We start from the raw sequence: 110,156 nt of genomic DNA, 5'->3' as shown, positions 1-110,156 counted from the left end.
CCCCGAGGTGTACGAGATCCCGGACGACGCGAAGTTCGTGCGCGACTTCCTGGTTGCCGAGCACGTGCTGCTCGTGCAGGGGTCGGGCTTCAACTGGCCCGCGACCGACCACGTGCGCATCGTCACCCTGCCCGAGGCCCGCGTCATCAGCGACGCGATCGAGCGGCTTGGCAACTTCCTCGCGTCCTGGCGCCCGTAGGGCGGCGCCAACCGCGAGGCGCACGGATCCCGACGCGCCCGCCGGTGGCACCAGGCCTCGGCGGCCACCGTGCGCCGGAGGTGCTCGATGTGCGGCCGGCCGCGCCACGTCGTGGGCCCCGCGCCGTGACGGCGAGCTCCGAGCCACGGCGAGCGTCGGCGCGCCCCGAAGGGGGCGGGCGTTCGGCGGCCCTGCGGAGGCGTCGCCGGTCGCGACGGATGCCGCGCGGCGACAGTGCTCAGAGCAGGCCCAGTGCCGTCACGCGCCAGCGTCCGTCCATTCCCTCCAGGCGCACGGCGATGGCACGCGTGCGGACGCGCGCGGACGCGGTGACGGTCGCCTCGACGACCCCGTCCGCGGGGGAGGAGATGTGGACGCTGCGGATCTCATGGACGTCTCGACGGGCGGGCACGCGACGGGCGCTGCGGGCGCGGGTGGCGAGATTGGCGCGCGTCACGAGCGAGCGGTAGACCTCTTCCGACAGCCAGCGCGCGAGCTGCTCGACCTCGCGCACCCCGGCGAGGACCTCGAGGATGCCGCGGACGATGTTTCGCACGAAGACCTCGGGTGCGGGGAGCTGATCGGTCGAGGTCCTCTGCCGGGCGAAGAACTCCTCACCGCGCGGTCGCGATGAACGGGCACGTTCGGGGTCGGGTTCGGGTGCGAGTGACATGGGTCCCCTCCGTCGTGCGGATTCGGCGAGTGCGGATGAACGTGCGGCCGAGCGTAGGGGAGCGTGGGCGTACGACACCGCGCTTATGCGCCACCTGTGGATGACCGATGCGAGGGGTGAGGTGGGGAGGAGGCGCGGTCAGTCGTCGTGCCGCAGCTCGCCCCGGCCCCAGAGCTCGGGGAAGCTCGCGGCCTGCGACTGCCGCCAGAGCGCCGCGCGGCGGGCGTCCTCGATCCGGGCCTCGACGTAGGCGTCGACGCTGTCGCGGTCGATGCGCCACCGTGCGGGTGAGCCGAGGGCGGCTCCTCGCAGGTGCCCCTCGTGCACGAGGGCGACGATCTCGTCGGGCGTGAGCGCGAGGGCGGCGGCGGCGTGCTCGAGTGCGACGAATCTCTCTTCGGGTGAGGGATCAACCGGCATCCCGTCATTATGTCCCCCTTTCCGGGGGAGTGCGGGGTTCACCCGCGCCCGTGCGAAAGGGCGGTCGACCGGGGGAACGGCGGTGGTCCCAGGAATCCTCCGTGATCGGCTTTCGCCACCCCAGGGCGCCGGACACACAGGACCTTCACCCGTCGCATCACCCGCGACGCGTCCGCCGCGTCGCGCGGCGCGCGACGACGCGGGAGCGGCCCCTAGGGTGGAGGGGTGTCGACACTCAGCGAACTCGTCTACGCCCAGGGCCGCTCCAGCGAGGCGGATGTCGAGTGGCTGCACCGCCTCGCCGGCGACGGGCAGCTGCTCGCCGACCTCGCCTTCGCCGACATCGTCATCTGGGTCCCGACCCCCGACGACTCCTTCGTCGCCGTCGCGCACACCCGGCCCGGGGGAGCGGCGACGCTGTTCTACCGCGACATCGTGGGCGACCGGGTACGTCCGCAGTGGCGCACCCAGGTGCGCGAGGCGTTCCAGAGCGGACGCATCGTCGACTCGGCATCCCCCGACTGGTTCGAGGAGACCCCCACGCGCGTGCGTGCGGTGCCGATCGTGCGTGAGCTCTCGCGCGAGGGCAACGCCGTCACGACGGTCGGCGTGCTGACCCGGCACACGAACCTCGGCGAGACGCGCACGCCGTCGCGTCAGCAGATCACCTTCAACGACTGCGCCGACGACCTGTTCGGCATGATCTCTTCGGCGGAGTTCCCCGACCTGTCCGCGCCGACCGCACCTCGTCGTGGAGCCCCGCGCGCGTCGGACGGACTGATCCGTCTCGACGTCGACGGGATCACGACCTTCGCGAGCCCCAATGCGCTGTCGGCGTTCAATCGCATGGGCTTCGACGACGAGCTCGAGGGCGAGTCGCTGGCCGAGGTCACCGCTCGCATCCTGCCGGCGAAGCGACAGGACGTCGACGAGTCGCTCCCGGTCGTGGTGAGCGGGCGCGCACCGTGGCGCGCCGACATGGAGGCGCGCGGCGTGCAGGTCTCGCTGCGGACGATCCCCCTGCGCGATCGCGGCAACCGCATCGGCGCGATCGTGCTCAGCCGCGACGTCACCGAGATCCGCCACCAGGAGCAGGAGCTCATCACCAAGGACGCGACGATCCGTGAGATCCACCACCGGGTGAAGAACAACCTGCAGACCGTGGCGTCGCTCCTGCGCATCCAGGCGCGGCGCACGCACTCCGACGAGGCGCGAGACGCGCTCACGCAGGCCATGCGACGGGTCTCGGCCATCGCCGTCGTGCACGACACGCTGTCGGAGGGCCTCGCGCAGAACGTCGACTTCGACGACGTCTTCGCGCGCGTGCTCAAGCTCGTCGCCGAGGTCGCGGCGGCCCCCAACACCCGCGCGCGCACGCGCAGCACGGGCAAGTTCGGCACGCTGCCCAGCCAGTTCGCCACGCCCCTCGCGCTCGCGCTCACCGAGCTGGTGACCAACGCGGTCGAGCACGGGCTCGCCGGTCAGGAGGGCGACGTCGAGATCGCCGCCGAACGCACCGGCGAGATGCTCGAGGTCAGCGTCCGCGACACGGGCGTCGGCCTGCCCGAGGGCCAGGTGGGCCGCGGCCTGGGCACGCAGATCGTGCGCACCCTCATCCAGGGCGAGCTCGGAGGAACCATCGATTGGCACACGCTGATGGGCAGCGGAACCGAGGTCACCATCGAGATCCCGCTGCGCTACATCGGCGGCTCGTCCGCCTGAGGCATCGCGTTGCTCGCGGGTACGCGGGAGTCCCGCCGTTCTCGGGGCGAGGTCTGCGCGCCTCTCCCACCCGCGGCACGACGAAGCCCGCCCCCGGAGGGACGGGCTTCGTCGAACGGCGGATGCCGTGAGGTCAGGAGGCGCGGCGGGCGCGAGCGGCGCGGCGCTTGAGCGCGCGACGCTCGTCTTCGCTCAGACCGCCCCAGACGCCCGAGTCCTGACCGGACTCGAGGGCGTACTGCAGGCAGACCTCGGTGACGGTGCAGCGCGCGCAGACCGACTTGGCCTTCTCGATCTGGTCGACCGCGGGGCCGGTGTTGCCGACGGGGAAGAACAGTTCGGGGTCGACGGTCAGGCAGGCTGCTTTGTCGCGCCAATCCATAGGGGTGCTCCTTGTAACAGAAATTTCGACGATTCGGCACCGGGATTCGGGTCCGGTACCCTGGTGGGAACGCGAGCGATTGCTCGCCCCACTTCGCTGTGGGAGCACACGGCTTGTTCCATGCTCCCATAGCGATTCCGCCTGATCAAGAGGTAACCGGCAGGTTTCCGGATCGTAACGGCGCAGCCGCGCCCGTCGGGGAGGCTCTCGGATGCCCATTCGCCTGGCGGCCGCCGCCCTCCTCGGACTCGAGGCCGTCGGCATCCTGGCGCTCGCCGGATGGCAGACCGTCGCCCTCATCGGCGGCGACACCGACTCGGTGGTGAGCTCCATCGCCCTGATCGTCCTGACGGTGATCGGCGCCGCGATCGTCGCCGCCTTCGGGGTGGCCACCGCGCGCGACGTGTCGGCCGGTCGGTCGGGCGGCATCGTCACCCAGCTTCTCGTGCTGTCGGTCGCGATCGGTGCCATCACGGGGGAGTGGGCCGCGCCGGGCATCGCGCTCCTCATCGCCGTCCCGGCGGTGATCGGGCTGATTCTGCTGGTCCTCGCGGTCCGCGCCGCAGCCCCGCGGCGTCGAGACGACGACTGACGTGAGAAGACCCCGCCGGCCGCGAGAGCGGGGCGGGGCCTTCGGAGCTCGGAGTCAGGCGGCGTCGAGACCGAGCGTCTTGCGCAGACGCGCGACATGTCCGGTCGCCTTGACGTTGTACAGGGCCTCGACGATCTTGCCGTCCTCGTCGACGACGAAGGTCGAGCGCAGGACGCCGGTGATCGTCTTGCCGTAGTTCTGCTTCTCGCCCCACGCGCCGTACGCCTCGTGGATCGCGTGGTCGGGGTCGCTCAGCAGCGGGAAGGTGAGCCCGTCGCTGTCGCGGAACGCGCGCAGCTTCTCGGGGGTGTCGCGCGAGATGCCGAGCACGGTGTACCCGGCGCCCTGCAGCGAAGCCAGGCTGTCGCGGAAGTCGCATGCCTGCGTTGTGCACCCGGGCGTCTGCGCGGCGGGGTAGAAGTACAGGATCACGCGGCGTCCGCGGAAGTCGCCCAGCGAGACGGGGTGCTCATCCTGGTCGAGAAGGGTGAAATCGGGCGCGGTGTCGCCCTTATCGAGGTTCGTCACCCGTCCAGCCTAGAGCGCTCGATGCCCTGGAACGTCGTCAGCAGGCGCTGCAGGGAATCGAGTCTCGCGGCGGCCCCCGGACCCAGGCGCCCGGATTCGACCGCCTCCACGATCGCGCAGTCGGGGGCATCGGGCAGGTGGGTGCACCCGCGGGGGCACTCCTCGGCGACCTCCGCGAGGTCGGTGAAGGCACCCAGCACGTGCGCCGGGTCGACGTGGCCCAGCCCGAAGGAGCGGACGCCGGGTGTGTCGATGACCCATCCCGAACCGGCGGGGCCGCGATAGCGCAGCGATACGGCCGAAGACGACGTGTGGCGGCCTCGACCGGTGACGGTGTTGACGTGTCCGGTGGCGCGCTCGGAGCCGGTGAGCGCATTCACCAGGGTGGACTTGCCCACGCCCGAGTGCCCGACGAACACCGTCGCGTGGCCGGCGATGGCCTCGCCGATCTCGTCGAGCGGCATGTCGCCCTGCGCGCTCGTGAAGACGCGGAGATCGAGGCCGGCGAAGTGCGAGAGGAACTCGCTCGGGTCGGCCAGGTCGGTCTTGGTGACGACGAGGAGCGGGCGGATGCCGGCATCGAGCGCCGCGACCAGGTAGCGGTCGACGAGGCGCTCCCGCGGTTCGGGATCGGCCGCCGCCACGACGATGAGCATCTGGTCGGCGTTGGCGACGATGACCCGCTCCACCTGATCGGTGTCGTCGGCGCTCCGGCGCAGTAGCGACGTGCGCTCCTCGATGCCGACGATGCGCCCGAGCGTGCCCTCGTCGCCCGAGAGGTCGCCCACGACGCGCGCCCGATCGCCGTTGACGATGGGCTGCTTGCGCAGCTCGCGCGCCCGGGTGGCGAGCACGCGCCGTTCGTCGGGGCCGTCCTCATCGACCAGGACCGTGTAGCGCCCGCGATCGACTCCGAGCACGCGCGCGATCTGCGCGTCGGCGTGCGCCGGGCGCCGCTTCGTGCGCGGGCGGTTGGCCTTGGGGTTGGGACGCACCCGGATCGACGACTCGTCGAACTCCAGGTCGTCGTCGTCCGCGTCGTCGAGCCAGCTCACGCGTCAGTTCCCGGCATCCGCATCCGGGCCCAGCATCGCGCGCCAGAGACCCGCGAACTGGGGAAGCGTCTTGGCGGTGGTGCCGATGTCGTCGATCTGCACGCCCGGGACACGGAGCCCGATGAGGGCACCGGTGGTCGCGAGGCGGTGGTCGTGGTGGGCCTTCCACTCGCCGCCGTGCAGCGGCTGAGGCACGATGCGGATGCCGTCTTCGAGCTCGTGCGCCTCGCCGCCGAGCGAACGGAGGTTTCCCACGAGGGCGGCGATGCGGTCGGTCTCGTGCCCGCGGATGTGCCCGATGCCGTGCAGGGTGGTCGGGCCGTCGGCGAACGCCGCCAGTCCGAAGAGGGTGGGCGCGAGCTCACCGGCGGCGGACAGGTCGAGATCGACCCCCAGGATGCCGTCGTCGCCCGCCGCGACGGTGAGGGCACCGCCGCGGCGACTGACGCGGGCTCCCATCTCGGCGAGGATGTCGACGAGGAGGGCGCCGGGCTGCGTGCTGTGCAGCGGCCAGCCCGACATCGTGACCGATCCGCCGGTGACCATCGCCGCCGCGAGGAACGGCGAGGCGTTGGAGAGGTCGGGTTCGATGTGCACGTCTTTCGCCCGAACGGGCCCGGCCGGCACGATCCATTCGCCGGGGGCGGGACGCTCGACGTGCACGGCGCGGTGGGCGAGGGACTCGACGGTCATGTCGATGTGGGGGACGCTCGGCAGGCGCGAGCCCACGTGGCGCAGGTGCAGACCCACGTCGAAGCGCGCCGCCGCGAGAAGGAGTCCCGAGACGAACTGGCTCGACTGACTCGCGTCGATCTCGACCTCGCCGCCGCGCACGTGACCGTGACCGCGAACCGAGAACGGCAGCGCCCAGTGTCCGCCGTCGTCGATGTCGACCCCGACGTCGCGCAGCGCGTGGATCATCGCCCCCATGGGCCGGTGCAGGGCGCTCTCGTGCGCCGTGACGTGCACGTCGCCCCGGGCGAGACCGGCCAGCGGGGCGACGAAGCGCATGACGGTGCCGGCCTGGCCGCAGTCGATCTCGCTGTCGCCGCGGAAGGTCGCAGGCGGGGTGACGAGCAGGTCGGGGCCGAAGGGGGACCCCGTGTCGACCTCCTCGATGCCCACACCGAGAGCGCGCAGCGCATCGATCATGCGGGCGGAGTCGTCGGAGTGCAACGGGGCGTGCAGCGTGCCCGGGCCGTCCGCGATCGCAGCGAGCACGAGTTCGCGGTTGGTCAGCGACTTCGAGCCCGGCACGGTGACCGTGGCATCCACGGGGTGGTCGGCGACGGGCGCGTCCCACGCACCGCGGGGAGTGGCGGCGGAAGGGGAATACCCGAGGGGAGTCATCGGTTCCAACTCTACTGAAAGGGGACGACACGTGACCGCACTTCTGGAGCGCGACCGCACCGCGACGACCGTCCCGGTGGCCGTCGCGGCACGCGACGTAGACTGGCGCGCGATGAACGACACCGCAGACGCCGGCCCGCTCGAGGTGGAGCCCCGCGCACAGTTCGAGGAGCAGGCTCTGCCCTTCATGGATCAGCTGTACGCCGCGGCCATGCGCATGACGCGCAACCCCGCCGACGCAGCCGACCTCGTGCAGGAGACCTTCGTGAAGGCCTTCGGCTCGTGGGCCAGCTTCACGCAGGGCACCAACCTCAAGGCGTGGCTCTACCGCATCCTGACGAACACGTACATCAACACGTATCGCAAGAAGCAGCGCGAGCCCTACCAGAGCGCGATCGACGACCTGGAGGACTGGCAGCTCGGCGGGGCCGAGTCGACCACCGCCAGCAGCGCCCGCTCGGCCGAGGCCGAAGCGATCGACCACATGCCGGCATCCGTCGTCAAAGACGCCCTGCAGTCGATCCCCGAGGATTTCCGGATGGCGGTGTACCTCGCCGACGTCGAGGGCTTCGCCTACCAGGAGATCGCCGACATCATGAAAACCCCGATCGGCACGGTCATGAGCCGTCTGCACCGCGGACGACGCCTTCTGCGTGACCTGCTGTCGGACTACGCCAAGGAGCGCGGCATCCAGGCCGCGACGGGAGAGACGAAATGAGCGACTGCGGCTGCGACAAGGCGCGACGTGACCTCGAGGAGTACCTGCGCAACGAGGTCTGCAAGACCGAGGCGCAGGACATCCGCGAGCACCTGCAGAACTGCCCCGGATGCCAGGACGAGGCGCATATCGCCCGGACGCTGACCGAGGTGGTGGCGCGGGCCTGCAAGGAGACCGCTCCCGAGGAGCTCCGCGACCAGGTGCTCTCGCGACTGCGCGCGATCCAGTCGACCCACTGACCGCTTCTCGCACGCACGCGGCGCGTGTCGGAGGCGGTCCCTAGGCTGGGGTCATGGCATCCATCGACACGCTGACGCTGCCCCTCGACGAGACCTCCGCCGCCGAGGTGGCGGCCGTCGGTCTGGAATACGCCCGGGTCGACGCCGACGGCGGGGGTTTCCGCCCCTTCCAGCGCGCGGTGGCCCGAGGGTTCCTCGGCGGGGAGTCGACCGACGACGAGGCCGCGAACTCCCGCAAGACGCTCCGCACGCGCCGACTGACCGGGGTGTTCGACCGCTCGGGCAGTGAGCCCGAGGTCCCCGTCGGCACGATCGACTCGTGGGCGTCGACGTTGACCACCTCGCCCGGTCGCGCCGTCGATCTGTGGTCGATCAGTGCGGTGACCGTGGCACCCACGCATCGCCGGCGCGGGATCGCCCGCGCGATGATCGGCGGCGAGCTGCGGACGGCGGCCGCGGCCGGCTTCGCGCTCGCCGGGCTGACGGTCACCGAGGCGACCATCTACGGTCGGTGGGGATTCTCGCCCGCCGCGTGGGCCTCCGACGTCGTCGTCGACGCGCGGCGTGCCCGATGGACGGGGCCCACGGCGCCGGGGCGGCTCGACTTCATCCCGCGCGACGGCATCGCGGAGCGGCTGCACACGATCCACGAGCGCGTCCGCGTCCAACGGCCGGGTTCCGTCCCGGGGTGGGACGGGCGGTGGCGCGGGATGGCCGGGGTGGCGCCCGGCGACAAGGAGGCCGACAAGGTCCGGGCTGTCGTCTACCGCGACGTCGACGGCGCCGAGCGGGGCATCCTCGTCTACACCCTCGAAGAGACCGACGACTACTCCGCGCACGACCTGTCGGTACGGGCGCTCTTCGCCGACGGCGACGACGCCTACGCCGCGTTGTGGCGGTTCGCGATCGAGCACGATCTCGTCGGCAAGGTCAAGGCGTGGCTGCAGGCCCCCGCGCCGCCGGTGCAGTGGATGGTGTCCGATCGCCGCGCGGTGACGGCGACGCTCACCGACCACCACTGGTTGCGCGTGCTCGATATCCCGGGTGCCCTGACGTCGCGGGTCTACGCGGCGCCGCTCGAGGTGGTCGCGCGGGTCGACGACCCGCTCGGCTTCGCCGACGGGGTCTGGGCCGTGCGCATCGATGAGGCGGGGGAGGCGGCCGTCGAGGCGGTGGCCGCGGGGTCGCCGGTCGACGTCGACCTCTCGGTCGGCGCCCTCGGCTCCCTGCTGCTGGGCGGGGTCCGGGCCACCGAGCTGGCGTCCGCCGGGCTCGTCCGGGGTGAGGCCCGGACGCTCGCCGCGCTCGACGCCGCGTTCGCTCCCGCGGCGACCCCGCTGCTGGACATCTGGTACTGACGCTCGTTCATAGGATCCCGCCGTACGATTCCGCCGATGTCCGAAGCCCCTCCCTCCCCGCCCGTCACGCGCGCATCGGCGCGGCTCGACGCGCTGCGGGCGATCCTCCGCCGATACGCGCGCGAGAACCCCGTCGCCCTCATCGCGAGCGTGCTCATCGTCGCGTCGGCGGCGGCGACGGGCACCCTGTGGGGCGAGGATGCCTCCGCGTGGGGCGCGGGACCGCTCGCCACCGTCGCGAGCGGCCGCTGGTGGACCCTGCTGACCGCTCTCGCCATCCCCGATTCCACGGTGGATGCCGTGTCGTCGCTGCTGCTCGCCCTCACCGTGCTCGCGTACGCCGAGCGTCTGCTCGGTTCCCGGCGCACGGGGGTGCTGCTCGTGGTGCTGGGCGTCGCCGGACTGGCGCTCGGCATCGGTCTGCACGCGGCGGCCTGGACGTTGACCGACCTGCGCCCGGTGGTGGCCGCCGAGGTCCCGGTGCTCGATCCCACGACGCCCATCGCGGGCGTCGTGATGGCGGCGTCGGCGCTCGCGCCCACGCTGTGGCGCCGTCGTCTGCGGCTGGTGGGCTTCGCCCTGCTGGCCCTCTTCGCCCTCTACGCGGGCGATGCCGACTCCTGGTACCGCCTGACCGCCGCCGTCATCGGCCTGGGGGTGGGGTCGGTCCTCTCCCGCGGTCGCGAGCGCCGCTCGTGGCACCGCAGCTCCACGCGCGAGACGCGGACGCTGCTCGCGCTGTTGGTCGCCGTGGTCGGCAGCGGTCCGATCGTCGCGCTCGTCAGCGGTGGCGGTCGCGGGCCGCTGTCGCTCGTGGTCGACGCCTACACGCAATACGACGACGAGTTGCTCAGCCGGTGCGGCTCGGTGGCGCAGTCGGTGTGCGACGAACAGGTCGCGCTGCTCATGACCCGTGGCGCGGGGCCTGCGCTGTTGGCGATCACGCCGCTCGTTCTGCTGCTGGTCGCTGCGTGGGGCCTGCGTCAGGGACGCCGCTCCGCGTGGATCGTCGCATTGTTCGTGCTGACCGCATCGGCGGTCCTCCCGGTCGTCTCGCTGCTCGACGGTCGACTGCGCATCGACCCCTGGGTCGACGGCAGCGGGGCGGAGTACGTGCTGTGGGCCGTGGCATCCATCCTCATCCCGCTCGCCCTCGCCGCAGCCCTCGTGGTGGCCAGGGCGCGCTTCACCCTGCGGGCCACGCGCACCGCGGCGCGAACGGTCGCCGCCGTGATCGGACTCGCGTTCCTCGCGTGCGCGGCGACGCTCTTCATCGTCGAGGCCGTCGGACGTCGCAGCTTCGACCGCGAGTTGACGGTGCTCGACCTTCTCGGTCTGACGTTGCGCCGATTCTTCCCTCCCGCGTTCACCAACCCCGGCGGGGGGACGGCGTTCCCGCACCACGGTCCGGCGTTGTTCGCCTATCAATGGATCGGCGTGCTGTTCTGGGCGATCGTGGTGGCGGCCATCCTGTGGCTGTACCGCCGCGTGCGACGACCCGACGCCGACGGCGAGGCCCACTATCGCGACCTGCTGCGCCGCGGCAGCGACACCCTCGGGTTCCTCGGCACCTGGGAGGGCAACCGTCACTGGTACTCGGCTGACGGCGAGTGCGCCGTGGCGTACCGCTTGGCGGGCGACGTGGCCCTGGCCGTCGCGGATCCGCTGGTTCCGGCGGGGCGGAGGCCCGAGGCGTTGACCGGATTCTCCGACTACTGCGTGGAGCACGGGTGGACACCCGCGTTCTACAGCGTGCACTCCGAGACGCTCGACGACCTGGTCGAGCTGGGCTGGCGACACGTGCCCGTGGGCGTCGAGACCGTGATGGACCTGCCCGGGCTCAGCTTCGCCGGCAAGACGTGGCAGAAGGTGCGCCAACCGCTCACCCGCGCCGAGCGCGAGGGCTACACCGCCGTGTGGTCGCGGTGGCACGAGCTCTCCGTCGCGCAGGCGTCGCAGGTCGTGGCGATCGACGAGGAGTGGGTCGCCGACCGCGCTCTTCCCGAGATGGGGTTCACCCTCGGTTCCCTCGACGAGTTGCGCGACCGCGACGTGCGTCTGCTGCTGGCCGTCGGCCCCGACGAGCGCATCGAGGCGGTCACCAGTTGGATGCCGAGCTGGACCGACGGCGAGATCACCGGCTGGACGCTCGACTTCATGCGTCGGCGCACCGACGGTCCTAACGGGATGATGGAGTTCCTCATCGCCAAGGCGGCGCTGGAGCTGCAGGCGGAGGGCGCGGTGGTGCTCAGCCTGTCGGGCGCACCGCTGGCTGATGATCCCGACGAGCCCGTCGACGGCGACCCCGCTCCGCTGCGGTCGCTGCTGCGCTGGCTCGCGGAAGTGCTCGAGCCGGCGTACGGGTTCGCCTCCCTGTTCCGCTTCAAGGGCAAGTTCCGCCCGCGCTACCGCTCGCTGGCTCTGGCCTACCGAGATCCGCTGCAGCTTCCCGCGATCGGGGCGGCCGTCGGCCGCGCGTACCTGCCCGACGCCTCTCGCCGTGAGATGGTCGCCTTGGCGAGGACCGCGTGGGAGGGGCGCCGATGAACAGATTCATCCTGTCGTTCGAGTTGATCGACTCGCCGTTGCTCCCGATCTCGGCGGTGATCGCGGGTCTCGGCGTCGTTGCCGTGCTGCTGTGGCGGCGGCGACGTCTCGTGCTGACCGGCGTCGTGGCCGTCGCCGCGGCGATCGTGATGTTCGTCGTGGCGAAGATCCTCGAGGCAGTGGGCACCTTCCAAGGACCGCTGCCGTCGGGCGCGATCTGGTGGGCGACGGGAGCGGCGGCGGCGGTCGCCGTCGGCGTCGTCGGCCTCCTCCGCCGACCCTGGCCGCGGCGGCTCATCGGCGCGATCACGGTCATCGCCGCGCTGCTGGCGGGGGCCCTCGGCGTCAACGCGTCGTACGGCGTCACGCACAATCTCGCCGCGATCCTGGGCGTGCAGGCACTCGACCCGGCGTCCCTGCCGCAGCGCGGCGACACCGCCGGCGATCCGTCGACGCTCTACCAGACGTGGGAGCCGCCGGCTGGGATGCCGACGAAGGGATCCGTGAGCGCGCTGACCGGCAGCAGCAAGATCCCGACCGGACAGTACGCGGCGCGGGACGCCTCGCTCTATCTGCCGCCCGCCGCCCAGGTCGCGAACCCGCCCGCGCTGCCGCTGCTGGTCTTCATGATGGGGCAACCCGGCTCGCCCGATCCGACCGCCCTGGCGAAGGCGCTCGACGCCTTCGCCGCGGCGAACAAGGGCCTCGCGCCCATCGCGATCGTCGTCGATCAGCTCACCGCGCCCGACGACGATCCCGCCTGCGTGGACTCGGCGAAGTTCGGCGCCGTGTCGACGTACATCAACGAGCTCGTGCCGAAATGGGCCGAACAGAATCTCAACATCATCACGGATCATCGGTACTGGACGATCGGCGGCTTCTCCAACGGCGGTTCGTGCGCGGCGCTCTACGGCACCAAGTACCCCGACACCTGGGGGCAGCTGCTGGACGTCATGGGTAACGAGTTCCCCGGGTCGGAGCACGTGGCGCAGACCGTCGCGGACGTCTACGGCGGCGATGCCGCCGCCTTCCAGGCGAACAAGCCCTCGGTCATCATGGCCGCGGCGCCGGCCGGCACGTACTCCGGTCACCTGGCCGTGTTCACCTGGGGCAGTGCGGATACGACCTACGGCCCCGGACAGCAGAACAATGCCGACGCGGCCACCGCCGCAGGCTTCACGGTGCTGACGCACATCGTCGAGGGCGCGGGCCACACCGGCGAAGCGCTCGATGGGAGCCTGGCGTACGCCATCCCGGCCATGGCGCCGACCCTCGGGCTCGCGGCGCCGGCATCCTGACAGGCGGGGCGACGGGAGCGGTTCCGTGCCCGCCCGCGATGGGCGGTGCCGGCATCCTGGCGTCCGTCCGGCAGCTCCCGTTTCCACGATCGGCGTTGCGGCGATGTTCCTCAGGGTCGACGTCGCCGCACGCGCGCCGTACGAGATCGTTCCTGCGCTCCGGGGAGGACGAGGAAGGGGCCCGGCCGACTTCCGTCGTCCGGGCCCCTTCTCGGCGGGAGGTCAGCGCGAGAGCGCGTCCTTCATGATCGCGGCGTGCTCGCTGGCGTGCACCTTGGGCGAGCCGGTCGCCGTCGATGCCGCCGAGGCGCGCGAGATGCGACGAACGGGGCGGTCGAGCTGGTCGGCCACCTCGAGCGCGATGAACGGCCACGCGCCTTGGTTCTCGGGCTCGTCCTGGACCCAGACCAGCTCGGCGTTCGGGTACTGCGCGACCACACGCGTCAGCTCCTCGATCGGTGCCGGGTAGTACTGCTCGAGACGCACCAGGGCGATCTCCGGGTTCGGGTTCTTGTCGAGTTCCGCGCGCAGGTCCCAGTGGATCTTGCCGGCGTGCAGGAGCACACGCTTCACGGCGCCGCGGTCGATGCCGCGGTCGTCGTCGAGCACGGGCTCGAACCGGCCCTCGAGGAAGTCCTCGACCGGGCTGGTCGCCCCGCGCAGACGCAGCATCGCCTTGGGCGTGAACACCACGAGCGGGCGACGCGGACGCTGGTAGGCCTGGCGGCGCAGCAGGTGGAAGTACGACGCCGGGGTGGAGGGACGCGCGACGATCATGTTGTCCTGCGCGCACATCTGCAGGTACCGCTCGATGCGGGCCGAGGAGTGGTCGGGGCCCTGTCCCTCGTAGCCGTGGGGGAGCAGCAGCACGACGCTCGACTGCTGCGCCCACTTCTGGTCGGCCGACGAGATGAACTCGTCGATGACCGACTGCGCGCCGTTGGCGAAGTCGCCGAACTGCGCTTCCCACAGCACCAGTGCGTCGGAGCGCTCGACCGAGTAGCCGTACTCGAACGCCATGGCGGCGTACTCGCTCAGAAGCGAGTCGTAGACCCAGAAGCGCCCCTGGTTCTCGCTGAGGTTGGCGAGCGGCAGCCATTCCTGGCCGTTGTCGCGATCGTGCAGCACCGAGTGACGCTGCACGAACGTGCCGCGGCGCGAGTCCTGACCGGCGAGACGCACCGGGGTGCCCTCCATCAGCACGGAGCCGAAGGCGAGCAGCTCGCCGAAGGCCCAGTCGATGTTGCCGTTGCGGCTCATGTCGAGGCGCTTGTCGAGCAGCTGCTGGAGCTTCGTGTGCACGGTGAAGCCGTCGGGCTTGTTCACGAAGGCGTCGCCGATGTGCTGCACGACCTCACGCGAGACGCCGGTGGTCTCGGGCGCGCCGACGGCGGGCTCGTCGGCCGCGTCGGTGGTGACGACCGGGTTGGTCCCGGTCTCGGCCTCGTGCGTGTCCGCAAAAGCGACCTCGAGACGGCTCTGGAAGTCCTGCTTCGCCTGCTCGTACTCGTCTTCGGTGATGTCACCGCGGCCGACGAGCGACTCGGTGTACAGACGGCGCACCGAGCGCTTGGCCTCGATGAGGTTCGTCATCAGCGGCTGCGTCATCGAGGGGTCGTCGCCCTCGTTGTGACCGCGTCGGCGGTAGCAGACGAGGTCGATGACGATGTCGCGGTGGAACTCCTCGCGGTACAGGAACGCCAGTTCCGCGGCGCGCACGACGGCCTCGGGGTCGTCGCCGTTGACGTGCAGGATCGGGGCCTGGATGGTCTTGGCGACGTCGGTGGCGTACACGGAGGTGCGCGCATCGGTGGGCGTGGTGGTGAAGCCGACCTGGTTGTTGACCACGACGTGGATCGTGCCGCCCGTGCGGTAGCCGCGCAGCTGCGACATCTGCAGCGTCTCGACCACGACGCCCTGACCCGCGAACGCGGCGTCGCCGTGCACGAGGATGGGCAGCCACGAGAAGGTGCCGATGGGCTTGCGGTCCTGCTTGGCGCGCACGATGCCCTCGAGCACGCCGTCGACGGTCTCGAGGTGGGAGGGGTTGGCCGCCAGGTACACGGGGAGCTCGTCGCCGGCGTCGCCGACGAAGGTGCCCTCGGTGCCGAGGTGGTACTTCACGTCGCCCGAGCCGCGCTTGCTGCCCACGGCCACGGCGCCCTCGAACTCGCGGAACACATGACCGTAGGTCTTGCCCGCGATGTTGGTGAGAACGTTGAGGCGACCGCGGTGCGCCATGCCGATGGCGGCGCCGTCGAGACTGGCCGAGGCGGCGCCCTGCAGGATCTGATCGAGCAGAGGGATGAGCGACTCGCCGCCCTCGAGGCTGAAGCGCTTCTGGCCGACGTACTTCGTCTGCAGGAAGGTCTCGAAGGCCTCGGCCTGGTTGAGCTTGGAGAGGATGCGCAGCTGCTCGTCGTGCCCGGGCTTGGTGTACTTGACCTCGATGTTGCGCTGGAACCACTGGCGCTGCGCCGGGTCCTGGATGTGCATGTACTCCACGCCCATGGTGCGGCAGTAGGAGTCGCGCAGCACGCCGAGGATGTCGCGCAGCTTCGCGACCCGCTTGTTGCCGAGGCCGCCGGTGACGAACTCGCGGTCGAGGTCCCAGAAGGTCAGCCCGTGCGACTCGATCTCGAGGTCGGGGTGGGTGCGCTGGACGTACTCGAGCGGGTCGATGTCGGCCATGAGGTGGCCGCGCACGCGGTAGGAGTTGATGAGCTCCTGCACGCGGGCGCTCTTGTCGATGCGCTCGGAGATGTCGACGCTGATGTCGGCGGCCCAGTGGATGGGCGCGTACGGGATGCGCAGGGCGGCGAAGATGTCGTCGTAGAAGCCGCGCTGGCCGATCAGCAGCTCGTGCACCTTCTTGAGGAACTCGCCCGAGCCCGCACCCTGGATGACACGGTGGTCGTAGGTGCTGGTGAGGGTGATCGTCTTGCCGATCGCCAGCTCGTTGAGCGTCTTCTCGCTCGCGCCCTGGAACTCCGCGGGGTAGTCGAGGGCGCCGGCGCCGATGATCGCGCCTTGTCCGCGCATGAGGCGCGGGACCGAGTGGACCGTGCCGATACCGCCGGGGTTGGTCAGCGAGACCGTGGTGCCCTGGAAGTCGGCCGGGGTCAGCTTGTTGCCGCGGGCGCGGCGCACGAGGTCTTCGTAGGACGCGAGGAACTCCCCGAACGTCAGGGTGTCGGCGCGCTTGATGCTCGGCACCAGGAGCGCGCGGGATCCGTCGGGCTTGGGCATGTCGATGGCGATGCCCAGGTTGACGTGCGCGGGTGCCACGACGGACGGCTTGCCGTCGATCTCGGCGTAGTAGACGTTCTGGCTCGGGAACTCCTTGAGCGCCTGGATGAGCGCCCAGCCGATGAGGTGCGTGAAGCTGACCTTGCCGCCGCGCGTGCGCGACATGTGGTTGTTGATGACGATGCGGTTGTCGATCATCAGCTTCGCGGGGATGGTGCGCACGCTCGTCGCGGTGGGGACCGTGAGCGAGTCGTCCATGTTGGATGCCAGCGCCTTCGGCATCCCCTTCAGCACCGTCACGCGGTCTTCCTCGGTGCTCTCGGAGCCCGCCGAGGGAACGGCGTTCGGGGCCTGCGCCGGGATCGGCTGCGGCTTGGCCGGCTTGGCCGTGGTGCGGGCGACGGGCGCCTGTCCCACCACGGGGATCGGCGCCGTCACCGGCTTGGGCTCGGACGCCGGCGCCGAAGTCGGCGCGGCGGGCGGGGGAGCGGCGGCCGAGGATCCGTCGACGACCGGGTGGTACGCCTCCAGGATCGGCCACCAGGCCTTGTCTACGGAGTGCTTGTCGACTTTGAACTGTTCGTAGAGTTCGTCTACGAGCCACTCGTTCGCGCCGAACTCGCCCTCGCTCGAAGTACCGACGCCCGTCACCTGGCTCGACACAGTCGATCGCCTGCTTTCCTCGATGAAGATTCCTGTGGATGCGCCGACGTCGCCGTCGAAGACGCCGAGCGTCCAACGCATCTGCCAGCCTAGCCGAGGTTGGGAGAACGACCTCGGCCTGGATGAGGCCTTTACTTTCGGATCGTGTGATGGAGTGGATGCCATGGAGTTCTCCGGCGCGCAGCCCGATGTCGACCTGACGTACTCGGACGTCTTCCTCGTCCCCCGCCATTCGGAGGTGCGCAGCCGCCTCGACGTCGACCTGGCCCCGGGTGACGGCAGCGGCGCGACGATCCCCCTCGTGTCGGCCAACATGAACTCCGTGACGGGAACTCGCCTCGCCGCGACCCTGGCGCGTCGCGGCGGTCTGGGCGTGCTCCCGCAGGACCTCGCGCTGCCGCAGCTGGTCGAGGCGGTCGAGTGGGTCAAGGCGCAGCCCGTCGCCTGGGACGCGCCCCTCGTGCTGCCTCCGACCGCGACCGTCGCCGATGCGCGTCTCGTGCTGCCCCCGGTGCCCGGCCGGGGCATCGTCGTCGCCGACGCGCGCGAGGACGGTGTCGTCGACGTCGCCGCCTTCCGCGGGATCGTCCCGGCCCCGCGTCTGGTGACCGCGCTCCCGGATGCCACGCTCGGCGACATCGCCCGCAGCGACGCACCGGTGGTCGAGGTCGAGCGCATCGGCGACCCGCGCGAGGTCTTCGCGCTGATCGAGCACGCCGGCGTCGACATCGTCCCCGTCGTGGACGGCGATCGGGTCGTCGGCACGCTGTCGGGTCGCAGCGCCCTCCGCGACTCGGTCTACCGTCCCGCGGTGGACGCGGACGGTCGCCTGATCGTCGCGGCCGCCGTCGGCGTCAACGGCGACGTCGCGTCGAAAGCCCGGGCGCTGGCCGCCGCGGGCGTCGACGTGCTCGTGGTCGACACCGCGCACGGCCACCAGGCGCAGATGCTCCGCGCGTTGCGCGAGGTCGCGGCGCTGGAGCTCGGCATCCCGATCGCCGCGGGCAACGTCGTGACCGCCGAGGGCGTGCGCGACCTGACCGACGCCGGGGCCACCATCCTCAAGGTCGGCGTCGGCCCCGGGGCGATGTGCACGACCCGCATGATGACCGCGGTCGGCCGCCCGCAGTTCTCCGCCGTGCTCGAGACCGCGGAGGCGGCCCGCAGCGCGGGCGCGCACGTGTGGGCCGACGGCGGCGTGCGCTACCCCCGTGACGTGGCCCTCGCGCTGGCCGCGGGTGCGGCGTCGGTCATGATCGGGTCGTGGTTCGCCGGCACGATCGAAGCCCCGGGACTTCTCCGCACCGACGACGCGGGCCTGCTCTACAAGGAGTCGTGGGGCATGGCCTCCACCAAGGCGGTGCAGGGGCGCTTCGGTCGTCTCGACCCGTTCGAACGGGCGCGCAAGGAGCTGTTCGCCGAGGGCATCTCGTCGTCGCGCATCTACCTCGACCCGCAGCGGCCGGGCCTGGAGGACCTCCTCGACATGATCACCTCCGGCGTGCGCTCCTCCTTCACCTACGCGGGCGCGGCCACGGTTGCCCAGTTCCACGAGCGCGCCCGGGTGGGCCTGCAGTCGGCCGCCGGCTACGAGGAGGGCAAGGCGCTCCCGGTCAGCTGGTGAGCGCCCGCTCGAGGGCGACCTCGGCCTCGAGCGTGATCCAGGCGCCGACCTGGACGGACAGATCGAGATCGTCGCCGGCCGCGCGCGCGGGCCGTCGGGGGTCGGCGGGGAACGACCCGCCCCGACGGCCGTCCCACAACGCCGCCGCGTTGCGGTGCACGAGCCGGCGGGCGACGTCCGCGACCGGCCGGTGGGCCTCGCTCGAGGCGTCGTCGGCGAACCAGAGCGCGGCCTCGGCGAGATAACGGGCCAGGATGCCGGCGAACAGGCCGCCGTCGCCACCCCCGGCCGCGGGGAAGAGGTCGTCATCGGGAGCGCACCACCGGGCGACGGCACGCACGAGGGAGGCCGCCCGGGCCTCGTGCGCCTCCCGGGCGTCGGCGTCGGGCGCCGCCTCGGCGAGGGCGAGGGCGCTTCCGATCGCGACGCCCTGGTTGTACGTCCACAGGTCGGGGCGGACGACGCCGTGCTCGACCCCGTCGCGCACGAGCCCCGTCGCGGGGTCGTCGAGGGTCGCCGCGACCCACGCGTCGAGATCGACGGCCGACCCGCGATGCGCGGACGACGCCAGCGCGATCGCCGCGGGACCGTTCGCGGGGGCGTTGTACAGCGCGCTGTCGACGGCCCAGGGCAGGGCGCCCACCGCCGGGTCGATCGCCTCGTCGAGCCGCCGGGTGAGGCGGTCGAGGCGCCGATCGTGCGCGTCGTAGCGCTGCAGGGCGAGCGTCATCCACGCCACATCGTCGTAGAACGGCGTCGTCCAGCGACCGAGCGTGCACACGGTGACGCCGCGGTGGAGCGCCCGCAGCAGGCGCGCCCGGCGCGGATCGGGGCGGTGCTCCTGCGCGTCGCGGAGGACGTGGAGCAGATGCGCGTGCCACCAGTAGTGCCAGGTGCGCGCGCCGTCCACGCCCGGCGTTGCGGCGAGCGCCCACGCCAGCGGGCCGTAGCGGTGGACGTAGCGGCGGACGACGGCGGACTCGGCCGCCATGGCGCGCGACTGCGCCGGGGAGGTGGCATCCATGTCTCCCATCCTCCCCAGGTCGGCCGTCTCGCGCAGACGGGTACCGTCGGTCTCCCGCTGCCATAGAATCGACGGCACGATGGACGACCCTCCCAGTTGTAGACCCAGGCCCCGACGACCCTCTCCCGCCGAACGCCCGCGCGGGGGTGATGCCTGATGGATTACGTCATGCTGGCCGTGGGGCTCCTGCTCACCGTGGGGACCGGACTCTTCGTCGCGAGCGAGTTCGCCCTCGTCAATCTCGACCGCGCCGACCTCGAGGCCCGTCGCGCGGCCGGGGAGACGCGCCTGTCGCTCACGATCGATGCGTTGCGCATCACCTCGACCCACCTCTCGAGCGCCCAGCTGGGGATCACCCTGACGACGCTGCTCACCGGTTACACGATGGAACCGGCCATCTCCAACCTGCTCCGACCGGCCTTCCAGACGTGGGGTCTGCCCGAGGCGCTCGTCGTCGGGCTCGCCGCGGTCATCGGCGTCGGCTTCGCGACCGTGCTGTCGATGATCCTGGGCGAGCTTGTCCCCAAGAACTTCGCCCTCGCGATCCCGCGGCAGACGGCGAAGCTCGTGATCCCGTTCCAGGTCGCCTTCACCGCGGTGTTCAAGCCCGCGATCCTCGTGCTCAACGGCAGCGCGAACGGCGTGCTGCGCGCGATGGGCGTCGAGCCCAAGGAGGAGCTGTCGGGAGCCCGTTCGGCCGAGGAACTGTCGAGCCTCGTGAAGCGTTCCGCCAGCGCGGGCATGCTCGAGAAGGACACCGCCTCGCTGCTCGACCGCAGCCTCACCTTCGCGCGCCTGAGCGCCGCCGACGTCATGACGCCGCGGCCGAGCGTGCACGCGCTCGCCGCGGGCGACCCCGCCGACGACGTCGTGCAGCTCGCCCGACGCACGGGACACAGCCGATTCCCGGTCTACGGGGAGTCGATGGACGACATCGTCGGGGTCGTGCACCTCAAAGCCGCGATCGGCGTGCCGCGCGACCGCCGCGCCGACGTGCCGGTGGCCGCCCTCGCCACCGAGCCGCTGCGCGTGCCCGAGACCGTGCACCTGGATACGCTCGTGTCCGAGCTGCGCTCGCGCGGCTACCAGATGGCGATCGTCGTCGACGAGTACGGCGGGACGGCGGGGGTCGTGACCCTCGAGGACCTCGTGGAGGAGATCGTCGGCGAGGTGCTCGACGAGCACGACCGCTCCCGCGCCGGCGTCGTGCGATCGGCCGCGTCGGTCACCTTCCCCGGCGACCTGCGGCCCGACGAGGTGCTCGACCGCGCGGGCGTCCGCGTCCCCGAGGGCGAGGTCTACGACACCGTGGGCGGATTCATCATGGCGGCCCTGGAGCGCATCCCCGCGGTCGGCGACACGGTCGACCTCGACGACGGCGTGCTCGCCGTGCAGCGAATGGACGGTCGCCGGGTCGACAGGGTGCAGTTCACGCCGACGCCGGAGGAGCACGACATCGACGATCTCGTCCGAGCGGCGAAGGGCGGTGATCAGCGATGAACGACTGGGCCGGAATCGCCTGGCTCGTCGTGCTCCTCGCGGCCAACGCCTTCTTCGTCGGCGCGGAGTTCGCCGTCATCTCCGCGCGCCGCTCGCAGATCGAGCCGCACGCCGACCGCGGGTCGCGCGCGGCCAAGACCGCGCTGTACGCCATGGAGCACGCCACCATGATGCTGGCGACGTGCCAGCTCGGCATCACGATCTGCTCGCTGTTGATCCTGAACGTGTCGGAGCCCGCGATCCACCACCTGCTGGCGGGTCCGCTGGGGCTCACCGGACTTCCCGAGGCCGCGGTCGACGTGGCCGGGTTCGTGGTCGCGCTGCTGCTGGTGTCGTACTTGCACGTGGTGTTCGGCGAGATGGTCCCGAAGAACCTGGCGTTCTCGCTGCCCGACCGCGCGGTGCTCATGCTCGCCCCGCCGCTGGTGGCGGTGTCGAAGGCGTTCCACCCGATCATCGTGGCCTTGAACTGGACGGCCAATCACGTGCTGCGTCTGTTCCGCGTGGAGCCGAAGGACGAGGCCGCCTCGACCTACACGCTGGATGAGGTCGCCACGATCGTGACGCAGTCGCGTCGCGAGGGGGTGCTCGACGACGCCGCCGGAACGGTGACCGCGGTGGTCGAGTTCACCGAGAAGAAGGCAGCCGACATCGCGGTGCCGATGGCCGATCTGGTGACCCTTCCCGAGACGACGACCCCCGCCGAGATCGAACGGGCCGTCGCGCAGCACGGGTACTCCCGGTATGTGATCGTCGACGCGTCCGGCATCCCCACCGGTTACGTGCATCTGAAGGACGTACTGCGCGCGGCGGAGGGGTCGGATGCCGACATGGCACGGCCGATCCCGAACAAGCGCGTGCACCACATGGTGTCGGTGCTGGAGACCACCGACCTCGAGGACGCCCTGGCGCTCATGCGCCGCTCGGGGCGCCACCTCGCCCAGGTGCGCGACGAGGCCGGAGACGTGCGGGCGGTCCTCTTCCTCGAGGACGTCATCGAGGAGCTCGTGGGCGAGGTGCAGGACGCCACCGAGCGTCGCCGCTTCGTCTGACCCCATCGGAACACCGGATGCCACGGGCCGCGGCCGCGTGGCATCCGGTGTCTTCGCGTGAGGGCGGGCGGAGTCGACGGCGCACGAACCGCCCGCGATCACGCGCTGCGGCGCAACCGTCGCAACGAGTGGGCGGCGTGGCGCGAGATCCCGCGAGCGCCCGTTGCGGCGTGTGATCCGGGCGAGAACCGTGACCTGGACCGGGATGCGGCTCAGTACGCGCGCAGGTACTGCGCGGGGGCGGGGGAGTCCGCGCCCAGGGCGGCGGCCGCGCGCAGGGCGTAGTGCGGGTCGCGCAGCCACTCACGGCCCGACATCACGGCGTCGGCGCGTCCGTCGGCGACGACGTTCTCGGCGAGGGCCGGATCGTCGATCATGCCGACCGCGCTGACGAGCAGGCCCGTTTCGCGGCGCACGGTCGCGGCGTACTCGACCTGATAACCGGGCCCGGGCACGATGTGCTGGTGGGGGACGAGCCCACCGCTCGAGACGTCGATGAGATCGGCGCCGGCCGCGGCGACGAGTCGGGACGCGGCGATGGTGTCGTCGACGCTCCACCCGCCCTCGGCGGCGTCGGTGGCGGAGAAGCGCACGAAGACCGCGGCCTCGGGCGCGGCGCGGCGGACGGCCTCGGTCACGCGGACGAGCAGGCGTGCGCGGTTCTCGAACGAGCCGCCGTAGGCGTCGTCGCGGTGGTTGGTGAGGGGCGAGAGGAACTGGTGCAGCAGGTAGCCGTGGGCCGCGTGCAGCTCGAGCACCTGGAATCCGGCGTGGACGGCCCGGCGGGCGGCATCCGCGAAGTCGGTCACGACCTTCTCGACCCCCTCCGCATCGAGCGCCGCGGGCTCGGCGAAATCGGCGTAGGCCAGGGCGGAGGGGGCGACGGTGCGCCATCCGCCGTCGGCGACCGAGACCGAGCCGCGCGCGCCGGAGAGCGGCGCCGACGTCGACGCCTTGCGACCGGCATGGCCGAGCTGCACGCCCGCGACGGCTCCGCGGGCGCGGAGGGCCGTGACGATGGGCCGCCACGCCTCGGCCTGAGCGTCGGTCCACAGGCCGGCGTCCTGGGGGGAGATTCGCCCCTCGGGGGAGACCGCGGTCGCCTCCGCGATCACCAGCCCCGCCCCGCCCGCGGCGAACTGCGCGAGGTGAACGTGATGCCAGTCGTTCGGGACGCCCTCCACCGCGCTGTACTGGCACATCGGCGAGACCCACAGGCGATTGCGCATCTCGATACCGCGAATGGCCAGGGGAGTGAAGAGGGCGCTCATGGAAGACCTTTGCGTTCTAGGGTGACGCCATGACGGCGAAGGATTGGGACGGACACGATGCCGCCCGCGTACTGCGGAGGCCAACGGCGGACGACGACAAGTATTCCCGCGGAGTCATCGGCGTGCGCACGGGGTCGACCCGCTATCCCGGAGCGGCGGTGCTGGGGGTCGAGGCGGCCTGGCGCACGGGCACCGGGATGGTGCGCTACCTCGGACCGCAGCGCGCGCAGGACCTCGTCCTGCAGCGTCGCCCCGAGACCGTGACCGCCGATGGTCGCGTGCAGGCGTGGCTGATGGGGTCGGGGACGGATGCCGCGGAGCGCGACGCCGCCGAGACCGCGGCGTTGCGCGGCGTCCTCCGCGGCGAGGTGCCGGTGGTGGTCGACGCGGGCGCCCTCGACCTGGTGCCGGACGCCACCGCTCCGGTGATCGTGACTCCCCATTCCCGCGAACTCGACCGGCTGCGGGAGGCGCTGGGGCTGCCGCAGGCCGCGACCGACGACCGCGAGCGCGTCGCTCGCGAGACGGCCGACGCCTTCGGCGGGGTGGTGCTGTCGAAGGGCGCCGTCACCGTGGTCGCGGCGGCGGGAGGCTGGACCCGTCGGGTGTCGGCCGGGACGCCGTGGCTCGCGACCGCGGGCACCGGCGATGTGCTGGGGGGAGTGCTGGGCGCCCTCACCGCGTCCGCGGTGGCGGCCGGGCGCACCGGCATCGACGACCTCGCGGCGTGCGCGGCGACCGCCGCCTGGGTGCACGGGCGGGCCGGGGCGCTGGCCTCCCTCTCGATCGGCGGCGAGGGCGGTCCGATCACGGCGCTCGACGTCGCCGAGGCCGTGCCGCGGGTCATCTCTGAGCTGCTGCGGGACTCGATCGCATAACAGTTGACCCCCTCCCGCTGCGCGGGCGCAGGAGCGGGGCAGGGGCCGGTGGGGACGCCCGCTTAGGATCGGGGGGTGCTGAGGCGTGTCGTTCCCCTGTTGATCGCGTTCGTCGCCGTGCACGTCGTGGTGGGGGTGCTGGGCTACCAGCAGCCCAACGAACCCATGGGCGACGTGTACCTGGTGTACGAGCCGTGGTCGCGCTGCGCGCTGTTCGGGGGGATCGACGTGACCTCCTGCACCCGCAGCGACACCTGGCAGTGGCCCGGGATCACCGAGAAGTGGATCTACCCGCAGCTCGCCTTCCTCCCGATGACGTTCGCCTGGCTCTTCGCCTGGGTGGTCGGCTACACCCCGGCCTGGGCGATCACCGTCGCCCTCTTCAACCTCATCGCCTTCGTCGTCCTCGTCGGTTCGGGTCGCTCCCGCGGTCGCGTGCTGGCCGCGTGGTTCTGGCTGGCGGCGATCCTGCTCATCGGCCCCGTCGGCATCTACCGCATCGACGGCATCACCGTGCCCTTCGCCATCCTCGGGGGGATCTGGATGCTGCGGCGCCCGTTCCTGGCCTCCGTCCTGCTGTCGGTCTCGGTGTGGATGAAGGTGTGGCCGGCGGCCATCCTCGCCGCGGGTCTCGTCGTGGTGCGCCGCCGCCTGGCCCTCGTCTGGGGCGCGGTGGCGGTGTCGCTGGCGACCATCGTCCCGGTGGTCGCGCTCGGCGGAGCCCCCTTCGTCTTCGGCTTCGTGGGAGACCAGACCTCGCGCGGCATCCAGATGGAGGCGCCCATCGGCGGGCTCTACATGTTCCTCTCGGCGTTCTACGTCCCGGGTAGCGAGGTCTACTACGACGGCGACGTGTTGACCTTCCAGGTGACCGGCCCGGGCGCCGACGCGGTCATCGCCGCCATGACCCCGGTCATGCTGCTGACCATGGTGGGCGTGGCCGCCGTGGGCGTCTGGAAGCTGCGTCACGGCGCCACGTTCCTCACGCTCTTCCCGCCGCTGTCGCTGGCGTTGGTGACGGCCTTCATCGCGCTGAACAAGGTCGGCTCGCCCCAGTACTACGTGTGGCTGTTCGCCCCGGTCGTGCTCGGTCTCATGATCGACCGCCGACGGTGGTTCGGCTTCGCGAGCCTGACCCTGGTCATCGCCGGCCTGACCCAGTGGATGTACCCGCTGCTCTACGACGGGCTGATGGCGACGCACCCGAACCCCTTCCCGGTCGTGGTCCTCGAGGTGCGCAACCTCCTCGCCCTGGTGCTGCTGGTGTGGGCCATCGTGCGCGTCGCGCGCGTCCCCGTCGGTCGCGTCCGGCCGCCCGCCGGCCTGCGGGAGATCGTGACGGGTCGCCGCCCCGTTCCGCCCCGGGTGCCCACGGGACGCTGAGGCACGGGAGACGGCGGAGCGGCCGGCCGGAGCACGCCGGTTCCGCTCGGTCGGGGTGCGCCGTAGTCTCGACGCATGCTCATCGCCTTCTCCGTCGCCCCTTCCGGTGTCGGCACCGCCGCCGCCGAGAACCCCGACGCCTCGGTGCACGACGCCGTGGCCGCAGCGGTCGCCGTGGTGCGCGCGTCCGGTCTGCCGCACCGCACGACCTCGATGTTCACCGAGGTCGAGGGCGAGTGGGACGAGGTGTTCGCGGTCGTCAAAGCGGCGACGGATGCCGTGATGCCCTACGGATCACGGGTGTCGCTCGTGCTCAAGGCCGATATCCGCCCGGGGCGCACGGGCGAGATCGAGGGCAAGGTCGAGCGGCTCGAACAGGCCCTGGAGCGCCGGGAGGACCGCGCGGACTGAGCCGCGGCGCGCCGGTCGCGCCGACGTGCACGGAACGGCGCACGCTCCCGCCCGGTGCGCAGACGCCCGGCGACGGAGGAGCGTCGCGGCCGACGAGATCGCGTCGTCAGGCCCCGTCGGCTTCGCCCGTCTCGGGGGACCTGCCTCAGATCGCGGGCGGGTCGGTCCCGATGCGCTTGGTGATGGCGGCGACGTCGGCGTCGATGCGCGCGCGGTCGCCGCGCAGGCGGCTCTCGACGCTGTCGATCTTGGCGGTGAGTCCGGATTCGACGCTGTCGATCTTGGCGGTGAGTCCGGCCTCGATGCTGTCGATCCTGGCGGTGAGCTCGATGCGCGTGACGCGCGACTCGGCGACGGTGTCGTGCCGCAGGGAATCGATGCGCGCCTCGAGGCGGTCGGTGTTCGCGGCGATGACCTTCGTCAGCGAGCCCCTGATGAGGTTCGTGCTCACGGTCATGCCGCCGAGGACGGCGGCGGCGAAGGTCCCGATCAGCACCGAGACCTGTGGTTCGGTCATCTCCGGCATCCTCTCGTTGTGCGGTGAGGGGTTCGAGAGTGCCACGGTCGAGGCGGGTGAAATCCCGTCGCCGCCGTAACGGGGGAGAGAGGGGCCGATCCGTCATCCGGGGAGGAAGGGTGGTCGGCACCCGGTGACGTCGGGGACGCGCGATCGACTCTCGAAACGATTCGGTCGGGTCGCGGAAGCCGACTAGCATCGTCGAGTGACCTCTTCGACTCCCTCGAGAGGTGCGGCGATGCGGGCGCTCCTTTCTCTCGCCATCGGCAGTTTCGGCATCGGCATGACCGAGTTCGTCGTGATGGGCCTGCTGCCCAACATCGCCCGTGAACTCCTGCCCGGTGCCTGGGCGGCCTCTCCCGACGACGCGATCGCCCAAGCCGGGTGGCTCATCTCGCTGTACGCCCTCGGGGTCGTCGTGGGCGCGCCGACCATCGCGGGGTCCGTGGCCCGGTTCCCTCGTCACCGCGTCATGATCGTTCTGGCGGCGGCGCTGGCGTTCTTCACGCTGCTGACGGTGATCGCCCCGACGTTCGAGCTGGTGGCGGCGTCGCGCTTCCTCGCGGGACTGCCGCACGGCGCCTACTTCGGCATCGGCGCGCTGGTCGCCGCCGATGCCCTCGGACCGGGCAACCGCGCCAAGGGCGTCGCGTTCGTGCTCACCGGACTGACCATCGCCAACGTCGTGGGCGTGCCGCTGGGCACGCTCCTCGGGCAGCAGGTCGGCTGGCGCGCGGCCTTCGCCGTGGTGACCGCGATCTTCGCCCTCGCGGCGGTCTGCATCGCCGTCTTCGTGCCGTCGCACCCGGGCTCGCCCGGGAGACGTCTGCGCGACGAGCTGCGCGTGTTCCGGATCGGTCAGGTCTGGTTCGCGCTCGGCATCGGAGCGGTCGGCTTCGGCGGCTTCTTCGCGATGTACAGCTACATCGCGCCCATGATCACCGATGTGGCCGGCCAGCCGGAGTGGGCGGTCTCCCTCGTGCTCGTCCTCGTGGGCGTGGGGATGACGGTCGGCAACATCGTCGGCGGTGCACTCGCCGACAAAGACCTCCGCTTCTGGTTGTCCGTGGGGCTGATCGCTCTGGGTGCGGCATCCGTGGGTCTGGCGCTCACGGCGACCTGGATCGTCAGCCTCGTCTTCTTCGCCTTCCTCGTCGCCTTCTGCGGCTCCGCGTTGAGCCCGTCGATCCAGACGCGGCTCATGGACGTCGCGGAGGACAACCAGTCCATCGCGGCCGCCCTCAACCACTCCGCGCTGAACATCGGCAACAGCCTCGGCGCGTTCCTCGGCGGTCTCGCGATCGCCGCGGGGCTCGGCCTCGTGGCCCCCGCGTGGGTCGGGGCGCTGCTGGCCCTGGGCGGGCTCGCGGTGGCGTTCGTGTCGTACCGCGTCGAGGACCGGTCCGGGCGTCATCCCGCGCATCGGATGCCGGCCGCCGAAGCCGCGCAGACCGCCATCACGGGCTCGATCCCGACGCAGCGCTGAGTCCGGCGCCCCCGGGCGGGGCCGAGTGTCCAAGACACGCCGCAACGGCCGACCCGATGCGGCGTGTCCTGGACACTCGATGGGGCGCGCGGCGGGGGCGTGCGGCGGGGTGGGGTGGGGCGGATGCCGGGGGCGCGGCATCCGCGGTGCTCAGGTCGCGAACAGGCGGCGCAGGTGCGTCGCGACGGCGGCGGTTTCGATGAGGAAGCCGTCGTGCCCGAAGTCGCTCGAGAGCACGACGGCGGCATCGCCGTCGAGGGTGTTCGGGATGCCGCGGGCGATGCGGTGCTGTCCGTCGATGGGGAACAGGCGATCGCTGTCGATGCCCAGGACGAGGGTCGTGGCGGTGACGCGGGCGAGGGCGTCTTCGACACCGTCGCGGTCGCGTCCGACGTCGTGGGAGTTCATGGCCTCGACCAGGGTCAGGTAGCTGTTCGCGTCGAAGCGTCGCGTGAACTTGTTGCCGTGGAAGTCGAGGTACGACTCCACCGCGAAGCGGCCGCCGCGCCCGAGCGGGCTGACCCCCGACTGCCAGGAGCGCTGGAAGCGCTGATTCAGCTCGGTCGGGCTCCGGTAGTTCAGCAACGCCATGCGTCGCGCGAGGGCGAGTCCGCGGTGGGGTCCGTCGCCGTCGCCGGCGTCGTAGTACTCGCCGCCCGCGAAGCGCGGATCGACGCGGATGGTGTCGAGCTGCACGGAGTTCAGGGCGATCTGGTCGGCCGTCGTGATCGGCGGGGCCGACAGGATCGCCGAGCGCGCGACGCGGTCGGGGTGGCCCACCGCCCACTCCAGGGCGTGCATGCCGCCCATCGATCCGCCCACGACGGCGAACCACCGGTCGACGCCGAGCGCGTCGGCGAGCGCCGCCTGCGCGGCGACCTGGTCGCGGATGGTGAGGTAGGGGAAGCGCGAGGCCCACTCGTACCCGTCGGGGGCGATGCTGGCCGGACCCGTCGAGCCCTGGCATCCGCCGAGCATGTTGGGGGCGACGACGAACCACCGGTCGGTGTCGATCGCGGCTCCCGGGCCTACGAGGTCGCTCCACCAGCCCGCCGTGGCGTGGCCGGGGCCCGCGGCGCCGCGGACGTGGCTGTCGCCCGTCAGGGCGTGCAGGATCAGGACGGCGTTGTCGCGCGCGGGGGAGAGCTCGCCCCACGTCTCGTATGCGAGGCGCACGTGCGGCAGCGATTCGCCGTTCTCGGTCGTGAAGGGGCCGAACGAGACGAACCGTCGATCGCCGACCGGGTCTCCGTCGCGCCAGGCGCCCGTCGCCGGGGGCCGACCCAGCAGAGACCGCGCATCGGCCTCCGTCACCGGTGCCGAGGGCACGGTGTCTTCGGAGATCTGCCAGTCCATGGCATCCATTCTCTCCGGTGCGCGCGGACGGGCACGGTCTGTTACGACGACGGATGACTCGGATGCCGCTTGTCCAGCCCCCGTCGGCACCCGGGTGGGGTGGTCATGATCCCGGCATGGCGAACTTCCTTCTCATCGCGGCCTCGAGCGACATCGGCCAGGCGACGGCGACACGACTGAGCGACGCGGGACACCACGTCGTGACCACCGCGCGGGACTCCTCGCGCATCGACCCCGACTTCACCCTCGACGCCACCGACTTCGATGCGGTCGACAAGGTCGTGGCCGAGGCGGGGGAGCTCGACGGGATCGCGGTCTTCGCGGGGTCGATGCTGCTGAAGCCTGCGCATCTGACCTCGCGTGCCCAGTTCGACGAGCTCATCGCGGCCTCGCTCACCACCGCGTTCGCCGCGGTGCGGGCGGCCGGCGCGCACATGCGCGACGGTGGGGCGGTGGTGCTCGTCTCGTCGGCGGCGGCGCTGGCGGGCCTGCCCAACCACGACGGGATCGCCGCGGCCAAGGCCGGCGTGATCGGTCTGACCCTGTCGGCCGCCGCGAGCTACGCCGCGCACGGGCTGCGCGTGAACGCGGTGGCCCCGGGGCTCGTGCAGACGCGGCTGACCGAGAAGCTCACCTCGAGCGACATGTCGCGGAAGGTGTCGGAGGCGATGCACCCGCTCGGTCGCCTCGGCGAGCCCGACGACGTCGCGCGCGCGGTGGAGTTCCTGCTCGCCCCCGAGAACGCCTGGATGACGGGGCAGGTGCTCGGGGTGGACGGCGGCCTCGGCAGCCTGCGTCCGCGGCAGAAGATCTGACTCCCGCCGCGCGAGTCGCCGGGATTCGTCGCTTCTCGGCACCCCGAAGCGACGAGTCTCGGCGACTTGCGCGGGTGGGACGCGAACGCCCCGCCCCGGGTCGACCGGGGCGGGGCGTCGCTGCGAGGATCGCTCAGGCGCGGGCGGCCTCCGACAGGCGGCGCGCGGCGGCGAGGGCCTGGTCGAGGTCGGCCTTCAGGTCGGCGATGTTCTCGAGGCCGACCGACAGGCGCACCAGCCCGGGCGTGACCCCGGCGGTCAGCTGCTGCTCGGGGGTGAGCTGCGAGTGCGTCGTGGATGCCGGGTGGATGACGAGGGAGCGCACGTCGCCGATGTTGGCGAGGTGGCTGAACAGGCTCAGCGCGTTGACGAACTCGCGGCCCGCCTCGACGCCGCCCTTGAGCTCGAACGACAGCACCGCGCCGACGCCCTTCGGGGCGTAGTTGTTGGCGGCGGCGTACCAGGGTGAGCTGGGGAGGCCGGAGTAGTTCACGCTTGCGACATCGGGGTGCGACTCGAGCCACTCCGCGATCTCCTGCGCGTTCTGCACGTGACGCTCGACGCGCAGCGAGAGCGTCTCGATGCCCTGGATGAGCTGCCACGCGCTCTGCGGGGCGATGGAGGCGCCGAGGTCGCGCAGCAGCTGCACGCGCGCCTTGATGATGTAGGCCAGGCCGTCGCCGACCGCCTGCGTGTAGACCGCACCGTGGTACGAGGGGTCGGGCGTGGTGAGACCCGGGAAGCGCTCGGAGTGCTCGGACCACGCGAAGGTACCGCCGTCGACGATGACGCCGCCGATCGTGGTGCCGTGACCGCCGAGGAACTTCGTCGCCGAGTGGACGATGATGTCGGCGCCGTGCTCGAAGGGCCGGATGAGGTACGGCGTCGCGATCGTGTTGTCGACGATGAGCGGCACGCCCGCCTCGTGCGCGACGTCGGCGACGGAGCGGATGTCGAGCACGTTGATCTTCGGGTTGCCGATGGTCTCGGCGAAGAAGAGCTTGGTGTTCGGTCGGACCGCCGCGCGCCAGGCCTCGGGGTCGTCCTGGTTCTCGACGAAGGTGGTCTCGATGCCGAGCTTGGCGAGCGTGTACTTGAACAGGTTGTACGTGCCGCCGTAGATGGAGCTCGACGACACGATGTGATCGCCCGCCTGGGCGATGTTGAGCACCGCGAACGTCTCGGCCGCCTGGCCGCTGGCGACGAGGAGGGCGCCGGTGCCGCCCTCGAGGCCCGCGACACGCTGCTCGACGACGTCTTGCGTGGGGTTCTGGATGCGCGTGTAGATGTTGCCGAACTCGGCGAGCGCGAAGAGGTTCGCGGCGTGGTCGGCGTTGTCGAAGACGTACGAGGTGGTCTGGTAGATCGGCGTGGCGCGCGCCTTGGTGACCGGGTCGGGCTGAGCGCCCGTGTGGATCTGCTTCGTCTCGAAACGCCAGTTCTCGGGTGCCGACATGGCTGCTCCTCAGGTTCTGGGGGGCCGAGCGGTCGCCCTGGCCTGCTGCGAGCGTAGACACGGGTGAAATCGCGGGCAACCGCGGAGGAAACGCGCCGTCACACGGCGGTCGCGCCGACTCCCGACGCGAGGCCCTCGTGTGTCGGAGGAGAGCAGTAGCGTGGATGCCATGACGCGACGTGCTGTGGTGACCGGGGCCAGTTCGGGGATCGGGGAGGCGACGGCGCGGCTGCTGCGCGCGCGCGGATGGGACGTCGTCGGCGTGGCCCGCCGCGCGGAGCGTCTCGCGGCCCTCGAAGCGGAGACGGGCGCGGTGGCGCACGCCGCCGACCTCACCGACGCCGACGCGGTCGCGGCGCTCGCCGCCTGGCTCGACGAGACCGGGGGAGTCGACGCTCTCGTGCACGTGGCCGGTGGGGCGCGCGGCAGCGACCGTGTCGAAGACGGCGATCCCGAGGACTGGCGCTGGATGTTCGAGGCGAACGTGCTGTCGGGGCAGCGGCTCGTGGCATCCCTTCTTCCCCTCCTCCGGCGTGCGGCCGACGCGGGCGGGCACGCCGACCTGCTGTTCGTCACCTCCACCGCCGCGCAGACGGCATACCCCGGTGGCGGCGGCTACAACGCGGCGAAGGCGGGCGAGGCCATGCTCGTGCACGCGCTGCGGCAGGAGCTCAACGGCGAACCGCTGCGCGTGATCGAGATCGCCCCGGGCATGGTGCGCACCGAGGAGTTCACCCTCAACCGTCTGGGCGGAGATCAGGATGCCGCCGACAAGCTGTACGAGGGTGTCGAGGCGCCACTGGTGGCCGACGACGTGGCCGACGTGATCGTCTATGCGCTCGACGCGCCGGGTCACGTCAACCTCGACTCGGTGACGATGCGCCCGGTCGCGCAGTCGGCGCAGCACCTGCTGGCGCGGGGCCCCCTGCGCACCCGGTGATGCCGAGTCTCGCGGAATGACCGAGTCGACGACGCTCGACGTCGAGGCGCTTCGCTCCCGCCCGAGCCGTGCGGAGGTCCGGGAGTTCTGGGCGCGGTTCCGGCAGCAGTACCCGCGGGTCCGCGATCCGGAGAGGCGGGGGCGACGGGCTGTCTTCTCCTTCCTCCTGATCACCTCGACGGTCGGTGCGCTGGGGATGGGGGCCACCATCGCGGCGAAGATCCGCGAGGGCGGGTCCGACGAGGTGCGACCCATCTCCCTGTTCGTGTTCTTGTTCGCGGGGGTGTTCGTCTTCAGCGTGTGGGGCATCGTCCGCACCGGCAGGGGACGCACACGCCCCCGCGAACACTGGGCGCTGTCCCGCTTCGCCGACGACAACGGGCTCGCGTACGTCCCGGGGCCGAAATCGGGAACCATGCGCGCCTGGTGGAGCATCACGGGGCACACCGTCTCCCGCGCGATGACGCGCGAGAATGGCGACGGGCGAACGGTCGAGTGGGCGGACTACGAGATCCGCAACGCCACGCGTCGGTTCACCTACCCGCCGGTGGGCGGATGGATCAGGATCGGCCTCCGGCGCCCACTGCCGCACATCATCGTGCGCGCCACTCGGCGCGGGACCCGGGCGTTCGCGGTGGCGGCCGTGCCCGATTCCGGGCAGCGGCTCTCGCTGGAGGGCGACTTCGACGAGCACTTCGACCTGTACTGCCCCGAGGGGTACGAGGCGGACGCGCTCTACCTGTTCACTCCCGACGTGATGGCGCAGGCCATCGACGACGCGGGCGGGTGGGACATCGAGATCGTGGACGATCTGCTCCTGCTCGTGCATCCGCGCGGTGTCGTCACGACCGACCCCGCACGATGGGTCGACGTCATGCGAACGGCCGATGCATTCGTCACGAAGCTCGAGCAGTGGGAGCGCTGGCGCGAGGGGCAGCGGCGAACGGAGCCCGCCGGGCAGGGCTACCGGGGAGACGCCGCGGTGGCGCCCGCCGGTCGGCGTCTGCGGACGTCGTGGGGACTCGCCGCCTGGGTGTCGTTCGGCATCGTCGTGGCGCTCGCCATCGGGTTCTTCGCCCTCGGCCGCCCGTGAGCGGCACAGCGCTCAGCTGACGTCGCCGCGCGCCGCGTGCGCGCCGACCTCGGCCTCCGCGCGATCGGCGAAGGCCACTTCGGGCACGAAGAACAGCAGGACCGCCGCCGCGAACCCTCCCGCCGCGCAGATCGACCAGACGGTCAGGTATCCCGCCAGCGGAGCGGCGGTCGCCGCCACGGCCGATCCCGCGCCCGCCGCGAGAACCACCCCGAACACCGCGGACGACATCGTTCCGCCCACGGTCTTGGTCGTGTTCGTGAGGGCGGATGCCACGCCGGTCTGCCCCCGCGGAGCCGCGGCCGCGGCGGCCGCGGGCATCGCCGCGACGAGCGCCCCCGAACCGAGGCCGGCGATCCCGAGGCACAGCAGCACCTGCCACAGCTCGACGTGGAGGGGGAGCAGCAGCGCGTATCCCGCCCCGACGAGGACCGCCGCGCCGATCAGCACCGCGCGGGGACTCGCGCGCCGCGAGGTCACGGCGAACAGCACCGCCCCGACGATGAGGGACACCAGGTACACCCCGATCACGTTCGACCGGTCGGTGGCGTCCAGTCCCAGTCCGTATCCGAGTGCGCGGTCCGTGCCGGCGTAGGTCGCGAGGGGGCCCTGGGCACCGAGAAGGCTGATTCCCACGAGAAAGGCGGTGGTCTGCACGGGCCACATCTCGGGGCGACGGAGCACGCGGATGTCGACCGCCGGGTCGCTCTGGCGCAGCTCGAACCACACGAACACCGCGAGGAGGGCCACCCCGGCGACGAGCAGGGCGGTGATCGCGAGCGGGCCGGGCCCCTCGGGCAGGCGCACGAACGAGAGCGCACCGGTCACGCACAGGAGCGCGCCGGCGAGGATCGCGAACCCGCCCACGTCGAGGCGGCGCTCGCCGTCGGCTCGCTCCGATTCGGGCACGCCGAGCCAGATGACGACGCAGATCAGGGTGACCACGATCGCGGGGATCGCGAGCGACAGGCGCAGATCGCCGCCGGTCGCGGCGAACAGACGCCCGGCCGCGAGGGCGCCCAGGATCGCGCCGACCTGCAGCCCCACCACGAGCAGTCCCGCGGCCCGGCGCGTGCGCGAGACCCCGTGGGCGGCGCGACGGCCGCGATCGAAGACGAGGGCGATCTCGAGCGGCAGCCACACGACGTAGAAGCCCTGCAGCGCCCACGCGGCGAGGAAGGTGCCGAAGGAGTCGGCGAAGACGAGCCACCAGCTCGCGGCGGCCGTCGCCAGCGCGGAGGCGAGCAGGATGCGCTTGTGCCCGAACATGTCGCCGAGCTTGGCGAGCACGGGCAGCACCAGCGCGGAGAGCAGCAGCTGCGCGGCCTCGAACCAGTTGACGTCGGCGTCGCGGATGCCCAGGTGCACGACGATGTCGGGCAGCAGCGGCACGTAGAAGCCCTGCAGGATGCCGCTGGCCAGCTCGACCAGCACGAACCACCCGATGAGTCCCGCGGTCACGCCGAGGGCGGACGAGCGCACCCTCGCGACCGCGCCGGAGACGCGCGACATGGCGCGAGAGTAGCACCGGCCCTCGAAGCACGTTCGGCGGTGGCGCGCGGCGCCCTCGCCGGCGTGCTATTTTCACTCGTAAACGTGCAGATCTGAGGGAGTACCGTGACGTTCCAAGCGCGACGGCCCTCCGTGCGCGGCGGGGAGGCGGGCCTGCGGGCCGGCATGAGCACCGCCGAGATGCTCGAGCGGTTCGCCCGCCTCAACGGCCTCGATCCGCGCGACGCGATGCAGCATATCGCCGACGCGACCGCGCCGGCGCCCTTCCTGCGCGCCCGACTGGTCGCCGATCGTCTCGCCGCCGAGAGCGGCGCAGCCGGCGGAGCCGTCGACGCGGCGATCGCCGATCCGTTCTTCGACCGGTGGCTGGCGGCGCGCGGCCTCGTCGCCCACCGGGGCGTGACGTGGACGCGCGTGCGGACGCTCGGTCACCACCCGGTCGTGCTGACCCTGGCCGCGATCGCGCGGTTGCGCACCCGCGCCGAGCTCGTACGGCTCGACGACGACCTGCGGCGCGGCTGCGAGGCGCTCGGCGTGGACGTCCTGTCGCCCGGTGCTCCGGCCATGCGTCGGGACGGTCTGCGCGGCTTCTCGCATCCGGCGCGCCCCTGGCAGCAGGCCGGCGTGCACGTGAGCGCGATGCGACCGTGGAGCTGGGTCGAGTGGGAGCGGTTCGCGACGGTGCTGCACCACTACGGCCTCCGTGCCCGGTTCGGGCTCGAGGAGGATCAGGTCGCCCCCACGCCCGGCGTCCCCCTCGTCATCTGGAACCCCACGGCCGCGGCGATCCCCCTGGTGGGCGGGACCGCGGCGACCGTCGAACTCCGCGTGGTCCGTCGCGTCCGCGGCTGAGCGCCGCATCGCGGACGGGCGCCGCCGGCAGCCCGCGGGTGCCAGGCCGACGCCGGGGTCGATCCGGATGCGGCCGAGACTCCTATGTGTGTTAGTTTCTGCTCATAAACAAGCAAAAACAGCAGGAGTCGTGATGTCGAGCACCGTCCTCCCCGCCGTTTCCGACGTGCCCCTCTCGGCCGAGCGACTCGCGCGGGAGAACCTCCCCCTGGCGAAGTACCTGGCGGTCGAGAAGGCGCGGACCGCGCTGCACGTCGACCTCGACGACCTGCTCTCGGCGGCGTACCTGGGCCTGGCCGTGGCATCCCTGGAATACGACCCGGCGCGGGGGGTGCCCTTCGGGGCGTACGCGCGCACGAAGATCACGTGGGCCATCCTCAGCGAGATGCGCGCCGCCGACCCGGCCGGCGAGCGCAGCCGCGACAAGATCGAGCGGGTGCGCGTGGCGACGGAGCTCGTCCGGGTGCGCACCGGACGGCCCGCCACGCTCGCGGAGGTGGCCGCGGAATCGGGACTGGATGCCGAGACCGTCGCGCGCATGCAGCTGCTCGATGAGATGGTGCGCACCGCGACGAGCTTCGAGGCGCGGTTCGAGGGCGACGACGGGCGACAGGCGGCCGACCTCACCGACAGCGTCATCCTGCCCGAGCACGCCGCCGAGCAGGCCGAGACCCAGCGCATGCTCGAGCGCATCGTCGCGGCCCTCCCCGATCAGATGCGGCAGGTGATCCGCGGGGTCTACCTCGAAGAGCGCATGGTCAAGGACGTCGCCCACGACCTCGACGTCAGCCACGCCTACGTCTCGAAGCTGCGCCGCATCGGACTGACCCTCATGCGCGAGGCCCTCGACTCCTGGGAGAACGGCACCGCGCCGGACCGCTCCACCAAGGCCAAGGCGGCGTTCTTCGACGGCGTCTTCGGGCCCGCCGCCGCGGCTCCCGTCGTCGCCGTCCCCGCCTGAGGCGGGGAGAGCACGGAGCAACTGGCGAACGCGCGGGAGAAATCGCGCGGTCTCGGTTACCGCGATGCCGGCCCGTCGCGAAGGTGGGGGATGGAGGGCCACGGACGGCCCCCGCACGGTAATCCCATCCACGGAGGAACAACATGGGTCTTCAGATCGCAACCAACGTCGGTGCTCTCAACGCGTACCGCAACCTGTCGGCCAACCAGGCCGACGTCTCGAAGTCGCTCGAGAAGCTCTCGAGCGGTCTGCGCATCAACCGGGCCGCGGACGACGCCGCCGGTCTGGCCATCTCCGAGGGCCTGCGCTCGCAGGTCAACGGCCTCAACGTCGCCGCGCGCAACGCTCAGGACGGCATCTCGGTCATCCAGACCGCGGAAGGCGCCCTGACCGAGGTGCACTCGATCCTGCAGCGCGTGCGCGACCTCGCGGTGCAGGCGGGTAACGACTCCAACAACGCCGACTCGCGCACCTCGATCAAGACCGAGCTCGACACGCTGGGCGACGAGCTCACCCGTGTCGCGGCCAGCACGAACTTCAACGGCATCAAGCTGCTCTCGGGCGGCGACACCCTGACGTTCCAGGTCGGCGCCGGCTCCACGGCCGCCGAGGACCAGATCGCGGTCGCCCTGACCGACTTCTCGGGTCTCGGTGCGACGGTCAAGGCCCTCGACGTCGATTCGGCAGCCAACGCGCTCACCTCGATCGCCGCCATCGACGCCGAGATCGTGAACGTCTCGACCGCTCGCTCGGGCTACGGTGCCGTGCAGAACCGCTTCGAGTCGACCATCAACTCGCTGCAGGTCTCGGCCGAGAACCTCTCCGCCGCCAAGAGCCGCATCGTCGACACCGACATGGCATCCGAGATGGTCAAGTACACCGCCTCGAACATCCTGCAGCAGGCCGGTACCGCCATGCTCGCGCAGGCGAACCAGTCGGGCCAGGGCGTTCTCCAGCTCCTGCGCTGAGTCGCAGCACTGCTGCCCTCGGGCGCCCGGGCGGGGGAGTTCTCCCGCCCGGGCGCCTTCGCATAACCCCCCATCTCGAGAGAAGGAAGACGCAGGATCATGCAGATCGACGGCATCGCCTCGGGCCTGAAGACCAAGGACCTCATCGACGCCCTGGTCAAAGTCGCGGCGATCCCCAAGACCCTCGTCGCCAATCGGATCACCGATCGCAACAGCGTCATCTCGAACCTCCAGTCGCTCAACACCGCGCTGCAGAGCCTGACCGACAAGGCCAAGGCCGCGGCATCCTCCACCTCCCTCGCCCGGTACACCGCATCGAGCTCATCGGAGGCGGTGACCGTCGTCGCGGGGGAGACGGCACGGGCGTTCTCGACCGACGTCGTCGTCGACACGCTGGCACGGGCGCACGCGGTGGTCACCGCCGCGGGCGACGCGTCGGCGTTCGCCGGTCCCTTCTCGCTGGTCGGAGCGGACCGCACCGTCACCGAGCTCCCGCCGGGTGGTGGATCGGCCGCCGATCTCGCCGCCGCGATCAACGCCGCCAAGGCCGGGGTGACCGCCACGGTCGTGCCCGGCGGGCGCGACGCGCAGGGGGCGGCGCTCTCGCGCATCCAGATCACCTCGACCCGCACGGGTGCGGAGGGCGCGTTCAGCCTGCACCGCGGCACCGCGGCCGAGGTCGCGGCATCCGCGTCGATCGACGTCTCGACCGAGCCGGGCGCGGCCGTGCTCGCGCGGGGGACGGATGCCGTCATCCGCCTGTTCGCCGGGACGGCGGCCGAGCAGGTGGTGACGAGCGCGTCCAACACCTTCACCGGCATCGGGGACGGGATCGACATCACGGTGAAGGCGGTCTCGGCCGACCCGGTCACCGTGACCGTGACGCCCGATGCGAAAGCGCAGTCGGATGCCGCCTCGGCGTTCGTGAAGGAGATCGCGACGCTGCTGACCCGCATCGACAACGGATCGAAGGCGACGGTCGCCGCTCCCGGGAAGACGACCACTCTCGGCGTGTTCACCGGCGACAGCACGGTGCGGTCGCTGCGGGCGGCACTCGCCTCCGCCGTCCAGAGCCCGGTCGACGGGGTCTCGCCCTCGACCATCGGCATCAGCGTCGACAAGGCGGGGGCTCTCTCCTTCGACGCCGACCGCTTCGCCGCGGCCATGGCCGAGGATCCGGAGGCGGTGCAGGCGGTCTTCGCCGCGGTCTCGGCCCGCGTGCAGGACACCACGGCGCAGTACTCCGACAAGTACGACGGCCTCGTCACTCAGCGCATCACAGGCCAGCAGAGCGAGGTCAAGACCCTCGAGAAACAGGTCGAGCGCATGGACCTGCGCCTGGACATGCGGCGGGCGACCCTCGAGCGCACGTATGCCGCGATGGAGGTGCGCCTGTCGGGCCTGCAGTCGCGGTCGGACTGGCTCACCTCGCAGCTGTCGGCGTTGACGCCGTCGTCGAAGTAGTCCCCGCATCCCGTCCCCCGAGAAGGAGAACCCCTCGTGCCCACCGCCCTCGAACGCGCCAAGCAGGAGTACCTGGAGCAGCAGGTCAACGCCGCCACCCCGCAGCGACTGGTGACCATGCTCTACGACCGGCTGCTGGTCGACGTCGAGCGGGCCGCCGCGGCGCAGGCCGGGGGAGATGCGGCATCCGCCGGCACCTACCTCACCCACGCGCAGGCCATCATCGCCGAGCTCAGCGGATCGCTCGACGACACGTGGGACGGCTCCGACGGGCTGAGGGCGCTGTACACCTACATCACCGGGCGCCTCATCGTCGCCAACGTCGCGCGCGACGCCGACGCCACCCGCGAGTGCCGCGACCTCATCGCGCCGCTCCGCGACGCGTGGCACGCGGCGGCCGACGCCATCACGCCGGTCTGACGCCCCGTGTCGACGAACCTCGCGGCGTGGAACCGGCTGCTCGACGCGTTCGAACGATCGCTCGACGCCCCCGACGATCCCGCCGACGGTCCGGTCGAGGAACCACCCGGGCCGCCGCCGCCCGAGGTCGTCGAGCGCGCCCGCCTCGTCCTGGAGCGCCAGCGGGCGAGCATCAGCGGCCTGATGGCGGCGCGCGAGAACGTCGCCCGCGAACTCGCCGCGATCCGACGGATCCCCTCGGTCGCCCCCGACGCACCGGTGTATCTCGACGTGGAGGGGTGACACCCGGTTACGCCGTCGCCGTCGCGTCGCGATAGTCGCGCCAGAGCAGGGATCGCTCGACCACACAGCCACGGATCGGCTCGTTCTTTCGACCGGAGTGCCGCGTGCTCGATTCCGTCACCTCAACCGCCCTGTCCAGCGCGCTGGACGGGCTCGCCCTGCGCCAGCGCTCGATCGCGGAGAACATCGCCAACGTCAACACCCCCGACTACCAGGCCAAGCGCGTGCTGTTCGAGGACCGCCTGCGCAGCGCCGTCGAGAGCGGGGTCGGCGGGGTCGCACCGACGGTGGAACGCTCGCTCGAGCCCACCCGCCGCAACGGCAACAACGTCAACCTCGACACCGAGACGCTGTCGAACATCGACACCGTGCTGCGCTACCAGTTCGCGGCGCAGGCGTTGAGCGGCCAGGCGGCATCCATCACCAAGGCGATCGGGCAGGCCTCGGCATGACGTTCGACACCATCGGCATCGCCGGCACCGGGCTGACCGCGCACCGCAAATGGATGGATGCGCTGAGCGACAACATCGCCAACGTCAACACCGCCACCCCGGCGGGGCAGGACATGTTCCGCGAGAAGTACGTCACCGTCGCCGAGGGCACCCGCAGCCCGGGCGTGTACGTCACGGGCGTGCAGGAATCGACGGCCGAGGGGCGCCTGGTCTACGAACCCGACCACCCGTACGCGAACGAGGACGGGTACGTGCAGTACCCCAACGTCGACCTCGGCGACCAGATGAGCATGCTGATCCTCGCCCAACGCGGGTACCAGGCCAACGCCGCCGTGGTGGACCGCGCGAAGACGACCTACGAATCCGCCCTCCAGATCGGGCGGTCGTGATGAGCACTCCGATCGACCCCGTTGCCGCAGGGGGCGTGAGCCCGCTCGCACCGCTCAGCTTCGAGACGACGCCGGCGCCGTCGGGCGTGGGCGCCACCGCGGGTGCGCAGCCGTTCGCCGTCTCGCTCACGGCGGCGGTGGAGAACCTCCAGCAGCTGCAGTCCACCTCCAACCAGCTCGCCGTGCAGGCGGTCACGGGCGACCTCGACGACATCCACAAGGCCACGCTGGCCTCGTCGCGCGCGGGAGTGACGCTGGACCTGATGGTGGCGGTGCGCGACCGCGGCGTCGCCGCCTTCAACGACATCATGAGGATGCAGGCCTGACATGCCCCCGTTCCTTGCGACGACCATCGGCCGCGCGAAGCAGATCGCGGGCGGCTTCACGGTCGCGCAGCGCACCATCGCCGTCATCGGCGCGGCGCTGCTGGTGATGGGCGTGATCGCCCTGGGCAGCTGGCTGTCCAAACCGCAGATGAGCCCGCTGTTCACGGGCCTGAGCGCGACAGACGCGTCAGCCGTGGTCGAGCAGCTGAAATCGGCGGGCGTGCCCTACGAGCTGACCGAGGGCGGAGCGACGATCCTCGTCCCCGACGCGCAGGTCTATCCCCAGCGGCTCACCGCGGCGGCCGCAGGGCTGCCCAGCGACACCAGCGGCGGGTACACGCTGCTGGACAAGATGGGCGTGACGGCGAGCGAGTTCCAGCAGTCCGTCACCTACAAACGCGCCATCGAGGGGGAACTCGCCCGCACGATCGGGGCGATGTCGGGAGTCACCGCGGCATCCGTGCAGCTGGCGATCCCCGAGCAGAGCGTGTTCGTCGCCGAGGAACGGCATCCCACCGCCTCGGTCTTCGTCAAGACGCAGGGCGGCGGATCGCTCACCGAGGACCAGGTCGCGGCGATCGTGCACCTCACGAGTGCCTCGATCCCGGGGATGACGCCCGAGGACGTCGCGGTCACCGACCAGTCGGGCAAGGTGCTCGCCGCCGTGGGAACCGGACTCACCGGTTCCGCGAACACGCAGGCCACCGAGTACGAGGCCAAGGTCGCCTCGACGGTGACGAAGATGCTCGAGACCATCGTCGGCCCGGGCAACGCCACCGTCAGCGTGGCGGCGGACGTCGCGAACTCGACGTCGGAGCGGATGGACGAGACCTACACCGCCCCGGAGGGCGGCGTGATGTCGAACGAGCAGACGAAGACCGAGACCTACACCGGCGGGCAGGGGACGGGCACGGGTGTCCTGGGTCCCGACAACATCGCGGTGCCGAACGCGGCGGGCGGCGGCAACTACCAGGCCGAGGAGTCCACGCGCAACAACGCCGTGAACAAGAGCACCGAGAAGACCACGACCCCCGCCGGCGAGGTGACCCGCCAGACCATCAGCGTCGCCCTGGACCGGGGCGCGGTGAACGGTGTGACCGCGGAGCAGGTGCAGGCGCTGGTCTCCACCGCGGCCGGGATCAACGCCCAGCGCGGAGACACCGTCACGGTCGAGATGGTCGAGTTCAGCCAGACCGGCGCGGCGGCGGCGCAGGCGGCCCTCGACGCGGCCGAGGCGGAGAAGGCGGCGCAGATGCAGGCCGACCTGCTGCGGGCGGCGATCATCGGCGGCTCGATCGTGCTCGCGGCCATCATCCTCGTCGTCGCCCTGTTGGTGCGGCGCCGGATGAAACGGCGCACCCTGTACACCGACGAAGGCCCCATCGAGTACTTCTCGACGATCACCGAGACCGAGGAGCAGAAGCTCAAGAGCCTGAAGGGCCTCGCCGAACCGATCGCCCTGCCCGCGGCCACCCCGCCGACCAAGGTGCTCCCGACCGTCCTGGACATCGAGGAGGAGCCCGAGGCCACGCAGGTGCTCGTGGAGCAGCGACGGCGTGACGTCGAGCAGCTCGCCAAGAACGACCCGCAGAACGCCGCCAAGGCGCTGGCGAGCATGATGGACGAGGCGAGGGTATGAGCCTGTTGCAGACGCGCGTGCCCGCGGAGGACGCGGCCCCCGCGGTCAGCCCCACGGCGGCCACCGAGGTGATGCCGGTCGCTCCCGCCGCGCCGGCGATGTCGGGGGTGCGCAAGGCCGCGATCGTCATGCTCAACATGGACCGCGACGTCAGCGCCGAGGTGCTGCGGCGCCTCGGCGAGGCCCGCGCGGAACTGCTCGCGGCGGAGCTGGCGCAGCTGGGCGGCATCGACACCGCCGCGATCGCCGCCGCCCTCGCCGACTTCCGCCGCATCGCATCCGGGGGATCCGCCGTCAGCCGCGGCGGCCAGGAATTCGCCACCGGATTGCTCGAGACCGCGTTCGGCCGGGAGAAGGCCGTCGGCATGGTCGGACGGGTGATGTCGCAGGGGGTGGTGTCGTTCGAGTTCCTCAACGCCGCCGACCCGACCCAGCTCGCCACGATCCTCGACGGGGAGATGCCCACCACCGTCGCGGTCGTACTGGCCAACCTGCGCGCCGACCGCGCCGCCGCGGTGCTGGCGGCCCTGCAGGACCCGCTGCGCACCGACGTCGCGCAAGCCATCGCGACCCTGGGGGCGGCCTCGCAGGAGGCGATCGCGGTCGTCGCGGAGTCGCTGCGCGCGCGCACCGGCATCTTCGGCATGCGCGAGGCGCACGAGGCGACCGGCGGCGTGCAGCCCCTGGTCGACATCATCAACCGCTCCGACACCGTGCTCGAGAAGGCCCTCCTGGCCAGTCTCGAGGATCGCGACCACGACCTCGCCGAGGAGGTGCGCAGTCGGATGGTGACCTTCGCCGACATCTCCCGGCTCGAGGACCGCGACGCCCAGCGCGTGCTCCGCGGCATCGATCTGCGCGTGCTCGCCCTGGCGTTGAAGGGCGCCGACGAGCAGGTCGGCGAGGTCATCCGGCGCAACATGACCGAACGCAATCGCGAGAACCTCGCGGAGGAGGCGTCGGCGCTCGGGCCGGTGCGCATGCGGCAGGTCGACGAGGCGCGCGCCGAGGTGGTGCGCATCATCCGCGAGCTCGAGGCGGCCGAGGAGATCACGATCTCGCGCGAAGACGACGACGAACTCATCGAGTGACGCCCTCGACGACGCGCGGAGCGCGACCACCGGTTACCGCGGACGAGAGGCGTCGCGATAGTGGGGCGCGAGCACGGATCGCTCGACGACCTGGCCACGGATCGGCTTCGCCACAACCCGCAGGGTGACCGCCGTGACCGATGCAACCTTCACACCGCTGGTGCCGCCGCGCCTGGGCGGGAGCGTGCCGGACGCTCGCGCGGTCAGCGAGAAGGCGCGCGTGCGCGGGTACGCCGACGGGTTCGCAGAGGGGCGTCGGCGCGCCGCGGAGGAGCTCGCGCAGGCCCGCGTCGCGCTCGAGGCGCGCATCGCGCAGCAGGAAGCCGAGACGCGGGAGACGCTGCGCACGGCGCTCGCCGCGGTGGACGCGGTCCGCACCGATCTCGATGGGCGTCTCGCGGCTCTCGTCGCCGCCGACGCCGAGCGGCTCGAGGAATTGGCGATCGACCTCGCCGAGACGATCCTCGACGGGGAGCTCTCGGATGCCGCGCGCTCGGCCGCGCACGCGATGCGACGCGCCGTGGCCGAGGCCCCCGTCTCGACGTGGGTGCGCGCGCACCTCGCCGAGCGAGACGTGCGCACGCTCCGCGACAGCGCATCGCCGGTCCTGGCGACGGCGGAGGTCGTCGCCTCGGACGCCGTCGACGCGGGCGGGGCGATCGTGGAGCTCGCGGACGCCCGCGTGGACACCCGTGTCTCCTCGGCCCTCGCCCGCGCCCGCGCGGCGCTGCGCAGCGACGAGGGGGGTGAGCCCGCGTGAGCACCGCCACCGCGTCGTGGCGACGCGTGCTGACCGCCGCGCGACCGGAGCGCGCCGGCACGGTCACGGCCGTGGTGGGTCTCGGGGTCGAGGTGCTCGGCATCCGGGCCGCCGTCGGCGATCGCGTGCGCATCGCGGCGGCGAACGGGCGCGGCGTCGAGGCGGAGGTCGTCGCCGTGGAGGGGGCGCGCTCGCATTGCATGCCCCTGGCGCCGCTCGCCGGGATCACGGCGGGTGCGGCGGTGCACCACGTCGGCGCCGCGGCGCTCGTGCCCACCGGACCCGCGCTGCTCGGGCGGGTGCTCGACGGACTCGGACGCCCCATCGACGATCAGGGACCGCTCGTCGCCGCCCGGCGCGTCGCGCTGGGCAACGACGCGCCCAGCGTGCTCGGCCGCCGCCGCATCGATCGTCAGCTCGGCCTCGGGGTGCGCGTGCTCGACACCATGACGCCGGTCGGGGTGGGACAGCGCCTCGGTCTGTTCGCGGGCTCCGGCGTGGGCAAGTCGTCGCTGCTGTCGATGATCGCGCGCGGATCCACCGCGGACGTCACCGTCATCGCGCTCGTGGGCGAGCGCGGTCGCGAGGTGCGCGAGTTCCTCGAAGACGATCTGGGGCCCGAGGGCCTCGCCCGCTCGGTGGTGGTCGTGGCCACCTCGGATCAGCCGGCGATGGCCCGCCTGCGCTCGGCGTTCCTCGCCACGCGCATCGCCGAGGCGTTCCGCGACGAGGGTCGCGACGTCGTGCTGATGATGGACTCGCTCACGCGGGTGGCGATGGCCCAGCGCGAGATCGGCCTGTCGGCGGGGGAGCCTCCGGCGACACGGGGCTACCCGCCCTCGACGTTCTCGGTGCTCGCGGCCCTTCTGGAGCGCGCCGGTACGGGCCCGGCGGGCTCGATCACGGGGCTCTACACCGTGCTCGTCGACGGAGACGACCACAACGAACCGATCGCGGACGCCGCTCGCGGCATCCTGGACGGTCACGTGGTGCTCGACCGCGCCCTCGCGGTGCGCGGGCACTTCCCCGCGGTGGACGTGCTCGGATCGGTCTCGCGGGTGGTGGGCAAGGTGACCACGCCCGATCAACGGCAGCGGGCAGTGATCCTGCGCAGCGTCCTCGCCGCGCGTCGGCAGGCGAACGACCTGATCGACATCGGCGCGTACACGCGGGGGGCGAACCCCCTGGTGGATGCCGCTCTGCTCCACCAGCGCGGAATCGACGCGTTCCTCACGCAATCGATCGACGAGCACTCCACGACGGACGAATCCTGGCGGCATCTGACCGCCCTCACCGAGACCTTCGGAGGCCTGAACCCATGACCTTTCCCCTCGCGGGTCTGCTTCGCGTGCGCGGCGTCCAGGAACGTGTCGCGGCGGAGGACGTCGCCCGCGCACGCACCGAGGTGCGGGCGGCCGAAGCAGCCGCGGAGCAGGCGGTGTCGAGCCTGAGCGCGATCGCGACGCAGATCGACGACCCCGCGACGTTGCGGGCCATGGCCGCCGCGCGCGCGGCCGGGCAGGCGTCGCTGGCCGACCTGCAGGTGCTCGCGCGCCTTCGGCGGGACGACGCGGCGACCGCCGAAGCGGCGCACGTCGAGGCCCGCCGCGAACTGAAGGGTCTCGAGCGGCTCGAGGGCGCGCACCGGGCGCGCGAGCTCGAGACCGAGGCGCGTGCCGAGCAGAACGCGCTCGACGAGATCGCCACCACGCGCGCCGGTCGCAGCGAGGGGAGCGCGGCGTGAGCGTTGACGGCGTGCTCGGGCGCATCGAGGCGATCACGGGTCAGATCTCCTCGCTGCACCCGTCGTCCGCCACCGCCAAGACCGCCCCCGCGCAGACGACCGCCGCGGGCGGCGTCGCGGAGACCACGGCCACGGCGACGGCCTCGTCGAGCGCGGCGACGCGATTCGCCGACCTCCTCGAAGAGGCCGCGGCGGCCGCGCGGGAGCTCGGCACACCGACCACGTCGGCGACCCCCGCCTCCGCATCGACCGCGACGCGTCCCGCGAGCCAGGGGGATCTCGCAGCGGCGCTGCAGACGCTGTTCGCCGCGGGCACGACCGGAAGCGGCGGGCTCGGCGTCTCGGGCATCGCGTCCACCCTGACGGGACGTGGCGCATGACGCTTACGCCTCCGCCGGTCTCCGCGCCGGCGAACGCGTTCGGCGCCGGGGCGGCGACCGCGCCCCCGTCGGGTTCCGGTTCCGACACGGCGTCGGCGTTCGGCGACGCCTTCGCCCGTGCGGCCGACGCGCTCGCGCGGGGCGCCGACGTCCGCGTCGTGCCGGTGTCATCGACGGATGCCGGGGGACCGGCGTCGCCGGAGACCTCCTCTATCGCATCTCCGGCGGGGTCGGGTGAGGCGGCGCCCCGCGGGGGAGCGACGTCGGCGGAGAGTGGGGTGGCGGCATCCGCTCGGACGACGTCCGCGGTCGGCGGTCCGTCGGCTCCCGCGACGACGCGCGACGCCGACACGACGGCGCCCGCGAGGGATCATCCGCCGCTGATGACGATGCCGGCGCCCTGGGTCATGCCGCTTCCGCAGGGGGCGGTGCCCGCCGGAGTGGAACCCGCGCAGGTGTCACCCGCGGAAGCGACGCCCGCGGAGGCGTCGACCACGGGCGGCGCCCCCGCGGCGGTCCCGGCCGCGGGGACCGTGCCGGCCGGGCTGACTGGTGCGACGACGGCACAGGAGAAGACCCCCCGGGCCGCGAAGCCTACGGTCGCCGCGGATGCCGCCGAGCCGCCGGTGCTGCGGACGATGCCGGTGTGGATCGACGGCGCGCTGCCCGGCAGTGCGCCGGGGGAGGGGGAGCGACCCCGCCCCGTTCTGCGGACGATGCCCGCCGAGGCGACCCTCAGCCCGACCCCGGGGACTTCCGGGGCCGGAAGGGATGCGGCGGCGACCCCGCCCGCGGACGCTCGATGGCCGATCGACGGCGTTCCCGTCGGCGGCGCCCGATTTGGCGGGCGTTCGGAGGACGGGATCATCGCCTCCGCGGAGCTGCCGGCGACAACGGCCACCGCCCCCGCATCGCCCGTCGGGCACGCCGTCGGGGTCGCCCCGCCTGCCGGCGCCGCACCCGCGCTCGCCGGCGTCGCGACCTCGCCCGTCGGCGTCGCGACCTCGCCTGCCGGCGTCGCGACCTCGCCCGTCGGCGTCGCGACCTCGCCCGCAGGCGTCGCGACCTCGCCCGTCGGCGTCGCGACCTCGCCCGTCGGCGTTACGACCTCGCCCGCCGCAGCGGCTCCCGCGCCCGTAGCGGTTCCCGTCGCAACGGTTCCGCCCGCGGCCGTGGTGCCGGGTCTCGCCGCGCCGGGGGTTCCGGCGTCCGGCCTCGGTGCGTCGGGTGTCGCTGCATCCGCCGCCCTGTCCGTCGCCGTCGCCGTGCCGGCATCCCTCCCGTCCGCCCCCGCCGGCGCACCCGCCCCCGCCGCCGTCGCCGTGCCGGCACCCCTCCCGTCCGCCCCCGCTGACGCACCCGCCCCCGCCGCCGGGGCCGCACCCGCCGCCGGGTCTCCCGCGCTGACGGGGCGAACGGTCTCGCCCTCCGTCCCGCCCACAGCCGACCCGCGCCCCGCATCGACCCAACAGACGTCGGAGGCGCACGGAGCGTCGACCGTGCCCGTCGGCGATGCCGAGCCGCCCACCCCGGTCGCGCCGTCACCGGCACCCGTGCTCACCCCCGCCGGCGGCCTGTCGGCGCCCGCGTCCGCCGTGGCACCCGCGCCCGCCCCCGCACCGGGCGCCGCCGTCGTCTCCGCTGCGGCATCCGCGCCCCCGCGCACCTCCGCGGGCTCCGCCGTCCCCGCGCCGCTCACGCCCGCCGTCGGCGGCGCCGAGACCGCGGGGACCGCCGCTGCTTCGGCGGTCTCCGCTCCCGCCGCGACCCCGGTCGCGCCCGCGACACCGCCGCCGCCGACGGAGGCCGTGGTCCCGCGCGCGGTCGCGGCGCAGGTCGCGCCCGCGATCGTGCATCTCGCCCAGCGTCCGGCGGGGGTGCACGAGCTCGTGCTCACCGTGCGCCCCGACGCCCTCGGCCCGGTCACGGTCCGCGCCCGCATCGGCGCGGGCGGAGACGTGCGCGTCGAGCTCTCGGGAGCGACCGACGCGACACGCGAGATCCTGCGGAGCATGGTCTCCGATCTGCGGCGGGACCTCGCCGCGATCGTGCCCCACGCCCACCTCGCGGTGGGGCCGGGGGTCGGAGACAGCGGTGCGGGCGATCGCGGCCCGTCCGCCGGGTCCGGCGGTGCGCCCTCCGATGCCCAGCCCGACCCGCGCGACCGCGCCCGCGCGCCTGCGTCCCCCGCTTCCGACCCCCGGATCCCCCCGATCGGCGCGGCCGCGTCGCTCGACGTCGCCCGCGCCGGCGGGCTCGACATCTTCGCCTGAGAGGACCCCCCATGACCGTCGACGCCGTCACCGCGACAGCGAGCCCGTTCGCGACCGCTTCCCCCACCGCCGCGGCTCCGAAGAAGGAGCTCGACAGCGAGGTGTTCATGAAGCTGCTCGTCACGCAGTTGACGAACCAGGACCCGTCCACCCCGATGGACACCAACCAGATGATCTCGCAGACGACCCAGCTGGCCATGATGGAGCAGCTCACCGCGATGAGCCGCAACAGCTCCGAGGCGTTCGCCCTCAACATGCGGCAGGCGGCCACCGCCCTGATCGGGCAGCGGGCCGGCTACCTCGACGCGGCCGGCGCCCCGGCTTCGGGGATCGTCTCGAAGGTGTCCTTCGAGGGATCCATCCCGCAGGTCACGATCGGCGACGTCACCGTGGCCCTCGACGCGATCACCTCGGTCACCCCCGCCACCTCCGCGACCCCCTGACGACCACCGTCCTGACGACCACCCCCTGACCTCCACCGCTCGACCACCCACACGAAAGAGACCCTCATGCTCCGTTCGCTCTTCTCCGGGATCTCCGGACTCCGCTCCCACCAGACGATGCTCGACACCACCGGCAACAACATCGCCAACGTCAACACGGCGGGCTTCAAGGGCTCCTCGGTCCTCTTCGAGGATTCGCTCTCGCAGGTCGTCGGCGAAGCCGGCATCCCGGATGCCGCGAACGGCGGTCGCAACCCCGCGCAGGTGGGTCTCGGCGTGCAGGTCGGCGGCATCCGCACCAACTTCGCCCAGGGGGCGGCCCAGACCACCGGCCGCGGCAGCGACCTGATGATCCAGGGCGACGGGTTCTTCGCGGTGCGCTCGGGCGGGGAGACCCTCTACACCCGCGCGGGCGGCTTCTCGTTCGACGGTCAGGGCAAGATGGTCACCGCCGACGGCTCGCTCGTGCAGGGCTGGTCGGCGCAGAACGGGGCGGTCGACACCGGTCAGGTGCCCGGTACCATCTCGATCCCGCAGGACCTCGTCTCGGCCGCCCGGGCGACCACGACCTCGACCGCGACCGGCAACCTGCCCTCCACCGCCGCGGTCGGAACGCAGCTCGTGCGCGACATCGCGGTCTACGACGCCCAGGGCACGAAGACCTCGCTGAGCCTGACGTTCACGCGCACGGCCGCCGGCTGGGACGTCGCCGAGCCCGTCAGCGGAGCGACCGGTGCCCTCGCCTTCACCGACGGACGTCAGACCGCCGGTCTCACGCTGAACGCCGGGGGGATCGCCGTCGACCTCAGCGCGGTGACCGGCTTCGCCGACATGAGCACCATCGCCCTCACCGGCCAGAACGGCGCCGCCGCGGGCACGCTGAAGTCCTACGCGATCACCGCGGACGGCTCGGTCGTGGGCACCTTCAGCAACGGGCGGACCGAGACCCTCGCGAAGATCGCCATGGCGACTTTCGCCAACGCCGAGGGGCTCGAGAAGGTCGGCGGCACGGCGTACCGTGCGAGCGTCAACAGCGGAGAGGCGCAGATCGGCGAGGCAGGGCAAGCCGGTGTCGGCTCGCTGCTGTCCGGCGCGCTGGAGATGAGCAACGTCGACCTCTCGCAGGAGTTCACGAACCTCATCGTCGCGCAGCGCGGCTTCCAGGCGAGCGCGCGCGTCATCACCACGAGCGACGAGGTGCTGCAGGAGCTGACCAACCTCAAGCGCTGATCCCGCGATCGCCACCCGCGCGGCCCGCCCGAGTTACCCCGGGCGGGCCGCGTCGCGATAGTCCGCCCCGTCCCCTCCCGCAGCGAAAGCCGAGACCGTCCCCGAATGATCACGCTCACCCGCCTCGACCACACGCGGTTCGCGGTGAACCCCGATCTCATCGAGCGAGTGCACGAGTCTCCCGACACGACCCTGCACATGGTCGACGGCCGGGTGTACAACGTCGAGGAGAGCCTCGACGAGCTGATCGCGCGGATCGTGGCCTACCGGGCGCGCGTGCTCGCCGCGGCGTCCGCGCTCTCGGCTTCCGCCGCCCAGGACTGACCGACGTGGACATCGCATTCATCATCGGCGTGGTCGCCGCCTTCGGCGCCCTGTACGCGATGATCACGATGGAGGGCGCGTCGCTGAGCGCGCTGTTCCTCCCCGCCCCCATGATCCTTGTGCTCGGGTCGACCATCGGCGTCGGCATCGCCAGCCACACCCTGCGTGACGCGATCGCCGCCTTCGGCTCCCTCGGTCGTATGGTGCGCGGCCCGCGGTCCACCCCTTCCGCCGTCATCCCGGTCCTCGTCGGCTACGCCGAGAAAGCCCGCACAGACGGGCTGCTGCGCCTGGAGGAGGAGCTCGACTCCGCTCCCGACGACTACACGCGTCGCGCGGTGCAGGCCCTCGCCGACGGGGTGGATGCCGAAGACCTGCGCACCCTGATGCTCGACGAGATCGACTCGGAATCGGCGCGAAACCGCGTCTCGGCGAAATTCTTCGCCTCGCTCGGCGGATACGCGCCCACGATCGGCATCGTCGGCACGGTCGTCTCGCTCACGCACGTGCTCGAGAACCTCAGCAAGCCCGACGAACTCGGGCACATGATCGCCGCGGCCTTCGTCGCCACGCTCTGGGGTCTGCTCTCGGCCAACTTCATCTGGAACCCCATCGCGGGCCGGCTGAACCGCATGGCCACCCTCGAGCAGGAGCGGATGACGCTGGTGTGCGAGGGCATCCTCGCGATCCAGGCGGGGAGTCCGCCTCGGTTGCTCGAGGAGCGTCTGCTCGCGATGACGACCTCCGCCCCGGCGAAGAAGAAGCCACCGCGCGCCGACGCCGCCCCCGCGGTGGAGGACGCCGCGTGACGAGCGCCCGGCGCGCGGGCGGACGGGGGCATGAGGATGCCGCGCACGACGAGCCCGACGAGCGATGGGCCGTGTCGTACGCCGACATGGTGACCGTGCTGATGTGCCTGTTCATCGTGCTGTACGCCGTGTCGGTCGTCGACGAGACGAAGTACGACCAGCTCAAGAACGGCCTCGCGGCTGCATTCGGCCAGTCGCAGGTGGAGGGCGGCGGCGATCTCACCGAGGGGCTGGTCATCCCGCCCGAGCTGCTCGACGACAACGGCGTGCGCGATGTCGCGGCACGCGCCGCGCAGGAGCTGGACGGCCTCGAGAAGATGCGTCAGCAGATCACCGACGCCCTGGCATCCCAGGGTCTGCAGGACACGGTCGACTTCGTCATCGACGACCGCGGCCTGAAGATCGGACTGGTGGGGGCCGAGACGTTCTTCGCCGACAACCGGGCGGATCTGAGCGAGAAGGCCGATCGCGTCCTCAGCCTGATCGGCGACGTGCTAGCGGCCACCGACAACCAGATCAGCATCGAGGGCCACGCCGATCACCGCGCCGCCGTCCCGCCGTTCGAGAGCAACTGGGAGCTCAGCAGCGGACGAGCGACGAAGGTGGCGCGCTTCCTCGTCGAGCAGAAGAGCATCGCCGGCACTCGCGTCCAGGCGGTGGGGTTCTCCGACCAGCGTCCGATCGTCGTCGGCGACAGCGTCGAGGACCTCGCCGCGAACCGCCGCGTCGACATCGTCGTGCTGTCCACCGCCGACGAGCAGGTGCGCTCCCTCATCCCCGGCCTCGTGCAGGCCGCCGCGCAGAGTTGACCCGTGAACAATCCCCTGGAGGACAGGCCATGACGACAGCGGCCGTTCGCGACGACCCCCTTCGTCGCTATCCCGCGTACGACTTCAGTCGACCGGCGCAGCTGGGCCGCGAGCACACGCGCCAGCTCGAGGCCGCGTTCGAGACGTTCGCGCGCCAGTGGGCCTCGCAGCTGACGGCCAAGGTGCGCCTGCGCACCCACCTCGTCCCGGAGGGGCTCGAGCTGGTGTCGTACCAGGAGTACGCCGACACCCTCCCGACGACCACGGCCATGGTGGCCGGCTCCACCGCGGGGCGCGAGGAGCCCTGCGTCGTGCAGTTCGGTCTCGACAGCGCGCTGGCCTGGGTCGTGCAGATGCTGGGCGGGAAGCCCGGTGGAGGCGTCGAGGCGCGCACGCTCACGCCGATCGAGACGGCGCTGATCCTGCAGGTGATGGACGGCACCTTCGAACTGCTCAGCGCGTGCATGGGCCCGCTGCTGCCGGGGGCGGTGACCTTCTCGGGACTGCACTACAACCCGCAGTACATGCAGGTCATCTCGCCGGGGGAGGCCGTCATCGTGGCGCGCTTCGCGATGAGCGCGGGTGAGGCCCGCAGCACGGCGACGGTGATGCTCCCGGCCGCGATCGTCGTGGACCAGCTCGCCGAGAGCGACCGTCACGCCGCCAACGCCCACCGCGACGGCGCGATGCGCGACCAGCTGAATGACACCCCGCTCGAGGTGTCATTGCGCATCTCACCCCGGGTGATCGGCGCCGGCGAGGTCCTCGACCTGGCGCCCGGCGACCTGCTGCGCTTCGCCCACCCCGAGACGAAACCGTTCGAACTCGTCGTCGGCGACACCCCGATCGCCCGCGCGGTCCCGGGGGCGCAGGGCTCGCGCCTCGCCTGCACCATCACCACCATCCACGAGGAGAAGACCCGATGAGCACCTTCCACGCCGCCGCCATGGCCGCCGCGATCGCGGCGAAGCTCCCCTTCGCGTTCCCGGTGCTCCCCGCCCCCTCGACCGACCCGGGGGCCACCGGTCGCGCCGTGGCCGTCGCCTTCGCCGGTGTCCCCGGCGCCACCGTCGCGATCCAGGTCGCCGACGTCGCGACGCTCGACGACGGCTCCGCCGGGAGCGCCCTCGCCGACCGTCTGCATCCCGTGTTCGAAGCGGCGGTCGCCGTGCTGGGCGCCGGCACGCTCGGCGACGGCGAGGAGGTCGACGCGGCGGGGGTGTTCAAGGTTCCCGGCGCCCAGGTCTTCGACCTCGTGCGCGAGGACGGCTCGGTCGTCGCGCGCGCGGCGATCCGCATCGACGACGCCGCGGCGGCGGCCCCGGCCGCCCCCACGCGCATCAGCCGCATCGCCGGCGTCGAGATGGAGCTCGTCGTCGAGATCGGCCGCACGCGCATGGCGGTGCGCGACGTGCTCTCGCTCGAACCCGGTCGGGTGGTCGAGCTCGACCGCGCGGCCGGCTCACCCGCCGACATCACCCTCAACGGACGCCTGATCGGTCACGGCACCGTCGTGGTGGCCGACGGCGATTACGCGGTGCGCGTCGAGCGCATCATCGACCAGGCGGAGACCGCATGAGCGGCGACGAGCTGCTCCTGGCGCTGCGCACGATCGTCTCGCTCGCGGCCGTCGTCGGGCTGCTGCTGTTCCTCGGCCGTCGGCTGCAGAAGGGGCAGGCCGCGGGCGGCAGCCCCTTCGCAGCGCTCGTGCCGCGTCGCCTGGGCCGTCTGCGCGAGCTCACCGGCGCGCGTGCCGCCGCCGCTCCGCGCGCCAAGGCGGAGAAGATCACGCTCGTCGCCCGCACCACCCTCGGCGCCAAGACGCAGCTCGTCGTCGCCGAGTTCGGCGGCATCCGCTACGTCCTGGGCGTGAGCGAGAAGGGCATCGACGTCGTCGACACCCAGGAGGCCCCGACGGCCGCGGTCGACGCGTCCGAGGTGGACGCGTCCGGGGGCGACGCGTCCGAGAACGTGATCTCGCTCGCCGACGCCGGCGGGACCCGCGGGGAGGATGCCGGGACGAGCACCGCCGCCTGATCGGGCCGCGTGGTCGGTTACGCCCGCCGCCACCGTCGCGATAGTCGGTCGCGAGCACGGATCGCTCGCACCCCTGGCTACGGATCGGCCTCGACACCCTCGCGAAAGTGCCGTCGTGCCCGCATCCCCCTCCCGCGCCGTCGCGGTGCGCGTGGATCGCCGGGATCCGCGGCGACGGACGCGCGTCGCGGGGTGGGCGGCCGCGGGCGTCGCTGCGCTCGCGCTCGTCGCCGCACTCGACCTGCTCACGGCGCACAGCGCGTCCGCCGCGACCGGGGAGTCCGGCGGCATCAGCATCAACGGGATCAACGGGTCGCCCTCCGACAGCATCACCACGCTGCTCGGCATCACGGTGCTCAGCGTCGCCCCGGCACTGCTGCTGATGATGACCAGCTTCACGAAGATCTTCGTCGTGCTCGCGCTCACCCGGAACGCGCTGTCGCTTCCGTCCATCCCGCCCAACCAGGTGCTCGCGGGCCTCAGTCTTTTCTTGACGCTGTTCATCATGTGGCCGGTGCTCGCCGACATCAATCAGGTGGCCGTCACGCCCTTCACCTCCGGGCAGATCGACTTCGGTCAGGCCTTCGACGCGGCCCAGCAGCCGCTGCGCACGTGGATGCTGCACTTCACGCGCGAGGAGGACATCGCCCTGATGCACCGCGCGGCGCAGATGGACAACCCGGCGGCGCCCGACAGCATCCCGCTGTACACGCTCATCCCGGCCTTCATGCTGAGCGAGCTGCGGGCGGCGTTCGTGATCGGCTTCATCGTCTTCATCCCGTTCCTGATCATCGACCTCGTCGTCTCGAGCGCCCTGATGTCGATGGGCATGATGATGCTCCCGCCGGTCATGATCTCGCTGCCGTTCAAGATCCTGCTGTTCCTCCTCGTCGACGGGTGGGGGCTGGTGATCACCTCGCTGGTGCAGTCGTATCGGGGTGCCGGATGAAGCCCGAGGCGGTCATGGACATCGGCCTGAGCGCCCTGATGCTCGCGGCGAAGCTGAGTGCGCCGCTGCTCATCACGGCGCTGGTCGTCGGCTTCGCGATCTCGCTGCTGCAGTCGATCACGCAGGTGCAGGAGATGACGATGTCGTTCGTGCCGAAGCTCATCGCCGTGGGCATCGCGCTGCTGGTGTGCGGCAACTGGATGATCGCCGAGAGCATCGCGTTCACGAACGAATTGTTCGCGCGGATCCCCTCGTTGCTGAACGGCGGCGGATGAACCTCGCGATCGACTTCGTGTGGCTCGAGGCCACGGCCCTGGCCATTGTGCGCATCACGGCGTTCCTGGTCATCGCTCCGCCCTTCAGCCACGGGGCGATCCCGCTGCGCATCCGCGCCATGCTCGGCGTCGGCCTGGGCCTGGCCGTCTCACCCGTCGTCGTCGCCGGCTATCAGCGCCTCGACACCGGCGGATTTCTGCTCGCGCTCGCCGGTCAGGTGCTCGTGGGCAGCCTGCTCGGCTTCCTCGTGCTCGTGCTGTTCAGCGCGGTGCAGAGCGCCGGCTTCCTCGTCGACACCTTCGGCGGCTTCCAGCTCGCCCAGGCTTACGACCCCGGAATGAACGTCAACGGCGCCCAGTTCACGCGCCTGTTCCAGATGACGGCGATCCTGCTGCTCTTCGCCTCCAACGGCTATCAGCTCGTGCTCGGCGGTCTGTTCCGCTCGTTCGACGCCGTCTCCGTCGCCGGGACCTTCGACCTCGGACGACCCGCCGAGGTGCTCACCGACGCGGTCGGGCAGATGCTCGTCAGCGCCGTGCAGATCGCCGGCCCGCTGCTGATCGTGCTGTTCCTCGCGGACGTGGGCCTCGGGCTCGTCTCCCGCGTCGCACCGGCGCTGAACGCGTTCGCCCTCGGCTTCCCCATCAAGATCGCGCTGACCCTGCTGCTGGTCGGATTCGTCTTCACCGCCCTGCCGGCCATCGTCTCCTCGCTCGCGGGCGACGCCGCGCAGGTGCTGATCGGGGTGACGCGATGAGCGGGACCGATACGGGGGAGCGCACCGAGAAGGCGACCCCGGAGCGCCTGCGCAAGGCGATCCGCAAGGGGCAGATCGGCCGGAGCCAGGACTTCACGGCGTGGGTGTGCATCGGCGCCGCGGGCGTGATGATCCCGTCCACGGTGGATGCCGCGTCCAGAGCCGTGTCGCAGCCCCTGGGGGCCCTCGCCGCGGTGGCGCGCGACCCGGATCCCGCGCGGGCGATCGAGGCGATCGGCCACGCCGTCGGCACGGTCGGCGAGGTACTCGCCCCGCTGCTCGTCGTGGTGCTGGTGGCCACGACCGCCACGGCCATCGCGCAGGGCGGCATCCGGTTGCGCGGCATCCCGACGCGCGTCGAGCAGTTCGACATCGTGGCGGGACTGAAACGCATCGTGGGCAAAGCAGCCCTGTGGGAGGGCGCGAAGGCGCTGCTGAAGACGGCCGCCATCGGCGCCGCCCTGTGGATCGTCGTCGCCGGCCTCGTCCCCGTGCTGATGGGCAGCGGCCGTCACACCGTCGGCTGGCTCCTGGAGCTGGCCGGCGGGGGAGTGGCGACCCTGTTGCAGGTCGCGGTGGCCGTGGGCCTGCTCCTCGCCGCGATCGACGTCTCCGTGGTGATGAAGCGCAACCGCCAGCACACGCGCATGACGAAGCAGGAAGCGCGCGACGAGCACAAGAAGAGCGAGGGCGACCCGCTCATCAAGTCGCAGCGTCGAGCGCGTCAGATGGCGGTGAGCCGCAACCGCATGATCGCGGCCGTCGCCGACAGCGACGTCGTCCTTCTGAATCCGACGCACATCGCCGTGGCCTTGCGCTACGAGCCGGGCCGGTCGGCCCCGCGCGTGGTCGCGAAGGGCGCCGGGGTCATCGCGCAGAAGATCCGCGAGCGCGCCGAGAGCGCGAAGGTGCCGATGGTGCGCGATGTCGCGCTCGCGCGGGCGCTGCACGCGGCGGTGGACGTGGGGCACGAGATCCCCGAGCACCTCTACACCGCGGTCGCGCAGGTGCTCGCCTTCGTGCAGCAGCTGCACAAGAGGGGGTCGCGGGCGGGAACGCACACCATGCCCCCCGCGGCCCTCGTCGGGCGCGAGCTGTGACCGCGCGCCCCGAGGCCGCGCGCCGAGCGACCGCGCGCCCGGCGACGAACCGACCCGGCCACGGGAACACCACGAGAGAGCGGGAATCATGATCGGTGGAGTGCTGTCGAAGGGCGCCGTCCCCCTCGGCGTCGTGGGGATCATCCTGCTGCTGATCGTGCCGATCCCGGCGGCGCTGCTCGACGTGCTCATCGTGTCGAACATCGCCTTCGCGCTGCTGATCCTGCTCACGGCGATGTTCGTGAAGAAGCCGCTCGACTTCTCCGTCTTCCCGAGCCTGCTGCTGGTGGCGACCCTGTTCCGGCTCGGTCTGAACGTGGCGTCCACGCGCCTGATCCTGGGCGAGGCGCACGCCGGCCAGGTCATCGCGGCGTTCGGTCAGATCACCATCAGCGGTTCGTTGGTCATCGGTGCGGTCATCTTCCTCATCCTGGCCGTCATCCAGTTCGTCGTCGTCACCAAGGGCGCGGAGCGCGTCGCGGAGGTCGGCGCCCGATTCACCCTGGATGCCATGCCGGGCAAGCAGATGGCCATCGACGCCGACCTGAACGCGGGCCTCATCACCGACGAGGAGGCCCGCCGCCGGCGCGCCGAGGTCGCCGCCGAGTCGGACTTCTACGGCGCGATGGACGGAGCCAGCAAGTTCGTCAAGGGCGACGCGATCGCCGGCATCGTCATCCTGATCATCAACTTCGCCGGCGGCATCGTCATCGGCATGACCATGCACGGCATGAGCATCGACAAGGCGCTCGAGACCTACAGCCTGCTGACGATCGGCGACGGGCTCGTCACCCAGATCCCGGCTCTGCTGATGGCCGTGTCGACGGGCATGATCGTCACGCGCGAGAACGCCGAGGCCGAGCTCGGCCGGGCCGCGGGGCGCCAGCTGCTCCAGTCGCGCAACGCGCTCATCATCACGGCGATCGCGGCGCTGGGGATGGGGCTCATCCCGGGGATGCCCTTCCTGGCCTTCCTCGCGATCGGTGCGGTCCTGCTCTTCGCGGCGTCGCGCGTGAAGGCGAACGCGGATCGGGCCGCGGCCGACGAGGCCGACGCGCAGGCGCAGCTCGCCGTCGAGGCCGCGGCGGAGCGGCCGGACGACCTCATGGACACGATGCGCGTCCACGCGCTGGAGATCTCGCTCGCCCCCGACATCGTCGACCTGGCCGCGGGAGGGCAGGGCGACCTGCTCACCCGGGTGAAGGCGCTTCGGCGCAAGGTCGCCCTCGAGCTCGGCGCCCTCATGCCGCCGGTGCGCACGCGCGACAACGTCGAGCTGCCGTCCGAGACCTACGCGATCCTCGTCGCCGGCGTCGAGGCGGGCCGGGGGATCGTGCCCCGCGGGCACGTGCTGGCCCTCGGGACGGGGCTGGAGGGCCTCCCCGGGACGGCGGTGGTCGACCCGGTGTTCGGCCTCGAGGGCAAGTGGGTGCGCACGGAGATGTCGCACGCGGCCGACCTGGCCGGGGCGACGGTCATCGACCGATCCAGCGTCATCATCACCCACCTCTCCGACATCGTGCACGCGCACGCGCACCGGCTGCTCTCGCTCGAGGACGTGCGTCAGCTCACCGAGCACCTGAAGCAGACGAACCCCGCAGCCGTCGAGGAGCTCACCCCGACCCTCCTTCCCCTCGCCGTGGTGCAGCGGGTGCTCGCGAGCCTCCTCGCCGAGCGCGTGTCGATCAACGACCTCGGACGCATCTACGAGGCCCTCGCCCTCCGTGCGAAGTCGTCGACCGAGATCCCCTCCCTCGTCGAGGCCGCCCGCAGCGCCCTCGGCCCGGCGATCGCCGCGCGGTTCGCCCGCGAGGGGCGCCTACGCGTCGTCATGTTCGACCCCGTGCTCGAGCAGCAGATGCTCGAGGGGCTCCGGCAGGTCGAGGGGCGTCCGCAGATCGTGCTGAGCGCCGAGGCGACGATGCAGCTGCTCGAAGGGATCCGCCGCACCGTCGGCGAGCTCGACCCCGCGGGCGCGGAGCCGATCCTGGTGTGCGCGCCGTCGCTGCGCCAGGGGGTGCGCGCCCTCGTGTCGGGGCAGGTCGCGGGGATGCCGATCCTGTCGTACGACGAAGCCGCGATCGGCGGTTTCGCGACCGACGTCGTCGGCGTCGTGCGCCTCGAGCAGGTCGCCATCGGCTCCGTATGAGGTGCTGAATCCGCTCGTCATCGAACGGAAAAGGTATATTCGTCGGCAGGACGGCGCTCCGCGCAGAAGCCAGGGAAGGCGGTCACTCCGACATGCTCGTACTCACACGACGACCCAACGAGAGCATCATGATCGGCGACGACGTGACGGTCACCGTGCTGGGGGTGACGGCGACGGGCGTGCGCATCGGCATCGACGCTCCCCGCGACACCCGCATCCACCGCAGCGAGATCGTGGTCGCCGTCGGCACCGAGAACCACGACGCCCTGAGGGCGGCCCGTTCCGACGAGGCGCAGAACGCCCTGCTGACGGCGCTTCGCGCGTCGACGCCGGCCGAGTAGGCCGCGCGCCGGCGGGCCGTCGCAGCACGGGCCCCGGCCGGGGCGAGTTACTGGGGCGTCGCCGCGTCGCGATAGTGGCTGTCGTGACGGGTGGACCTGTCACGACGACTCGACCCGAACGAGGAGACCCCGTGGCCGCCACCGACCTGAGCATGCAGCTGCTGCGTCAGCGTGAGCTGCTCGAGCTCATGCTGTTCAAGCTCGAGGAGCTCGAGATGCTCGTGACGACCGGGCGCACGCGCTGGGTCCAGCACGCCACGACCGAGGTCGAGCGCGTCGCGAAGGCCCTCGCCTCGGGGGCGATCCTGCGCGACACGATGTTCGTCGACGTCGCGACGGAGTGGGGCGCTCCGGAGGCGACCACGCTGCGCGAGCTCGTCGAGATCGCGCCGACCGAGGCGTGGCGCGAGGTCATGGGCTCCCACCACGCGGTGATGACCGGACTCGCCGACGAGATCGCCCAGAAGAGGAACACCGTCAATCAGCACCTGCGCACGGCACTGCGCGTGACGCAGGAGACGATCGCCGGGCTGGGCGAGCCCACCGGCGAGTACGCCGCGAGCGGGGCGCTCGTCGGCGGTGGCGGATCGCGTCTCCTCGACGTGCAGGTCTGAGCGCATGTCGACCTTCGCCGGACTCCAGGTCGCCGCGTCGGGCCTCGCCGCCGCGCGCGCCGGCATGACCGTCACCGGGCAGAACATCGCCAACGAGACCACCACCGGGTACACCCGCCAGCGCCTCGAGCAGACCTCGGTCGCGCCCGCCGGCACCGTCGCGGCGTGGGGATCGGGCCTGAACGTCGGCGGCGGCGTCGCGGTGACGGGCGTGGCGCGGCTGGGCGACGAGGTGCTGGACGCACGCGTGCGCGATGCGCTGTCGGCATCCGGGTTCTGGTCGACGCGCGCCGCCGCTGCGAGCGCGGCGGAGGCCGTGCTCGCCGAGCCGACGAAAGACGGTCTCGCCGCGAACCTCAACCGATTCTGGGCGGGCTGGGCCGATCTGGCGAACACCCCCGAGCCCGCCGCCGCGCAGGTGGTGCTGACCAACGCCTCGGTGCTGGCCGCGCAGATCGCCTCGGGCTACGACAGCGTGGTGGGGCAGTGGAGCGACCTGCGCGCTCAGGTCGATCGGCAGATCGCCGACGTCAACGTCACGGCGGCCCAGGTCGCGACCCTGAACGGGCAGATCCGCACGGCCCTGCAGTCGGGGCGCTCGGCCAACGAACTCATCGACCAGCGCAACGTGCTGGCGCAGCAGCTGTCCACTGTCGTGGGGGCCACCGGACGGCTCGAGGACGACGGCACGATGACCCTCCGCCTCGACGGCAACGCGCTGGTCGCGGGCGATTCCAGCCGCGCCCTGGCCGTGGCGGGACCGCGCGAGATGACCGATCCCGCGCGCCTCTCGATCTCCTGGACCGACCGTCCCGACGTCCCCGTCGCCGTGACCGGCGGGTCGGTCGGAGGTGCGCTGAGCGTCCTCGCACCGGCATCCGAGGGGGGCACGCTGGCGGCGGTCGCCGACGCCTACAACGCGGTCGCGACCTCGCTCGCGACCGCGGTCAACGGCATCCATCGCTCCGGTCAGACCGCGACGGGCGCCGCCGGTGGGGATTTCTTCTCGGTGGATGCCACGGGTCCGGCCGCACGCGGACTGCGGGTCGTGCCGACGGGGCTCGACCAGCTCGCCCTCGCGGCACCGGGAGCGGGTGCGCGGGACACCTCGATCGCCGATCGCCTCTCGGTGCTCGGAACCTCTCCCACCGGTCCGTCGGCGACGTGGTCGAGCTTCGTGACGGGGTACGGCGTGGCGGTCGGGGGAGACGTGCAGCGCGCTGACACGGCGGATCGCAGCGCGATCGCGGCGATCAGCGGGCAGCAGTCGCAGGCCTCGGTCGACGGCGACGAAGAGACCATCAACCTCCTGAAGTACCAGACCGCGTATCAGGCGGCGGCCCGCGTGCTGACCGCGGTGGACGAGGCCCTCGACCTGCTCATCAACCGCGTCGGCCTCGTGGGCCGCTGACCCCGGAGTGGCCATGATCGGACGCATCACCAGCAGCACCGTCAATCAGCAGGCGCTGCGCACCCTGCAGGCGGGCCTCGCCGACCGGGCGCGGCTGCAGGATCAGGCGACCTCGCAGCGCGCCATCCGCACCTCCAGCGACGATCCGGCGGCCGCCGCCGCGATTCTGGGGGTGCACGGCGAGCAGGCGCGCACGTCGCAGTACGCTCGCAACATCAGCGACGGTCTCGCCTGGGTGACCATCGCCGACACGGCGCTGGGAGCGAGCATCGACCTGCTCAACCGCGCGCGCGACCTCACCGCCCAGGGCGCCAACTCGGGCGCGTTGAGCGCGTCGGCCCGGGAATCGATCGCCGCCGAACTCGACAGTCTCAGCACCGAGCTGCTGTCGCAGGCGAACACGACGGTGCTCGGACGTACGGTCTTCGCGGGGACGGACGACAGCGGCTCGGCCTTCGACCCGGCGACCTTCGCGTTCTCGGGCACGAGCGGTGCGGGGGTCCAGCGGCGCCTCTCCGACGGCGAGCAGGTGCGTGTCGACCTCGACGGCGCGCAGGTGTTCGGCGAGGGTACCGACAGCGTCTTCGCGGCTCTGCGCGCGATCGCCGCCGATCTGCGCGCGGGCGAGGAGGTCGGACGGCGATTGGCCACGATCGACGCGCACCTGAAGGAGTTGGCGACGGCGCGGGGTGTCGCCGGGGCCCGCCAGGCCCAGATCGAGAGGGCGTCGGCGGCGAACACCAGCGTCGCCGTCGACCTCGAGGCGCGCCGCGCCGAGGTCGAGAACGTCGACACCCTCGAGGTGTACATCGCCCTGCAATCCGCCGAGCTCGTGTATCAATCCGCCCTGCAGGTGACCGCGAAGACCCTGCAGACCAACCTCCTGGAGTTCCTGCGATGACCACCTCCCCGACGACCGCCCCCGGGACCACCGCCGAGCTCGGCGATCTCGACGTGGAGTTCGCGGCATCCCTTCCGGGGCTCGGCCCGCTCACCTCTTTCCGTCTCGCGCGCATCGAGGGCGCCCGGGGGCTGTACTCGCTGCGCTCGAGGGGCGACGAGGTGCGGCTGTTCCTCGTCGACCCCGCGACCGTGGTCGCGGACTATCGCCCGCGCATCACCGCCGGGATGCGCGGAGAAGTCGGCGCCGACGAGGATGCCGTCCGCCTGTTCGTCGTGGCCAATCCCTCGGAGGAGGGGGTGTTCGTGAACCTGCGTGCGCCCGTCCTCATCAACGCGCGGACGGGATCGGCGGCGCAGCTGATCTTCGAGGACACGTCGTACCCTCTGCGCGCGCAGCTGGGGACGGCCTGACCGCCGGCGTACCCCGAGCCGCACGGGCGACCGCGGGGATCCGCGGCGAAATATCTCGCGCGGAAGGTGCTGCGAGGCGCTAAGATCATCACGAAAACGAGCAGAAACCGACGAGCACCGCAACCCGAACGCGGTGTGCGCCCTCCCGAAGGGGCGCGGGTCGGAGTCAGCCCGCGGTGCGTGACCTCGGTTCCGAGGGGGCGTCGGCGGCGAGACCGGCAGTGCGCACGCGCCGCCGGAGCGTCTGTCGCGTCCGCGGAGACGGGCCACCTCGGCGGGCGACGACGCGTACCGCCGGCGTCTTCACCCGAAGGATCCGCTCACGCGTCGCAGCACGGTCCACCTGTCGTCCCCGTTCGGCAACCCCGATGCCGGTCGGAGGGTCGACACATACGCTCGTTCACGAGCAAGAGCATTGGATGGTGAAGATATGCCTGTCACGAGGTCCGAAGAGCCCAAGGTGAGCAAGCGCGAGTTCGTCCAGCGGGTGTCCAAGCGCGCGGGTCTGTCCCTGCGGACGACCCAGCTCGCGTACGACGCGATCTTCGAGGAGATCCTCGAGCTGGTCAACGCGGGCAACCGCGTCACGCTGACCGGGTTCGGCAAGTTCTACGCACAGCCGCACAAGGGGCACGACGTCGTCCTGAACATCCGCGACGACGCCCACGCCCGCGGGCACGTCGACGATTACGCGGTGCTGAAGTTCTCGGCGACGCGCGACGTCAACAAGAGGGTGACGGTTCCGCCCCGCTCCCGCGACGAGTGATAGCCCGCGCGGCGCGCATCCTCGGTCCCACGCCGACGCGTGGGAGATCGCGCGAAGCGCGGTGTCGTGTTCAGCGATCGAACGAGTAGCTGACCTGGCCCACGAGGGTCAGAGTGATCCGCGCCGGAAGCTCGTCGGGCATCTCCTCGTCCTCGTCCATCGCGTCGATCGTGTGGACGGGGATCGAGATGCTGCCGTCGTCCTCGAAGACGACGTCGCGCGGGGCGAACGAGAAGAACAGCGTGCGCTGGGTGCTGCGCAGCTCGATGGTGCGCTGCACATCGCTGCGCTCGTGCAGGTTGAGCACCGACTCGTCCGCCAGGATCGTGCCGTCGGGGTACTTCGCCTCGACGCGATAGGTACTCGGTTCGATCGCCTTGATGTTGAGGTCTTCGACGATCTCGGAGAACTTCGCCTCGGGGTGATTCATCTCGAAGGCGATCGCCCGCAGGTGGTCGTACGTCAGGTTCACCCGACGCGAGAACAGTGCGGCGTTCTCGACCTCCGAGGGCGCGGCGTGCGGGGCCTGGTCGGCGAGGTACTCCCGCACCTCGTCCGGGCCGGGGTAGTCGAAACGCATGTGGTAGTGGAAGCGACCGGGCCGGTTGACGATGTAGTGGCTGACGTCCTGCACGTCGTTGACCGTCACGCAATAGATGCGTCGCACCGACGACATCCCGTCGAAGAGCGTCAGGAACTGATTCTGGCGGTTCGGCTCCGCGAGGTGACCGCGACCGGATGCGAAGACCTTCTCGAACTCGTCGAAGATGACGAGGCATTCGTCGAGGGTGTCCAGGAAGTCGACGATGCCGTCGGCATCCTCGGTGACGAGCACCACCGGCAGCTCCTGGGCGATCGCCCGTTCCGCCACCATGCGGAGGAACATCGACTTCCCCTGACCCTTGTTCCCCGACAGCATCACGCCCAGGTTGCGGTCGAGTCGGGCGTAGGTGCGGAAGATCTTGTCGACCTTGGCTTCGCGCTGTCCGTACACCTTCTCCGCGCCGACGGCGAGATCCGCCGTGCGCACGAGGCTGAAGCCCTCTTTGCTGCTGAAGCGCACGCGATAGGTGCCGAGGGGAAGGCGATCGTGAGCCTTGACGGCGGAATCGTAGACGCGGACCTGACCGCCGGTCTCGATGTAGGTGCTGCTCACGTGGTCGTGCTCCTCTAGGGGGGAAGGGGCGTTCCGAAAGGGCTGTCAATACCCTAAGAATGAGATGAGTACTTTCTAATGTAAGCCCCGGAAGGCGTGCCGCAACACCATTTGCGGTGAAGGAACGGGAGACGGGAGCGTTGCGGGGTCGGCTGAGCACGGGGGGCGCGAAACGACTCGAAAAGGAGTGGAAACGCGGCGGGGGTGAGAGGGCCGAATGCGACGACCGGCGCCGCTCGCGGCCCTGCGGTACTCCTGCGTGCAGTGCCCGTGAAAGACGAAGAACGATGGATCGAATGACGAGGGGCGGCGACCGGATGACGCGCGACGACCCCTGGGGGGCACATGCACGATGACGCCGACGTCGGAGCGATGGCGCTCCATCTCACCGTCCGGATCGACGAGCGACGGACCGAGCCGGAAGTCTGGCGTGCGGTCATCCGCTCCGGCGAAGAGGCGGATGCGGGCGCCCGTGTCCTGACGGCCGCGACGCTCCACCGCGTCCACTACGCCGATCCGTCCTGGGCCGAACAACTGCGCGAGGCCGTGCCGGACCTGTCGTCGATCGGATCCGCGTTCGCCGATCGCGAGCTGATCTCGATGATCGACGAGTCCTCGCTGTTCACCGACAGCCTGTGCGTGATCTCCTCCGTCGACATCGACGCCGCGGTCGGCTCGCTCGTGAGCCACGCGCTCGTCCGCGGCGTCGCCCGCGTCTTCGACGGAGACACGATAGCGATCCTCCTGACGGCGGCGTTTCCCGCCGCGATGGGTGGACCGGTGGTCGATCCGGCCGATGTCGCCGCCCGCCGTGCTCATTGGGCGAGCATCGGCTTCGTCGACATCCCCGGAACCGCGGCGATGCTGCTGCCCGTGGGCTCCCGACCGTGAGCAGCGCCCCCGCACCTCCGTCTCCGGACGGGTGCGGGAGGCCGTGCGCCCTAGGGTGAGGGGAGACGATGAGAGGGGCCCGCGGGTGGCTGATGAACGCGAACGGTTGAGCTGGGACGATTTCGGGATCGCGACGAGGGACATCTCCCGCGCGATCGTCGCCGACGGATTCCACCCCGAGGTGGTCGTCGCAATCGCGCGCGGAGGTCTGCTGCCCGGCGGGGCGATCGCCTACGGCCTGGGCGTGAAGAACTGCGGTGCCCTGAACGTCGAGTTCTACACCGGTGTCGGCACGGTGCTGGATGCCCCCGAGGTGCTGCCTCCGGCGCTCGATCTGTCGTACCTCTCGGGGCGCCGTGTGCTGCTCGTCGACGACGTCGCCGACAGCGGCCGCACCCTCGATCTGGCCATCAAGCTGCTCGATCGTCACGGGGCCGAGGCGCGCTCAGCCGTCATCTACACCAAGCCGACGACCGTGGTGCAGCCCGATTACGCCTGGAAAGACACCTCGCTCTGGATCGACTTCCCGTGGTCGCACCAGGGATCGGTGCACGAAGAAGACGCCGCGTGACGGCGAAGTCGCTCGCCGAGCTCGCCGACGCGGGACTCATCGACGCCTCGTGGGTCGAGCCCCTCGCCCCCGTCGCCGACGACATCGCGGCGCTGGGGGAGCGACTGCGCGCCGAGAAGGCGCCCTATCTCCCGGCCGGTGAGCTCGTCCTTCGGGCCTTCCGCACCCCTCTCGATGCCGTGCGGGTGCTCATCGTGGGGCAGGACCCCTACCCGACGCCCGGCCATCCGATCGGGCTGTCGTTCGCGGTCGACCCGCACGTGCGGCCGCTCCCGCGGAGTCTGGCGAACATCTACCGAGAGCTGCACGACGACCTCGGCATCGCCCCCGCGCCGCACGGCGACCTCTCCGCCTGGTCGGCGCAGGGCGTGATGCTGTTGAACAGGGTGCTCACCGTGGCGCCCGGGCAGCCGGCATCCCACCGCGGGTGGGGGTGGGAGCGCGTGACCGAGCACGCCATCCGGGTGCTCGTCGCGCGCGAGCAGCCGCTGGTCGCCGTGCTCTGGGGGAAGGATGCCATGAACCTGGCGCCGCTCCTCGGCGCGACGGCGACGGTGTCGTCACCGCACCCGTCACCGCTGTCGGCGAGCCGCGGATTCTTCGGATCGCGCCCGTTCTCACAGGTGAACGCTCTGCTCGAGCAGCAGGGCGCGGATGCCGTGGACTGGCGGCTTCCGGCCTGACGCCCCCGCGCCCCGCGGGACGGATGGCAGACACACGCCCGAAACCGCCGCGCCCGTAGAGTGGCGGGGTGCTGGAAGAGGAGTACGAGAAGAGCCGTCGACGTCTGCCCGCGCACCTGCGCCGCGCGCCCGAGCCGGAGAGGCCGTTCTCGTTCGAGATCCGCCCGGCCACCGAGGCCGACATCCCCGACATCCGCGAGATCTACAACTACTACGTGCGCAATTCCGTCGTGACCTTCGACGAGAAGGCCTGGACGATCGCCAAGTGGCGCGACAAGTTCGCCACCCTGCACAAGCTCGGCCTGCCCTTCCTCGTGGCGCAGTCGCCCAGCGGCCAGATCCTCGGCTACGCGCTCGTGCAACCGTGGCAGTCCAAGTCGGCCTACCGCTACACGGTCGAGAACTCGATTTACCTCGGGCAGGCCGCGGCCGGCAAAGGGCTGGGGCGAGCGCTGCTCGAGGCACTGATCGCCGCGTGCCAGGACCTCGGCATCCGCGAGATGGTCGCGGCCATCAGCGACAAGGGCGCCGACGCGTCGATCGCCCTGCACGAGAAGCTCGGCTTCACCGAGGTCGGGCGGATGGGGCGCGTGGGCTTCAAATTCGGACGCTGGCTCGGCGTCGTCTACCTGCAGAAGAGCATCCCGTCGAAGAAGAAGCGGCGGAAGCTGTTCGGCTGAGCGGTCGGGATACCCCGATCGCCGCATGCCGTGCCCTCGGGAAGGCGGACTCAGCGCAGCGACGATCGCGTCGCGCCCGCACGCCTCGGTTCGCGGTGCCCGCCCTCGCGTCGCGCGAGTGCGCCCGTGTTCGCGGTGTCCGCCCCCGCGTCGCGCGAGTGCGCCCACGTTCGCGGTGCCCGCCCTCGCGTCGCGCGAGTGCGCCCGTGTTCGCGGTGCCCGTCCTCGCGTCGCGCGAGTGCGCCCGTGTTCGCGGTGTCCGCCCGCGCCGAGCGCTCGCGCGTCTGTGTCCGGTGTCCGCCCTCGTGTCGCGCGATTGCGCTCGGGCCCACGCCGCCGAGGTTCAGGAATCTCGCGATGGAGGCGCCGCGGCCTGGCGCACCTCATCGACGAGCGCGCGCCACGGTCCCTCGATCTGCCCGTCGCCGAGGCGCGCGCGATGCACGGCGGTGTCGCCCCGGTGGACGTCGATGCGCCACTGATACCGGTCGGCGCCCGTCGACGGGGCCTCCGCGGCGTCCCACGGACAACGCTCCACGAGGTCCCGCCAGTGCGGGACACGTTCCGGTGCGGGTTCGGCGCGCCACTGCTTCGACAGTCCGGCGATGCCGCCCGACCGCACCACCACGATGACGAGACGCTCGTGCTCGGCGGTGTCGGCGTCAGGCTGCGGCATCCTTCACGACGCCGACCCCGGCCCATGCGGCTCGGACGGCGGCGACCTCCTCGGACTCCTCACCGTACTCCGTGGCGGCGGTGCGCAGTGTCGCCGAGGCGAAGGCGAGGAAATCGGCCGTGGGCGACAGCGCGCCGCCGGTGAGCGTGCGATACCAGATGAGCCCGGCGCGCTCCCAGGCGAAGCCGCCGAGAGCCGTTGCGGCGAGGTAGAACGCGTGGTTGGGGATGCCGGAGTTGATGTGCACGCCCCCGTTGTCGTCCTCGGTCTCGACGTAATCCCGCATGTGGCCCGGCTGCGGGTCTTTCCCGAGCACGTCGTCGTCGTATGCGGTGCCCGGGGCCTTCATCGATCGCAGGGCTTCGCCCTGCACCGCGGCGGCGAAGATACCCGCGCCGATGAGCCAGGACGCTTCGTCGGCGCGTTGGCCCCGATGATGCTGTTCGGCGAGGGCGCCGAACACATCGGACAGCGATTCGTTCAGGGCCCCCGATTGCCCCTGGTACTCGAGTCCTCCGGCGGCCTCCGTCACCCCGTGACCCAGCTCGTGGGCGATGACGCTGAGCGAGCGCGTGAAGCCGACGAACACGTCGCCGTCGCCGTCGCCGAAGACCATGCGCTCGCCGTTCCAGAACGCGTTGTCGTAGTCGTCGCCGTAGTGCACCGTGGCCAGCAGGGATCCGCCCGCCGCGTCGATGCCGTCGCGCGCGAACGCGTCCCAGAAGAAGTCGTAGGTCTCGCCGAGGCCGTCGTACGCCTCGTCGACGGCGCTGTCACCGGTGGGCGCGTCGTCTTCGCTGCGCACGCGACGCCCCGGCAGGTTCTCGGTGTTGGCGGCGTCGGAGATGACGCGATCGGGGGCGGGGCCGGTCTCGGCCACGAGCGCGTCGCCCTCGATGGACAGGCGCAGGCGCGTACGCGTGGGGCGGGGCGGACGCGGCAGGGCGAGGGTCTTGCGCGCGGCGGCCGCCGCCCGCGCGAGGCGGGGGTCGTCGGTCTGCGCGAGGCGGTCGAGCAGGAACGGGGGGACGATACCGGGGGTCATGGGGCGAGGCTAACGCCGACCCCCGACATCGCGGCATCCCTTGCCCATGACCTGTGAGCGGATTCCCACTCACGCAAACGGGGGAGGAGCCTCAGGCCGGCAGCGTCGGGATCGACGCGAGCAGCTGGCGGGTGTAGGCCGCCTGCGGCTGCAGCAGCACCTTCTCGGTGGGACCCTGCTCGACGATGTGCCCGTCCTTCATAACCACGACCTGGTCGCAGACGCTCTGCACCACGCCGATGTCGTGCGAGACGAGCACGAGCGTCAGCTGCTCCTCGGCGCGCAGCCGCGCGATGAGACGCAGGATCTGCGCGCGCACGGTGACGTCGAGGGCGGACAGCGGCTCGTCGCCCACGAGGATGCGCGGACGATGCACGATCGCCCGCGCGAGGGCGATGCGCTGCCGCTGGCCTCCCGAGAACTCGTGCGGGAAGCGCGCCGACATGTCGGCGTCGAGGCCCACCTGCTCGAGCACGTCGCGAACGCGCTGCGAACGGTCGCCGTCGATGCCGAGCGCCCACAGCGGCTCGCCCACGATGCGCCCGACGTTCATGCGCGGGTCGAGGGAGGCGTACGGGTCTTGGAAGACGATGCCCGTCGCACGCCGCAGCCAGTGCAGCGAGCGCGCGGAGCCGCGGCCGTCGACGACACGCCCCTCCACCTCGACGCTCCCGGCGCTCGGCACGTCGAGACCCAGCAGCAGACGGACGAGGGTCGACTTGCCCGAGCCCGACTCGCCGATGATCCCCACCGCGGAGCCCGCCGTGACCGACAGATCGACGTCGGCGAGTCCCGCGGTGCGCTCGGCGCGACCGAAGCCGCGGGTGCGCGGCGCGAGGTAGTCGCGCGAGAGCCCGCGCGCCCGGATCACCGTGTCGCTCACCGTTCCCCCTCGCCGTCGCTGCGGTCCGCCGCCGCCGGGATCTCGGCATCCGGTTCGTTCGACGCCGGAGCGCGTGAGACGGAGCGCTCCGGATGCCAGAGGGTCGCCGTCGCATCGCGCAGCAGCGCCTGCGTGATCGGCGACGACGGTGCGCGGAGCAGGTCGGTCACCGCGCCTTCCTCGGCCACCCGCCCGCGCTCGAGCACGACGGCGTGGGTGGCGACCTGGGCCAGTACCGCCAGATCGTGCGTGATGAACACGAGCGACATGCCGGCATCCTGGACCAGGGTTCGAAGCAGCGACAGGATCCCGGCCTGGATGGTGACGTCGAGCGCGGTCGTCGGCTCGTCGGCGATCAGCAGGCGCGGGCGGCACGCGAGGGCCATGGCGATCGCGACGCGCTGGCGCTGTCCGCCCGACAGCTGGTGCGGGTAGCGCGAGACGAGCCGCTCCGGGTCGGGGAGGGCGACCCGCTCGGCTTCGACGACCGCACGGCGCAGGGCCTCGCGGCGGGAGACGCCCTCGTGGATGCGGACGGACTCGCCGATCTGGCGGCCGACGGTGCGGATCGGGTTGAGTGCCGTGCGCGGCTCCTGGAACACGATGCCGATGTCGTCGCCGCGCAGGGCCGCGAGCCGGGCGTCGGGCAGGTTCAGGATCTCGCGGTCGTCCAAGCGCACGCTGCCCGTCGCGCGCGCCCCCTCGGGCAGTAGGCCCAGGATCGCGAGGGCGGTGAGCGACTTGCCCGAACCGGATTCGCCGATGAGACCCACGCGGGCGCCGTCGGGGACGTCGAACGACACACCGTCCACGACGGCGTGCCCGCCGATCTCGACGCGCAGGTCTTTCACCGCGAGGCTCACGCGACCACCCCCGGAACGGGTGTCCGCGCCGACGGGGTCCGCTCGGCGAGGGTGGGGTCGGCGGCCTCGCGCAGAGCGTCGCCGAGCAGGTTGAGTCCGAGCACGGTGAGGGTGATCGCCACTCCCGGCCACACGACCGTGAGGGGGTGCACGGCGATGTACGCCTGCAGGTCGCTCAGCAGCACGCCCCACGACGGCTGCGTCACGGGGGCGCCGAAGCCGAGGTACGACAGGCCCGCCTCCGCGAGCACGGCCACCGCCATCGCCCACGACAACTGCACGATGAACACCGGGGCCACGTTCGGCAGCAGGTGACGGGTGAGGTTCTGCCACGTCGACAGCCCGCTCGCCCGCCCGGCGAGCACGAAGTCGCTGTGCAGCACCCTCCGCAGCTCGGGGCGCGTGACGCGGGCGACGTTGACGCCGAACCCGATGCCCACCGACCAGATGACCACCGCGAGGGACCCGCCCCAGACCGCGGAGATCATCATCGCGATGATCAGCACGGGGAAGGCCACGAGGATGTCGACCAGAACCGCGACGCTCTCGCGGATCCACCGGGCGGTGAGCGCACCGAGCGCCGCCAGGGCGATGCCGAGCAGGGACGCCACGATCCCCGCGCCGACCGCGACGACGACCGTCGTGCGGGCTCCGGCCATGAGGAGGCTGGCGATGTCGCGTCCGCTGTTGTCGGTGCCGAGCACGTGCGGCCACGAAGGGTCGGCCCACCGGTTGCGCGCATCGACCGCCCCCGGGTCGAACGGGGTCCACACGAGCGAGATCAGGGCGACCACGACGACCAGGCCCGCCACGAGGATGCCGAACCGGCCGGTCCCCAGCGCGAGGAGGCGTTTCAGGGTGCTCATGCGGCCTCCCGTTGGCGGGGGTCGATCAGGCGGTGCACGAGGTCGACGACGGCGCCCACGATCAGGACGACCGCCGTCAGGGCGAGCAGCTCGCCCTGCACCTTGGGCAGATCGCGCCCGGCGACGTCGGAGACGAGCATGCGGCCCACCCCGGGCAGCGTGAACAGCTGCTCGATGACGACGGCTCCCACGATGATGCCCGCGATCTGCAGACCGAGCACCGTGATGACCGAGAGGCCGACGTTGGGCAGACCGTGGCTCAGCAGCGCGCGCGTGCGGGTGAGCCCCTTGGCCGCGGCCGTGCGGACGTAGTCCTCGCCCAGCGCCTGCAGGGTCGCGCTCCGCACGAAGCGCAGCAGCATCGCCCCCTCGACGACGCCGATGGTCAGGGCGGGCAGGATCAGGGCGCGCACCGCCGCCCCCGGATCGTTCCACCCGGCGCGCGGGAAGCCCTGCGGCGGCAGCCATCCGAGCCACACCGCGAAGACGACGACCAGCATCATCCCGGCCCACACCACCGGGACCGCGGCGAGGGCCTGAGCACCGACGCTCAGCGCGGTCCCCCCGGCCCGGCGACGGCCGAGCGCCGAGACGACACCGAACGGGATGCCGAGGACGAGCGCCACCGTGAGCGACATCGCGGCGAGGGGGACGGTGACCTGCGCCTTGTCGAGCAGCTCGGTGGCCACCGGCGTCCCCGTGAGCAGCGAGGTGCCCAGATCGCCGCGGAACAGGCCGCCGATCCACGCCGTGTACTGCTGCCACAGCGGCACGTTCAGACCCAGGCTCTCGCGCAGCGCCGCGATCTGGTCCGGGCTCGCCTGGGTGCCCCCGACCAGCTGCGCGACGTCGCCGGGGAGCACGCGGAGCGAGAGGAAGATCAGCACGCTGGCCACGGCCAGGCCCAGCACGAGCAGGCCCAGCCGTGTCAGCGTGTAGCGGATCACTCCGCCGCGACCGTCACGCCCGCCAACGGCAGACGCACATTGAGCGAGTTCTTCGGGAAGCCGGCGACGTCGTTCGCGACCGCGGTGCGCGGGGTCGACAGGAACAGCCAGTCGGCGGCATCCTCGTCATCCACGATGCGGGCGGCCTCGGCGAGCAGGTCGGAGGACTGCTGCTCGTCGGTGGTCGCGAGCGCCTGGGCGTAGAGGCTCTGCACCTCGGGGTTGTCGTAGCCGAAGTAGTACGAGGGGTTGGCCCAGTTGCCGAAGTCGCGCGCCTCGACGTGACGCACGAAGCTCAGGTCGTAGTCGTGGTTCTGGTAGACGTCGGTCAGCCAGGTCGAGAAGTCCACCTGGTCGACCTTCAGCGTCACGCCCACGTCGGCGAACGACGACACCAGGAAGGTCGCGAGGGTGCCGGGGTAGACGTTGGGGATGGTCAGCGTCAGGTTCAGGTTCTCGGCACCGGCCTCGGCGAGCAGCTCGCGCGCGCGGTCGGGGTTGTACGAGATGCTGCCGGTGAGGTCTTCGTACCCCGGGTCGAGCGGGGGGATCGGTCCGTTCAGAGGCTGCGCCGTCTCGAGCGTCTCGGCGAGGGCGTCGTGGTCGATCGCGAGGCGCAGGGCCTCGCGGACGCGCTGATCGGTGAGCGGGGCCTTGGCGTTGTTGAAGGCGAGGGTGCCCTTGTCGGTGGTCAGGCCCGACTCGATCGAGAAGTTCCCGGTGCCCTCGATCTGGCTCTGCAGCTCCGGGTCGATCTCGAGCGCGACGTCGACGTCACCGCTGACGGCGGCGTTCGTGGCGGCGCTCTGATCGGGGATGTAGTCGAGCACGACCTCGGCGACGCCGGCCTTCTCCCCCCAGTAGTCGTCGAAACGGGTGAGGGTCAGGCTCTGCCCGGTGCTCCAGCTCTCGACGCGGAACGGCCCGGTGCCGTTGGCCGCGGTCTGGAAGTTCGTGGTGTCGCCGTTCTTGAAGATCAACCCGGCACGGCCGGTGAGCGCGAAGAGGAAGTCGATGTTCGGCTGCGCCAGCGTGACGACGACGGTCGTCGCGTCCGGCGAGGCGATGGAGGCGACTCCGGCGAGGTCGGCGCTGTTCTGGACGGTCGCGTCGTCCTTGGCCGTCTGCAGCGAGGTCACGACGTCGTCGGCGGTCAGCGCGCTCCCGTCGTGGAAGGTCACGCCCTCGCGGAGGGTGAAGGTGTAGGTGAGGCCGTCGGGGGAGACCTCCCAGGCCGTGGCGAGGGCGGGGACGATCGCGTTGTCCTGGTCGCCGTCACGGGTCACGAGACCCTGGTAGACGTTGTCGATCAGCGCCTGCTCCAGCGACGCGCCGCTGGTGCGACGGATGTCGAGGTTCGACGGCTCCAGCGACAGGCGCACGGTGAGGGTCGCGTTGGGGTCGGGGTCGCCGACCGGTCCGGGCGAGGTGGTGGTGCCGGTGCACGAGGTGAGCAGAAGCGCTCCGATCAGGAGCGCGCTCGAGGCGAGGGCGGTGCGGCGCAGCATTGCGGGGTGTCCTTTCGCAGGCCGAGGGCATCCGAGTGCTGTGGATGCCGTGCAGGGGTGGAAACAGCCTACTTTCACCGGCATTCCCTCATCGCCCCGTGTGACGATGAGCGACGGTGTATGACGGTGCGCGCACGCGAGGTTCTCCGCCGACCGCCTCACGCGGAGGCGTCGGCGACGACCTCGCGGATGAGCGCGGCGAGGGCGGCGGGATCCTCCTCCTGCGCGTTGTGGCCGGTGGCGAGCACGCGGACGCCCGCACCGGGCACGCGACGCCGGAGCTCCTCGGCATCCGTCTCGGTGACGAAACCGCGCTCGCCGCGGACGAGGGTCACCGGCGCGCCGACCTCGGCCAGGTCGTCCCACCCGGTGCTCGCGAGCACCGCGCGCACGGCATCCGGGGTCGTGGGCTCGGTGCCCGCGTCCGCGGCGGGGTCGGTCCGGGCGGCCGCATTCGCGGCGGCCGCGGCGAGGTGGGCGAAGTGGTGCTTCCACTCCACGCGTCCGTCTTCGCGCACACGGGAGTTGAGGAAGACCCCGCGCGCGGCGGCCTCGGGTGAGCCGCCGAGTCCGAACGACAGGGCGCGCTGCACCAGCTCCTCGCGCGACGACCAGTCGGTCGGGCCGGCGAAGAACGCGCGGATCTGCGCGGGTCCCGCGTTCGGATCGACGCCGGGGGTGATGTCGACGACGACGAGTCGTGAGACCAGGTCGGGACGGGATGCCGCGACGGCCGCCGCCGTGAGACCGCCGAGCGAGTGGCCCACCAGCACCTGCGGCCGATCGGTCCAGGTCTCGAGCGCGCGCACCACGTCGGGGGCGAGGACGCGCCCGACGTAGGCGGCGTCGTCGCGCCAGGAGGAATCGCCGTGCCCCGGCAGATCGAGCGCGAGGGCGGGCACCCCGAGGTGCAGCAGGGTCGTGTCCCACGTGTGCGCGTTCAGTCCGGCGCCGTGCAGCAGCGTCACCGCCGGGGGAGCGGCGCCCCACCGCAGCGCGCTCAATCGACGCCCGTCGGCGAGGGCGAGGTCGACGCGGGAGACGGCGGGGACGGCGGCGCCGAGACCGGCGGCTTGGGCGGGGAGGAACGAGAACTCGTCGAGCTCGGGCATGGGGTTCAGCCTGTCACCCGTCGCCCGGATGCCGCCACCGGGGTGCCGCGCGGCGTCACGCGGTGCGCGGCATCCTGCGCGCGGTGGCCCGTCCCCGGTTCCCGCGGCTCGGGCGGATGCCGAGGTGTCGCCGACCGTTCCCGCGCCGGTCGACCACGGTCGTCCTAGGCTGTCGCCATGGGCGAGGAACGGCGTGTGCACCTGTCGAAGTCGGCTCCGGAGGCGTACGCGGCGCTGCGCGCGTTCTCGACGACGGTGGGCCGGCTCGCCGCCGACGCGGGCATCGATGCGCGGCTGCGCGAGATCGTCCAGATCCACGCCTCCCAGCTGAACGGCTGCGCGTATTGCGTGCGCGTCCACGTCGACGGCGCCGTGAAGGCGGGGCTCGACGCCGACGTCATCGCCCAGATCGCGACGTGGCGCGAGTCGGGCGTGTTCGACGACCGCGAGCGGGCGGCGCTGGAGCTGACGGAGTCCTTCACGTTCATCCACGAGGACGGCATCCCCGACGAGGTGTACGACCAGGCGGGCGGCATCCTGAGCGAGGCCGAGTACGTCGCCCTCAGCTGGGTGCTCGTGGCCATCAACGCCTTCAACCGCGTCGCGATCGCGGGCCGTTATCCGGTACCGCCCCGCACGCCCGCGGGCGCTGTCGTCGCGGACGATGCCGCTCCTCCCGCGACGACCGCGCCGCGCGCTCCGCACGTGCACGTGGACGGCACCGCGTGAGCTCGCTGGTCTCGGGGGCGGTCAATTTCCGCGACGTCGGCGGGCTCCCGGCGGGCGCGGGCCGAACCAGAGAGGGCGTCCTGTTCCGCTCGGGCAACCTGGTCGCAGTCGACGACGACGGCATCGACACCCTGCGCGCGATCGGCCTGCGTCGCGTCGTCGATCTCCGCGACGAGAGCGAGCTCGCCGTCGACCCCAGCCGGCTCGACGATCTGCCCGTCGAGGTGCAGCACGAGCCCCTCTTCCTGGGATCCGTCGCTTCGTTCTTCGCGCGCGACCTCAGTCTCGAGCAGCTCTACACCGAGATCGCCGACGCCTCCGCCGACCGCGTCGTCGCGGCCATCCGCGGCATCCTGGTCGATCAGCCCGTGCTCGTGCACTGCACGATCGGCAAAGACCGCACGGGCGTGACGGTCGGGATCGCGCTCGCCGCGGCGGGCGTCGACGCCGAGGCCGTCGTGGCGGACTACGCGCGCACCGAAGGCCTGCTGCCCGCCGGTCGCAACGCGCGGGTGCTCTCAGCGATCCGAGCGCTGCACCCCGAGAACGTGCACGCCGAGGATCTCGCGACCCGCTCACCGGCGCGGGCCATGCGCGCGCTGCTGGCGCATCTCGACGGCACCTACGGCTCCGCCGCCGGGTATCTGCGTGCGCACGGCATGACGGATGCCGAGATCGACCGTCTGCGCGAGGTGCTCGTGGAGTGATCCACGTGTGGATCACCAGCCGGAACACAGGTTAGGCAACCCTTTGTCGGGGGTATACTCGACCTCATCATGCCCACCTCTTCCGAGCACAACGACGCCGCCTGCCGTGCGTCGCGGCACACCCGCGTGCAGCACCTCGTGACCGCCGACGAGACCTCTCTCGCCGAGCTCGAGGCGCTCCTGGCGACGCTGCCCATCTGCTCGACCGGGCGCGTGTTCATCGAGGTCCCCGACGAGTCGTGGATCGGTCGCGTCGCGGCACCCGCCCGCATGACGATCGCGTGGCTCGACCGTTCGCGCCGCGGCGGAGCGCCCGGTACGGGTCGTGGCTGCGCTCCGGGGCAGGCCCTCGCTCGTGCGGTCTCGGGCTGGGCGGGCGAGATGCTCTGCTGCGACGACGACGCGACCCGCGTCATCCTGCTCGGCGGATACCTCGGCACCGCCGAGATCGTCGACGATCTGATCTCGCGCCACGGCGTCGATCCGCTCGCCATCCACACGCCCGAGCGTTTCGGCCTCGCCACCGCGCGCTGACGCTGCCGCCGCGCGATCCCGTCGCCCTCGGTCGAGTGTCCACGACACGCCGGATCCTCGGGGTGAGGGCGGCGTGTCCTGGACACTCGATCCGCGGTAGCGGCCGCGGTGAGCGGGGCGGGCGGTGAACGGACGGCGGGTCAGCTGCCGCGGGGCACGTAGTTGCCCTCGATGAGCCCGGCCTCGATCTCGAAACGGTTGCGCAGCGGATCCCGTCCCGCGAGCGCGTAGAGCAGGGGCATGAGGAAGCCGTAGCGCTGCCACTGCCGCCGGTGCACGGCCTCGTGTCCGAGGACCACGTCGGTGGGCCGGTCGTCGCCGGTCAGGAAGCATCCGCCGACGCACACGCCCCCGCGGGGGAACGCCCACGCGGGCAGGCCGCGGAACACCCACAGGCCGCCGCGCCTCTCGATGCGCCCGGTGCTCCAGATCGAGCCCCATACCCATCCCACGGTGCACCCGTACCAATAGCCGACGCGGCTGATCGGGGAGTCGAGCAGGATGCCGGGGATGAACCGGTCGAGACGGCGACCCCGAGCCACGGCGCGATCGGCGCGCTCGCGCCAGCCGGCCGGCGGGCGGGGGATCGGGCTCACGCGAGCGCTCCGATCAGACGGAGGATGGTGCCCAGGTCGTCGACGGCCGCCGCGGGACTCGACGGCGAGAACTCGGTCAGCGTGGCCCCCGCGAGCGGCAGGCGTTCGCGCAGACGGCGGACGGATGCCACGACGTCGGCCGCGCGCGCACCGAACGGCTCGGGCAGGGCGACGCCCGTCATCTCCGCCGGGTCGAGCACGTCGAGGTCGACGTGCACGTGGACCCGCGCGGCGCCGGTCGCGAGGACCGCGTCGGCGAGGGCATCGGGATCCGCCAGGTCGGCAGGGGCGAGGACACGCATGCCGTGCTCCGAGATGTAGCGCTGCTCCTCAGCATCCAGGGCCCGCGTTCCGGCGAGGACGATGCGGGAGGGGGAGATTGCGGGCTCGAGGCGGTGGGGTGACTCGCCCTCGCCGGCGATGGCGCGCAGCACCATGCCGTGGAACGCCCCGCTGGGGGAGGACTCCGGGGTGTTCAGGTCGGCGTGCGCGTCGATCCACACCACCGCCAGGTCGTCGCCCGCGACGGCCGATACGGCCCCGAGTGCGACTCCGCAGTCGCCGCCGATCACCACGGCGGGCCCGTCGGCTCCGCGGACGGCGTCTTCGATGCGTTCGCGCATGCGGACGAGAGCACTGAGACGGTGCACACGCGTGCCCTGTGCGTCTCCGGCCTCGGTCGGTGCGTCGAGCACCGTCGTCGAGGCGCGGGGGAGGTCGCCGGCGATGGCCTCGGCACCGTCGACGAGTTGCATCGCACGCGACGACGAGGAGCCCTGCCACTGCGGGGCGACGATGAATCTGGCCATGGTGTCCTCGCCGGAGACGGGAGCGCGCCGCCCGGTGGACGGACGGCGCGCTCGAGGGTCGATCAGAGCTGGTCGGGGCTGGGGGCGTCGATCGCCGCGCGCTGCGGGCCGCCGACCTTCAGAGCGGCCAGACGCGCCTCGACCTCGGTCAGCTCGCCGACGTCTTCGAGCGCGTTGAACTGCGCGTCGATGCTCGATGCGGCCAGCTCCTGCTTGCCCGCGGCGAGGGCCTCTTCGCGGCGGATCTTGTCTTCGAAGCGCCCGAGCTCGCTGGTGGGGTCGAGGACGTCGATCGACTTGACCGCGTCGTGCACCTTGTTCTGCGCCTCGGCGACCTTGGCGCGGGCCGTGAGCTCGTTGCGCTTGGCCTTGAGCTGCTCGAGCTTGGTCTTCATGCCGTTCAGGCCGTCTTTGAGCTTGTCGACGACCTCGGTCTGGGACGCGATCGTGGGAGCGGCGGCCTTGGCCTCGCCCTCGGCGGTGATCTGACGCTGCAGGGCGATCTTCGCGAGGTTGTCAAACTTATCGGCCTCGCCGACGTTGCCGGCCGCGCGCAGCTCGTCGCCCTTGCGGCTGGCGGCGAGGGCCTTGTTGCCCCACTCGGCCGCGGCCTGGACGTCTTCCTGGTGGTCCCGCTCGAGCAGACGCAGGTTGCCGATGGTCTCGGCGATGGCGGACTCGGCGTCGGCGATCGAGTTCGAGTAGTCGCGCACGAGCTGGTCGATCATCTTCTGCGGGTCCTCGGCCTGATCGAGGAGCGCGTTGATGTTCGCGCGGACGAGGGTCGAGATGCGACCGAAGATGGACTGCTTGGCCATGCGGGGTGTTCCTTCCTGAGGGCGACGATGTCGAGTCTGGTGTCGGATGCTACGAATTCTCTGTGATCGGCGGCCGTGCCGCGAGGGGATCAGCGGCGTCGGCCTCCTCCGCCCCCGGCGCGGCCGCGGCCGCCTCCGCTCGAGAAGCCGCGGCCGCCTCCGCTGCGCGATCGTCCGCCGCCCGAGAACCCGCCGCCGAACCCACCGCCGCCGGAACGCGAACGTCCGCCGGAGAATCCGCCGCCGCCCAGGCCGCTCAGTCCGCCCAGCCCGCCGAGAGTGCCGAGACCGCCGCCCCCGAAGCCGCCACGGCGTCGTCCGCCGCCGGAGAGCGCGTTGATGGCGATGCCGCCGAGGATGGCGCCCATGAGGTCGCCGCCGCCCCCGCTCCCGCCGAACGACCCCACGTCGTTCTGGGCGAGCGAGGCGGCTTCGCCGGCTTTCTGCGCCGCACGCTGGGCCGTCGTCAGCGCCGACGCCGGATCACTCGCCCGCAGCTGCTCGGCCTGCACCAGCGCGGCACCGGCCTCGGCGAGGCGGGTGCGGGCGGTCGGCCCCACGGCGCCTCGCCGCGCCGCGATGAAGTCCTCGGTCGCGCTGACCTGCGCGCGGGTCTGGGCGAGCACGGTGTCGAGCTGGCCTTCGGCGCGTCGGCGGCGCTCCGCGGCGTCGCGCGCCGCGTCGAGCACGCCGTCGATGGTGGCGTTCGCCTGCTGCAGTCCGTCGACCGCGCGCAGCGGGCTCGGACGCTCGGCCGAGAAGAGCGCACGCGCGGCGTCGAGCTGCGAGCGCGTCGATGCGGCCGCGGCGGCGACCCGGCCGTCGGGGTCGGGCAGGGCCTCGGCGGCGACGAGGTCGCCCTCGATCTCGGCGACGAGGGCCCCTGCGCGCCGAGCGGCGTCATCGAGGGCGGTGCCGAGGGTGGTGATCGCCTTCTCGAGCGTGTCGGCCTGGGCGACGGCTGCCTGGGCGGCGCGGATGGCGACCGCCGCTTCGCCGGCGCGTCCCGCGGAGAGGGCGGCGTCGGCCTCCGTCTCCTGGGCGGCGGCGAGGTCGAGACGCGAGCGGGCCTGGGCGGGATTGTCGGCGACGGGGCTGAGCGCGTCGTCGGCGAAGCGGGCGCGCAGCCGTTGCAGCTCGAGCTCCGCCGCGGCGAGGGCGGAGGCGACGGCCTCGCGCCGGGTGCGGGCGGTCTGCAGGGCGGCCGGGGCGTCCGCTTCGAGGGCGCGGAGCTCGTCGAAGGCCGCGACTCTGGCATCCAGGGCCTCGTCGGCGCTCTGGCACAGGCGCAGGATCTCGGCGTAGCCGGCTCGTCGCTGATCGGGGGTCTCAGGGGTGTCGTCGTCGAGCTGCTGCTGCAGGGCGAAGGCCCGGTCGAGGTCGGCTTTGGCCTGAGCGAGGGTGTCGGCGAACGGGGCCGCGGCCTCGTCGCCGAACTGGGCGCGGGCGAAACCGAGCTCCTGCTCGCTGGTCTTCACGGCGTCGTCGGTCGCGACGAGCGCCGAGCCTGCGCGCCGGGCGAGGTCGTCGACGCTCTCCGCGGGCGGCGTCGCGGTGGCCGCCGACCGGTGCTTGCGGAGGAAGAGCCACAGCAGCACGCCGGCGATGGCCAGCAGGAGCACCGCGACGAGGATGATCGGCCCGAGGGCGGGCCCGCTGTCGGTGGCGGGAGTCGGAGGGGGAACGGGCATGTTACCCCCGGCTTGCGCGTGCGCGGTGCGGATGCCGTCGGCGGCGGCGATCGCCGCGCCCGCGTCGTCTCCGGCCTCCAGTGCCGGCTGGATGCGTTCCTGCTCGATCGACGTCAGCTGGGCGGCCGAGAGCTCCCCGTCGTCGACGTCGCCGGAGAGGTAGAACGAGAACGTGTCACCGTCGATGGCGATCGCGAGCACGTACTGGTGCGGTCCGAGCTTGTTCTGATTGGCCGTGTCGTTCGCCCAGTCCTGCGCGTCGGCGGGATCGGTGAAGGCGTCGACGAAGACGACCCACAGATCGAGGTCGGTCTGCTCCGACAGCGCCACCAGCCGCGACTGCACCTCTGCCTCCTGCGCATCGGTGAGCGCGTCGATGCGGTCGACGACGTAGCTCGAGCCGAGGGAGGGAGGGGGGACGGCGACCGCGGCGAGCGGCACCCCCAGGATCGCGACGAGCGTCAGGAAGGCGACGGCGACCGCCCGGACCACTTTCGGCACCCGCATGCATCCCCCTTCGGTGCGCAACGGATCCACCCTATAAACGACCGCCGACACCGGGATAGGCGCGGCGCGTCCGCTGCCGGCGGACAGGCGCGACGCCTAGGCTCGAACGCTCGGAGGTACACCACCATGGACGACCGGTACGGAACGGACGTGCTCGCCCGCGGATGGCGCGACGCCGGACGCGTCAAGGCCGCCGAGGTCGCGGCATCCGCGGATCTCGTCGTGGAAGTCGCGGGCGACGGCTACGTCGGCGCGGTGACGCGGGTCGAGGGCATGAACGTCGAGCTCGAGGACCGGTTCGGCAAGCGCCGCCTCTTCCCGCTCGGCGGGGGGTTCCTCGTCGACGGCAAGCCCGTGGTGCTCACCGCGCCCGCCGCGGCACCCAAGGGGCGCACGCGCACCGCCTCCGGTTCGTTCGCGGCGCACGACCAGCGCGCCCGCACCGCCCGCGCGAGCCGCATCTTCGTCGAGGGAAAGCACGACGCCGAGCTCGTCGAGAAGGTCTGGGGCGCAGACCTGCGCGCCGAGGGCGTCGTGGTCGAGTTCCTCGAGGGCGTCGATCTGCTCGAAGAGAAGCTGGATGCCGAGCCCCCGACCGCAGAGCGCCGCTACGGCGTGCTCGTGGACCACCTCGTCCCGAACTCCAAGGAGTCGCGCATCGCCGAGAAGATCGCGCGCGGCCGCCACGGCGCCCACGTGCGCATCGTCGGCCACCCCTTCGTCGATGTGTGGCAGTGCGTCACCCCGCGCGCCCTCGGCATCGCCGCGTGGCCCGAGGTGCCCCGCGGGATCGAGTGGAAGGTGGGCGTGTGCCGCGCCCTCGGCTGGCCCGCCGAGGAGCAGGCCGACACCGCCCGCGCCTGGCAGCACATCCTGTCGAGGGTCACCACGTTCCGCGACCTCGAACCGGCCCTGCTCGGCCGCGTCGAGGAGCTCATCGATTTCGTGACCGTCCCGTGAGCGGCCGCAAGGTGCCCGTGCGCCACACCCCCGAGGGGCAGCCGAATACCCTGGATGCCATGGACTCCGCCCCCGTGTTCCGAGACAAGCCGGTGTCGTTCGTGCGCCGCAGCGGCCGCATGTCGGAGGCGCAGGACCGCGCGTGGGCCGAGCTCTCGCCGTTCTACCTGCTGCCGGTCGAACGCGCCGCCGCTGCCACGAGCGTGAAGGCCGGCACCGCGGTCGACCTCGCCGCCGTCTACGGTCGCGCGGCGCGCCTGGTCGTCGAGATCGGCTCGGGGCAGGGACACCAGATCGTCTCGGCCGCAGCCGCCCATCCCGACGCGGACTTCCTGGCCGTCGAGGTCTTCACCGCGGGACTCGCCCGCACGATGCTCGACGCCGACCGCGAGGGCGTGAAGAACCTGCGCCTGGTCGAGGCCAACGCGCCGGAGGCACTCGAGCATCTGTTGCCCGCGGCAAGCGCCTCCGAGCTCTGGGTGTTCTTCCCCGACCCCTGGCACAAGAACAAGCACACGAAGCGCCGCCTCGTCGCCCCCGACTTCACGCGCATCGCCGCCCAGGCGCTCCGCCCCGGCGGCACCCTGCGCCTCGCGACCGACTGGCAGGACTACGCCGATCAGATGCGCGAGGTGCTCGACGCCGCGCCCGGGTTCGAGCGGGCGTTCGCGGGGGAGTGGGCGGAGCGCTTCGAAGGGCGCGTGCTCACCGCGTTCGAGCGGAAGGGGCTGCGGGTCGGCCGCGACATCCGCGACCTCACCTACACGCGGGTCTCGCCGTGACCGCGCACACCGCGGTGCCGGTCCGCGAGCGTTCCACGTGGACGCCGAAGCTCCTCCCGGCGCTGTTGGTGTGCCTCGCCGCCCCGGTGCTGTTCGTCGTGCAGGTCGTGTGGCTCGGGTGGGTCCTGCTCGCTCTCGCCGTGGCATCCGCCGTTCTCGTGGATCGCCGCAACGGCGTCGCCCTCGCCCGCTCCGATGAGCCGAGCATCGCCCGCGACGTCTCGCTCGTCGCGATCGGCCAATTCATCGTCAGCCTGATCCCGCTGCACGCCGAGCTCGACAACGCGGCCTTCGTGCGGTTCACGCTCGCTCTCGGCGGGGCGGTCGTCGTGCCGTACGTGATCTCGCGCTTCGTCTACCGGGATCGCGCGATCGCGTTCCCCTGGCGCGGCGGCGGACGCTGGACCTGGTGGCAGTGGGCGTGGCTGGCCGGCGTCATCGTGCTCGGCTACCTGATCCTGCCGTTCTACTTCATCACCTCCGGTGTCTACATGAACTGGCCCGAGGTGACGACGCCGGAGCTCATCGCGCGGCTGTTCGTCGGCGTCGGCGCGGTCGGCATCTGGGACGAGCTCTTCTTCATCTGCACGGTCTTCGTGCTGCTGCGCCGGCACTTCCCCGACCTGACGGCGAACCTGCTGCAGGCGATCGTGTTCGTCTCGTTCCTGTGGGAACTCGGCTACCAGGCCTGGGGACCTGTGCTCACGATCCCGTTCGCGATCGTGCAGGGCTTCCTCTTCCTCAAGACCCGCTCGCTCTGGTACGTCGTGACGGTGCACCTGCTCTTCGACGCCGTGGTCTTCGGCGTGCTCGTCCACGCCCACAATCCCGGTGCGGCATCCATCTTCCTGATCTGATGCCGGACGCCGGATGCCGGGAGCCCGTCTGCGGCCGAGGCCCGGGCGACCCCGTGTGAACGCTCCGGGGTGGGGGAAACGCCCGGCCGGAGCGTTTCCCCCGCGGGGCGGCGTTCACTCGAGTCGTGCTGCACGGGTCCTGCCCAGGCGCGGACGCTAGCCTAGGCACCGGACGCCCACCGCGCCCCCGGACGAGGGATCAGTACCCGGACAGCGACAAGACTGGCCAAGGAGCTGCATCGTCATGTCGTGGATCATCCTCATCCTCTCCGGTGTCCTCGAAGCCGTCTGGGCCACCGCCCTCGGTCGGTCGGAGGGCTTCACCAAGCTCTGGCCGAGCGTGATCTTCGGCGTGGCCCTGGTGGCATCCATGGGTGGGCTCGCCGTGGCGATGCGCGAGATCCCCACCGGCACGGCCTACGCGGTCTGGGTCGGGATCGGGGCCGCGCTGACGGTCGTGGTCGCCATGGTGACCGGCACCGAGGCGATCTCGGTGGTGAAGGTGCTCCTGGTGCTCGGCCTGGTCGGCTGCGTGATCGGCCTGAAGCTCGTGGGCGACACCCACTGACCTGGGGTTTCCGCAGAAGTCAACCGGATGGAACGGTCAGTTTGATCCGGTACGATCACGCCCAATTGCACTTCTCCGGGCCAGACACCGTCGTCACTCGCCCTCGTCTTCCCCTGTGAAAGGTTCCGAGTGAGCGCACCGCCGAGCGAGCTTGTCACCCCGACGCAACCGTCGAGGGTCATCGGGCGTCCGTCGCGACGTCTCGATCGTCTGCGCGAATCCCGCGTCGGTCGCGCGCTGCGGCAGTACGGCAGTGACGTCCTGCGCCGGCCCGAGGGCATCGTCCCCATCGAGCGCGGGGCCTTCACTCGCATCCTGATCCTGTGGGCGATCGCGCGCACGGTGAACTTCGGGCTCCTGTGGGGCTTCTACTCGATCGCCAAGGCGGCGCGCTGGGGCTTCGGCCCCGACAGCGAGCGTCTCGGCACGTTCTTCGACTACCTCACCGGGTGGGATGCCGATCGCTACGGCCAGATCGCCGCCCAGGGCTACCCGATGTCGCTGCCGATGAACGTCTCGGGCGACATCCTCCCCAACAACTGGGCGTTCCTTCCGGTGTTCCCCACGATGGTGCGCGTCATCTCGGGCGCGACCGGTCTCGGCTGGCAGCCGGTCGCCATCCTGCTGAGCCTCGGGGCCAGTCTCGGCGCCACGTGGCTGCTGTTCGTCCTGCTGCGCACCGTCGCCAAGCCGCAGTCGGCGTGGTGGGCCGTGGTGTTCTTCTCCTTCGCGCCGATGTCGTTCCTCTTCGTGATCGGCTACAGCGAGGGCCTGTTCATGCTGCTGATGTTCGCCGGCATGCTGCTGGCGATCAAGCGGCGCTATCTGTGGATCCTGCCCATCGGCCTCATCACCGCGTACACGCGGCCGGGCGTGCTCGCCCTGGGCCTGGCCCTGGGCATCGTGTTCCTCGTGCGCTTCTTCCGCCGTCGGGTCGACCCGTTCCCGGTCCGCGAATGGGCGTCGCTCATGGCATCCGGGCTGGTCATCGCGGTGGCGGGGCTCTCCTGGAACCACATCGCCCAGTTCGTCACGGGTACGCACAACGCCTACATCCGCACCGAGCTCGGGTGGTGGCTCGACTACGTCGGCAACGACGAATTCACGCCCTTCACTCCGTGGTTCCGTCAGGCGGGTACGCACCTGGGTGTCGTCGGCATCGTGCTGGTGATCGCCCTCATCGTGGCGTTCCTCGCGCTGATGTGGTCGCGGCCCGTCCGCAAGCTCGGCCTCATGGTCGTCGCGTACGGCTTCAGCTACGGCGTGTACATCTTCGCGGTGTTCCTGCCCCAGCAGAGCACGTTCCGTCTGCTCATGCCCATGGCACCGCTCATGGGCGACGAGCGATGGTCGTCGACGCCGCGCCGGCGCACCGCCATCCTCGTCGGCTGCCTCGTGCTGCAGGCCGTCGCGATCCTCCTGCTGTGGACGCGCGGCAACCCGTGATCCTCGCCTGAACGGCGGAAGGGGGCGGTGCCGATCCGGCATCGCCCCCTTCGCGTGTGTTCGGATTCAGTCGGGCCGTCCGCCCGGGTCGACCGCGTCGACCACGGCCTCCTCGACCGCGTTGTCGGCGACCGTCTCGGCCGAGCCGATCGCTTCGTCGTCGTCCTCGGCGAAGGCGCCGGCTGCGTCGGACCCCTTCGCTTCGTCGCCGACCCCGCCCGCCGGGGCGGGCTGCGTCTCGGGCGGGAGGGGGACGGTCGGTTCGGACGGCGCCGGCGTGGTCGGCTCCGCGGGAGTCGGTGCGCTGGGCTCGGACGGGGTCTGGGGGAAGGTCGGGGTGCTCATGCCGCGACTCTGCGCTACGCGGCCATCGCGCGCGAGCCCCTTCCTCTCCCGGCCGTCCCGGTGTAACCCGCAGCCGCTAGGCTCGTCGGCGAGAACACCAGGGGGATGCCGTGTCGACTGCGCACGATGTGACCAGGCGAGACGCGATCGCTCAGTACCGTCTCGTGGGCGAGCCGTCCGAGCCCGACCTCCAAGGGCTCGTCGAACTCGCCGCGACCGTGTGCGGGGTCCCCACCGCCGTCATCAACATCATCGACGACCGGATGCAGCATCAGGTCGCCGCCGTCGGCATCCGGGCGGCGTCATGCGAGCGCGAGGACTCGATGTGCGCGGCCGTCATCTCCCAGCCGGGCCGCGTCGTCGTTGCTGACGCCCGGCTCGATGACCGCTTCGCCCACAATGCCTTCGTCACCGGCGAGGTCGCGAACGTGCGCTTCTACGCCTCCAGCCCGCTGATCACGCCGTCGGGAGTGGCGATCGGCACGCTCTGCGTCTTCGACGACGAGGTGGGGGAGCTCTCGGCTGCCAGCGCTCACGCGCTCGACCTGCTCGCCCACCAGGTGATCGACGTGCTGGAGCTGCGCCGCGTCCAGCGCGACCTCCTCGAGTCGAACCAGCAGCTGGAGAACTTCGCGACCCAGGTCAGCCATGACCTGCGCAACCCGCTCACGGCGTTGACGGGTTTCCTCGAGCTCGCCGCCGACAGCCCCGAGATGGCCGACGCCCCGCGCGCGGCGCAGTCCCTCGCCCGCGCCGAGGCCGCGGCCGGTCGGATGACGTCGATGGTCACCGACCTGCTCGACTTCGCCCGGATGGGCGGCGCCCGCCCCCACGTGACGCAGGTCGACGTGGCCGAGACCGTCGACGCGGTGCTCGAAGACCTCGACGGCGCGCTGGTGCGCACGGGCGCGGAGGTCACGGTGGTCGCCTCGACGTTCGTCCGGGGCGACGACACCCTGCTGCGCGTCCTGCTGCAGAACCTCATCGCCAACGCCGTCAAGTTCACCGTCGCGGCCGAGAAGGTGCCCGACGTCCGAGTGAGCGTCGAGACCCTGCCCGACGGCTGGCGGATCAGCGTCGACGACAACGGCGATGCGGTGCCGACGGAGTTGCGCGAGCGCGTCTTCGAGCCCATGCAGCGCGGGCACGGCGCCGACGTGCAGGGTATCGGCATCGGCCTCGCGACATGTCGACGTATCGTCGAGGCGCACGGCGGGACGATCGGTCTCGACGCCTCCCCGGCGGGTGGGACGCGCGCGTGGTTCGTCCTCCCCGCGGCCGCGTGAGCCGACCGCGGCGCCGATATCGGCCGAGGCGCTGAGGCGCAACCACCGCGACGGATGTCGGAGGCGGACCGTAGCGTGAGGGCTGTCGGGGAAGTCCTCGGCATCCGTCCGCATCCGAGACGACGAGGAGGAGCGACGCATGGCCCGCAACGTCCGTCTGCTGCACTGCACCCCGGAAGACGTCTTCCGCGTCCTCGAGAACGGCTGGCTCTACCCGTTGTGGGTGGTCGGCACCTCGCGGATGCGCGATGTGGGGGAGTCCTGGCCGCAGGTGGGGGCGACGCTGCACCACTCGTTCGGGTCGTGGCCCCTGCTCGTGAACGACACCACGATCATGCGCGTCTGGGATCCGCCGCATCGCGCGGTCCTCGAACCGCACGGCGGCCCGATCGGCGTCGCGCGCGTCGCCATCGACGTCAAACGACGGGGCGAGGGATGCGTCGTGCGCATCCAGGAGGAGCCCGTCACGGGGCCGACCCGGCTGTTGCCCGACACCGTCTTCGATGCCATCACCCGCTGGCGCAACGCCGAGACGCTGCACCGTCTCGCCTACCTCGCGGAGGGCGGCGCACCCGGCACCGAGGGCGGTGCCGACGCGATCGGCCACGAGTCGACCGCCGAGAGGGAGCCGATCCGACGATGAGCGAGACCTACGACGCCGTCATCGTCGGTTCCGGCCCGAACGGCCTGGCCGCTGCCGTCACCCTCGCACGCGCCGGGCTCTCGGTCGGCGTCTACGAGAAGGCGCCGACCTTCGGCGGAGCCGCGTCCACCGCGGAGCTGACGCTCCCGGGCTTCCACCACGACGTGGGGTCGGCGGTGCACCCCCTCGCCCTCGAGTCGTGGTTCTTCCGCGAGTTCGGTCTCGACCGTCGCGTTCCCCTGATCGTGCCCGAGGTGTCGTACGCGCACCCGCTCGACGGGGGGCGCGCCGCGCTGGCGTTCCGCGATCTCGCGCGCGCCGCCGACGGTCTCGGCGTCGACGGGCCCGCCTACGAGCGGCTGATGCGCCCGCTCGTCGATCATCTGCGCGGCGTCGCCGACTTCACGGGGAATGCGCTGCTGCGCATCCCCGGCGACCCTCTCGCGGCGTTCTTCTTCGGCATCCGGGCCCTCGAGCAGGGCGGTCCGTGGTGGAACGCGCGCTTCCGCGAGGAGGCCGTGCCGAGCATGATCACGGGCGTGTCCGCGCACACGATCCTTCACCAGCCGAGCCTCGCGGCCGGGGGAGCGGGTCTGGTGCTGGCCACCTACGGGCACGGTCGCGGGTGGCCGATCCCGGTCGGCGGCAGCCAGGCGATCGCGGATGCGATGATCGCCGACATCCGTGCGCACGGCGGCGTCCTGCACGCGGGGGTCGAGGTGACCTCGCTTGACGAGCTCCCCTCCTCGCGTGCGGTCCTGCTCGACACAACCCCGCGAGCGTTGATCCGCCTCGCCGGAGACCGGATGCCGGCGGCATACCGCCGAGCGCTGCAGCGGTTCCGGTACGGCGGGGGCGTGGCGAAGGTCGACTTCGCGCTGTCCGAGCCGGTGCCGTGGGCCGATCCCGACGTCGCGCGCGCCGGGACCGTCCACATCGGCGGTACCCGGGCCGAGATCGCCGCGGCCGAGAACGCGGTCGCGCGCGACGAGCTCCCCGACGCCCCCTATGTCCTCGCCGCTCAGCCGACATTGTTCGACCCCACGCGCGCGCCCGCGGGCAAGCACGTGCTGTGGGCGTACACGCACGTGCCGTCCGGGAGTCCGGCCGACCGCGAAGAGGCCATCGTGCGGCAGATCGAGCGTTTCGCGCCGGGTTTCCGCGACACGATCCTCGCCTCGAGCTCGCGCACCGCGGTCGACATCGCCACGTGGAACCCCAACTTCCCGGGCGGTGACATCTCCGCCGGTGCCCCCACCCTGACGCAACTGCTCGGCCGGCCGGTGTATAGCCCCGACCCCTGGCGCACCCCGATGAAGGGCGTGTACCTGTGCTCTTCGTCGGCGAGTCCGGGGCCCGGCGTCCACGGTCTTGCCGGGTGGCAGGCCGCGCTGAGCGCCCTGCGCCACGAGTTCGGAACGCGCCTGCGTCCCGATCTCGCCCCCCGCGGCGACCAGCTCCTCCCCGCGGCGCGCTAGCCGTGCCGGAGGGCGACAGCGTCTATCGCCTCCGTCAGCGGTTGGATGCCGCGACGACCGGCGCCCGTGTGGCCGATGGGGAGGTGCGCTCCGGCAATGCCGCCGGTCTCTCCCTCGCCGGCCGCACGATCGTCGGCTACGACACGCACGGAAAACACCTGCTCACGCGCTTCGATGAGGGCGACACGCTGCATACGCACCTGCGCATGCAGGGATCGTGGACCATCACGCGAGCCGGCAGATCCCTTCCGACCGCGGTCCGGGAGAAGGCCCGCGTGCGCCTGCGACTCGACGACGGGCGGGAGGTGTGGGGACTGGATCTGCCGGTCGTCGAGCTCGTGCCGACCGCGCGCGAACGCGACGTCGTGGGGTACCTCGGTCCCGATCCGCTCCGCGCGGACTGGGATGCCGCGGAGGCCGTGCGCCGGTTGACCGAACGCCCCGATCGCCCGTTCGTGGCAGCGCTCCTCGACCAGCGTCGGGTGGCGGGGCTCGGCAACCTCTGGGTGAACGAGCTCGCCTTCCTGCGCGGCATCCACCCCTTCGCGCCGATCGGTGCGACCGATCTGGACGCCCTCGTGACGCTCGCGGCTCGATGCCTTCGCGTGTCGGCGACGGTCCCGGGGATGTACCAGGTCACCACGGGGGATCGTCGTCGGGGCGCCTCGCACTGGGTGGTCGGCCGCGCGGGGCGTCCGTGCCTGCGCTGCGGAACGCGCGTCCGCGTGCGCGACGAGGTGGCGAACGACCCGGAGCAGCGCCGCACGTGGTGGTGCCCGCGGTGTCAGCCGATGCCGGCGAACGTCGATGTCGGAACCCCGGAGTAGAACGGAACGATGGCCGTCGAACGGGAGAACCTTCTGCGCGTCACGCGCATCTACGCGGAGGACGCCGCGCTCGAACTCGAGCGCGGACGGGAGATCGTCGCGCGCTGGCCCGACGCCGACATCGTTCCGGTCGCCTCGCACTGGCAGATTCCCGAGGTTCACGGCGATGAGACCAACGTCGCCCGCTGGGTGCGCATCAAGACCGAAGCGCTCGTCTTGGGCGTGAAGAAGAGCGTCACCACGCGCGTGAACGGCCGCTCGGCGGACTTCATCGCGCCGTCGCTGTCGAACGGCTGCGCGATGGCGTGCTCCTACTGCTACGTTCCGCGCCGCAAGGGCTACAGCAACCCCATCACGGTGTTCGCGAACATCGACCAGATCACGCGTCACCTCGCGCGCCACGTCGCGGCCCGGGGGCCCAAGACCGAGCCGAACCAGTGCGACCCCGACGCCTGGGTGTACGATATCGGCGAGAACGGCGACTGCTCCGTCGACGCGCTCCTCAGCGAGAACGTCCGCGACGTGTGCGATCTGTTCCGCATGACGCCGACCGCGAAGGCGTCGTTCGCGACGAAGTTCGTCAACCGCGATCTGCTCGAGTGGGATCCCGCGGGCCGCACACGCATCCGCTTCTCGCTCATGCCGGCGGGCACGGCGCGCGTCACCGATCTGCGCACCTCGCCGATGGCGGAGCGCATCGCCGCGATCAACGACTTCGTCGATGCCGGGTACGAGGTGCATGTCAACTTCTCGCCGGTCATCCTCACCCCGACGTGGCTCGCCGACTGGGAAGAGCTCTTCGAGCAGCTCGACGCGGCACTGCATGCGCGGGCCAAGGCCCAGCTGGCCTGCGAGGTCATCTTCCTCACGCACAACGAGGGCCTGCACGAGGTGAACCTCGGTTGGCACCCCAAGGGGGAGGAGCTGCTGTGGACACCCGCCGCGCAAGAGGAGAAGCGCTCGCAGAACGGCGCGGTCAACGTCCGCTATCGGCATCCCCTCAAGGCGCAGAGTGTTGCGGCTCTCACCGATCTCATCGCCCGGAAGCTTCCGTACTGCCGGGTGCGCTACGCCTTCTGACGCGCAGACGCAGCAGCCGGCGCGCTCCCGTCGGGAGCCGCGCCGGCCGTCCAGGCGGTCTCAGCCGATGTCGCCGGTGGGGGAGTCGCTCGTGGTCGCGGCCTCGTCGGCGTCGCGCTGCGCGGCCGCACCCTCCTCGGGCGACTCGCTGCCAGCGCCGTTCGACTGCTCGTCGGGAGCGGCGCCGGAGTCTCCGCTTCCGGGGTGTCCGTTGTCGATCGTCATGGGGTCTCCATCCGTTGGTGAAGCGCCGACGGTGTCACGTCCGAACCGTGACGTCCAGGGGGTCGACGGCGATCAGAGGGGAGTGACGCCGTAGCGAGCGGCGAACTCGGCGCTCGCCGCGTCCTCGAAGTCGTCGGCGTCGTCGCGCAGCTCGACATCGTTCACGTCGTTCACAGGTACGGCGCCAGGGCGCCCGCGGTGAGAGCGAAGGCGAGGGCGGTGCCTCCGACGGCGGTTGCCGCAACGACCGAAACGCGCTCGGCGCGCCGGCGACGCGACACGTTGGCGGGGTGCATCGTCGAGCGCAGCGACGCCTTCGCGGCATCGAGGCTGTCGTAGCGGCCGATGGGGATGCCGTGCGCGTCGCGCGACACGAACCCGCCGGCGACCGCGTCGACGCAGCCGTCGTATTCGCCGCCGCGGTGGGCGACCCAGAAGCCGGTGTCGACCTTCGCCCACAGCACCCGGGCAGGGGCGAGCGTCGGCACGACGGGAAGAGTGGGAGCGCTCATGTCAGGCGGCGACCGAGAGCGAACGGCGGCGGGTCGCAGCGGGGGTGCGCGCGGGTGCCACACGGTTCGGGTGAGCCTCGGGGATCTCGACCCGCAGGTCGACGACGAGTCCCGCCGAGGAGTTCGCCATCTCGGCCATGCTCTTCAGCGTCGTCGCGTCGAGGGTCTCGGGCTCCGCCGAATCGAACACGAATCGCAGGGGGATGGCCGGCTGCAGCCAGAGGGTGGAGCGGCCGGGGGTGCCGTCGACGTGCGTCCAGCTCAGGGTGAAGCTCTCGCTGCGGCGGAGCTTGGTCGTGGTCACGACCTTGAGGTGCGAGAGGAGACGGTCCGGGATGCGGATCGGTTCGGTCGACGTGCCGTAGAACAAGTGGCCCATGGGAACTCCCTTCGTGAGCGATTAGCTGTGTGTAGAACATACTCGCTTAGTAACTAGTTTGTCTAACTATTATTAACGAGGTATAGTCGGCGGACGAGCGGGGAGGAGTGTGTCATGACCGACGTCGAAACCACGTCCCGCGGACTCACGAGCACGGGACCCACCGAAGAGGTCACCTACTGGTACGGCGACGAGCCGACCGATCGCCGACGGCGGAGCAAAGCCGTCCTCGAAGCGCTGCGCATCTACCGGGCGGCCGAGGTCGCTATGCGACGCCGCACCCGCGATTCCATGGCGATGGGGGAGAACGAGCTCCTCGTCCTGCGCTATCTGCTCCGCGACCCCACTCGGCGGGTGCGCCCGGGGGAACTGACCCGGTACCTCGGGCTCTCGACCGCGTCGACCACGGCGATCCTGGACCGCCTGGAGCGATCGGGCCACATCACGCGTGCGGCGAACCCCGAGGATCGTCGCAGCATCTTCATCCAGGCCACCCCGCGCGCCGACGAGGAGGTGCGACAGACCCTCGGCAACATGCACGACCGCATGCTCGCGGCCGTGATCGACATGTCGCCCGAGGAGTCCGCGGCCGTCGTCGCCTTCCTGCACCGCATGAGCGACGCCGTCGACGGAGTGGCGGTCGACAAGCGGGCGGTCGATTCCCCGTGATCTACGTGCTCGTCGGCGGACCGCGCGACGGACAGCACGTGGATGACCTTCCTCGCGGTTACCGCCTCTCTCTGACCGATCCTCAGCCGGAACCGTTCGCCGAGTTCGACACCGTTCGCGCGGTCTGGTTCGAACTCGACGAGTCGATGTTCCGTTCGGCGCAACGCCGCGACTGACGCGTATCCCACGCGCGCGGCCGGGGCAACCCGCCCCACCCTTGCCGGGTGGGACCGCAGAGTGGGGGCATGCGATGCGTGACCTATGCCGGCGAAACCGTGACGACCACCGACGACGTGGCCGCGTCACTCGTGGAGCTGACCGCGGCAGTGGCGAAAGAGGGGCAGGCTGAGGCGGTCAGCATCCCCATCGTCACCGGCGACAAGAAGGTCGCCCAGGCGGAGCTGGTGATCGGCGTGGGCAATGATGTGCTGTCCGCGCCCGTCGACTGGCACGACGAGGAACCGGACTTCGCTCACGCGGCCGCCGAGTTGAAGAACCACCGCCTGTTCCCGCGCCCGCACCTGCGGGCGGTCGAGCCCACGTCCGACGTGGATGACGACGAGCCCATCGACTGGGACTTCGACCAGCCCACGCAGGCCTGATCGCCACCCGATTCAGCCCACGAGCCGGTCGAGCGAAAGACGGCGGATGCCGCCGAGCCGGCGATCGTGCTGCACACGTTGCGCCGGATCGTCGCCGTGGACGGCGACGGCACCGGATGCCACGATCCCGACCGTGCGATTGTGGCATCCTCCGTTCACCGTCGGGAAATAGTCCTCAGGGATGATGTGCGACGACCGGCCGTCGGTGAGGCTGGAGGAGTGCTCGCAGCCGCGCGAGCCGGACGCTTCCCCCCGGAGTGGAGATCATGTCGCCCGACCAGCTGCGAATCGCCCCGACGACCGACGCCACCGACGGCCGAGAACGTCAGCGCCGGAGTATCCGTCATGCGCAGGCGCAGCTCGCCGCCTTCGTGCGCAGCTCAGCCGACGACGTCGCCGAGGCCGCCCATGCCGCCGAAGCGGCGCTGCGCAGCGCACTGTCGTCGGGGGCGGGAGTGGAACGCGTGTCGGCGGAGCTGGAGGTCAGTCCTCGCGCTCTGCGAGCGATCGCCGATGGATCGGTGCCGTTGCGCAGCCTCCACCCCGACGACCGCCTGCGCTTCGCCTGAGCCTGCGCGTTGGTCGAGCCGTTCGGCTCGGGCCGGTCCGCGGAGGCCGGTCCTGTCAGGCCAGGCGCTCGGGACGGTACTTGTCGTCGCTGAAGCCGATGACGAGATATCCGATGACGTAGAAGATCACCAGCAGGAACAGCGAGAACACCCACCCGTGGCCGAATGCCCGGCCCACGCGGATGTGCACGATCACGTGGAAGACGAGGTTCACGATCGGCACGAGGTAGAGCAGGGTCAACCACCCGGAGAAGCCGGCGATGCGCACCACGACGACGAGGTTGACGATCGGGATGATCGCGAGCCACCCGGCGTGCCCGGCTTTGGCGAAGACGCGCCACAGCGCGACCACCATGAGGACGTAGATCGCGAGGGCGATCAGGGAGTTCGTGGCGCTCAGCGCGAAGATCGACGTCTGGTCGGTGATAGACGAGGGCGAGGAGGTCAGCATGCGCTCATCGTAGGGGTTCTCCCAGCCGACGCTCAGGTTGGCCGCCCGCACGGCACGCCATGGTCGGGCGGGTTTACGCTCTCAACGAGGAGGCGGCCGAATGGGCGAGCGCAAGTTCGAGTGGGGCGGGCTGAGCGCCGACCGCGCCGATTACGTCACGGCCGCCGAGGCGCTCGCGATGCTGGAGGTCCTCGTCGTGGCCCAGGCCGATCTCGAGGTCGCCACCGAGTTGCGCGACGGCGCCGCATGGGCCCGCTTCTCGCGCGGGCCGCGGTGGGCGCTCGTATCGACCCCCGGCTCGCGGTGGTTCTCGGTCGAGACCGACACGGGTCACCGCATGCAGCTCGTCGACGCGTCGTCGTCGAAGGACCAGAGCGCGCAGTTGCTCGCCGTCTACGTGGACGTGGCGGAGGCCTACGTGCGCTCCGACGTCGCCCCCGTGCCCGGTCGAGGGCTGGGCGGGTCGGTCGTCACCGTCGATGTCGACGGGCGCGAGGTGCTGCTGCACCTTCCGATCTCCCGACGGGTCCGGGGGATGTTCCGGCACTAGGCCGACGCGCCACCCCGGTCAACCCGGTGCGCCGGGCCGGGGCGGGTTGCGACGCTGGTGATCTCGACGAAGGGAACACCATGAGCGACCCGCAGCACACCCCGGCCGACGACGCGTCCGACCTCGGAGACGACCCCACGGTCAAGCCGAGCCAGGAGAACGACGTCGACGAGGCCTCGAAGGCACCGTCCGCCGACGACCCGAACGCCGATCACCAGGCGAGCGGCATCGGCGTCATCGGCGACGAGTGATCCGGATGCCACGGATCGGCGTCGTGCTCCGCGTCGTCGGTCCGTGGCCGTGCCCGCGGAGCCGTGGCTGCAGCGACGCCCGGCCGTCGGGACCGCCGCCGGTGCGGTGATAGCCTGGACCGGTCCGCCTCCGTAGCTCAGGGGATAGAGCGTTGGTTTCCGGTACCAAAGGTCGCAGGTTCGATTCCTGTCGGGGGCACATGTGACGAAGGCCGCGGTCGATGACCGCGGCCTTTCTGATTTCCGGGGCCGTCAGCCCTCGTCGGTCGGCGCGCCGGTCGGCTCGGCGTCCTCGACGAGGTGCCGCGAGCCGAGTTCGTCGGCGGTGGCGCGCCCCTGGTCGACGGCTTCCTCCTTGCTGGAGAAGCTCGCCGACAGCTCGGGTCGGCCCTCCACCGCGTTCTCCCACTGGCCCCGGTTCGATCTGGTCGTCACGTCGTTCTGGCTCATGGCATCCAGCAGACACCGGTCGTTCTTCGCGCGGTGCGGGGTTGACACGTGAAGGGGCGGGCGGGCGGGCGACAGGGTCTTTCACCCCTCACGTCACCTCCCGAGGCGGTGTCCGCGGATGCGGCCATGCCCGGGCGGCGGAGGCCCGGCACGGCGTCGCGGCGTCGTCGTCAGGGGCGCTCGGCGATCAGCCCGGCGTCGCACAGCGTCGTCAGGGCGGCACGGACGGCATCTCCGGCGTCTCCGCCGCGCGGTTCGCCGTGCGCGTGCACCGCGGCAGCCACGAGGTCGTCGAACGAGGCGCCGTCGGCTGCCCGCCAGAGCACCGGTCCGATCCCGTCGACGAGGTGGATCGTCGTCTCGTCGTCCGGTGCGCGGCGCAGCAGCGCGAGACGCGCGCCCGAGAGAGCCACGGCATCCACCACGGGCGTGCGGGTGAAGCCGCTCGCGCCTCGGGTGGCCTCGGCGCGTTGCGAGACGATCGGCTCGCGTGACGCCGGCCGTGGCGCGGCGAACAGATCGCGGATGAGGGGAAGCACGTCCGCGGCTTCCGCGTAGCGCAGACGCAGCGCTCCGCCGACCGCGCTGACGTGGCCGATCAGCGTCTCCAAGGGACGCGGCAGATCGGCGAGATAACTGCACTGCGGCGCGATCGCTGCCACGGCGTCCGAGATGTCGAGGGGCTCGAGGGCGGCCTCGGTGCTCCGCGGCTGACGATCGAGCACCACGACGGCGTGCAGGCGGAGCGGGGCGGGCGGGAGACCGCGCAGACCGAGACCGCGGGGCGACACCTGCTTCTTGGCGCGGCCGGCGCCGTCGACGATCGACAGAGGTTTGCGGTAGGGCAGGACGCTCCCGTCCGGTGCGACGCCGACGCTCTCGTCGCTCACGTAGGCGTAGTCGCGCGCGAGGCTCGACATGAGGGTGGTCTTGCCCATCCCCGACCGACCCGAGAACAGCACGACGCGTCCGTCGTCGTCGGCGATGGCGCCGGCATGGACGAGCCACAGGTCTCCGCGCCGCGCGGAGAGGGCGGAGAGCGTCACCTGGGTCGACAGGTCGGACATTGTCTCGTCGGAGAGGAAGCGCGGGCGCGGGGAGACGATCGCCGCAGCGAGCGTGGCCTCGTCGTGCCGGGCCCCGGACCAGGCTTCTCCGATCGAGACGCGGTCGGCGGGGGGCACGCCGTCGAGGTCGATGCGCACGGTCACCCCGAGGGCGTCGACATGCAGATGATCGGCTTCGCCGGCACGACTCGGGAGGGGCTGTTCGCGGGACATCGTCGGTCAGTCTCCCGGGGCGCGGGATGGTCGCGGGTCGCGGCACCGCGTCGGGGGCGGGTGAAAGACGCGTCCACCGGATCGGGCATCGCACGTTCCGACCTCTTGTCAAGACCTGCCGCTCTTTCGCGGACGGTTGGGATGCTGAGACTTCCCGTCGAAAGGATCTGCCATGAGCATCGGAGCCGGCATCGCGCTGTTCGTCATCGGCGCCATCCTCGCCTTCGCCGTGAACCTGCCCAACGACTACGTCAGCTTGAGCATGGTCGGCTACATCATGATGGGAGCCGGCGTCGTCGTGTTCCTGATCGGCGTCGTGCTGCTCGTGCGTCGTCGGCAAACCGATACGGTCACCCGCACCGAAGGAGTGGGGGGCGCCCAGGTCACCCGCTCGACCACGCGCTCGTCCAACGACGACCTCGTCTGAGTCCCCCGGGGTCGCCACCCCGGAGGTACACCCATGACCGAACCGACGCGCACCGTCGCCGACGACTCGCCCGCGGGCGACCTGTTCGACGGACGCTACCGCCTCGGCCGTCTGCTCGGCCGGGGCGGTTACGCGCGCGTGTACGAGGCGGTCGATACCGCTCTCGAGCGCACCCTCGCCATCAAGGTCATCGACGGGGACGGTGCCGATCCCTCCGACGTCGCCCGCGTCCGGTCGGAGATCCGCCTGCTCGCCTCGCTCTCGCATCCGTCGCTCGTCACCCTCTATGACGCACGGCTCGACGCGACGCCCGCCTATCTGGCGATGGAGCTGATCGCGGGCCCGACGCTCACCGACCTCATCGCGCGGGGTCGTCTCGGCGGGCCCGAGGCCGCGCGCGTGGGGCGCGAGGTCGCGGAGGCGTTCGCCGTGATCCACGGCCGAGGGATCGTGCACCGCGACGTGAAGCCGTCGAACATCCTGATGCGACCCGCCGCGCACACGGGGGAGACCCCGCGGGCGACTCTCGCCGACTTCGGCATCGCCTCGCTCGTCGGGGCCACCCGCGTGACACGGGCCGACACCGTGATCGGAACGGCCGCTTACCTGAGCCCCGAACAGGCGCGCGGGATGCCGGCCGCACCCCCGAGCGACGTGTACGCGCTCGGACTCGTGCTGCTGGAGGCCCTGACCGGTTCACGCCCGTTCGGCTCCCGCACCCCGCATGAAGCGCTCGCCGCCCGGCTCGTCTCCCCGCCGGAGATCCCCGCGCACATCCCCTCCGGGTGGCGGGACGTGCTCGAGCGGATGACGGCCATCGACCCCGCCGAACGACCGGATGCCGCGGGCGTCATCGTCGCGCTGCGCACGTTGTCGAACGTGGCGGTGCCCGCCCCGGGAGGGGCAACGACCGCGCGTATGCCAGCGGTGTCCGGAGCCACCGCCCCGACGCGCGTCTTCGACGCCTCGACGCCGGGGGGATCCCCGGTGCCCCGTTCGCGGCGTCGTCCGTCTCGACGTGCTGTGGTGGTGGCATCCGTCGTCGCCGCCGTCCTCGCCACGGGGGGAGTGACCGCCGCCGTGGCAGCCGGAGCCGGGGGAGCCCCCGAGCCCGATCTGCCCGCACTGCCCCAGCCGCTCGATCAGCACGTCGACGACCTGTGGAAGGAGGTCGGGGAATGATCCGTCGCGCTTCCCTCGCCGGCGTCGTGGCCGTGGCCGCAGCCCTGGCCCTCGCCGGCTGCACCCCGCCCGCCGCGCCCACCGCGTGGCAGCAGAACGTGCAGACGATCGCGGAGCAGGCGTCGGCCGGCGACTACGCCTCGGCGCTCGCGAGCCTCGACGCGCTCGAGGCCGAGGTCACCGCCCGCCGCGACGCGGGGGAGATCACGGCCGAGGAGGCGGACGCCATCCTGACGCGCATCGCGACGGTCCGTGCCGATCTCACCGGTCTGGTCCCCACCCCCACACCCACGCCCGAGCCCGAGCCGGCGCAGACGACCGAGCCCGCACCCGACGACCAGCAGGACGTCGTCGACGACGGCACGGATGACACCGGCGGAGGCGGGAACGGCGGGGGCCCGTCCGACAAGAAGCCGGGCGACGAGAAGGGGCCGGGGAACGGCAAGGGGCCGGGCAAGAAGGACGGGTGAGCATGCCGGCGGCGGCGTGTCGCGGAACAGGTGCGCGGGGATGGCCCCCACGCCCGCGCGCCGTGCGAGGATTGCCCGGTGCCGCGCCGCGTGACCGCTGAACTGGACCTCGATCTCGGGGCATCCGTCGACCTCATCTTCCAGATCTCCGCCGCCCAGGGGGTCCCTCTGCTGAGCGAGGACCTGACGTTCTCGCAGGGTGATCGCGTGTACACGCCCACCGAGATCGTCGACCAGTCCGGCAGCCGCCTTCACCGCGTCACTGGCGAGCAGGGCCCCCTGACGGTGCGGTACGACGCCGTCGTCGCCGGTCCCGCGCAGAGCCCCCGCACGAGCGACCTCGAGACCATCACCTACCTGCGCCCGAGCCGCTACTGCCAGTCCGACGAGGTGTTCTCGCAGGCACGTCGCCAGTTCCGCGGGCTCTCCGGTGAAGAGCTGCTGACCGCGGTGTCGTCGTTCGTGGCATCCACCGTCACCTACACCCCGGGCCTGAGCCTCGGCACCGACAGCGCGGTCACGACGCTCATGACCGGCCAGGGCGTGTGCCGCGACTACGCCCACGTCGTCATCGCGCTCCTGCGGGCGATGGACATGCCGGCGCGGTATGCCGCGTGCTACGCCCCCGGCCTCGAGCCGATGGACTTCCACGCCGTCGCCGAGGCCTACATCGACGGCGCCTGGTACGTCGTCGACGCGACCCGTCTCGCGGATCGCCGCTCGCTCGTCCGCATCGCGACGGGGCGCGACGCCGCAGACTGCGCCTTCCTCAGCTACCACGGGGGATACGTGGGGTTGGAACGCCTGCACGTCGACGCGGTCCTCGACGACGAGACCCCGGATGCCACGACCCCCGACGACCACGCCGCGCTGGTGCAGATCGGCTGACGCGCTCCGCGGTCGCCTCCGGCGGTTCGTCGTCACGGAGGGGGGCCCGCCCCGCTCCGCCTAGACTTGCAGGGTTATGGATCCCGCAGCCCTCTCCGCAGCCCTCCTCGCCGTCATCGCCCCGCTCGCCGAGGCGCGACGAGAGGGCTCCTCGGCGGGGATCACCGCCGCCGACCTCCCACTGGAGCGGCCGAAGAACCGCGACCACGGCGACTGGGCGTCCAACGCGGCGCTCAAGCTGTCGAAGGTCGTCGGAGCGAACCCGCGCGAGTTCGCCGCGGAGATCGCCGCCGGTCTCGAGGCGGTCGACGGCGTCGCGAGCGTCGAGGTCGCCGGCCCCGGCTTCATCAACATTCGACTGGATGCCGCTGCCGCCGGCGCGCTCGCGAAGGTCATCGTCGAGCAGGGCGCCGCGTTCGGAACGAACGACTCCCAGCGCGGGAACACCATCAACCTCGAGTTCGTCAGCGCGAACCCGACCGGACCCCTGCACATCGGCCACACCCGGTGGGCGGCTCTCGGCGATGCCATCGCCCGCGTGCTGCTCGCGAGCGGTGCGACGCTCGTCCGCGAGTTCTACATCAACGACGCCGGCGCCCAGATGGAGCGCTTCGGCCGCTCCGTCGTGGCCGCGGCGCACGGCGAGCCGACCCCCGACGACGGATACGGCGGGGCGTACATCGGAGCGCTCGCCGAGCGGGTGCTGGCGGAGCGCCCCGACCTGCGCGATCTCGATCGCGCCGAGCAGGTGGCCGTCGCCACCGAACTGGCCTATCGCTTCCAGCTGGGCGAGATCCAGGCCTCTCTCGAGCGCTTCAACGTCCACTTCGACGTCTGGTTCTCCGAGCGCACGCTGCACGCGCACGTCGATGCGCAGCCGAGTCTCGTCGACGAGGCGGTCGACCGTCTGCGCGAACAGGGCCATGTCTTCGACGACGAGGGCGCCGTCTGGGTGCGCACCACCGATTTCGGCGACGACAAAGACCGCGTCATCCGTCGCTCCAACGGGGAGTACACGTACTTCGCCGCCGATGCCGCCTACTACCTCAACAAGGGCGACCGCGGCTTCGCGCACAAGATCTACCTCCTCGGCGCCGATCACCACGGCTACGTCCACCGTCTCAAGGCGCTCGCCGGCGCCGCGGGCGACGACCCCGAGAAGGACATCGAGGTGCTCATCGGACAGCTCGTGTCGATCAACGGTGCCAAGCTGTCCAAGCGCGCGGGCAACATCATCGAGCTCGACGACCTGCAGCAGTGGCTCGGCACCGACGCGCTGCGCTACTCGCTCGCACGGTATCCGGCCGACTCGCCGCTGACGCTCGACCCCGAGATCCTGCAGAAGCGCACCAACGACAACCCGGTCTTCTACGTGCAGTACGCCCACGCGCGCACGCACAACGTCGCACGCAACGCCGCCGACTCGGGTGTCGACCGCTCGGAGTTCGCCCCGGAGCTTCTCGATCACGAGACCGAGTCGGCGCTTCTCGGAGCCCTGCAGGAGTACCCCCGGGTCGTCGCGTTCGCCGCCGAGGTGCGCGAGCCGCACCGCGTCGCGCGCTACCTCGAAGAGCTCGCCGGCCTGTACCACCGGTGGTACGACAACTGCCGCGTCATCCCGCTCGGTGACGCCCCGGTCGAGTCGGTGCACCGCACGCGCCTGTGGCTCAACGACGCCACCGGTCAGGTGCTCCGCAACGGCCTCACGCTGCTCGGCGTCGGCGCTCCGGAGCGGATGTAGTCCATGACGGACGCGGATGCCGTGGCCCCCCGCCGCCGTTCAGGTCGATGGATCGCGATCCTCCTCGTGGTCGTCGTGCTGCTGGCGGGTGCCGTGGTGGCCGCCGAGTTCATCGCACGCTCCCTCGTGACGAACACGGTCCGCTCGCTGGTCGTGAAGAACGTCGGCCTGGCCGACGACCAGAACCTCGACGTGTCGGTGAGCGGAATCGTGCTCCCGCAGCTGATCGCAGGGCGCCTCGACGACGTCACGGTCAGCTCGGACGACGTGACCTTGGGCCCCATCACCGGTGACGTCCTCGTGGAGATGCAGGGCGTGCCGGTGTCGGGTGAGGGTCCTGCCGACGGAGGATCGGCCTCGGTGCGTCTCGATGAGGAGCAGTTGCGGGCGCTGCTCGCGCAGATCCCCGATTTCCCGTCGGGCACGGTGGCGATGGCCGCCCCCGATCTCACCTTCACGAACGAGCTGTCGCTCTTCGGCGTCGGCATCCCCGTGGGCGTCTCGGTCACCCCGGGCGCAGCGTCCGGCGACCTGACCCTCACCCCGACGTCGTTCGAACTCGGCGGCAACACCATCGACGCCGACACGCTGCGCGCGCAGTTCGGCGGCGTGGCCGACGCGGTCCTCGGCCCGCAGAGCCTGTGCGTCGCCGATCGCCTCCCGGCCGGCCTCATGCTGACCTCCGCGACGGTGCAGGGCCAGAGCCTCGTGGCCGCCTTCGACCTCGCGGGCGGCATCCTCGACGACCCCGCGCTGCAGGCCGACGGCTCCTGCAGCTGACCGGCCGCGCATCGCGATCACCGACCGCGTCACCCGTCCTCCGCGTCGGTGAGCGCGACCGCCGACCGGCGTGAGCCTGCCTATGGTCGGGGTCGACGGACGGATGCCGCGACCGCGGCGCGTCATGAGGAGGTCGGCATGTCCGCGGTGTCACGTCGCAGGGTTCTCACCGCAGGCGCGTGGACGATTCCCGTTCTGAGCGTGAGCGCGGCACTGCCTGCGCACGCGGCGGCGAGCCGGACCGACCGCGTGACGCTGACGTCGTCCCGCGCGGCCGCCTACCCCGATGAGACGGCGACCGTGAGGGTCACGAGTATCGACGCCGATGGACGGCCTCGCGCCGGCGACGCCGTGTCCCTCTCGCTGGACGACCCCGCCCGCGCGATCATCGAACGACCGACGGGCGTCACGGACTCCTCGGGCGCGTACACGACGTCGGTGCGCGTGCGCACCGATGCCGCCCCCGGGAGCCTCGGCATCACGGCATCCACGTCCTCGGGGGCGACCAGCACGGCGCTCGAGGTGCGGGAGGCGACCGTCATCCGGCACGACGAGACGGTTGCCTCGACCCGCGTCCTCGCGATCAACGTCGGTTCGATGGAGGGGCGGCTTCTCGCGATCCTCCAGTCATCGGATGCCACGCAGGAGGCGCTGACGCGGACGGTTCCGGTCACCGTCACCTCGGCGCTCGGATTCGTGGGCATCTACGACGTCCGTTCCGGATGGATCGGCATGAGCCGAGACGGGAAGCGCCTCGTGGTCACCTCGACCGGTGTCGCCCCGCACGACTACTCCTTCACGGGGAAGCTGTACTACCAGGTCGCTCTGCAGAACGCGCGGGGCCGGACGCTCGTCACGGTGACCATGAACGGAGACGACACCCACGACAAGGTCGTGACGGCGCTCGACGGCATGTCGGTGTCGAACGGGTACCGGCTCCTCGTCACCGCCGCGGAGCCCTCCCGCGTGCGCGTCTACGCGGACAGCGTGCAGACCGGGTCCCTGTCCACGACGCCTCAGACGCTGACGATCCGCGGGGGGCGGTTCGTGGTCTGACGGCCGCCCGGAGCCCGGCGGCTGCGGACGCGGGGCGGCGCCACCGGACACGGGAAGGGAGCGGCATACGCGGTACCCTAGACTGATCGGGCTGCCCGCCGCGTGACTCTCCGCGGGGGTGGCAGCCGTGATCCGCGGCCGTCGCGTCGCCGCAAAACCCGATTGGTCCCTCTGTGTCCGCCTCGCACTCCGCGCTCGTGCCCGAGTGGCTCACCACTCCGGCCGAAGCGAACGAGCTCGTCGCCCCCGTCTGGCCCGCGTCCGCTCGTCGCGTCGACGACGGCTCCGTCGAGATCGGAGGCGTCTCCGTCTTCGATCTGCGTGACCGCTTCGGCACCCCGCTGTACGTCCTCGACGAGGACGAGGTGCGCGAGCACGCCCGCCGCGCCCGCGCCGCGTTCGACTCGGCGGCGGCGCGTCACGGGATCCGGGCTCGCGTCTACTACGCCGGAAAGGCGTTCCTGTCGACCGAGGTCGTGCGGTGGGTCGTCGACGAGGGACTCTCCGTCGACGTGTGCACGCGCGGCGAGCTCGAGGTCGCCCTCGCCGGGGGAGCAGACCCCGCGCGCCTCGGCTTCCACGGCAACAACAAGAGCGTGCGCGAGCTGGAGCGCGCGGTCGAGGTCGGCATCGGCTCGGTCGTCGTCGACAGCCCCATCGAGATCGAGCGCCTGGCCGCGATCGCCGAGCGCCGCGGCGCCGTGCAGTCCGTGCTCGTGCGCGTTCGCACCGGCGTGCACGCCGAGACCCACGCGTTCCTCGCGACCGCGCACGAAGACCAGAAGTTCGGCTTCTCGCTCGACGGCGCGGCCGAGGCCGTCGCGCGCATCCGCGAGCTCACCAGCCTGCGCTTCGTCGGCCTGCACGCCCACATCGGCTCGCAGATCTTCGACTCGTCCGGATTCCGCGAATCGGCCGCACGCCTTGTCGACCTGCACGCCGACCTGCTGGCCGGGGGAGAGATCCCCCTCCTCAACGTCGGCGGCGGCTTCGGCATCTCCTACACCTCGGTCGACGACCCGAAGCCCATCGAGGAGGTCGCCGACGGCATCCTGGACGCCATCGCCGACGAGTGCGCCGTGCGCGGAATCCCGATGCCCGACGTCGCCACCGAGCCCGGTCGGGTCATCGTCGGCCAGGCCGGGGTGACGCTGTACGAGGTCGGGACGGTCAAGACGGTCACGGCCGCCGAGGACCTCGAGCGCACCTACGTCAGCGTCGACGGCGGAATGAGCGACAACGCCCGCCCCGCTCTCTACGGCGCCGATTTCTCCGCGCGCATCGTCTCGCGCACGAGCTCCGAGACCCCGGCGCTCTCGCGCGTCGTCGGCCACCACTGCGAGTCGGGTGACATCGTCGTGGATGCCGAGTACCTCCCCGCCGACGTCACACCGGGCGACCTGCTGGCCGTGCCCGCCACCGGCGCCTACTGCTTCTCGCTCGCGAGCAATTACAACTACACGCCCCGCCCGCCCGTCGTCGCGGTGCGCGGGGGACAGGCCCGCGTGATCGTGCGCGGCGAGACCATCGACGATCTGCTCTCGCGCGACGCCGGCATCCCGGCATCCGCCCCCACCGCAACACCCCACGGAGACACCGCATGACCGACTACCGCACGCTCCGCGTGGCGCTCCTCGGCGCCGGCGCCGTCGGCTCGCAGGTCGCCGACCTGCTGCTCAAGCACGGCGACGAGCTCGCCGACCGCGCGGGCGCCAAGCTCGAACTCGCCGGCATCGCCGTGCGCAACATCGGCTCCAAGCGCGACGCCGACCTCCCGCGCGAGCTCTTCACGACGGATGCCGAGACCCTCATCGTCGGCAGCGACATCGTGATCGAACTCATGGGCGGGATCGAGCCGGCCCGCACGCAGGTGCTGCACGCGATCGCCTCGGGCGCCGACGTCGTCACCGCCAACAAGGCGCTGCTCGCGACCCACGGCTCCGAGGTCTTCGAGGCCGCCGACCAGGTCGGCGCCGAGGTGTACTACGAGGCCGCCGCCGCCGGTGCCATCCCGATCATCCGCCCGCTGCGCGACTCGCTCGCCGGCGACCGCGTCGTGCGCATCATGGGCATCGTCAACGGCACGACGAACTACATCCTCGACCGCATGGACACCGAGGGCGCCGACTTCGCCGATGTCCTGGCCCAGGCGCAGCAGCTCGGGTACGCCGAGGCCGACCCCACCGCCGACGTCGAGGGCTACGACGCCGCGCAGAAGGCCGCGATCCTCGCGAGCCTGGCCTTCCACACGACGGTTCCCCTGGATGCCGTGCACCGAGAGGGCATCACCTCGGTCGACGCCGCGATGATCGAGTCCGCTCGTCACGCGGGGTACGTCATCAAGCTGCTCGCCGTGTGCGAGCGTCTGACGGCCGCCGACGGCTCGGAGTCCATCTCCGTGCGCGTCTACCCCGCCCTCGTCGATCGGTCGCACCCGCTCGCCAGCGTCCACGGCGCCAACAACGCCGTCTTCGTCCAGGCCGAGGCGGCCGGCGACCTCATGTTCTACGGCGCGGGCGCCGGCGGCGTGCAGACGGCCTCCGCCGTGCTCGGCGACGTCGTCTCGGCGGCGCGCCGGCACATCGCCGGAGGCGTCGGGGTGGGCGAGTCCACGCGCGCGAACCTGCCGGCCGTGCCGATCGGGCACGTCATCACGCGTTACCAGATCACGCTCGAGGTCGACGATCAGCCGGGCGTGCTGGCGACCGTCGCCGGCATCCTGAGCGAGGGCCGCGTGTCGATCGCGACCGTCGAGCAGACCGTCATCGAGGCGGACGAGAACACCCAGACCGGCGGTTCCGCCCGGCTGGTCATCGGAACACACAAGGCCCGCGAGCAGGACCTGAGCGAGACCGTCGAGCGTCTCGCCGCGAGCGGCGTCGTCGAGCGCGTGGTTTCCGTGCTGCGCGTGGAAGGGAACTGACATGGCTCACCTCTGGCGCGGAGTCCTCCGCGAATACGCCGACCGTCTGGGTGTCACCGACGCCTCCACCGTGGTCACGCTCGGCGAGGGCGGCACACCCCTCATCCCCGCCCCGGCGCTCTCGCGCCGAACCGGCGCCGACGTGTGGGTCAAGTTCGAGGGCATGAACCCCACCGGGTCGTTCAAGGACCGCGGCATGACCGTGGCGCTCTCGCGCGCCGTCGAGCACGGCGCCAAGGCCGTCATCTGCGCCTCCACCGGTAACACCTCGGCCTCCGCCGCCGCCTACGCCGCGCACGCCGGTATCACCGCCGCGGTGCTCGTGCCCGAGGGCAAGATCGCCATGGGCAAGCTGAGCCAGGCGGTGGCGCACAACGGCCGTCTCATCCAGATCCGCGGCAACTTCGACGACTGCCTCGAGATCGCGCGGGAACTCGCCGATCACTACCCGGTGCACCTCGTGAACTCGGTCAACCCCGACCGCATCGAAGGCCAGAAGACCGCGGCCTACGAGGTCGTCGAGCAGCTGGGCGACGCCCCCGACTTCCACTTCATCCCCGTCGGCAACGCCGGCAACTACACCGCCTACTCGCGCGGCTACCGCGAGGAAGCAGCTCGCGGCGTCGCGACGAAGGTGCCCCGCATGTTCGGTCTGCAGGCAGCCGGGTCCGCGCCCCTCGTGCGCGGCGAGGTCGTGAAGAACCCCGAGACGATCGCCAGCGCGATCCGCATCGGCAACCCGGCGTCGTGGGAGCTCGCTCTCGAGGCCCGCGAGGCCACCGACGGCTGGTTCGGCGCGATCGACGACGAGGGCATCCTCGAGGCGCAGAAGATCCTCGCGGGCGAGGTCGGCGTCTTCGTCGAGCCCGCGTCGGCTATCAGCGTCGCGGGTCTGCTCAGCCGTGCCGAGGCGGGCGTCGTCCCGTCGGGTGCGAAGGTGGTGCTGACCGTCACCGGGCACGGCCTGAAGGACCCGCAGTGGGCTCTGCGCAAGGCCGACGGCACGACGGTCGAGCCGACCGTGGTCGACGCCGCCACCTCGGAGGTCGCCTCCGTGCTCGACCTGCAGCCGGTGACCGCGTGAGCTCAGGCCCCGGTCGCCGGGTCGCCGTCCGCGTTCCCGCCACCAGCGCGAACCTCGGTCCCGGCTTCGACACCCTGGGCCTGGCCCTCAGCGTCTACGACGAACTCGTCGTCGAGCAGCTCGACGGTGACCGCCTCGAGATCGAGGTCGAGGGGGAGGGGACGGCCGACGTCCCCCGCGACGCGTCGCACCTCGTCGTTCGCGCGATGGCGCACACCTATGCCTCGGTCGGCCGCACCCTCCCCGGTCTGCGGCTGAGCGCACGCAACGTCATCCCGCACGGGCGCGGCATGGGCTCGTCCGGTGCTGCCGTGGTGGCCGGCATCCTGGCCGCCACGGGCCTGCTCGAGGGGGAGGTCGCCTTCAGCGACGTCGACCTCCTGCGCCTGGCCACGGAGATGGAGGGCCACCCCGACAACGTGGCCCCCGGACTGTTCGGCGGTCTGACCATCGCCTGGATGGATGCCGAGGGCCCGCAGCAC

General features: G+C 71.7%; 120 protein-coding genes, 1 tRNA gene and 1 riboswitch (2 of these 122 only partly in view). Of the genes, 88 read left to right on the top strand and 33 right to left on the bottom strand.

Going from position 1 to position 110,156, the window contains the following annotated elements:
- Positions 1 to 199: the end of a pyridoxal phosphate-dependent aminotransferase gene (locus RWH45_RS02255; RefSeq protein WP_315993299.1), read on the top strand. It extends 1,028 nt beyond the left edge of the window; only the last 199 of its 1,227 coding nucleotides appear in the window; the start codon falls outside the window, past its left edge; it ends in the stop codon at positions 197 to 199.
- Positions 200 to 437: 238 nt separating this feature from the next.
- On the opposite strand, the gene RWH45_RS02250 is transcribed toward RWH45_RS02255, so the two are convergent.
- Positions 438 to 872, bottom strand: coding sequence for an Rv3235 family protein (locus RWH45_RS02250; protein ID WP_315993298.1), 435 nt, complete (start codon positions 870 to 872; stop codon positions 438 to 440).
- 138 nt (positions 873 to 1,010) lie between these two features.
- On the bottom strand, positions 1,011 to 1,292 hold the full coding sequence (locus RWH45_RS02245; protein ID WP_315993297.1) for an excisionase family DNA-binding protein: 282 nt from the start codon (positions 1,290 to 1,292) through the stop codon (positions 1,011 to 1,013).
- A 225-nt stretch (positions 1,293 to 1,517) separates the two neighbouring features.
- On the opposite strand from RWH45_RS02245, the gene RWH45_RS02240 reads away from it, so the two are divergent.
- Positions 1,518 to 3,014: a sensor histidine kinase gene (locus RWH45_RS02240; RefSeq protein ID WP_056226906.1), complete on the top strand. Its 1,497-nt coding sequence runs from the start codon at positions 1,518 to 1,520 to the stop codon at positions 3,012 to 3,014.
- Positions 3,015 to 3,147: 133 nt separating this feature from the next.
- Here the strand turns inward: RWH45_RS02240 and RWH45_RS02235 are convergent, their stop codons facing one another.
- Entirely contained in the window at positions 3,148 to 3,396 is a 249-nt protein-coding gene (locus RWH45_RS02235; protein ID WP_013583608.1) for a WhiB family transcriptional regulator, read from the bottom strand.
- A gap of 211 nt (positions 3,397 to 3,607) precedes the next feature.
- Between RWH45_RS02235 and RWH45_RS02230 the strand changes: the two genes are divergently transcribed.
- Positions 3,608 to 3,988, top strand: coding sequence for a histidine kinase (locus RWH45_RS02230; RefSeq protein WP_315993296.1), 381 nt, complete (start codon positions 3,608 to 3,610; stop codon positions 3,986 to 3,988).
- A gap of 54 nt (positions 3,989 to 4,042) precedes the next feature.
- Here RWH45_RS02230 and bcp read toward each other — a convergent pair whose 3' ends face one another.
- From bcp to aroA, 3 genes are read right to left on the bottom strand one after another with little or no spacing between them, the layout of a single operon-like run.
- The gene (gene bcp, locus RWH45_RS02225) at positions 4,043 to 4,516 is read right to left on the bottom strand and encodes a thioredoxin-dependent thiol peroxidase (protein WP_315993295.1); all 474 of its coding nucleotides are present in this window, start codon (positions 4,514 to 4,516) and stop codon (positions 4,043 to 4,045) included.
- The gene (rsgA, locus tag RWH45_RS02220; RefSeq protein WP_315993294.1) at positions 4,513 to 5,571 is read right to left on the bottom strand and encodes a ribosome small subunit-dependent GTPase A; all 1,059 of its coding nucleotides are present in this window, start codon (positions 5,569 to 5,571) and stop codon (positions 4,513 to 4,515) included. Before rsgA ends, bcp begins: the two co-directional genes overlap by 4 nt.
- Before the next feature lie 3 nt (positions 5,572 to 5,574).
- Entirely contained in the window at positions 5,575 to 6,921 is a 1,347-nt protein-coding gene (gene aroA / locus RWH45_RS02215; RefSeq protein WP_315993293.1) for a 3-phosphoshikimate 1-carboxyvinyltransferase, read from the bottom strand.
- Positions 6,922 to 7,033: 112 nt separating this feature from the next.
- Here aroA and RWH45_RS02210 point away from each other — a divergent pair, with 112 nt between their 5' ends.
- Genes RWH45_RS02210 through RWH45_RS02190 form a run of 5 tightly spaced genes read left to right on the top strand, consistent with a single transcriptional unit; the run spans position 7,034 to position 13,081 of the window.
- Positions 7,034 to 7,639, top strand: a complete 606-nt coding sequence (locus RWH45_RS02210; RefSeq protein ID WP_298875749.1) for a sigma-70 family RNA polymerase sigma factor — start codon at positions 7,034 to 7,036, stop codon at positions 7,637 to 7,639.
- Entirely contained in the window at positions 7,636 to 7,878 is a 243-nt protein-coding gene (locus tag RWH45_RS02205) for a zf-HC2 domain-containing protein (protein ID WP_315993292.1), read from the top strand. Before RWH45_RS02210 ends, RWH45_RS02205 begins: the two co-directional genes overlap by 4 nt.
- Positions 7,879 to 7,931: 53 nt before the next feature.
- Positions 7,932 to 9,236, top strand: a complete 1,305-nt coding sequence (locus RWH45_RS02200; protein WP_315993291.1) for a GNAT family N-acetyltransferase — start codon at positions 7,932 to 7,934, stop codon at positions 9,234 to 9,236.
- Positions 9,237 to 9,272: 36 nt separating this feature from the next.
- Positions 9,273 to 11,783, top strand: a complete 2,511-nt coding sequence (locus RWH45_RS02195) for a bifunctional lysylphosphatidylglycerol flippase/synthetase MprF (protein ID WP_315993290.1) — start codon at positions 9,273 to 9,275, stop codon at positions 11,781 to 11,783.
- Positions 11,780 to 13,081 (top strand): alpha/beta hydrolase, encoded by a 1,302-nt coding sequence (locus RWH45_RS02190; RefSeq protein ID WP_315993289.1) that lies wholly within the window; start codon positions 11,780 to 11,782, stop codon positions 13,079 to 13,081. Before RWH45_RS02195 ends, RWH45_RS02190 begins: the two co-directional genes overlap by 4 nt.
- Before the next feature lie 222 nt (positions 13,082 to 13,303).
- Here RWH45_RS02190 and RWH45_RS02185 read toward each other — a convergent pair whose 3' ends face one another.
- Positions 13,304 to 16,993: a multifunctional oxoglutarate decarboxylase/oxoglutarate dehydrogenase thiamine pyrophosphate-binding subunit/dihydrolipoyllysine-residue succinyltransferase subunit gene (locus RWH45_RS02185; RefSeq protein ID WP_315994581.1), complete on the bottom strand. Its 3,690-nt coding sequence runs from the start codon at positions 16,991 to 16,993 to the stop codon at positions 13,304 to 13,306.
- A 163-nt stretch (positions 16,994 to 17,156) separates the two neighbouring features.
- Here RWH45_RS02185 and guaB1 point away from each other — a divergent pair, with 163 nt between their 5' ends.
- A complete protein-coding gene (gene guaB1 / locus RWH45_RS02180) occupies positions 17,157 to 18,617 on the top strand; it encodes a GMP reductase (RefSeq protein WP_315993288.1) in 1,461 nt (486 codons plus the stop codon).
- Here the strand turns inward: guaB1 and RWH45_RS02175 are convergent.
- Positions 18,607 to 19,641 carry a glycoside hydrolase family 76 protein gene (locus tag RWH45_RS02175; RefSeq protein WP_315993287.1) on the bottom strand — a complete coding sequence of 345 codons (1,035 nt, stop codon included), beginning with the start codon at positions 19,639 to 19,641 and terminating at the stop codon, positions 18,607 to 18,609. The two genes, guaB1 and RWH45_RS02175, sit on opposite strands and share 11 nt — an antisense overlap.
- Before the next feature lie 156 nt (positions 19,642 to 19,797).
- Here RWH45_RS02175 and RWH45_RS02170 point away from each other — a divergent pair, with 156 nt between their 5' ends.
- Both RWH45_RS02170 and RWH45_RS02165 read left to right on the top strand, forming a co-directional pair.
- A complete protein-coding gene (locus RWH45_RS02170; RefSeq protein ID WP_315993286.1) occupies positions 19,798 to 21,141 on the top strand; it encodes a hemolysin family protein in 1,344 nt (447 codons plus the stop codon).
- Positions 21,138 to 22,193: a hemolysin family protein gene (locus RWH45_RS02165; RefSeq protein WP_315993285.1), complete on the top strand. Its 1,056-nt coding sequence runs from the start codon at positions 21,138 to 21,140 to the stop codon at positions 22,191 to 22,193. The genes RWH45_RS02170 and RWH45_RS02165 overlap by 4 nt, the downstream gene beginning before the upstream one ends.
- Positions 22,194 to 22,405: 212 nt before the next feature.
- On the opposite strand, the gene RWH45_RS02160 is transcribed toward RWH45_RS02165, so the two are convergent.
- Entirely contained in the window at positions 22,406 to 23,464 is a 1,059-nt protein-coding gene (locus RWH45_RS02160) for an NADH:flavin oxidoreductase/NADH oxidase (RefSeq protein WP_315993284.1), read from the bottom strand.
- 29 nt (positions 23,465 to 23,493) lie between these two features.
- Between RWH45_RS02160 and RWH45_RS02155 the strand changes: the two genes are divergently transcribed.
- The 3 genes from RWH45_RS02155 to RWH45_RS02145 all read left to right on the top strand — a co-directional run bounded on the left by RWH45_RS02155 (position 23,494) and on the right by RWH45_RS02145 (position 26,136).
- A complete protein-coding gene (locus RWH45_RS02155) occupies positions 23,494 to 24,342 on the top strand; it encodes an ADP-dependent NAD(P)H-hydrate dehydratase (protein ID WP_315993283.1) in 849 nt (282 codons plus the stop codon).
- Between the two features lie 75 nt (positions 24,343 to 24,417).
- A complete protein-coding gene (locus RWH45_RS02150; RefSeq protein WP_315993282.1) occupies positions 24,418 to 25,725 on the top strand; it encodes a glycosyltransferase family 87 protein in 1,308 nt (435 codons plus the stop codon).
- A gap of 75 nt (positions 25,726 to 25,800) precedes the next feature.
- The gene (locus RWH45_RS02145; protein WP_315993281.1) at positions 25,801 to 26,136 is read left to right on the top strand and encodes a thiamine-binding protein; all 336 of its coding nucleotides are present in this window, start codon (positions 25,801 to 25,803) and stop codon (positions 26,134 to 26,136) included.
- A 145-nt stretch (positions 26,137 to 26,281) separates the two neighbouring features.
- Here the strand turns inward: RWH45_RS02145 and RWH45_RS02140 are convergent, their stop codons facing one another.
- Positions 26,282 to 26,653 carry a hypothetical protein gene (locus RWH45_RS02140; protein ID WP_315993280.1) on the bottom strand — a complete coding sequence of 124 codons (372 nt, stop codon included), beginning with the start codon at positions 26,651 to 26,653 and terminating at the stop codon, positions 26,282 to 26,284.
- A gap of 238 nt (positions 26,654 to 26,891) precedes the next feature.
- Between RWH45_RS02140 and RWH45_RS02135 the strand changes: the two genes are divergently transcribed.
- Positions 26,892 to 28,139, top strand: coding sequence for an MFS transporter (locus RWH45_RS02135; protein ID WP_315994580.1), 1,248 nt, complete (start codon positions 26,892 to 26,894; stop codon positions 28,137 to 28,139).
- A 150-nt stretch (positions 28,140 to 28,289) separates the two neighbouring features.
- Here the strand turns inward: RWH45_RS02135 and metX are convergent, their stop codons facing one another.
- Entirely contained in the window at positions 28,290 to 29,495 is a 1,206-nt protein-coding gene (metX, locus tag RWH45_RS02130) for a homoserine O-acetyltransferase MetX (RefSeq protein WP_315993279.1), read from the bottom strand.
- Positions 29,496 to 29,611: 116 nt separating this feature from the next.
- Here metX and RWH45_RS02125 point away from each other — a divergent pair, with 116 nt between their 5' ends.
- Positions 29,612 to 30,310, top strand: a complete 699-nt coding sequence (locus tag RWH45_RS02125) for an SDR family NAD(P)-dependent oxidoreductase (RefSeq protein ID WP_315993278.1) — start codon at positions 29,612 to 29,614, stop codon at positions 30,308 to 30,310.
- Positions 30,311 to 30,443: 133 nt separating this feature from the next.
- Here the strand turns inward: RWH45_RS02125 and RWH45_RS02120 are convergent, their stop codons facing one another.
- Positions 30,444 to 31,766: a bifunctional o-acetylhomoserine/o-acetylserine sulfhydrylase gene (locus RWH45_RS02120; RefSeq protein ID WP_315993277.1), complete on the bottom strand. Its 1,323-nt coding sequence runs from the start codon at positions 31,764 to 31,766 to the stop codon at positions 30,444 to 30,446.
- A gap of 169 nt (positions 31,767 to 31,935) precedes the next feature.
- Between RWH45_RS02120 and RWH45_RS02115 the strand changes: the two genes are divergently transcribed.
- Both RWH45_RS02115 and RWH45_RS02110 read left to right on the top strand, forming a co-directional pair.
- Complete coding sequence (locus RWH45_RS02115) at positions 31,936 to 32,706, top strand: SDR family oxidoreductase (RefSeq protein ID WP_315993276.1); 771 nt, start codon at positions 31,936 to 31,938, stop codon at positions 32,704 to 32,706.
- A 16-nt stretch (positions 32,707 to 32,722) separates the two neighbouring features.
- The gene (locus RWH45_RS02110; protein WP_315993275.1) at positions 32,723 to 33,799 is read left to right on the top strand and encodes a hypothetical protein; all 1,077 of its coding nucleotides are present in this window, start codon (positions 32,723 to 32,725) and stop codon (positions 33,797 to 33,799) included.
- Between the two features lie 12 nt (positions 33,800 to 33,811).
- On the opposite strand, the gene RWH45_RS02105 is transcribed toward RWH45_RS02110, so the two are convergent.
- Positions 33,812 to 35,311 carry an MFS transporter gene (locus tag RWH45_RS02105; protein WP_315993274.1) on the bottom strand — a complete coding sequence of 500 codons (1,500 nt, stop codon included), beginning with the start codon at positions 35,309 to 35,311 and terminating at the stop codon, positions 33,812 to 33,814.
- A 105-nt stretch (positions 35,312 to 35,416) separates the two neighbouring features.
- Between RWH45_RS02105 and RWH45_RS02100 the strand changes: the two genes are divergently transcribed.
- The 35 genes from RWH45_RS02100 (at position 35,417) to RWH45_RS01930 (ending at position 64,641) form a co-directional block, all read left to right on the top strand.
- Positions 35,417 to 36,163, top strand: a complete 747-nt coding sequence (locus RWH45_RS02100) for a hypothetical protein (protein WP_315993273.1) — start codon at positions 35,417 to 35,419, stop codon at positions 36,161 to 36,163.
- A gap of 133 nt (positions 36,164 to 36,296) precedes the next feature.
- Positions 36,297 to 37,124 carry a sigma-70 family RNA polymerase sigma factor gene (locus RWH45_RS02095; RefSeq protein ID WP_315993272.1) on the top strand — a complete coding sequence of 276 codons (828 nt, stop codon included), beginning with the start codon at positions 36,297 to 36,299 and terminating at the stop codon, positions 37,122 to 37,124.
- A gap of 143 nt (positions 37,125 to 37,267) precedes the next feature.
- The gene (locus RWH45_RS02090; RefSeq protein ID WP_315993271.1) at positions 37,268 to 38,092 is read left to right on the top strand and encodes a flagellin N-terminal helical domain-containing protein; all 825 of its coding nucleotides are present in this window, start codon (positions 37,268 to 37,270) and stop codon (positions 38,090 to 38,092) included.
- Positions 38,093 to 38,191: 99 nt separating this feature from the next.
- Positions 38,192 to 39,556: a flagellar filament capping protein FliD gene (gene fliD / locus RWH45_RS02085; RefSeq protein ID WP_315993270.1), complete on the top strand. Its 1,365-nt coding sequence runs from the start codon at positions 38,192 to 38,194 to the stop codon at positions 39,554 to 39,556.
- Positions 39,557 to 39,592: 36 nt separating this feature from the next.
- Positions 39,593 to 39,976, top strand: a complete 384-nt coding sequence (gene fliS / locus RWH45_RS02080; RefSeq protein WP_315993269.1) for a flagellar export chaperone FliS — start codon at positions 39,593 to 39,595, stop codon at positions 39,974 to 39,976.
- A gap of 6 nt (positions 39,977 to 39,982) precedes the next feature.
- Positions 39,983 to 40,258: a hypothetical protein gene (locus RWH45_RS02075; protein ID WP_315993268.1), complete on the top strand. Its 276-nt coding sequence runs from the start codon at positions 39,983 to 39,985 to the stop codon at positions 40,256 to 40,258.
- 104 nt (positions 40,259 to 40,362) lie between these two features.
- Positions 40,363 to 40,710, top strand: coding sequence for a flagellar basal body rod protein FlgB (locus RWH45_RS02070; protein WP_315993267.1), 348 nt, complete (start codon positions 40,363 to 40,365; stop codon positions 40,708 to 40,710).
- Positions 40,707 to 41,099, top strand: coding sequence for a flagellar basal body rod protein FlgC (flgC, locus tag RWH45_RS02065; protein WP_315993266.1), 393 nt, complete (start codon positions 40,707 to 40,709; stop codon positions 41,097 to 41,099). The genes RWH45_RS02070 and flgC overlap by 4 nt, the downstream gene beginning before the upstream one ends.
- Entirely contained in the window at positions 41,099 to 41,425 is a 327-nt protein-coding gene (fliE, locus tag RWH45_RS02060; protein WP_315993265.1) for a flagellar hook-basal body complex protein FliE, read from the top strand. Before flgC ends, fliE begins: the two co-directional genes overlap by 1 nt.
- Before the next feature lies 1 nt (position 41,426).
- Entirely contained in the window at positions 41,427 to 43,064 is a 1,638-nt protein-coding gene (fliF, locus tag RWH45_RS02055; protein WP_315993264.1) for a flagellar basal-body MS-ring/collar protein FliF, read from the top strand.
- Positions 43,061 to 44,155, top strand: a complete 1,095-nt coding sequence (gene fliG, locus RWH45_RS02050) for a flagellar motor switch protein FliG (RefSeq protein ID WP_315993263.1) — start codon at positions 43,061 to 43,063, stop codon at positions 44,153 to 44,155. Before fliF ends, fliG begins: the two co-directional genes overlap by 4 nt.
- 133 nt (positions 44,156 to 44,288) lie before the next feature.
- Positions 44,289 to 44,915 carry a FliH/SctL family protein gene (locus RWH45_RS02045; protein WP_315993262.1) on the top strand — a complete coding sequence of 209 codons (627 nt, stop codon included), beginning with the start codon at positions 44,289 to 44,291 and terminating at the stop codon, positions 44,913 to 44,915.
- Positions 44,912 to 46,237, top strand: coding sequence for a FliI/YscN family ATPase (locus RWH45_RS02040; RefSeq protein WP_315993261.1), 1,326 nt, complete (start codon positions 44,912 to 44,914; stop codon positions 46,235 to 46,237). The genes RWH45_RS02045 and RWH45_RS02040 overlap by 4 nt, the downstream gene beginning before the upstream one ends.
- Positions 46,234 to 46,659, top strand: coding sequence for a flagellar FliJ family protein (locus tag RWH45_RS02035; protein WP_315993260.1), 426 nt, complete (start codon positions 46,234 to 46,236; stop codon positions 46,657 to 46,659). Before RWH45_RS02040 ends, RWH45_RS02035 begins: the two co-directional genes overlap by 4 nt.
- Complete coding sequence (locus tag RWH45_RS02030) at positions 46,656 to 47,039, top strand: hypothetical protein (RefSeq protein ID WP_315993259.1); 384 nt, start codon at positions 46,656 to 46,658, stop codon at positions 47,037 to 47,039. The genes RWH45_RS02035 and RWH45_RS02030 overlap by 4 nt, the downstream gene beginning before the upstream one ends.
- A complete protein-coding gene (locus RWH45_RS02025) occupies positions 47,036 to 49,312 on the top strand; it encodes a flagellar hook-length control protein FliK (protein WP_315993258.1) in 2,277 nt (758 codons plus the stop codon). The genes RWH45_RS02030 and RWH45_RS02025 overlap by 4 nt, the downstream gene beginning before the upstream one ends.
- An 11-nt stretch (positions 49,313 to 49,323) precedes the next feature.
- Positions 49,324 to 49,755 (top strand): flagellar hook assembly protein FlgD, encoded by a 432-nt coding sequence (locus tag RWH45_RS02020; RefSeq protein ID WP_315993257.1) that lies wholly within the window; start codon positions 49,324 to 49,326, stop codon positions 49,753 to 49,755.
- A 66-nt stretch (positions 49,756 to 49,821) separates the two neighbouring features.
- Positions 49,822 to 50,985, top strand: a complete 1,164-nt coding sequence (locus RWH45_RS02015; RefSeq protein ID WP_315993256.1) for a flagellar hook protein FlgE — start codon at positions 49,822 to 49,824, stop codon at positions 50,983 to 50,985.
- A gap of 105 nt (positions 50,986 to 51,090) precedes the next feature.
- Entirely contained in the window at positions 51,091 to 51,309 is a 219-nt protein-coding gene (locus tag RWH45_RS02010) for a flagellar FlbD family protein (RefSeq protein WP_315993255.1), read from the top strand.
- A gap of 5 nt (positions 51,310 to 51,314) precedes the next feature.
- Positions 51,315 to 52,118 (top strand): motility protein A, encoded by an 804-nt coding sequence (locus RWH45_RS02005; protein WP_315993254.1) that lies wholly within the window; start codon positions 51,315 to 51,317, stop codon positions 52,116 to 52,118.
- Positions 52,115 to 52,927, top strand: a complete 813-nt coding sequence (locus RWH45_RS02000; RefSeq protein ID WP_315993253.1) for an OmpA/MotB family protein — start codon at positions 52,115 to 52,117, stop codon at positions 52,925 to 52,927. Before RWH45_RS02005 ends, RWH45_RS02000 begins: the two co-directional genes overlap by 4 nt.
- 29 nt (positions 52,928 to 52,956) lie before the next feature.
- Positions 52,957 to 53,853, top strand: coding sequence for a flagellar motor switch protein FliM (locus RWH45_RS01995; RefSeq protein WP_315993252.1), 897 nt, complete (start codon positions 52,957 to 52,959; stop codon positions 53,851 to 53,853).
- On the top strand, positions 53,850 to 54,506 hold the full coding sequence (locus RWH45_RS01990; protein ID WP_315993251.1) for a FliM/FliN family flagellar motor switch protein: 657 nt from the start codon (positions 53,850 to 53,852) through the stop codon (positions 54,504 to 54,506). Before RWH45_RS01995 ends, RWH45_RS01990 begins: the two co-directional genes overlap by 4 nt.
- The gene (locus RWH45_RS01985) at positions 54,503 to 54,964 is read left to right on the top strand and encodes a flagellar biosynthetic protein FliO (RefSeq protein ID WP_315993250.1); all 462 of its coding nucleotides are present in this window, start codon (positions 54,503 to 54,505) and stop codon (positions 54,962 to 54,964) included. The genes RWH45_RS01990 and RWH45_RS01985 overlap by 4 nt, the downstream gene beginning before the upstream one ends.
- A gap of 115 nt (positions 54,965 to 55,079) precedes the next feature.
- A complete protein-coding gene (gene fliP / locus RWH45_RS01980; protein ID WP_315993249.1) occupies positions 55,080 to 55,913 on the top strand; it encodes a flagellar type III secretion system pore protein FliP in 834 nt (277 codons plus the stop codon).
- Positions 55,910 to 56,188, top strand: a complete 279-nt coding sequence (fliQ, locus tag RWH45_RS01975) for a flagellar biosynthesis protein FliQ (protein WP_076674472.1) — start codon at positions 55,910 to 55,912, stop codon at positions 56,186 to 56,188. The genes fliP and fliQ overlap by 4 nt, the downstream gene beginning before the upstream one ends.
- Positions 56,185 to 56,946, top strand: coding sequence for a flagellar biosynthetic protein FliR (locus RWH45_RS01970; RefSeq protein WP_315993248.1), 762 nt, complete (start codon positions 56,185 to 56,187; stop codon positions 56,944 to 56,946). Before fliQ ends, RWH45_RS01970 begins: the two co-directional genes overlap by 4 nt.
- Complete coding sequence (locus tag RWH45_RS01965) at positions 56,943 to 58,046, top strand: EscU/YscU/HrcU family type III secretion system export apparatus switch protein (RefSeq protein ID WP_315993247.1); 1,104 nt, start codon at positions 56,943 to 56,945, stop codon at positions 58,044 to 58,046. Before RWH45_RS01970 ends, RWH45_RS01965 begins: the two co-directional genes overlap by 4 nt.
- Positions 58,047 to 58,134: 88 nt before the next feature.
- Complete coding sequence (locus RWH45_RS01960) at positions 58,135 to 60,195, top strand: flagellar biosynthesis protein FlhA (RefSeq protein WP_315993246.1); 2,061 nt, start codon at positions 58,135 to 58,137, stop codon at positions 60,193 to 60,195.
- A 92-nt stretch (positions 60,196 to 60,287) separates the two neighbouring features.
- Positions 60,288 to 60,536 (top strand): carbon storage regulator CsrA, encoded by a 249-nt coding sequence (gene csrA, locus RWH45_RS01955; RefSeq protein WP_315993245.1) that lies wholly within the window; start codon positions 60,288 to 60,290, stop codon positions 60,534 to 60,536.
- 131 nt (positions 60,537 to 60,667) lie between these two features.
- Entirely contained in the window at positions 60,668 to 61,150 is a 483-nt protein-coding gene (locus RWH45_RS01950; protein ID WP_315993244.1) for a flagellar protein FlgN, read from the top strand.
- 4 nt (positions 61,151 to 61,154) lie between these two features.
- The gene (gene flgK, locus RWH45_RS01945; protein ID WP_315993243.1) at positions 61,155 to 62,561 is read left to right on the top strand and encodes a flagellar hook-associated protein FlgK; all 1,407 of its coding nucleotides are present in this window, start codon (positions 61,155 to 61,157) and stop codon (positions 62,559 to 62,561) included.
- A gap of 13 nt (positions 62,562 to 62,574) precedes the next feature.
- Positions 62,575 to 63,462, top strand: coding sequence for a flagellar hook-associated protein FlgL (gene flgL, locus RWH45_RS01940; RefSeq protein WP_315993242.1), 888 nt, complete (start codon positions 62,575 to 62,577; stop codon positions 63,460 to 63,462).
- Positions 63,459 to 63,875 (top strand): flagellar assembly protein FliW, encoded by a 417-nt coding sequence (fliW, locus tag RWH45_RS01935; RefSeq protein WP_315993241.1) that lies wholly within the window; start codon positions 63,459 to 63,461, stop codon positions 63,873 to 63,875. Before flgL ends, fliW begins: the two co-directional genes overlap by 4 nt.
- A 430-nt stretch (positions 63,876 to 64,305) precedes the next feature.
- Positions 64,306 to 64,641 (top strand): HU family DNA-binding protein, encoded by a 336-nt coding sequence (locus tag RWH45_RS01930; RefSeq protein WP_315993240.1) that lies wholly within the window; start codon positions 64,306 to 64,308, stop codon positions 64,639 to 64,641.
- 70 nt (positions 64,642 to 64,711) lie between these two features.
- On the opposite strand, the gene RWH45_RS01925 is transcribed toward RWH45_RS01930, so the two are convergent.
- On the bottom strand, positions 64,712 to 65,797 hold the full coding sequence (locus RWH45_RS01925; protein WP_315993239.1) for an AAA family ATPase: 1,086 nt from the start codon (positions 65,795 to 65,797) through the stop codon (positions 64,712 to 64,714).
- 345 nt (positions 65,798 to 66,142) lie between these two features.
- On the opposite strand from RWH45_RS01925, the gene RWH45_RS01920 reads away from it, so the two are divergent.
- From RWH45_RS01920 to RWH45_RS01905, 4 genes are all read left to right on the top strand, one after another.
- Complete coding sequence (locus RWH45_RS01920; protein WP_315993238.1) at positions 66,143 to 66,688, top strand: hypothetical protein; 546 nt, start codon at positions 66,143 to 66,145, stop codon at positions 66,686 to 66,688.
- A gap of 85 nt (positions 66,689 to 66,773) precedes the next feature.
- Complete coding sequence (locus tag RWH45_RS01915; RefSeq protein WP_315993237.1) at positions 66,774 to 67,259, top strand: phosphoribosyltransferase; 486 nt, start codon at positions 66,774 to 66,776, stop codon at positions 67,257 to 67,259.
- Positions 67,256 to 67,942, top strand: coding sequence for a uracil-DNA glycosylase (locus RWH45_RS01910; RefSeq protein WP_315993236.1), 687 nt, complete (start codon positions 67,256 to 67,258; stop codon positions 67,940 to 67,942). The genes RWH45_RS01915 and RWH45_RS01910 overlap by 4 nt, the downstream gene beginning before the upstream one ends.
- Before the next feature lie 68 nt (positions 67,943 to 68,010).
- The gene (locus tag RWH45_RS01905) at positions 68,011 to 68,622 is read left to right on the top strand and encodes a GNAT family N-acetyltransferase (protein WP_315993235.1); all 612 of its coding nucleotides are present in this window, start codon (positions 68,011 to 68,013) and stop codon (positions 68,620 to 68,622) included.
- Between the two features lie 343 nt (positions 68,623 to 68,965).
- Here the strand turns inward: RWH45_RS01905 and RWH45_RS01900 are convergent, their stop codons facing one another.
- The 8 genes from RWH45_RS01900 to RWH45_RS01865 form a co-directional block, all read right to left on the bottom strand.
- Positions 68,966 to 69,298, bottom strand: a complete 333-nt coding sequence (locus tag RWH45_RS01900) for a protealysin inhibitor emfourin (protein ID WP_315993234.1) — start codon at positions 69,296 to 69,298, stop codon at positions 68,966 to 68,968.
- Positions 69,285 to 70,343, bottom strand: a complete 1,059-nt coding sequence (locus RWH45_RS01895) for a M4 family metallopeptidase (RefSeq protein WP_315993233.1) — start codon at positions 70,341 to 70,343, stop codon at positions 69,285 to 69,287. The genes RWH45_RS01900 and RWH45_RS01895 overlap by 14 nt, the downstream gene beginning before the upstream one ends.
- Before the next feature lie 91 nt (positions 70,344 to 70,434).
- A complete protein-coding gene (locus RWH45_RS01890; RefSeq protein ID WP_315993232.1) occupies positions 70,435 to 71,226 on the bottom strand; it encodes an ABC transporter ATP-binding protein in 792 nt (263 codons plus the stop codon).
- Complete coding sequence (locus RWH45_RS01885) at positions 71,223 to 72,089, bottom strand: ATP-binding cassette domain-containing protein (protein ID WP_315993231.1); 867 nt, start codon at positions 72,087 to 72,089, stop codon at positions 71,223 to 71,225. The genes RWH45_RS01890 and RWH45_RS01885 overlap by 4 nt, the downstream gene beginning before the upstream one ends.
- On the bottom strand, positions 72,086 to 72,955 hold the full coding sequence (locus RWH45_RS01880) for an ABC transporter permease (RefSeq protein ID WP_315993230.1): 870 nt from the start codon (positions 72,953 to 72,955) through the stop codon (positions 72,086 to 72,088). Before RWH45_RS01880 ends, RWH45_RS01885 begins: the two co-directional genes overlap by 4 nt.
- Positions 72,952 to 73,902, bottom strand: a complete 951-nt coding sequence (locus tag RWH45_RS01875; protein WP_315993229.1) for an ABC transporter permease — start codon at positions 73,900 to 73,902, stop codon at positions 72,952 to 72,954. Before RWH45_RS01875 ends, RWH45_RS01880 begins: the two co-directional genes overlap by 4 nt.
- Positions 73,899 to 75,410 carry an ABC transporter substrate-binding protein gene (locus RWH45_RS01870; protein WP_315993228.1) on the bottom strand — a complete coding sequence of 504 codons (1,512 nt, stop codon included), beginning with the start codon at positions 75,408 to 75,410 and terminating at the stop codon, positions 73,899 to 73,901. Before RWH45_RS01870 ends, RWH45_RS01875 begins: the two co-directional genes overlap by 4 nt.
- A 158-nt stretch (positions 75,411 to 75,568) precedes the next feature.
- On the bottom strand, positions 75,569 to 76,522 hold the full coding sequence (locus tag RWH45_RS01865; protein WP_315993227.1) for an alpha/beta fold hydrolase: 954 nt from the start codon (positions 76,520 to 76,522) through the stop codon (positions 75,569 to 75,571).
- A gap of 177 nt (positions 76,523 to 76,699) precedes the next feature.
- On the opposite strand from RWH45_RS01865, the gene RWH45_RS01860 reads away from it, so the two are divergent.
- The 3 genes from RWH45_RS01860 (at position 76,700) to RWH45_RS01850 (ending at position 78,492) form a co-directional block, all read left to right on the top strand.
- Positions 76,700 to 77,251, top strand: a complete 552-nt coding sequence (locus RWH45_RS01860) for a carboxymuconolactone decarboxylase family protein (RefSeq protein ID WP_315993226.1) — start codon at positions 76,700 to 76,702, stop codon at positions 77,249 to 77,251.
- The gene (locus tag RWH45_RS01855; protein ID WP_315993225.1) at positions 77,248 to 77,958 is read left to right on the top strand and encodes a tyrosine-protein phosphatase; all 711 of its coding nucleotides are present in this window, start codon (positions 77,248 to 77,250) and stop codon (positions 77,956 to 77,958) included. Before RWH45_RS01860 ends, RWH45_RS01855 begins: the two co-directional genes overlap by 4 nt.
- 69 nt (positions 77,959 to 78,027) lie before the next feature.
- Entirely contained in the window at positions 78,028 to 78,492 is a 465-nt protein-coding gene (locus RWH45_RS01850) for an SIP domain-containing protein (protein ID WP_315993224.1), read from the top strand.
- A 140-nt stretch (positions 78,493 to 78,632) separates the two neighbouring features.
- Here the strand turns inward: RWH45_RS01850 and RWH45_RS01845 are convergent, their stop codons facing one another.
- The 4 genes from RWH45_RS01845 to RWH45_RS01830 all read right to left on the bottom strand — a co-directional run bounded on the left by RWH45_RS01845 (position 78,633) and on the right by RWH45_RS01830 (position 82,913).
- Entirely contained in the window at positions 78,633 to 79,088 is a 456-nt protein-coding gene (locus RWH45_RS01845) for a Fe-S oxidoreductase (protein ID WP_315993223.1), read from the bottom strand.
- A complete protein-coding gene (locus RWH45_RS01840; RefSeq protein ID WP_315993222.1) occupies positions 79,085 to 79,897 on the bottom strand; it encodes an arginase family protein in 813 nt (270 codons plus the stop codon). Before RWH45_RS01840 ends, RWH45_RS01845 begins: the two co-directional genes overlap by 4 nt.
- A gap of 62 nt (positions 79,898 to 79,959) precedes the next feature.
- Complete coding sequence (locus RWH45_RS01835; RefSeq protein ID WP_315993221.1) at positions 79,960 to 80,715, bottom strand: PspA/IM30 family protein; 756 nt, start codon at positions 80,713 to 80,715, stop codon at positions 79,960 to 79,962.
- An 89-nt stretch (positions 80,716 to 80,804) separates the two neighbouring features.
- Positions 80,805 to 82,913, bottom strand: coding sequence for a TPM domain-containing protein (locus RWH45_RS01830; protein ID WP_315993220.1), 2,109 nt, complete (start codon positions 82,911 to 82,913; stop codon positions 80,805 to 80,807).
- Between the two features lie 126 nt (positions 82,914 to 83,039).
- Here RWH45_RS01830 and RWH45_RS01825 point away from each other — a divergent pair, with 126 nt between their 5' ends.
- From RWH45_RS01825 to RWH45_RS01805, 5 genes are all read left to right on the top strand, one after another.
- On the top strand, positions 83,040 to 83,873 hold the full coding sequence (locus RWH45_RS01825; RefSeq protein WP_315993219.1) for a DUF3097 domain-containing protein: 834 nt from the start codon (positions 83,040 to 83,042) through the stop codon (positions 83,871 to 83,873).
- A 59-nt stretch (positions 83,874 to 83,932) separates the two neighbouring features.
- The gene (trmB, locus tag RWH45_RS01820; RefSeq protein WP_315993218.1) at positions 83,933 to 84,655 is read left to right on the top strand and encodes a tRNA (guanosine(46)-N7)-methyltransferase TrmB; all 723 of its coding nucleotides are present in this window, start codon (positions 83,933 to 83,935) and stop codon (positions 84,653 to 84,655) included.
- A complete protein-coding gene (locus RWH45_RS01815; protein ID WP_315993217.1) occupies positions 84,652 to 85,512 on the top strand; it encodes a CPBP family intramembrane glutamic endopeptidase in 861 nt (286 codons plus the stop codon). Before trmB ends, RWH45_RS01815 begins: the two co-directional genes overlap by 4 nt.
- A gap of 167 nt (positions 85,513 to 85,679) precedes the next feature.
- Positions 85,680 to 85,742: riboswitch (guanidine-III (ykkC-III) riboswitch) on the top strand.
- A 14-nt stretch (positions 85,743 to 85,756) separates the two neighbouring features.
- Positions 85,757 to 86,080: a DMT family transporter gene (locus tag RWH45_RS01810; RefSeq protein WP_315993216.1), complete on the top strand. Its 324-nt coding sequence runs from the start codon at positions 85,757 to 85,759 to the stop codon at positions 86,078 to 86,080.
- 129 nt (positions 86,081 to 86,209) lie between these two features.
- Positions 86,210 to 87,526 (top strand): hypothetical protein, encoded by a 1,317-nt coding sequence (locus RWH45_RS01805; protein WP_315993215.1) that lies wholly within the window; start codon positions 86,210 to 86,212, stop codon positions 87,524 to 87,526.
- A 66-nt stretch (positions 87,527 to 87,592) separates the two neighbouring features.
- On the opposite strand, the gene RWH45_RS01800 is transcribed toward RWH45_RS01805, so the two are convergent.
- Entirely contained in the window at positions 87,593 to 87,871 is a 279-nt protein-coding gene (locus tag RWH45_RS01800) for a hypothetical protein (RefSeq protein WP_315993214.1), read from the bottom strand.
- A gap of 110 nt (positions 87,872 to 87,981) precedes the next feature.
- Between RWH45_RS01800 and RWH45_RS01795 the strand changes: the two genes are divergently transcribed.
- From RWH45_RS01795 to RWH45_RS01775, 5 genes are all read left to right on the top strand, one after another.
- Entirely contained in the window at positions 87,982 to 89,157 is a 1,176-nt protein-coding gene (locus tag RWH45_RS01795) for a sensor histidine kinase (protein ID WP_315993213.1), read from the top strand.
- Positions 89,158 to 89,296: 139 nt separating this feature from the next.
- Positions 89,297 to 89,800: an SRPBCC family protein gene (locus tag RWH45_RS01790; RefSeq protein ID WP_315993212.1), complete on the top strand. Its 504-nt coding sequence runs from the start codon at positions 89,297 to 89,299 to the stop codon at positions 89,798 to 89,800.
- Positions 89,797 to 91,278, top strand: a complete 1,482-nt coding sequence (locus tag RWH45_RS01785) for a phytoene desaturase family protein (protein WP_315993211.1) — start codon at positions 89,797 to 89,799, stop codon at positions 91,276 to 91,278. The genes RWH45_RS01790 and RWH45_RS01785 overlap by 4 nt, the downstream gene beginning before the upstream one ends.
- Positions 91,279 to 91,280: 2 nt before the next feature.
- Positions 91,281 to 92,105: a DNA-formamidopyrimidine glycosylase family protein gene (locus tag RWH45_RS01780; RefSeq protein ID WP_315993210.1), complete on the top strand. Its 825-nt coding sequence runs from the start codon at positions 91,281 to 91,283 to the stop codon at positions 92,103 to 92,105.
- Between the two features lie 9 nt (positions 92,106 to 92,114).
- A complete protein-coding gene (locus RWH45_RS01775) occupies positions 92,115 to 93,185 on the top strand; it encodes a spore photoproduct lyase family protein (protein WP_315993209.1) in 1,071 nt (356 codons plus the stop codon).
- A gap of 60 nt (positions 93,186 to 93,245) precedes the next feature.
- Here the strand turns inward: RWH45_RS01775 and RWH45_RS01770 are convergent, their stop codons facing one another.
- From RWH45_RS01770 to RWH45_RS01760, 3 genes are all read right to left on the bottom strand, one after another.
- Positions 93,246 to 93,410 (bottom strand): hypothetical protein, encoded by a 165-nt coding sequence (locus RWH45_RS01770; RefSeq protein WP_315993208.1) that lies wholly within the window; start codon positions 93,408 to 93,410, stop codon positions 93,246 to 93,248.
- A gap of 170 nt (positions 93,411 to 93,580) precedes the next feature.
- Positions 93,581 to 93,922 carry a hypothetical protein gene (locus RWH45_RS01765; protein ID WP_315993207.1) on the bottom strand — a complete coding sequence of 114 codons (342 nt, stop codon included), beginning with the start codon at positions 93,920 to 93,922 and terminating at the stop codon, positions 93,581 to 93,583.
- A 1-nt stretch (position 93,923) separates the two neighbouring features.
- A complete protein-coding gene (locus tag RWH45_RS01760) occupies positions 93,924 to 94,301 on the bottom strand; it encodes a DUF7882 family protein (RefSeq protein WP_315993206.1) in 378 nt (125 codons plus the stop codon).
- A gap of 114 nt (positions 94,302 to 94,415) precedes the next feature.
- Between RWH45_RS01760 and RWH45_RS01755 the strand changes: the two genes are divergently transcribed.
- The 4 genes from RWH45_RS01755 (at position 94,416) to RWH45_RS01740 (ending at position 96,141) form a co-directional block, all read left to right on the top strand.
- Entirely contained in the window at positions 94,416 to 94,970 is a 555-nt protein-coding gene (locus tag RWH45_RS01755; RefSeq protein WP_315993205.1) for a MarR family winged helix-turn-helix transcriptional regulator, read from the top strand.
- 38 nt (positions 94,971 to 95,008) lie between these two features.
- On the top strand, positions 95,009 to 95,146 hold the full coding sequence (locus RWH45_RS01750; protein WP_315993204.1) for a hypothetical protein: 138 nt from the start codon (positions 95,009 to 95,011) through the stop codon (positions 95,144 to 95,146).
- 69 nt (positions 95,147 to 95,215) lie between these two features.
- Positions 95,216 to 95,572 (top strand): hypothetical protein, encoded by a 357-nt coding sequence (locus tag RWH45_RS01745; RefSeq protein WP_315993203.1) that lies wholly within the window; start codon positions 95,216 to 95,218, stop codon positions 95,570 to 95,572.
- A gap of 266 nt (positions 95,573 to 95,838) precedes the next feature.
- The gene (locus tag RWH45_RS01740) at positions 95,839 to 96,141 is read left to right on the top strand and encodes a hypothetical protein (protein WP_315993202.1); all 303 of its coding nucleotides are present in this window, start codon (positions 95,839 to 95,841) and stop codon (positions 96,139 to 96,141) included.
- A gap of 55 nt (positions 96,142 to 96,196) precedes the next feature.
- On the opposite strand, the gene RWH45_RS01735 is transcribed toward RWH45_RS01740, so the two are convergent.
- Entirely contained in the window at positions 96,197 to 96,592 is a 396-nt protein-coding gene (locus RWH45_RS01735) for a DUF5684 domain-containing protein (RefSeq protein WP_315993201.1), read from the bottom strand.
- Positions 96,593 to 96,692: 100 nt separating this feature from the next.
- Between RWH45_RS01735 and RWH45_RS01730 the strand changes: the two genes are divergently transcribed.
- The 3 genes from RWH45_RS01730 (at position 96,693) to RWH45_RS01720 (ending at position 97,592) form a co-directional block, all read left to right on the top strand.
- Positions 96,693 to 97,142, top strand: coding sequence for a hypothetical protein (locus RWH45_RS01730; protein WP_315993200.1), 450 nt, complete (start codon positions 96,693 to 96,695; stop codon positions 97,140 to 97,142).
- An 80-nt stretch (positions 97,143 to 97,222) separates the two neighbouring features.
- On the top strand, positions 97,223 to 97,393 hold the full coding sequence (locus RWH45_RS01725) for a hypothetical protein (protein WP_315993199.1): 171 nt from the start codon (positions 97,223 to 97,225) through the stop codon (positions 97,391 to 97,393).
- A 126-nt stretch (positions 97,394 to 97,519) separates the two neighbouring features.
- Positions 97,520 to 97,592 (top strand) — tRNA-Arg (locus RWH45_RS01720).
- Between the two features lie 53 nt (positions 97,593 to 97,645).
- Here the strand turns inward: RWH45_RS01720 and RWH45_RS01715 are convergent.
- Both RWH45_RS01715 and RWH45_RS01710 read right to left on the bottom strand, forming a co-directional pair.
- Positions 97,646 to 97,843 carry a DUF2188 domain-containing protein gene (locus RWH45_RS01715; RefSeq protein WP_315993198.1) on the bottom strand — a complete coding sequence of 66 codons (198 nt, stop codon included), beginning with the start codon at positions 97,841 to 97,843 and terminating at the stop codon, positions 97,646 to 97,648.
- Positions 97,844 to 98,013: 170 nt separating this feature from the next.
- Complete coding sequence (locus RWH45_RS01710) at positions 98,014 to 99,123, bottom strand: ATP-binding protein (RefSeq protein ID WP_315993197.1); 1,110 nt, start codon at positions 99,121 to 99,123, stop codon at positions 98,014 to 98,016.
- A gap of 172 nt (positions 99,124 to 99,295) precedes the next feature.
- Here RWH45_RS01710 and RWH45_RS01705 point away from each other — a divergent pair, with 172 nt between their 5' ends.
- The 11 genes from RWH45_RS01705 to thrB form a co-directional block, all read left to right on the top strand.
- Positions 99,296 to 99,550: a DUF6458 family protein gene (locus tag RWH45_RS01705; RefSeq protein WP_108319361.1), complete on the top strand. Its 255-nt coding sequence runs from the start codon at positions 99,296 to 99,298 to the stop codon at positions 99,548 to 99,550.
- A 33-nt stretch (positions 99,551 to 99,583) separates the two neighbouring features.
- On the top strand, positions 99,584 to 100,732 hold the full coding sequence (locus RWH45_RS01700; RefSeq protein WP_315993196.1) for a serine/threonine-protein kinase: 1,149 nt from the start codon (positions 99,584 to 99,586) through the stop codon (positions 100,730 to 100,732).
- Positions 100,729 to 101,202, top strand: a complete 474-nt coding sequence (locus tag RWH45_RS01695) for a hypothetical protein (RefSeq protein ID WP_315993195.1) — start codon at positions 100,729 to 100,731, stop codon at positions 101,200 to 101,202. Before RWH45_RS01700 ends, RWH45_RS01695 begins: the two co-directional genes overlap by 4 nt.
- 78 nt (positions 101,203 to 101,280) lie before the next feature.
- A complete protein-coding gene (locus tag RWH45_RS01690) occupies positions 101,281 to 102,090 on the top strand; it encodes a transglutaminase-like domain-containing protein (protein WP_315993194.1) in 810 nt (269 codons plus the stop codon).
- A 76-nt stretch (positions 102,091 to 102,166) separates the two neighbouring features.
- Positions 102,167 to 103,831, top strand: coding sequence for an arginine--tRNA ligase (locus RWH45_RS01685; RefSeq protein WP_315993193.1), 1,665 nt, complete (start codon positions 102,167 to 102,169; stop codon positions 103,829 to 103,831).
- A 3-nt stretch (positions 103,832 to 103,834) separates the two neighbouring features.
- A complete protein-coding gene (locus RWH45_RS01680) occupies positions 103,835 to 104,611 on the top strand; it encodes an LmeA family phospholipid-binding protein (RefSeq protein WP_315993192.1) in 777 nt (258 codons plus the stop codon).
- 201 nt (positions 104,612 to 104,812) lie between these two features.
- Positions 104,813 to 105,667: a putative mucin/carbohydrate-binding domain-containing protein gene (locus tag RWH45_RS01675; protein WP_315993191.1), complete on the top strand. Its 855-nt coding sequence runs from the start codon at positions 104,813 to 104,815 to the stop codon at positions 105,665 to 105,667.
- Between the two features lie 173 nt (positions 105,668 to 105,840).
- On the top strand, positions 105,841 to 107,271 hold the full coding sequence (lysA, locus tag RWH45_RS01670; RefSeq protein ID WP_315993190.1) for a diaminopimelate decarboxylase: 1,431 nt from the start codon (positions 105,841 to 105,843) through the stop codon (positions 107,269 to 107,271).
- Positions 107,268 to 108,590 (top strand): homoserine dehydrogenase, encoded by a 1,323-nt coding sequence (locus RWH45_RS01665; protein ID WP_315993189.1) that lies wholly within the window; start codon positions 107,268 to 107,270, stop codon positions 108,588 to 108,590. The genes lysA and RWH45_RS01665 overlap by 4 nt, the downstream gene beginning before the upstream one ends.
- 1 nt (position 108,591) lies before the next feature.
- The gene (gene thrC, locus RWH45_RS01660) at positions 108,592 to 109,674 is read left to right on the top strand and encodes a threonine synthase (protein WP_315993188.1); all 1,083 of its coding nucleotides are present in this window, start codon (positions 108,592 to 108,594) and stop codon (positions 109,672 to 109,674) included.
- On the top strand, positions 109,671 to 110,156 hold the 5' portion of the coding sequence (gene thrB, locus RWH45_RS01655; protein ID WP_315993187.1) for a homoserine kinase. Its footprint extends 447 nt past the window's final position; the window shows 486 of its 933 coding nt (coding positions 1-486); it begins with the start codon at positions 109,671 to 109,673; its stop codon lies beyond the right edge, outside the window. The genes thrC and thrB overlap by 4 nt, the downstream gene beginning before the upstream one ends.

It is taken from the genome of Microbacterium galbum (assembly GCF_032464915.1).
Taxonomy (GTDB): Bacteria; Actinomycetota; Actinomycetes; order Actinomycetales; family Microbacteriaceae; genus Microbacterium; species Microbacterium galbum.
The sequence above is the reverse complement of the archived record's forward strand: the minus strand, read 5'-3'. Positions and strand labels throughout refer to the sequence as shown.

Bases quoted from the DNA above. Each gene is read 5' to 3' on its own strand.
- RWH45_RS02250 (WP_315993298.1), bottom strand. From the start codon at position 872: ATGTCACTCGCACCCGAACCCGACCCCGAACGTGCCCGTTCATCGCGA.
- RWH45_RS02245 (WP_315993297.1), bottom strand. From the start codon at position 1,292: ATGCCGGTTGATCCCTCACCCGAAGAGAGATTCGTCGCACTCGAGCAC.
- RWH45_RS02235 (WP_013583608.1), bottom strand. From the start codon at position 3,396: ATGGATTGGCGCGACAAAGCAGCCTGCCTGACCGTCGACCCCGAACTG.
- RWH45_RS02230 (WP_315993296.1), top strand. From the start codon at position 3,608: ATGCCCATTCGCCTGGCGGCCGCCGCCCTCCTCGGACTCGAGGCCGTC.
- aroA (WP_315993293.1), bottom strand. From the start codon at position 6,921: ATGACTCCCCTCGGGTATTCCCCTTCCGCCGCCACTCCCCGCGGTGCG.
- RWH45_RS02210 (WP_298875749.1), top strand. From the start codon at position 7,034: ATGAACGACACCGCAGACGCCGGCCCGCTCGAGGTGGAGCCCCGCGCA.
- RWH45_RS02205 (WP_315993292.1), top strand. From the start codon at position 7,636: ATGAGCGACTGCGGCTGCGACAAGGCGCGACGTGACCTCGAGGAGTAC.
- RWH45_RS02200 (WP_315993291.1), top strand. From the start codon at position 7,932: ATGGCATCCATCGACACGCTGACGCTGCCCCTCGACGAGACCTCCGCC.
- RWH45_RS02195 (WP_315993290.1), top strand. From the start codon at position 9,273: ATGTCCGAAGCCCCTCCCTCCCCGCCCGTCACGCGCGCATCGGCGCGG.
- RWH45_RS02190 (WP_315993289.1), top strand. From the start codon at position 11,780: ATGAACAGATTCATCCTGTCGTTCGAGTTGATCGACTCGCCGTTGCTC.
- guaB1 (WP_315993288.1), top strand. From the start codon at position 17,157: ATGGAGTTCTCCGGCGCGCAGCCCGATGTCGACCTGACGTACTCGGAC.
- RWH45_RS02175 (WP_315993287.1), bottom strand. From the start codon at position 19,641: ATGGATGCCACCTCCCCGGCGCAGTCGCGCGCCATGGCGGCCGAGTCC.
- RWH45_RS02170 (WP_315993286.1), top strand. From the start codon at position 19,798: ATGGATTACGTCATGCTGGCCGTGGGGCTCCTGCTCACCGTGGGGACC.
- RWH45_RS02165 (WP_315993285.1), top strand. From the start codon at position 21,138: ATGAACGACTGGGCCGGAATCGCCTGGCTCGTCGTGCTCCTCGCGGCC.
- RWH45_RS02160 (WP_315993284.1), bottom strand. From the start codon at position 23,464: ATGAGCGCCCTCTTCACTCCCCTGGCCATTCGCGGTATCGAGATGCGC.
- RWH45_RS02155 (WP_315993283.1), top strand. From the start codon at position 23,494: ATGACGGCGAAGGATTGGGACGGACACGATGCCGCCCGCGTACTGCGG.
- RWH45_RS02145 (WP_315993281.1), top strand. From the start codon at position 25,801: ATGCTCATCGCCTTCTCCGTCGCCCCTTCCGGTGTCGGCACCGCCGCC.
- RWH45_RS02140 (WP_315993280.1), bottom strand. From the start codon at position 26,653: ATGACCGAACCACAGGTCTCGGTGCTGATCGGGACCTTCGCCGCCGCC.
- RWH45_RS02135 (WP_315994580.1), top strand. From the start codon at position 26,892: ATGCGGGCGCTCCTTTCTCTCGCCATCGGCAGTTTCGGCATCGGCATG.
- metX (WP_315993279.1), bottom strand. From the start codon at position 29,495: ATGGACTGGCAGATCTCCGAAGACACCGTGCCCTCGGCACCGGTGACG.
- RWH45_RS02125 (WP_315993278.1), top strand. From the start codon at position 29,612: ATGGCGAACTTCCTTCTCATCGCGGCCTCGAGCGACATCGGCCAGGCG.
- RWH45_RS02120 (WP_315993277.1), bottom strand. From the start codon at position 31,766: ATGTCGGCACCCGAGAACTGGCGTTTCGAGACGAAGCAGATCCACACG.
- RWH45_RS02115 (WP_315993276.1), top strand. From the start codon at position 31,936: ATGACGCGACGTGCTGTGGTGACCGGGGCCAGTTCGGGGATCGGGGAG.
- RWH45_RS02110 (WP_315993275.1), top strand. From the start codon at position 32,723: ATGACCGAGTCGACGACGCTCGACGTCGAGGCGCTTCGCTCCCGCCCG.
- RWH45_RS02105 (WP_315993274.1), bottom strand. From the start codon at position 35,311: ATGTCGCGCGTCTCCGGCGCGGTCGCGAGGGTGCGCTCGTCCGCCCTC.
- RWH45_RS02095 (WP_315993272.1), top strand. From the start codon at position 36,297: ATGTCGAGCACCGTCCTCCCCGCCGTTTCCGACGTGCCCCTCTCGGCC.
- RWH45_RS02090 (WP_315993271.1), top strand. From the start codon at position 37,268: ATGGGTCTTCAGATCGCAACCAACGTCGGTGCTCTCAACGCGTACCGC.
- fliD (WP_315993270.1), top strand. From the start codon at position 38,192: ATGCAGATCGACGGCATCGCCTCGGGCCTGAAGACCAAGGACCTCATC.
- flgC (WP_315993266.1), top strand. From the start codon at position 40,707: ATGACGTTCGACACCATCGGCATCGCCGGCACCGGGCTGACCGCGCAC.
- fliE (WP_315993265.1), top strand. From the start codon at position 41,099: ATGAGCACTCCGATCGACCCCGTTGCCGCAGGGGGCGTGAGCCCGCTC.
- fliF (WP_315993264.1), top strand. From the start codon at position 41,427: ATGCCCCCGTTCCTTGCGACGACCATCGGCCGCGCGAAGCAGATCGCG.
- fliG (WP_315993263.1), top strand. From the start codon at position 43,061: ATGAGCCTGTTGCAGACGCGCGTGCCCGCGGAGGACGCGGCCCCCGCG.
- RWH45_RS02035 (WP_315993260.1), top strand. From the start codon at position 46,234: ATGACCTTTCCCCTCGCGGGTCTGCTTCGCGTGCGCGGCGTCCAGGAA.
- RWH45_RS02025 (WP_315993258.1), top strand. From the start codon at position 47,036: ATGACGCTTACGCCTCCGCCGGTCTCCGCGCCGGCGAACGCGTTCGGC.
- RWH45_RS02020 (WP_315993257.1), top strand. From the start codon at position 49,324: ATGACCGTCGACGCCGTCACCGCGACAGCGAGCCCGTTCGCGACCGCT.
- RWH45_RS02015 (WP_315993256.1), top strand. From the start codon at position 49,822: ATGCTCCGTTCGCTCTTCTCCGGGATCTCCGGACTCCGCTCCCACCAG.
- RWH45_RS02010 (WP_315993255.1), top strand. From the start codon at position 51,091: ATGATCACGCTCACCCGCCTCGACCACACGCGGTTCGCGGTGAACCCC.
- RWH45_RS01995 (WP_315993252.1), top strand. From the start codon at position 52,957: ATGACGACAGCGGCCGTTCGCGACGACCCCCTTCGTCGCTATCCCGCG.
- RWH45_RS01990 (WP_315993251.1), top strand. From the start codon at position 53,850: ATGAGCACCTTCCACGCCGCCGCCATGGCCGCCGCGATCGCGGCGAAG.
- RWH45_RS01985 (WP_315993250.1), top strand. From the start codon at position 54,503: ATGAGCGGCGACGAGCTGCTCCTGGCGCTGCGCACGATCGTCTCGCTC.
- fliQ (WP_076674472.1), top strand. From the start codon at position 55,910: ATGAAGCCCGAGGCGGTCATGGACATCGGCCTGAGCGCCCTGATGCTC.
- RWH45_RS01970 (WP_315993248.1), top strand. From the start codon at position 56,185: ATGAACCTCGCGATCGACTTCGTGTGGCTCGAGGCCACGGCCCTGGCC.
- RWH45_RS01965 (WP_315993247.1), top strand. From the start codon at position 56,943: ATGAGCGGGACCGATACGGGGGAGCGCACCGAGAAGGCGACCCCGGAG.
- RWH45_RS01960 (WP_315993246.1), top strand. From the start codon at position 58,135: ATGATCGGTGGAGTGCTGTCGAAGGGCGCCGTCCCCCTCGGCGTCGTG.
- csrA (WP_315993245.1), top strand. From the start codon at position 60,288: ATGCTCGTACTCACACGACGACCCAACGAGAGCATCATGATCGGCGAC.
- flgK (WP_315993243.1), top strand. From the start codon at position 61,155: ATGTCGACCTTCGCCGGACTCCAGGTCGCCGCGTCGGGCCTCGCCGCC.
- flgL (WP_315993242.1), top strand. From the start codon at position 62,575: ATGATCGGACGCATCACCAGCAGCACCGTCAATCAGCAGGCGCTGCGC.
- fliW (WP_315993241.1), top strand. From the start codon at position 63,459: ATGACCACCTCCCCGACGACCGCCCCCGGGACCACCGCCGAGCTCGGC.
- RWH45_RS01930 (WP_315993240.1), top strand. From the start codon at position 64,306: ATGCCTGTCACGAGGTCCGAAGAGCCCAAGGTGAGCAAGCGCGAGTTC.
- RWH45_RS01920 (WP_315993238.1), top strand. From the start codon at position 66,143: ATGCACGATGACGCCGACGTCGGAGCGATGGCGCTCCATCTCACCGTC.
- RWH45_RS01900 (WP_315993234.1), bottom strand. From the start codon at position 69,298: ATGCCGCAGCCTGACGCCGACACCGCCGAGCACGAGCGTCTCGTCATC.
- RWH45_RS01895 (WP_315993233.1), bottom strand. From the start codon at position 70,343: ATGACCCCCGGTATCGTCCCCCCGTTCCTGCTCGACCGCCTCGCGCAG.
- RWH45_RS01880 (WP_315993230.1), bottom strand. From the start codon at position 72,955: ATGAGCACCCTGAAACGCCTCCTCGCGCTGGGGACCGGCCGGTTCGGC.
- RWH45_RS01870 (WP_315993228.1), bottom strand. From the start codon at position 75,410: ATGCTGCGCCGCACCGCCCTCGCCTCGAGCGCGCTCCTGATCGGAGCG.
- RWH45_RS01865 (WP_315993227.1), bottom strand. From the start codon at position 76,522: ATGCCCGAGCTCGACGAGTTCTCGTTCCTCCCCGCCCAAGCCGCCGGT.
- RWH45_RS01860 (WP_315993226.1), top strand. From the start codon at position 76,700: ATGGGCGAGGAACGGCGTGTGCACCTGTCGAAGTCGGCTCCGGAGGCG.
- RWH45_RS01850 (WP_315993224.1), top strand. From the start codon at position 78,028: ATGCCCACCTCTTCCGAGCACAACGACGCCGCCTGCCGTGCGTCGCGG.
- RWH45_RS01840 (WP_315993222.1), bottom strand. From the start codon at position 79,897: ATGGCCAGATTCATCGTCGCCCCGCAGTGGCAGGGCTCCTCGTCGTCG.
- RWH45_RS01835 (WP_315993221.1), bottom strand. From the start codon at position 80,715: ATGGCCAAGCAGTCCATCTTCGGTCGCATCTCGACCCTCGTCCGCGCG.
- RWH45_RS01830 (WP_315993220.1), bottom strand. From the start codon at position 82,913: ATGCGGGTGCCGAAAGTGGTCCGGGCGGTCGCCGTCGCCTTCCTGACG.
- RWH45_RS01825 (WP_315993219.1), top strand. From the start codon at position 83,040: ATGGACGACCGGTACGGAACGGACGTGCTCGCCCGCGGATGGCGCGAC.
- trmB (WP_315993218.1), top strand. From the start codon at position 83,933: ATGGACTCCGCCCCCGTGTTCCGAGACAAGCCGGTGTCGTTCGTGCGC.
- RWH45_RS01810 (WP_315993216.1), top strand. From the start codon at position 85,757: ATGTCGTGGATCATCCTCATCCTCTCCGGTGTCCTCGAAGCCGTCTGG.
- RWH45_RS01800 (WP_315993214.1), bottom strand. From the start codon at position 87,871: ATGAGCACCCCGACCTTCCCCCAGACCCCGTCCGAGCCCAGCGCACCG.
- RWH45_RS01790 (WP_315993212.1), top strand. From the start codon at position 89,297: ATGGCCCGCAACGTCCGTCTGCTGCACTGCACCCCGGAAGACGTCTTC.
- RWH45_RS01785 (WP_315993211.1), top strand. From the start codon at position 89,797: ATGAGCGAGACCTACGACGCCGTCATCGTCGGTTCCGGCCCGAACGGC.
- RWH45_RS01775 (WP_315993209.1), top strand. From the start codon at position 92,115: ATGGCCGTCGAACGGGAGAACCTTCTGCGCGTCACGCGCATCTACGCG.
- RWH45_RS01770 (WP_315993208.1), bottom strand. From the start codon at position 93,410: ATGACGATCGACAACGGACACCCCGGAAGCGGAGACTCCGGCGCCGCT.
- RWH45_RS01765 (WP_315993207.1), bottom strand. From the start codon at position 93,922: ATGAGCGCTCCCACTCTTCCCGTCGTGCCGACGCTCGCCCCTGCCCGG.
- RWH45_RS01760 (WP_315993206.1), bottom strand. From the start codon at position 94,301: ATGGGCCACTTGTTCTACGGCACGTCGACCGAACCGATCCGCATCCCG.
- RWH45_RS01755 (WP_315993205.1), top strand. From the start codon at position 94,416: ATGACCGACGTCGAAACCACGTCCCGCGGACTCACGAGCACGGGACCC.
- RWH45_RS01745 (WP_315993203.1), top strand. From the start codon at position 95,216: ATGCGATGCGTGACCTATGCCGGCGAAACCGTGACGACCACCGACGAC.
- RWH45_RS01740 (WP_315993202.1), top strand. From the start codon at position 95,839: ATGTCGCCCGACCAGCTGCGAATCGCCCCGACGACCGACGCCACCGAC.
- RWH45_RS01735 (WP_315993201.1), bottom strand. From the start codon at position 96,592: ATGCTGACCTCCTCGCCCTCGTCTATCACCGACCAGACGTCGATCTTC.
- RWH45_RS01730 (WP_315993200.1), top strand. From the start codon at position 96,693: ATGGGCGAGCGCAAGTTCGAGTGGGGCGGGCTGAGCGCCGACCGCGCC.
- RWH45_RS01725 (WP_315993199.1), top strand. From the start codon at position 97,223: ATGAGCGACCCGCAGCACACCCCGGCCGACGACGCGTCCGACCTCGGA.
- RWH45_RS01715 (WP_315993198.1), bottom strand. From the start codon at position 97,843: ATGAGCCAGAACGACGTGACGACCAGATCGAACCGGGGCCAGTGGGAG.
- RWH45_RS01710 (WP_315993197.1), bottom strand. From the start codon at position 99,123: ATGTCCCGCGAACAGCCCCTCCCGAGTCGTGCCGGCGAAGCCGATCAT.
- RWH45_RS01705 (WP_108319361.1), top strand. From the start codon at position 99,296: ATGAGCATCGGAGCCGGCATCGCGCTGTTCGTCATCGGCGCCATCCTC.
- RWH45_RS01700 (WP_315993196.1), top strand. From the start codon at position 99,584: ATGACCGAACCGACGCGCACCGTCGCCGACGACTCGCCCGCGGGCGAC.
- RWH45_RS01695 (WP_315993195.1), top strand. From the start codon at position 100,729: ATGATCCGTCGCGCTTCCCTCGCCGGCGTCGTGGCCGTGGCCGCAGCC.
- RWH45_RS01685 (WP_315993193.1), top strand. From the start codon at position 102,167: ATGGATCCCGCAGCCCTCTCCGCAGCCCTCCTCGCCGTCATCGCCCCG.
- RWH45_RS01680 (WP_315993192.1), top strand. From the start codon at position 103,835: ATGACGGACGCGGATGCCGTGGCCCCCCGCCGCCGTTCAGGTCGATGG.
- RWH45_RS01665 (WP_315993189.1), top strand. From the start codon at position 107,268: ATGACCGACTACCGCACGCTCCGCGTGGCGCTCCTCGGCGCCGGCGCC.
- thrC (WP_315993188.1), top strand. From the start codon at position 108,592: ATGGCTCACCTCTGGCGCGGAGTCCTCCGCGAATACGCCGACCGTCTG.